The sequence below is a fragment of the Desulfuromonas thiophila genome, assembly GCF_900101955.1.
Taxonomy (GTDB): domain Bacteria; phylum Desulfobacterota; class Desulfuromonadia; order Desulfuromonadales; family Desulfuromonadaceae; genus Pseudodesulfuromonas; species Pseudodesulfuromonas thiophila.
In genome coordinates, this window is record NZ_FNAQ01000003.1 from 114,561 (window position 1) to 224,762 (window position 110,202).

The 110,202-nt window shown below is 62.9% G+C and carries 107 protein-coding genes, 6 tRNA genes, 1 other RNA gene and 1 pseudogene (2 of these 115 running past the window's edge); 70 read left to right on the forward strand and 45 right to left on the reverse strand.

The features are described from left to right. From BLR80_RS04380 to BLR80_RS04415, 8 genes are all read left to right on the forward strand, one after another. Nucleotides 1-535: the end of a proton-conducting transporter transmembrane domain-containing protein gene (locus BLR80_RS04380; RefSeq protein WP_171906309.1), read on the forward strand. It extends 1,466 nt beyond the left edge of the window; the window shows 535 of its 2,001 coding nt (coding positions 1,467-2,001); the start codon falls outside the window, past its left edge; its stop codon occupies nt 533-535. Nucleotides 536-539: 4 nt separating this feature from the next. Then, nucleotides 540-2,519, forward strand: coding sequence for a proton-conducting transporter transmembrane domain-containing protein (locus BLR80_RS04385; protein WP_092076666.1), 1,980 nt, complete (start codon nt 540-542; stop codon nt 2,517-2,519). A gap of 297 nt (nt 2,520-2,816) precedes the next feature. Then, nucleotides 2,817-3,731 carry a respiratory chain complex I subunit 1 family protein gene (locus BLR80_RS04390; protein ID WP_281241589.1) on the forward strand — a complete coding sequence of 305 codons (915 nt, stop codon included), beginning with the start codon at nt 2,817-2,819 and terminating at the stop codon, nt 3,729-3,731. Nucleotides 3,732-3,774: 43 nt separating this feature from the next. After that, nucleotides 3,775-4,404, forward strand: coding sequence for a hydrogenase (locus tag BLR80_RS04395; RefSeq protein ID WP_092076668.1), 630 nt, complete (start codon nt 3,775-3,777; stop codon nt 4,402-4,404). Nucleotides 4,405-4,408: 4 nt separating this feature from the next. Next, complete coding sequence (locus tag BLR80_RS04400; protein WP_092076670.1) at nt 4,409-5,833, forward strand: proton-conducting transporter transmembrane domain-containing protein; 1,425 nt, start codon at nt 4,409-4,411, stop codon at nt 5,831-5,833. Further along, a complete protein-coding gene (locus tag BLR80_RS04405) occupies nt 5,830-7,350 on the forward strand; it encodes a hydrogenase large subunit (protein WP_092076671.1) in 1,521 nt (506 codons plus the stop codon). The genes BLR80_RS04400 and BLR80_RS04405 overlap by 4 nt, the downstream gene beginning before the upstream one ends. A gap of 29 nt (nt 7,351-7,379) precedes the next feature. Further along, nucleotides 7,380-8,135, forward strand: coding sequence for an NADH-quinone oxidoreductase subunit B family protein (locus BLR80_RS04410; RefSeq protein ID WP_092076673.1), 756 nt, complete (start codon nt 7,380-7,382; stop codon nt 8,133-8,135). 535 nt (nt 8,136-8,670) lie between these two features. Beyond that, nucleotides 8,671-9,270 (forward strand): nitroreductase family protein, encoded by a 600-nt coding sequence (locus tag BLR80_RS04415; protein ID WP_092076675.1) that lies wholly within the window; start codon nt 8,671-8,673, stop codon nt 9,268-9,270. A 137-nt stretch (nt 9,271-9,407) separates the two neighbouring features. On the opposite strand, the gene BLR80_RS04420 is transcribed toward BLR80_RS04415, so the two are convergent. Genes BLR80_RS04420 through BLR80_RS04460 form a run of 9 tightly spaced genes read right to left on the reverse strand, consistent with a single transcriptional unit; the run spans nt 9,408 to nt 16,788 of the window. Next, the gene (locus tag BLR80_RS04420; protein ID WP_092076677.1) at nt 9,408-11,156 is read right to left on the reverse strand and encodes a proton-conducting transporter transmembrane domain-containing protein; all 1,749 of its coding nucleotides are present in this window, start codon (nt 11,154-11,156) and stop codon (nt 9,408-9,410) included. After that, on the reverse strand, nt 11,146-11,349 hold the full coding sequence (locus tag BLR80_RS04425) for a hypothetical protein (protein WP_092076679.1): 204 nt from the start codon (nt 11,347-11,349) through the stop codon (nt 11,146-11,148). Before BLR80_RS04425 ends, BLR80_RS04420 begins: the two co-directional genes overlap by 11 nt. After that, a complete protein-coding gene (locus BLR80_RS04430) occupies nt 11,346-12,812 on the reverse strand; it encodes a proton-conducting transporter transmembrane domain-containing protein (RefSeq protein WP_092076682.1) in 1,467 nt (488 codons plus the stop codon). Before BLR80_RS04430 ends, BLR80_RS04425 begins: the two co-directional genes overlap by 4 nt. After that, a complete protein-coding gene (locus BLR80_RS04435; protein ID WP_092076684.1) occupies nt 12,812-14,299 on the reverse strand; it encodes a monovalent cation/H+ antiporter subunit D family protein in 1,488 nt (495 codons plus the stop codon). The genes BLR80_RS04430 and BLR80_RS04435 overlap by 1 nt, the downstream gene beginning before the upstream one ends. After that, on the reverse strand, nt 14,296-14,649 hold the full coding sequence (locus BLR80_RS04440) for a cation:proton antiporter subunit C (RefSeq protein WP_171906310.1): 354 nt from the start codon (nt 14,647-14,649) through the stop codon (nt 14,296-14,298). The genes BLR80_RS04435 and BLR80_RS04440 overlap by 4 nt, the downstream gene beginning before the upstream one ends. Beyond that, nucleotides 14,646-15,629, reverse strand: coding sequence for a DUF4040 domain-containing protein (locus BLR80_RS04445; protein ID WP_092076686.1), 984 nt, complete (start codon nt 15,627-15,629; stop codon nt 14,646-14,648). Before BLR80_RS04445 ends, BLR80_RS04440 begins: the two co-directional genes overlap by 4 nt. Next, nucleotides 15,629-15,946: a monovalent cation/H(+) antiporter subunit G gene (gene mnhG / locus BLR80_RS04450; protein WP_092076688.1), complete on the reverse strand. Its 318-nt coding sequence runs from the start codon at nt 15,944-15,946 to the stop codon at nt 15,629-15,631. The genes BLR80_RS04445 and mnhG overlap by 1 nt, the downstream gene beginning before the upstream one ends. Continuing rightward, complete coding sequence (locus tag BLR80_RS04455; protein ID WP_342743344.1) at nt 15,930-16,226, reverse strand: MrpF/PhaF family protein; 297 nt, start codon at nt 16,224-16,226, stop codon at nt 15,930-15,932. Before BLR80_RS04455 ends, mnhG begins: the two co-directional genes overlap by 17 nt. Before the next feature lie 49 nt (nt 16,227-16,275). Then, a complete protein-coding gene (locus tag BLR80_RS04460) occupies nt 16,276-16,788 on the reverse strand; it encodes a Na+/H+ antiporter subunit E (RefSeq protein ID WP_092076692.1) in 513 nt (170 codons plus the stop codon). 228 nt (nt 16,789-17,016) lie between these two features. On the opposite strand from BLR80_RS04460, the gene BLR80_RS04465 reads away from it, so the two are divergent. The 8 genes from BLR80_RS04465 (at nt 17,017) to BLR80_RS04500 (ending at nt 25,065) form a co-directional block, all read left to right on the forward strand. After that, the gene (locus tag BLR80_RS04465) at nt 17,017-17,538 is read left to right on the forward strand and encodes a hypothetical protein (RefSeq protein WP_092076694.1); all 522 of its coding nucleotides are present in this window, start codon (nt 17,017-17,019) and stop codon (nt 17,536-17,538) included. Between the two features lie 378 nt (nt 17,539-17,916). Then, a complete protein-coding gene (locus BLR80_RS04470) occupies nt 17,917-18,816 on the forward strand; it encodes a UbiA-like polyprenyltransferase (RefSeq protein WP_092076696.1) in 900 nt (299 codons plus the stop codon). 62 nt (nt 18,817-18,878) lie between these two features. Then, nucleotides 18,879-19,520: a UbiX family flavin prenyltransferase gene (locus tag BLR80_RS04475; RefSeq protein WP_245691338.1), complete on the forward strand. Its 642-nt coding sequence runs from the start codon at nt 18,879-18,881 to the stop codon at nt 19,518-19,520. Next, nucleotides 19,504-20,619: an aminofutalosine synthase MqnE gene (mqnE, locus tag BLR80_RS04480; protein WP_092076700.1), complete on the forward strand. Its 1,116-nt coding sequence runs from the start codon at nt 19,504-19,506 to the stop codon at nt 20,617-20,619. The genes BLR80_RS04475 and mqnE overlap by 17 nt, the downstream gene beginning before the upstream one ends. Then, the gene (gene mqnC, locus BLR80_RS04485; protein WP_092076702.1) at nt 20,603-21,691 is read left to right on the forward strand and encodes a cyclic dehypoxanthinyl futalosine synthase; all 1,089 of its coding nucleotides are present in this window, start codon (nt 20,603-20,605) and stop codon (nt 21,689-21,691) included. The genes mqnE and mqnC overlap by 17 nt, the downstream gene beginning before the upstream one ends. 49 nt (nt 21,692-21,740) lie before the next feature. Next, complete coding sequence (gene hisC / locus BLR80_RS04490; protein ID WP_092076704.1) at nt 21,741-22,787, forward strand: histidinol-phosphate transaminase; 1,047 nt, start codon at nt 21,741-21,743, stop codon at nt 22,785-22,787. Then, on the forward strand, nt 22,787-23,971 hold the full coding sequence (mutY, locus tag BLR80_RS04495; RefSeq protein ID WP_092076706.1) for an A/G-specific adenine glycosylase: 1,185 nt from the start codon (nt 22,787-22,789) through the stop codon (nt 23,969-23,971). Before hisC ends, mutY begins: the two co-directional genes overlap by 1 nt. After that, entirely contained in the window at nt 23,950-25,065 is a 1,116-nt protein-coding gene (locus tag BLR80_RS04500; protein WP_092076708.1) for a ribonuclease D, read from the forward strand. The genes mutY and BLR80_RS04500 overlap by 22 nt, the downstream gene beginning before the upstream one ends. Before the next feature lie 158 nt (nt 25,066-25,223). On the opposite strand, the gene BLR80_RS04505 is transcribed toward BLR80_RS04500, so the two are convergent. After that, on the reverse strand, nt 25,224-26,519 hold the full coding sequence (locus BLR80_RS04505; RefSeq protein ID WP_171906311.1) for an HDOD domain-containing protein: 1,296 nt from the start codon (nt 26,517-26,519) through the stop codon (nt 25,224-25,226). A 150-nt stretch (nt 26,520-26,669) separates the two neighbouring features. Here BLR80_RS04505 and BLR80_RS04510 point away from each other — a divergent pair, with 150 nt between their 5' ends. The 6 genes from BLR80_RS04510 (at nt 26,670) to BLR80_RS04535 (ending at nt 29,911) form a co-directional block, all read left to right on the forward strand. After that, nucleotides 26,670-27,545: an EamA family transporter gene (locus tag BLR80_RS04510; protein ID WP_092076968.1), complete on the forward strand. Its 876-nt coding sequence runs from the start codon at nt 26,670-26,672 to the stop codon at nt 27,543-27,545. 7 nt (nt 27,546-27,552) lie between these two features. Beyond that, nucleotides 27,553-28,173 carry an HD domain-containing protein gene (locus tag BLR80_RS04515; RefSeq protein WP_092076712.1) on the forward strand — a complete coding sequence of 207 codons (621 nt, stop codon included), beginning with the start codon at nt 27,553-27,555 and terminating at the stop codon, nt 28,171-28,173. A 71-nt stretch (nt 28,174-28,244) separates the two neighbouring features. Beyond that, the gene (gene serS, locus BLR80_RS04520; protein WP_092076714.1) at nt 28,245-29,513 is read left to right on the forward strand and encodes a serine--tRNA ligase; all 1,269 of its coding nucleotides are present in this window, start codon (nt 28,245-28,247) and stop codon (nt 29,511-29,513) included. 12 nt (nt 29,514-29,525) lie between these two features. Next, nucleotides 29,526-29,611: transfer RNA gene (locus BLR80_RS04525), tRNA-Ser, on the forward strand. Between the two features lie 71 nt (nt 29,612-29,682). Then, nucleotides 29,683-29,776 (forward strand) — tRNA-Ser (locus tag BLR80_RS04530). Nucleotides 29,777-29,834: 58 nt separating this feature from the next. Then, nucleotides 29,835-29,911: transfer RNA gene (locus BLR80_RS04535), tRNA-Arg, on the forward strand. Nucleotides 29,912-30,078: 167 nt separating this feature from the next. Here the strand turns inward: BLR80_RS04535 and BLR80_RS04540 are convergent. After that, nucleotides 30,079-31,656, reverse strand: coding sequence for a hypothetical protein (locus BLR80_RS04540; protein ID WP_092076716.1), 1,578 nt, complete (start codon nt 31,654-31,656; stop codon nt 30,079-30,081). Nucleotides 31,657-31,777: 121 nt separating this feature from the next. Beyond that, entirely contained in the window at nt 31,778-32,362 is a 585-nt protein-coding gene (locus BLR80_RS04545; RefSeq protein ID WP_092076718.1) for a nucleoside deaminase, read from the reverse strand. A 127-nt stretch (nt 32,363-32,489) separates the two neighbouring features. Here BLR80_RS04545 and BLR80_RS04550 point away from each other — a divergent pair, with 127 nt between their 5' ends. Next, on the forward strand, nt 32,490-33,872 hold the full coding sequence (locus BLR80_RS04550; protein ID WP_092076720.1) for an MFS transporter: 1,383 nt from the start codon (nt 32,490-32,492) through the stop codon (nt 33,870-33,872). A 132-nt stretch (nt 33,873-34,004) separates the two neighbouring features. Then, nucleotides 34,005-35,936: a methyl-accepting chemotaxis protein gene (locus BLR80_RS04555; protein ID WP_092076722.1), complete on the forward strand. Its 1,932-nt coding sequence runs from the start codon at nt 34,005-34,007 to the stop codon at nt 35,934-35,936. 88 nt (nt 35,937-36,024) lie between these two features. Here the strand turns inward: BLR80_RS04555 and BLR80_RS04560 are convergent, their stop codons facing one another. From BLR80_RS04560 to BLR80_RS04595, 8 genes and pseudogenes are all read right to left on the reverse strand, one after another. Beyond that, nucleotides 36,025-36,732: an ABC transporter ATP-binding protein gene (locus BLR80_RS04560; protein ID WP_092076724.1), complete on the reverse strand. Its 708-nt coding sequence runs from the start codon at nt 36,730-36,732 to the stop codon at nt 36,025-36,027. A gap of 2 nt (nt 36,733-36,734) precedes the next feature. After that, the gene (locus BLR80_RS04565) at nt 36,735-37,937 is read right to left on the reverse strand and encodes an ABC transporter permease (RefSeq protein WP_092076726.1); all 1,203 of its coding nucleotides are present in this window, start codon (nt 37,935-37,937) and stop codon (nt 36,735-36,737) included. Then, on the reverse strand, nt 37,934-39,088 hold the full coding sequence (locus BLR80_RS04570; RefSeq protein ID WP_092076728.1) for an efflux RND transporter periplasmic adaptor subunit: 1,155 nt from the start codon (nt 39,086-39,088) through the stop codon (nt 37,934-37,936). The genes BLR80_RS04565 and BLR80_RS04570 overlap by 4 nt, the downstream gene beginning before the upstream one ends. A gap of 231 nt (nt 39,089-39,319) precedes the next feature. Beyond that, a complete protein-coding gene (locus BLR80_RS04575) occupies nt 39,320-39,514 on the reverse strand; it encodes a ferredoxin (RefSeq protein ID WP_092076730.1) in 195 nt (64 codons plus the stop codon). 276 nt (nt 39,515-39,790) lie between these two features. Further along, complete coding sequence (locus tag BLR80_RS04580) at nt 39,791-40,096, reverse strand: molecular chaperone DnaJ (protein ID WP_092076732.1); 306 nt, start codon at nt 40,094-40,096, stop codon at nt 39,791-39,793. Nucleotides 40,097-40,160: 64 nt separating this feature from the next. Further along, nucleotides 40,161-40,349, reverse strand: a pseudogene (locus tag BLR80_RS04585) (Rdx family protein); the annotation flags it as partial. Between the two features lie 276 nt (nt 40,350-40,625). After that, nucleotides 40,626-41,450, reverse strand: a complete 825-nt coding sequence (gene queF / locus BLR80_RS04590; protein WP_092076736.1) for an NADPH-dependent 7-cyano-7-deazaguanine reductase QueF — start codon at nt 41,448-41,450, stop codon at nt 40,626-40,628. Beyond that, a complete protein-coding gene (locus BLR80_RS04595; RefSeq protein WP_092076738.1) occupies nt 41,447-42,061 on the reverse strand; it encodes a hypothetical protein in 615 nt (204 codons plus the stop codon). Before BLR80_RS04595 ends, queF begins: the two co-directional genes overlap by 4 nt. Before the next feature lie 178 nt (nt 42,062-42,239). On the opposite strand from BLR80_RS04595, the gene tadA reads away from it, so the two are divergent. Further along, entirely contained in the window at nt 42,240-42,743 is a 504-nt protein-coding gene (tadA, locus tag BLR80_RS04600; protein ID WP_281241590.1) for a tRNA adenosine(34) deaminase TadA, read from the forward strand. An 11-nt stretch (nt 42,744-42,754) separates the two neighbouring features. After that, nucleotides 42,755-42,842 (forward strand) — tRNA-Ser (locus tag BLR80_RS04605). 94 nt (nt 42,843-42,936) lie between these two features. Here the strand turns inward: BLR80_RS04605 and BLR80_RS04610 are convergent. The 4 genes from BLR80_RS04610 to BLR80_RS04625 all read right to left on the reverse strand — a co-directional run bounded on the left by BLR80_RS04610 (nt 42,937) and on the right by BLR80_RS04625 (nt 45,048). Continuing rightward, a complete protein-coding gene (locus BLR80_RS04610) occupies nt 42,937-43,161 on the reverse strand; it encodes a hypothetical protein (protein WP_092076741.1) in 225 nt (74 codons plus the stop codon). A gap of 73 nt (nt 43,162-43,234) precedes the next feature. Further along, entirely contained in the window at nt 43,235-43,447 is a 213-nt protein-coding gene (locus BLR80_RS04615; RefSeq protein WP_092076744.1) for a hypothetical protein, read from the reverse strand. Nucleotides 43,448-43,831: 384 nt separating this feature from the next. Further along, entirely contained in the window at nt 43,832-44,794 is a 963-nt protein-coding gene (locus BLR80_RS04620) for an NAD(P)/FAD-dependent oxidoreductase (protein ID WP_092076746.1), read from the reverse strand. Continuing rightward, nucleotides 44,791-45,048 (reverse strand): hypothetical protein, encoded by a 258-nt coding sequence (locus BLR80_RS04625; protein ID WP_092076748.1) that lies wholly within the window; start codon nt 45,046-45,048, stop codon nt 44,791-44,793. The genes BLR80_RS04620 and BLR80_RS04625 overlap by 4 nt, the downstream gene beginning before the upstream one ends. A 123-nt stretch (nt 45,049-45,171) precedes the next feature. Between BLR80_RS04625 and BLR80_RS04630 the strand changes: the two genes are divergently transcribed. The 5 genes from BLR80_RS04630 (at nt 45,172) to BLR80_RS04650 (ending at nt 49,617) form a co-directional block, all read left to right on the forward strand. After that, nucleotides 45,172-45,528: a hypothetical protein gene (locus tag BLR80_RS04630; RefSeq protein WP_092076750.1), complete on the forward strand. Its 357-nt coding sequence runs from the start codon at nt 45,172-45,174 to the stop codon at nt 45,526-45,528. A gap of 110 nt (nt 45,529-45,638) precedes the next feature. Next, the gene (locus tag BLR80_RS04635) at nt 45,639-46,211 is read left to right on the forward strand and encodes a MarR family winged helix-turn-helix transcriptional regulator (RefSeq protein ID WP_092076752.1); all 573 of its coding nucleotides are present in this window, start codon (nt 45,639-45,641) and stop codon (nt 46,209-46,211) included. 135 nt (nt 46,212-46,346) lie between these two features. After that, a complete protein-coding gene (gene kamA / locus BLR80_RS04640) occupies nt 46,347-47,663 on the forward strand; it encodes a lysine 2,3-aminomutase (protein ID WP_092076754.1) in 1,317 nt (438 codons plus the stop codon). Then, nucleotides 47,653-48,510: a putative beta-lysine N-acetyltransferase gene (gene ablB, locus BLR80_RS04645; RefSeq protein WP_092076756.1), complete on the forward strand. Its 858-nt coding sequence runs from the start codon at nt 47,653-47,655 to the stop codon at nt 48,508-48,510. Before kamA ends, ablB begins: the two co-directional genes overlap by 11 nt. A 36-nt stretch (nt 48,511-48,546) precedes the next feature. Then, nucleotides 48,547-49,617 (forward strand): KamA family radical SAM protein, encoded by a 1,071-nt coding sequence (locus BLR80_RS04650; protein WP_092076758.1) that lies wholly within the window; start codon nt 48,547-48,549, stop codon nt 49,615-49,617. Nucleotides 49,618-49,739: 122 nt separating this feature from the next. Here the strand turns inward: BLR80_RS04650 and modC are convergent, their stop codons facing one another. Genes modC through modA form a run of 3 tightly spaced genes read right to left on the reverse strand, consistent with a single transcriptional unit; the run spans nt 49,740 to nt 52,311 of the window. Then, the gene (gene modC, locus BLR80_RS04655; RefSeq protein WP_092076760.1) at nt 49,740-50,834 is read right to left on the reverse strand and encodes a molybdenum ABC transporter ATP-binding protein; all 1,095 of its coding nucleotides are present in this window, start codon (nt 50,832-50,834) and stop codon (nt 49,740-49,742) included. After that, the gene (gene modB / locus BLR80_RS04660) at nt 50,831-51,520 is read right to left on the reverse strand and encodes a molybdate ABC transporter permease subunit (RefSeq protein WP_092076762.1); all 690 of its coding nucleotides are present in this window, start codon (nt 51,518-51,520) and stop codon (nt 50,831-50,833) included. Before modB ends, modC begins: the two co-directional genes overlap by 4 nt. After that, entirely contained in the window at nt 51,517-52,311 is a 795-nt protein-coding gene (gene modA / locus BLR80_RS04665; RefSeq protein WP_171906312.1) for a molybdate ABC transporter substrate-binding protein, read from the reverse strand. Before modA ends, modB begins: the two co-directional genes overlap by 4 nt. A 315-nt stretch (nt 52,312-52,626) precedes the next feature. On the opposite strand from modA, the gene BLR80_RS04670 reads away from it, so the two are divergent. The 9 genes from BLR80_RS04670 (at nt 52,627) to BLR80_RS04710 (ending at nt 61,040) form a co-directional block, all read left to right on the forward strand. Beyond that, a tRNA-Ser gene (locus BLR80_RS04670) sits at nt 52,627-52,714 on the forward strand. A 38-nt stretch (nt 52,715-52,752) separates the two neighbouring features. Continuing rightward, nucleotides 52,753-52,851, forward strand: an RNA gene (ffs, locus tag BLR80_RS04675) — signal recognition particle sRNA small type. 159 nt (nt 52,852-53,010) lie between these two features. Continuing rightward, on the forward strand, nt 53,011-54,765 hold the full coding sequence (dnaX, locus tag BLR80_RS04680; protein ID WP_092076971.1) for a DNA polymerase III subunit gamma/tau: 1,755 nt from the start codon (nt 53,011-53,013) through the stop codon (nt 54,763-54,765). A gap of 25 nt (nt 54,766-54,790) precedes the next feature. Further along, a complete protein-coding gene (locus tag BLR80_RS04685) occupies nt 54,791-55,105 on the forward strand; it encodes a YbaB/EbfC family nucleoid-associated protein (protein WP_092076766.1) in 315 nt (104 codons plus the stop codon). Between the two features lie 176 nt (nt 55,106-55,281). After that, a complete protein-coding gene (gene recR, locus BLR80_RS04690) occupies nt 55,282-55,881 on the forward strand; it encodes a recombination mediator RecR (RefSeq protein ID WP_092076768.1) in 600 nt (199 codons plus the stop codon). A gap of 115 nt (nt 55,882-55,996) precedes the next feature. Continuing rightward, nucleotides 55,997-59,572, forward strand: a complete 3,576-nt coding sequence (gene nifJ, locus BLR80_RS04695) for a pyruvate:ferredoxin (flavodoxin) oxidoreductase (protein ID WP_092076769.1) — start codon at nt 55,997-55,999, stop codon at nt 59,570-59,572. 190 nt (nt 59,573-59,762) lie between these two features. Then, nucleotides 59,763-60,260, forward strand: a complete 498-nt coding sequence (locus tag BLR80_RS04700) for a roadblock/LC7 domain-containing protein (RefSeq protein WP_092076771.1) — start codon at nt 59,763-59,765, stop codon at nt 60,258-60,260. A gap of 13 nt (nt 60,261-60,273) precedes the next feature. Beyond that, the gene (locus tag BLR80_RS04705) at nt 60,274-60,864 is read left to right on the forward strand and encodes a GTP-binding protein (protein WP_092076773.1); all 591 of its coding nucleotides are present in this window, start codon (nt 60,274-60,276) and stop codon (nt 60,862-60,864) included. 100 nt (nt 60,865-60,964) lie between these two features. Further along, a tRNA-Asn gene (locus BLR80_RS04710) sits at nt 60,965-61,040 on the forward strand. A 140-nt stretch (nt 61,041-61,180) separates the two neighbouring features. Here BLR80_RS04710 and nhaD read toward each other — a convergent pair. Continuing rightward, nucleotides 61,181-62,599, reverse strand: a complete 1,419-nt coding sequence (gene nhaD / locus BLR80_RS04715) for a sodium:proton antiporter NhaD (protein WP_092076775.1) — start codon at nt 62,597-62,599, stop codon at nt 61,181-61,183. A 493-nt stretch (nt 62,600-63,092) separates the two neighbouring features. On the opposite strand from nhaD, the gene pap reads away from it, so the two are divergent. Further along, nucleotides 63,093-64,616, forward strand: a complete 1,524-nt coding sequence (pap, locus tag BLR80_RS04720) for a polyphosphate:AMP phosphotransferase (protein ID WP_092076777.1) — start codon at nt 63,093-63,095, stop codon at nt 64,614-64,616. 29 nt (nt 64,617-64,645) lie between these two features. On the opposite strand, the gene BLR80_RS04725 is transcribed toward pap, so the two are convergent. Beyond that, nucleotides 64,646-64,831: a hypothetical protein gene (locus BLR80_RS04725; RefSeq protein WP_092076779.1), complete on the reverse strand. Its 186-nt coding sequence runs from the start codon at nt 64,829-64,831 to the stop codon at nt 64,646-64,648. Between the two features lie 162 nt (nt 64,832-64,993). On the opposite strand from BLR80_RS04725, the gene BLR80_RS04730 reads away from it, so the two are divergent. The 8 genes from BLR80_RS04730 to BLR80_RS04765 all read left to right on the forward strand — a co-directional run bounded on the left by BLR80_RS04730 (nt 64,994) and on the right by BLR80_RS04765 (nt 71,286). After that, a complete protein-coding gene (locus tag BLR80_RS04730) occupies nt 64,994-65,497 on the forward strand; it encodes a metal-dependent transcriptional regulator (RefSeq protein WP_216095170.1) in 504 nt (167 codons plus the stop codon). Between the two features lie 55 nt (nt 65,498-65,552). After that, a complete protein-coding gene (locus BLR80_RS04735) occupies nt 65,553-65,855 on the forward strand; it encodes a hypothetical protein (RefSeq protein ID WP_092076781.1) in 303 nt (100 codons plus the stop codon). A 222-nt stretch (nt 65,856-66,077) separates the two neighbouring features. Continuing rightward, nucleotides 66,078-66,314: a FeoA family protein gene (locus BLR80_RS04740; RefSeq protein WP_216095171.1), complete on the forward strand. Its 237-nt coding sequence runs from the start codon at nt 66,078-66,080 to the stop codon at nt 66,312-66,314. Beyond that, a complete protein-coding gene (gene feoB, locus BLR80_RS04745) occupies nt 66,311-68,779 on the forward strand; it encodes a ferrous iron transport protein B (protein ID WP_092076783.1) in 2,469 nt (822 codons plus the stop codon). The genes BLR80_RS04740 and feoB overlap by 4 nt, the downstream gene beginning before the upstream one ends. Before the next feature lie 15 nt (nt 68,780-68,794). Then, nucleotides 68,795-69,115 carry a hypothetical protein gene (locus BLR80_RS04750; RefSeq protein WP_092076785.1) on the forward strand — a complete coding sequence of 107 codons (321 nt, stop codon included), beginning with the start codon at nt 68,795-68,797 and terminating at the stop codon, nt 69,113-69,115. A gap of 42 nt (nt 69,116-69,157) precedes the next feature. After that, nucleotides 69,158-69,961, forward strand: coding sequence for a DUF4198 domain-containing protein (locus BLR80_RS04755; protein ID WP_092076787.1), 804 nt, complete (start codon nt 69,158-69,160; stop codon nt 69,959-69,961). Beyond that, nucleotides 69,961-70,143, forward strand: a complete 183-nt coding sequence (locus BLR80_RS04760; protein WP_092076789.1) for a hypothetical protein — start codon at nt 69,961-69,963, stop codon at nt 70,141-70,143. Before BLR80_RS04755 ends, BLR80_RS04760 begins: the two co-directional genes overlap by 1 nt. A 3-nt stretch (nt 70,144-70,146) precedes the next feature. Next, on the forward strand, nt 70,147-71,286 hold the full coding sequence (locus BLR80_RS04765) for an LbtU family siderophore porin (RefSeq protein WP_092076791.1): 1,140 nt from the start codon (nt 70,147-70,149) through the stop codon (nt 71,284-71,286). An 83-nt stretch (nt 71,287-71,369) separates the two neighbouring features. Here BLR80_RS04765 and BLR80_RS04770 read toward each other — a convergent pair whose 3' ends face one another. Continuing rightward, on the reverse strand, nt 71,370-71,870 hold the full coding sequence (locus tag BLR80_RS04770; RefSeq protein ID WP_092076793.1) for an FKBP-type peptidyl-prolyl cis-trans isomerase: 501 nt from the start codon (nt 71,868-71,870) through the stop codon (nt 71,370-71,372). Nucleotides 71,871-71,991: 121 nt separating this feature from the next. Here BLR80_RS04770 and BLR80_RS04775 point away from each other — a divergent pair, with 121 nt between their 5' ends. Together BLR80_RS04775 and BLR80_RS04780 are read left to right on the forward strand one after the other, a co-directional pair. Further along, nucleotides 71,992-72,336 carry a hypothetical protein gene (locus BLR80_RS04775; protein ID WP_092076795.1) on the forward strand — a complete coding sequence of 115 codons (345 nt, stop codon included), beginning with the start codon at nt 71,992-71,994 and terminating at the stop codon, nt 72,334-72,336. 115 nt (nt 72,337-72,451) lie between these two features. Next, nucleotides 72,452-75,532: a DUF5714 domain-containing protein gene (locus BLR80_RS04780; protein WP_092076797.1), complete on the forward strand. Its 3,081-nt coding sequence runs from the start codon at nt 72,452-72,454 to the stop codon at nt 75,530-75,532. Here the strand turns inward: BLR80_RS04780 and BLR80_RS04785 are convergent. The 7 genes from BLR80_RS04785 to BLR80_RS04810 form a co-directional block, all read right to left on the reverse strand. Next, a complete protein-coding gene (locus BLR80_RS04785; protein ID WP_092076799.1) occupies nt 75,529-75,738 on the reverse strand; it encodes an RNA-binding S4 domain-containing protein in 210 nt (69 codons plus the stop codon). The two genes, BLR80_RS04780 and BLR80_RS04785, sit on opposite strands and share 4 nt — an antisense overlap. Nucleotides 75,739-75,784: 46 nt before the next feature. Next, nucleotides 75,785-78,571, reverse strand: coding sequence for a hsp70 family protein (locus tag BLR80_RS04790; protein WP_092076801.1), 2,787 nt, complete (start codon nt 78,569-78,571; stop codon nt 75,785-75,787). Continuing rightward, nucleotides 78,568-80,412, reverse strand: coding sequence for an Hsp70 family protein (locus tag BLR80_RS04795; RefSeq protein ID WP_092076803.1), 1,845 nt, complete (start codon nt 80,410-80,412; stop codon nt 78,568-78,570). Before BLR80_RS04795 ends, BLR80_RS04790 begins: the two co-directional genes overlap by 4 nt. A 49-nt stretch (nt 80,413-80,461) precedes the next feature. Then, nucleotides 80,462-81,115, reverse strand: a complete 654-nt coding sequence (locus BLR80_RS04800; protein ID WP_171906313.1) for a DUF2760 domain-containing protein — start codon at nt 81,113-81,115, stop codon at nt 80,462-80,464. Between the two features lie 270 nt (nt 81,116-81,385). Further along, nucleotides 81,386-81,526 (reverse strand): hypothetical protein, encoded by a 141-nt coding sequence (locus BLR80_RS12880; RefSeq protein WP_171906314.1) that lies wholly within the window; start codon nt 81,524-81,526, stop codon nt 81,386-81,388. Nucleotides 81,527-81,621: 95 nt separating this feature from the next. Further along, nucleotides 81,622-84,048 carry a bifunctional diguanylate cyclase/phosphodiesterase gene (locus BLR80_RS04805; protein ID WP_171906315.1) on the reverse strand — a complete coding sequence of 809 codons (2,427 nt, stop codon included), beginning with the start codon at nt 84,046-84,048 and terminating at the stop codon, nt 81,622-81,624. Nucleotides 84,049-84,073: 25 nt separating this feature from the next. Further along, nucleotides 84,074-85,216, reverse strand: coding sequence for an AI-2E family transporter (locus BLR80_RS04810; protein WP_092076809.1), 1,143 nt, complete (start codon nt 85,214-85,216; stop codon nt 84,074-84,076). Between the two features lie 221 nt (nt 85,217-85,437). On the opposite strand from BLR80_RS04810, the gene BLR80_RS04815 reads away from it, so the two are divergent. The 6 genes from BLR80_RS04815 to BLR80_RS04840 all read left to right on the forward strand — a co-directional run bounded on the left by BLR80_RS04815 (nt 85,438) and on the right by BLR80_RS04840 (nt 89,486). Next, complete coding sequence (locus BLR80_RS04815) at nt 85,438-86,223, forward strand: MlaE family ABC transporter permease (RefSeq protein ID WP_092076811.1); 786 nt, start codon at nt 85,438-85,440, stop codon at nt 86,221-86,223. A gap of 13 nt (nt 86,224-86,236) precedes the next feature. Then, entirely contained in the window at nt 86,237-87,040 is an 804-nt protein-coding gene (locus BLR80_RS04820) for an ABC transporter ATP-binding protein (protein WP_092076813.1), read from the forward strand. Then, the gene (gene mlaD / locus BLR80_RS04825) at nt 87,021-87,464 is read left to right on the forward strand and encodes an outer membrane lipid asymmetry maintenance protein MlaD (RefSeq protein ID WP_092076815.1); all 444 of its coding nucleotides are present in this window, start codon (nt 87,021-87,023) and stop codon (nt 87,462-87,464) included. Before BLR80_RS04820 ends, mlaD begins: the two co-directional genes overlap by 20 nt. Nucleotides 87,465-87,473: 9 nt before the next feature. Then, nucleotides 87,474-88,280, forward strand: a complete 807-nt coding sequence (locus tag BLR80_RS04830; RefSeq protein ID WP_092076817.1) for an MlaA family lipoprotein — start codon at nt 87,474-87,476, stop codon at nt 88,278-88,280. A gap of 91 nt (nt 88,281-88,371) precedes the next feature. Next, nucleotides 88,372-89,025 carry an MlaC/ttg2D family ABC transporter substrate-binding protein gene (locus BLR80_RS04835; protein ID WP_092076819.1) on the forward strand — a complete coding sequence of 218 codons (654 nt, stop codon included), beginning with the start codon at nt 88,372-88,374 and terminating at the stop codon, nt 89,023-89,025. Further along, nucleotides 89,022-89,486, forward strand: a complete 465-nt coding sequence (locus BLR80_RS04840; RefSeq protein ID WP_092076821.1) for a Crp/Fnr family transcriptional regulator — start codon at nt 89,022-89,024, stop codon at nt 89,484-89,486. The genes BLR80_RS04835 and BLR80_RS04840 overlap by 4 nt, the downstream gene beginning before the upstream one ends. A gap of 241 nt (nt 89,487-89,727) precedes the next feature. Here the strand turns inward: BLR80_RS04840 and BLR80_RS04845 are convergent, their stop codons facing one another. Both BLR80_RS04845 and BLR80_RS04850 read right to left on the reverse strand, forming a co-directional pair. After that, nucleotides 89,728-91,002 carry a sensor domain-containing diguanylate cyclase gene (locus BLR80_RS04845; protein WP_092076823.1) on the reverse strand — a complete coding sequence of 425 codons (1,275 nt, stop codon included), beginning with the start codon at nt 91,000-91,002 and terminating at the stop codon, nt 89,728-89,730. A 335-nt stretch (nt 91,003-91,337) separates the two neighbouring features. Next, on the reverse strand, nt 91,338-92,654 hold the full coding sequence (locus BLR80_RS04850) for a M23 family metallopeptidase (protein WP_245691339.1): 1,317 nt from the start codon (nt 92,652-92,654) through the stop codon (nt 91,338-91,340). 203 nt (nt 92,655-92,857) lie between these two features. On the opposite strand from BLR80_RS04850, the gene BLR80_RS04855 reads away from it, so the two are divergent. After that, complete coding sequence (locus BLR80_RS04855; protein WP_092076825.1) at nt 92,858-93,172, forward strand: hypothetical protein; 315 nt, start codon at nt 92,858-92,860, stop codon at nt 93,170-93,172. 6 nt (nt 93,173-93,178) lie between these two features. Here the strand turns inward: BLR80_RS04855 and BLR80_RS04860 are convergent, their stop codons facing one another. Then, nucleotides 93,179-94,513, reverse strand: coding sequence for a glycosyltransferase family 2 protein (locus BLR80_RS04860; protein ID WP_092076827.1), 1,335 nt, complete (start codon nt 94,511-94,513; stop codon nt 93,179-93,181). Then, on the reverse strand, nt 94,510-95,463 hold the full coding sequence (gene miaA, locus BLR80_RS04865) for a tRNA (adenosine(37)-N6)-dimethylallyltransferase MiaA (RefSeq protein WP_092076829.1): 954 nt from the start codon (nt 95,461-95,463) through the stop codon (nt 94,510-94,512). The genes BLR80_RS04860 and miaA overlap by 4 nt, the downstream gene beginning before the upstream one ends. A gap of 206 nt (nt 95,464-95,669) precedes the next feature. On the opposite strand from miaA, the gene pcnB reads away from it, so the two are divergent. Further along, nucleotides 95,670-96,914, forward strand: coding sequence for a polynucleotide adenylyltransferase PcnB (gene pcnB, locus BLR80_RS04870; RefSeq protein ID WP_092076831.1), 1,245 nt, complete (start codon nt 95,670-95,672; stop codon nt 96,912-96,914). A 12-nt stretch (nt 96,915-96,926) separates the two neighbouring features. Here pcnB and BLR80_RS04875 read toward each other — a convergent pair whose 3' ends face one another. After that, nucleotides 96,927-97,343: a VOC family protein gene (locus BLR80_RS04875; protein WP_092076833.1), complete on the reverse strand. Its 417-nt coding sequence runs from the start codon at nt 97,341-97,343 to the stop codon at nt 96,927-96,929. Nucleotides 97,344-97,359: 16 nt separating this feature from the next. On the opposite strand from BLR80_RS04875, the gene folK reads away from it, so the two are divergent. Together folK and fsa are read left to right on the forward strand one after the other, a co-directional pair. Beyond that, nucleotides 97,360-97,881 carry a 2-amino-4-hydroxy-6-hydroxymethyldihydropteridine diphosphokinase gene (gene folK, locus BLR80_RS04880; RefSeq protein WP_092076835.1) on the forward strand — a complete coding sequence of 174 codons (522 nt, stop codon included), beginning with the start codon at nt 97,360-97,362 and terminating at the stop codon, nt 97,879-97,881. Nucleotides 97,882-97,956: 75 nt separating this feature from the next. After that, nucleotides 97,957-98,604 carry a fructose-6-phosphate aldolase gene (gene fsa / locus BLR80_RS04885; protein ID WP_092076837.1) on the forward strand — a complete coding sequence of 216 codons (648 nt, stop codon included), beginning with the start codon at nt 97,957-97,959 and terminating at the stop codon, nt 98,602-98,604. Here fsa and BLR80_RS04890 read toward each other — a convergent pair. Continuing rightward, a complete protein-coding gene (locus tag BLR80_RS04890; RefSeq protein ID WP_092076839.1) occupies nt 98,601-99,536 on the reverse strand; it encodes an alpha/beta hydrolase in 936 nt (311 codons plus the stop codon). The two genes, fsa and BLR80_RS04890, sit on opposite strands and share 4 nt — an antisense overlap. 47 nt (nt 99,537-99,583) lie before the next feature. Between BLR80_RS04890 and ettA the strand changes: the two genes are divergently transcribed. Together ettA and BLR80_RS04900 are read left to right on the forward strand one after the other, a co-directional pair. Then, nucleotides 99,584-101,269 carry an energy-dependent translational throttle protein EttA gene (gene ettA / locus BLR80_RS04895; protein ID WP_092076841.1) on the forward strand — a complete coding sequence of 562 codons (1,686 nt, stop codon included), beginning with the start codon at nt 99,584-99,586 and terminating at the stop codon, nt 101,267-101,269. Further along, a complete protein-coding gene (locus BLR80_RS04900; protein ID WP_092076843.1) occupies nt 101,269-101,988 on the forward strand; it encodes an MgtC/SapB family protein in 720 nt (239 codons plus the stop codon). The genes ettA and BLR80_RS04900 overlap by 1 nt, the downstream gene beginning before the upstream one ends. A 56-nt stretch (nt 101,989-102,044) precedes the next feature. On the opposite strand, the gene BLR80_RS04905 is transcribed toward BLR80_RS04900, so the two are convergent. After that, nucleotides 102,045-102,671 carry a chemotaxis protein CheD gene (locus BLR80_RS04905; RefSeq protein WP_092076845.1) on the reverse strand — a complete coding sequence of 209 codons (627 nt, stop codon included), beginning with the start codon at nt 102,669-102,671 and terminating at the stop codon, nt 102,045-102,047. A gap of 89 nt (nt 102,672-102,760) precedes the next feature. Beyond that, nucleotides 102,761-103,387, reverse strand: a complete 627-nt coding sequence (locus BLR80_RS04910) for a tRNA (mnm(5)s(2)U34)-methyltransferase (protein WP_171906316.1) — start codon at nt 103,385-103,387, stop codon at nt 102,761-102,763. Between BLR80_RS04910 and BLR80_RS04915 the strand changes: the two genes are divergently transcribed. From BLR80_RS04915 to rsmB, 7 genes are all read left to right on the forward strand, one after another. After that, a complete protein-coding gene (locus tag BLR80_RS04915) occupies nt 103,386-105,248 on the forward strand; it encodes a hypothetical protein (protein ID WP_171906317.1) in 1,863 nt (620 codons plus the stop codon). The two genes, BLR80_RS04910 and BLR80_RS04915, sit on opposite strands and share 2 nt — an antisense overlap. Before the next feature lie 150 nt (nt 105,249-105,398). Further along, nucleotides 105,399-106,559: a NifS family cysteine desulfurase gene (locus BLR80_RS04920; protein WP_092076851.1), complete on the forward strand. Its 1,161-nt coding sequence runs from the start codon at nt 105,399-105,401 to the stop codon at nt 106,557-106,559. A 35-nt stretch (nt 106,560-106,594) separates the two neighbouring features. Further along, nucleotides 106,595-107,560, forward strand: coding sequence for an iron-sulfur cluster assembly scaffold protein (locus BLR80_RS04925; protein WP_092076853.1), 966 nt, complete (start codon nt 106,595-106,597; stop codon nt 107,558-107,560). Between the two features lie 44 nt (nt 107,561-107,604). Next, nucleotides 107,605-108,120 (forward strand): peptide deformylase, encoded by a 516-nt coding sequence (gene def, locus BLR80_RS04930; protein WP_092076855.1) that lies wholly within the window; start codon nt 107,605-107,607, stop codon nt 108,118-108,120. Nucleotides 108,121-108,149: 29 nt separating this feature from the next. Continuing rightward, the gene (gene fmt, locus BLR80_RS04935; protein WP_092076979.1) at nt 108,150-109,070 is read left to right on the forward strand and encodes a methionyl-tRNA formyltransferase; all 921 of its coding nucleotides are present in this window, start codon (nt 108,150-108,152) and stop codon (nt 109,068-109,070) included. Between the two features lie 171 nt (nt 109,071-109,241). Next, the gene (htpX, locus tag BLR80_RS04940) at nt 109,242-110,075 is read left to right on the forward strand and encodes a zinc metalloprotease HtpX (RefSeq protein WP_092076857.1); all 834 of its coding nucleotides are present in this window, start codon (nt 109,242-109,244) and stop codon (nt 110,073-110,075) included. A gap of 92 nt (nt 110,076-110,167) precedes the next feature. Beyond that, nucleotides 110,168-110,202, forward strand: partial view of a 16S rRNA (cytosine(967)-C(5))-methyltransferase RsmB gene (gene rsmB / locus BLR80_RS04945; RefSeq protein ID WP_092076859.1) — the 5' end (the start) only. 1,336 nt of this gene lie beyond the right edge of the window; 35 of the gene's 1,371 nt are visible here — the first part of the coding sequence; it begins with the start codon at nt 110,168-110,170; the stop codon falls past the right edge of the window.

Sequence of the window (110,202 nt, forward strand, 5' to 3'; positions counted from 1 at the left end):
AGCCCCCCTGCTGCGGCTGCAGGCGCCGGTGGTGGCGCTGCTGGCGCCGTTGGCGGCCGTCGATTCGCTGCCGGCCAGCGGACTGCAGCTGCCACAGCAGCTGGGCTGCTTTGGCGGTGCGGTGCTGTTGCTGGTACTGGCGGTTGTGGGGCTGCTGCTGGGGTTGCGCCGGCGCCGGCCGTTGCGTTGGCAGCCCACCTGGGGCTGTGGCTATGTGGCGCCCGCTGCACGCCAGTCCTACAGTGCTGCCGGTTTTTCCGAGTTGCTGTTTCGGCGGCTGCTGCCGCGGTTTTTGCAGCCGCGCGTGCAGTTGCAGGCGCCTGCTGAGTTGCTGGCCGGCGCGGCGCGGTTGAACCAGCAGGCGCCGGATCCGTTACTGGAGTCTTCCTGGCTGCCACTCATGCGGCGGCTGGCGCAGGATTGTCAGCGGTTGCGCTGGCTGCAGCAGGGCCAGCTGGCCATCTACCTGCTGTACATCTTTGTCACCAGTGCATTGCTGCTGGTGTGGACCCTGTGGGCGGGGAGGGGAGGATGAGCGGATGATTGTCTTTCTGGTGGGGATTGTTCTGATCGTCGCTTCCGGTCTGGTGGGCCTGCTGCTGCCGCGCCAGGCGCCAGCGGGAGAGCGTCTGGCCTGTGGCCTGACCCTGCTGGGGGTGGCCTGCTGTGCGCTGGCCCTGCCGCAACTGCTGTACAGCGGTGAAACGCTGCGGCAGCCCTGGGCGTTGCCGGCCGGCCAGTTGGTGCTGGCTGTTGATGGCCTGGCGGCGGTTTTCATCGTACCGCTGCTGCTGGTGCTGGCTGCCACGGCGCTCTATGGCTTGGGCTACTGGCCTCAGCGGCATCACCCCACCAGTGGACGAAAGCTGCGCTTGTTCTTTGGTCTGAGCGGCGGCGCCCTGTTGCTGCTGCTGGCCAGTCGTGATGCGATTCTGTTTCTGGTGAGCTGGGAGATCATGGCCCTGGGGGGCTATTTTCTGGTTACCGCCGAGGATGATAAGGCGCTCAGCCGCCAGGCCGGTTATCTCTACCTGATTGCGACCCATAGCGGCACCCTGGCCCTGTTTGCCCTGTTCGCCCTGCTGGAGCAGCTCTCCGGCAGCACCCTGTTTCCCGTGGCTGCCAGTCTGCCGGCCGCGCCACCCGCCCTGTTTGGGCTGGCACTGCTGGGCTTTGGCGTCAAGGCCGGACTGATGCCGCTGCACATCTGGCTGCCGGCCGCTCATGCCGCCGCGCCCAGCCATGCCTCGGCCCTGCTGTCGGGCGTGCTGATCAAAAGCGGTATCTACGGTCTGGTGCGACTGACCTCGTTTTTTGCCACGATCCCGCCCTGGTGGGGCTGGACGTTGCTGGTGCTGGGTACGCTGTCGGCGGTGTTCGGTGTGGTGCTGGCGCTGGCGCAGCACGATATCAAGCGCCTGCTGGCCTATCACAGTGTCGAGAACATCGGCATCATCGCCCTGGGGCTCAGCCTGGCCCTGCTCGGGCGCAGCTATGAGGCGCCGGCGCTGGTGGTGCTGGGGTTGAGTGGCGCTCTGCTGCATACCCTCAACCATGGGTTGTTCAAGTCGCTCTTGTTTCTCAGTGCCGGCGCCGTCATTCAGCGGGTCGGCAGCCGCCGGATGGATGCGTTCGGTGGCCTGTTACGAACAATGCCGCTGACCGGCCTGCTGTTTCTGGGTGCGGCCGTGGCCATTTGCGGTTTGCCGCCGCTCAACGGTTTCATCAGCGAATGGCTGATTTATCTGGGGGCCTTCGAGGCGGTCGACGCCGCTCGGCCATTGCAGGCGGTCCTGCTGGTGGCGCCGGTGCTGGCACTGGTGGGTGGCTTGGCGTTGGCCTGTTTTGTCAAGGTGTTCGGTGTCAGCTTCCTCGGCCAGGCCCGCACGGCGGCGGCCCGGGGGGCGCACGAGGCTTCAGTTTTGTTGCTGGGGCCGATGGCGCTGCTGCTGCTGGCCTGCGGCCTGATCGGTCTGCTGCCACAGCTGCTGGTGCCGCTGTTGCGGCGGGCGGTGCGGGATTGGTGGCCTGGCATTGCTGACCCGGTTTCGGCCAGTCTGACCGATCTGGTGCCACTGGGGGGCGAAATGGCGCCGTTGGCCAGCATCAGTCGGCTGGCCGCGCTGCTGTTGCTGCTGAGCGCCCTGGTCTGGTGGTGGCTGCGCCGGCTGGCGCGGCTGGCGCCGCTCGATCAGCCCACTTGGGGCTGTGGCTATGGCGCAGCGACGCCACGGATGCAGTACAGCGCCAGTTCCTTTGCTGCGCTGCTGGTGGGCCTGTTCCGCTTCAGCCTGGCGACGCGTTGCGAGGGCCGCCAGGTGCGCGGGCTGTTGCCGCCGCGCCAGAGTTTTGCCAGTCACAGTGCCGACCCGGTCCTCGATGGCCTGCTCGGGCCGCTGGCGCGGGGGCTGTGCGGGCTGTTTCAGCAGCTGCGGCGCTGGATTCAGAATGGCCGGCTGGCGGCTTACCTGCTGTATGTTGCCGTTACGCTGCTGGTGCTACTGTTTCTGACCCGCTAACGGGCCGTTGCGCTTGCCGCTGCCCGTGACGGGCAAGTGGCAGCAAGAAGGCTTTTTGGATGACTTCGCAAGAAGTCAGCGCCACGCCCATGAATGGGCGCGCTAATGAATGGCTTGGTTTGTAAGCTGTTGTTTTATGAGAAAAAGGAAGCCGCATTTTCGCTTTGCGACCTCATCTTTTTTGCTTCTGCGCTTTTTTGTCAGCAAGGGGAAAATCGTACGTTCGGCTTGCCCAGCCGGATAAGCTCCGTAAGGGTCTTTTCCAGGCGCCGGGCAAGTGGAAAGGATGGCGGGCTCATGTTGGGTTCTGTTCTGTTGCATCTGCTGGTGTTGCTGCTGTTTGCACCGTTGCTGCTGGGGGTGATCACCAAAACCAAGGCTGCGTTTGCCGGCCGGGTCGGCGCGCCGCTGCTGCTGCCCTATTACGATCTGGCGCGGCTGTGGCGTAAAGGTTTTGTGCTGAGTCAGACCACCAGCTGGGTGTTCCTCGCCGGTCCGGCGGTGGGCTTGGTGGTGCCACTGCTAGCCGCTCTGCTGCTGCCGTTGGGACCGCTGGCGGCGCCGCTGTCCTTTCGCGGCGATCTGATCCTGTTCGTCTACCTGTTCGCCCTGGGACGGTTTTTCACTGCCACGGCGGCCCTTGATACCGGATCGAGTTTTGAAGGCATGGGCGCGGCCCGCGAGGTGACCTTTTCCTGCTTGGCCGAACCGACCCTGTTTTTTGTGCTGCTGGCCCTGGCCCGCTGCGGCAACAGTTTGACCCTCAATGGCATGTTGGGAGGGCATCTGGCGGCCCTGTGGGCCAGTACGACTGGCGCGGCCCTGGCCTTGCTGGTGGTTTGTCTGCTGGTGCTGCTACTGGTGGAAAACTCGCGCATTCCCTTCGATGATCCCAATACCCACCTGGAACTGACCATGGTGCACGAGGTCATGGTGCTGGATCACAGCGGTCCGGCCCTGGCTCTGATTCATTATGGCGCGGCGCTGAAGCTGATGGTGCTGGGCGCGCTCATTGTCCGTTTGCTGCTGCCCTTTGAAACCGGCCAGCTGGCACTGGATCTGACGTTGTTTCTTGTGGGTCTGCTGCTGCTGGCGGTGGTGGTCGGGGTCATCGAATCGACCATGGCGCGGCTGCGACTGCCGCGTGTGCCACAGGTGCTGGTGGGAACCAGTCTGCTGTCGCTGTTCGCCCTGGTGCTGATTCTGCGCTGAGCCACCATCTGTTTGAATGCCTATCCCTGAACTGGAGGGGCCGATGACCAACATTGTCTTGCTGCTGATTCTGCTGATCAATTTTTATGCGCTGGGCACCGCCCGACTGGTGGCCGGCATTCGCGCCGTGGCCCTGCAGGGCGCCCTGCTGGCCCTGCTGCCGCCACTGGCCCATGGTCTGCATGGTCACACCCTGTTCCTGACCCTGGTCAGCCTGAGTCTTAAGGGACTGCTGATTCCCTGGCTGCTGCAGCGGGCCATTCGCGAGGTGCGCATCCGCCGCGAAATCGAGCCGTTGATTGGCTATGTGCCGACCCTGATTCTCGGTACGCTGGTGACGGTTGGTTCCTTTTTGTTCAGTGACTTTCTGCCGCTGGCGCCGGAGCATTACCGCAGCCTGTTCATTCCGGCAGCGCTGGCCACCCTGTTCAGCGGTTTTTTGCTGCTGATGACCCGGCGCAAGGCCATTACCCAGGTGCTGGGCTATCTGATCATGGAAAACGGTATCTTCATCTTTGCCGTGCTGCTGGCCGAGGCCATGCCGCTGACGGTCGAGGCCGGGGTGTTGCTCGACCTGCTGGTGGCCACCTTCGTCATGGGAATCGTCATGAATCAGATCAACCGTGAATTCGCCGCCCTGAGCACCAGCTCGCTGACGGCTCTGAAGGAGTGATGCCATGCTGCTGTTGTTGATGCTTCTGCCGCTGGCGGCGGCCCTGCTGGCCCTGCTGCTGCCCTGGCACCAGGGCCGCTCCTGGTTGCTGGCCGGCTGCGCCAGTCTGCATCTGGCGCTCTGTCTGTTCGCCTTCGACCGGATGACGCCGCTGGGCAGCTGGTTCGGTTTCGATGCCCTGTCGCATCTGGTGCTGCTGGTTACCAGCCTGCTGTACTGCGGTTGTTCGTTTTATGCCGTTGGTTATTTCAATATTCACCGGGAGCGGGGCAACCGCGTTATCGTCTTCTGTCTGCTGCTGTTTCTCGCCACCATGACCATGGCTATCGCCGCCCGCCATTTCGGGGTGCTGTGGGTGGCGGTGGAGGGGACCACTCTGGCCAGCGCGCCGCTGATCTATTACAACCGCAATCGCCTGTCCATCGAAGCCACCTGGAAGTATCTGCTGCTGTGTTCGGTCGGGATCGGCCTGGCCATGGTCGGCATCCTGTTCTTTGCCTATGCCGCGCTGGTCAGCCAGTTGCAGCCGGTGTCGCTGCAGCTGGATGTGTTGCTGGCCCAGGCCCCGCAGCTGGCGCCGGCCTGGCTCCATGCCGGCTATGCTTTTTTGCTGGTCGGCTTCGGTACTAAGATGGGGCTGGCACCGCTGCACAGCTGGAAACCCGACGCCTACGGCGAGGCGCCGGGACTGGTGGGCGCGCTGCTGGCCGGCGGTCTGACCAGCGTTGCCTTTCTTGCCATCCTGCGGGCGGTGCAGGTGATGACGGCTGCCGGCGACGGTCCGTTGGCACGGCAGATCCTGCTGGTGCTGGGCCTGCTGTCGCTGTTGCTGGCGGCCGTGTTCATGGTGCGCCAGCCCGATATCAAGCGGCTGCTGGCCTATTCGTCGGTGGAACACATGGGCCTGCTGGCCATCGGCATTGGCATTGGCGGCCTGGCCACCTTCGCTGCCCTGCTGCATCTGATCAACAACGCCCTGACCAAGGGTTGCCTGTTCCTGTCGGCCGGCAACATCCAGCGGGCCTATGCCAGCAAGCGCCTGTCTGAGGTGCGCGGCGCACTGGCGACCCTGCCGCTGTCGGGCGGGCTGTTCCTGGCCGGGTTTCTGGCCATTACCGGCTCGCCGCCCTTTGGCCCCTTCATCAGCGAATTCACCCTGCTGCGCGGCATGATGGCCGCTGATCGCGGCGGCATTGCCCTGCTGGTGCTGGTGCTGCTGGCACTGGTGTTTGTCGGCATGGCGGCCACGGCCCTGACGGCCACCCAGGGTGAAGCTGTCAAGCTCGACACGCCCTATGCCGACCGTCCCCTGCTGGTGGTGCCACCGCTGTGTTTCCTGCTGTTGGTGCTGCTGTTGGGACTCTATCTGCCGGAACCGTTGCAGCAGGCCCTGCAGGCGGCGGCCGCCGTTGTGGAGGTGCGCTCATGAGCTTTCCCGCCACCGCCTGCTGTTTCACTCCCAACCAGCGTGTTGCCCTGGCCGATCTGCCGCTTCTGAACTATGCCGACTTTGCTGCCGCCCTGTTGCAGACGGTGGCCGAGGGGGGGCGGATCGCCAGCTACTTCGGTCGGCCGACCGCTGCCGGGCTGGAGATTTTCGCCCTTGCCCTGCGCGATGACCGGCGGGGCCGCCTGGCGCTGTGGCGCACCCGTGTGGGCGCTGAATTTGATGCCCTGACACCGGTCTGTCCGCAACTGCATCTGTTTGAGCGGGAACTGGCCGAGCAGTACGGCGTGCGGCCTGTCGGCCATCCCTGGCTCAAGCTGGTGCGTTTTCATCGTCCCTGGGGCGGCGCGGTTGACCTGTGGGACCGCAAGGGCGCCTGCTCCTGTGGTCAGATGGATTTTTACCAGGTGGAAGGTGAGGAGGTCCACGAGGTGGCCGTAGGCCCGGTCCATGCCGGTATCATTGAACCTGGCCATTTCCGTTTTCAGTGTCACGGCGAGGAGGTGTTGCATCTGGAGATCTCCCTCGGCTATCAGCACCGTGGCCTGGAACCCGATCTGATCGGTGGCCCCCAGGGGCGCACGCCTTATCAGCTGGAAGCCGTCGCCGGCGACAGCAGCATTGCCCAGGCCACCGCCTACGCGGAACTGGTCGAAACCCTGGCCGGCATCAGTGCCCCGCCGCGGGCGCTGCAGCTGCGTGCCCTTGGGCTGGAATACGAGCGCCTCGCCAACCATGTTGGCGATGTCGGCGCCCTGGCCGGCGATGTCGGTTTTTTGCCCACCTCCTCCTTTTGTGGTCGTCTGCGCGGCGACTATCTCAATCTCAGCGCCGAGCTGTGTGGCAGCCGCTTCGGCCGTGGTCTGGTGCGGCCTGGCGGGGTGGTATTCGATCTTGACGACGCGCTGATCAAGCGCATGTGCGAGCGGCTGGCCATTCTTGAGCCTGAAACGCGCGGCGCCATCGATCTGTGTTTCGATACCCCTTCGGTGCTGGCACGTTTCGAGGGCATTGGTTGTCTTCGTACGGAAGACGCCGAGGCGCTGGGCCTGGTCGGCCTGCCGGCGCGGGCCTGCGGCCTGGCCCGTGATCTGCGGCAGAACTATCCCAACAGTTTCTGGGCCGAAAATTTCGGTGACTGCCTGACCGAAGACAGCGGAGATATCTTCGCTCGTGGCAACCTGCGGCGGCGCGAGATCTACGCTGCCCTGGCTCAGGTCAACCAGATTCTGCGCCGCTTGACGGCAGGGCCGCTGACGCGGCCGGTGGCTGCCTTGGCGCCCAACAGTCTGGCGGTCGGTCTGTGCGAGGGTTGGCGCGGCGAACTGGTGCATGTGGCGCTGACCGATGATGCCGGTTGTTTCGAACGCTACAAGATTGTCGATCCGTCATTCCATAACTGGAGCGGTCTGGCCCAGGCGCTGCGTGGCCAGCAGATCTCCGATTTTCCGCTGTGTAACAAAAGCTTCAATCTGTCCTACTGTGGTTTCGACCTGTAACCGGCAGGTGGTAGCGAAAGAGAGGCGTCATGCTGAGTATTTTGCGCGAGCGGTTGCGGCAGGGCCACCGCACCAGTAAATATCCCAAAATCGAGCCGACCCTGGCTGGTCGTTTTCGTGGTCTGCCGCAACTGAACGAGGAATTGTCGCCGCAGACGCGGCAGGCGGCCATTGCCAGCTGCCCGTTCGAGGCCCTGAGCGAGGCGGATGAACGGCTGCAGCTCGATCTGGGCCGCTGTCTGTTCTGTGCCGACTGTCCGGCGGTGTGCCAGCATCGGGCGATGCAGTTCACTGGTGATTATCGTCTGGCGGTGCGCCGGCGCGAGGATCTGCTGCTGCACGATGGCACCCTGCGGCGGGCCGACCAGTTGTCCGACAAGCTGTTGCGGCTGTTTGGTCGTTCCATCAAGCTGCGTCAGGTATCGGCTGGGGGTTGTAACGCCTGCGAGGCGGATCTCAACGTGCTTTCGACCCTGCTGTTCGATCTCGGCCGTTTCGGTATCCAGTTTGTCGCCTCGCCGCGTCATGCCGACGGTCTGGTGGTGACCGGGCCAGTGACGGAAAACATGCGCGAGGCTCTGCTGGCGACCTATGCCGCCATGCCCGAGCCCAGGCTGGTGATCGCTGCCGGTGCCTGCGCCATTGCCGGCGGGCCGTTCCGTACCAGCAATCAGGCCCATCAGGGTATTGGCGATCTTCTGCCCGTTGATCTGTATATTCCCGGCTGTCCCTTTCATCCCTTCACTGCCCTTGATGGCTTTCTGCGTCTGCTCGGCAAAATCTGACGACGACATGGACAGGGCGTTACCTCAGCTCCCGGCGCTCATTCGCCGGGAGTTTTTTGTGGTGTGATTGATCAGGGAGGTGGCTCAGGAAGGCGTAAACAGCGTTTATGTGCCGTCATCCGGGTTGGGTGTTGTGTCAGTACGCCCACGATCCAGCATTATTACAGCAAAATAATCTATTAACGAACTAATCAGCGGGGACGATTTGAAGGGTCGGGGGGAGTCTGTAAATTGAGCTGTAAGATTTCGAAATTACTGTTGAAAAAACAAAAGATGACCATTCCTTGCCAAGCCGAAAACTTTTGCTATGGTTAAGATATTAAATTGCCACAGCGAAACAGTCTGAAAAAAAACTTGCACTGGAAAAATACAAACACTATTTTATTTCCAGGTTATGGGTGAGGGTTGAATGACCCCTTAAGTCGCTGCCGGATCGGCTGGCAGCGCTGTTCAGACAAGGTAACGTGGTTTGGTCAGAGCTGCCGGCGCGGGTACGCCGGCAGCTCTCCCCCCGACGACAGCAAGGGAGGTAGTTATGACAGTGGTTCCTGAATGCGATTTCCGCAAACTGATCGAGAAGACCCGCAATTATCATTATTTTGTCGAGTCGGAGAAGGTGTCCGAGGAGGTTCTGCGCGAACTGGTTGATTATGCCCGCCTGGCGCCCTCGACCAGCAACCTGAACCAGCAGCCGTTGCGCTACATCATCTCCTGCGATCCGGCCCGCAACGAACAGATTTTCGATACCCTGTCGTGGCAGGGTTATCTGCGGGGCTGGGGTGGCCCGATCAAGGGTGTCAAGCCGACGGGCTACATCATCATTCTCGGCGACAAGACCGTTTGCAGCAGCTATGTAGCCGACCAGGGCATTGCAGCCCAGTCGATTCTGCTTGGGGCTACCCACCTTGGGCTGGGTGGCTGCATCGCGGCCAAGGTGCAGCGGCGCAAGCTGCGCGAGGCCCTTGACCTGCCGACCCGTTATGAGATTCTGCTGGTGGTGGCCATCGGCAAGCCGGGGGAAGCGATTGTTATCGAAAACCAGGAGCCCGGCTCCGACGCCTACGGCTGGCATGATGAAAGTGGCAACTACCATCTGCCCAAGCGCAGCCTTGACAGCGTCATTCTCAAATACTGACGAGGTGGTTTCCGGTTCTGGCAACTGACTGATGTTACACCCTATGCAATACAAAAAAAACGGACCAGTGGGTCCGTTTTTTTTGTATTGCGGATGGAAAGGCTCTGCTGTGGGCCATCAGATCCGCTTGGCTGGCCTTAGCAGCCCAGACCGAAACTGGTGCAGAAAAACTGCCACAGCGAGCGGGTCTTGAGGTTGTACAGGACAATATAACTGGCCAGCAGCAGGGCGACCCAGAGCGCCAAGCTGCCGGTTGGCCAGCTTCGTGCCAGAATACCGTGGGGGCCGTGGGTGCGGAACAGAAACATGAAGCTGCGAATCTGCGAACTGGTCAGCAGCTGCCACAGGAAGCGGCTGAGTTGCCGCTGGCCATCGAGCAGGCGCTGCCACAGCTGCAGCAACAGCCTGAGCAGGACATCCCAATCACGGCTGTGACCGGCGGTGGGGCGCAAGAACGGCCAGCTCAGCAGGCAGACCAGCCCGGCGACCAGCAGCAGTTGCAGCTGGTGCAGTACGGCGGCCGGGCTGTAGGGCTGGCAGGACGTGGCAAAGGGCAGCAGGCGACAGAACAGCTGGGGCCACCAGCCGGGCAGCAGGCATAGCAGGGCGCTGCCGAGCAGGGCCAGACGGACACTGCTGTTGAGCCGTGTCAGGGATGCAGTGGCCTGGGGCCGGGTCGCGCCGGCGCCGAACAGGGCCAGCGCCGGGAAGCGGATGCCGGCGTTGAAGACCACCGCCGCTGAACTCAGCAGCAGAGCGGTTTCCAGCCAGGGCCAGCTGCTGGCGGCGGCACTGCCGACCAGCAGGGTTTTGCTGACAAAACCGGCGGTCAGCGGCAGGCCGAGGCTGGCAGCGGTGGCCACCAGTACGCAGCCGCTGGTCAGCGGCAACTGGCGCGCCAGGGCCGGCAGGGTGCTGGCGCGGCACTGTCCCAGCTGCTGCAGCAACACGCCGGCGGCCATCACCAGGGTCATCTTGTAGGCGATATGGGCGAAGGCCTGGGCCGCCGCGCCGTTGATGGCGGCCGGGCTGCCAATGCCGGCGGCGACCACCATGAAACCGACCTGATGAATGATGCTGTAGGCCAGCAGGCGTCGCAGGTCATCGGCCAGCAGAGCATAGAGGGTGCCGTACAGGCACAGGTACAGGCCAATGGCAATCAGCAGCGGTTCGCCGGCGAAGGCGCTGAGCAGCACGAAGACGGCAGTTTTGGTGGTCAGGGCCGACAGGATGACCATGCCGGCGGCGCTGGCCTGGGGATAGGTGTCGGCGACCCAGAAACCCAGCGGCGGCGCGCCGGTGTTGACCAGCACCCCGGCCAGAATCAGCCAGTAGGCGGTGGTGGCGGGCGTCAGCGGACCGAACAGCAGGCTCTGGCCGCTGGCGGCCAGGGTGGCGATGCCGCTCAGCAGCAGGACACCACCGGCCAGATGGATCAACAGATAGCGCATGCCGGCTTTGGCGCTATCCGGCTGACGACCACTGAAGACGATCAGGGTTGAGGCCACGGCCATCAGTTCCCAGCCGCATAGCAGGCACAGCCAGTCGCCACTGAAGCAGACGATCAGGGCGCCGGCGGCGTAGCCCCAGGCTGCGGCCAACTCGTGCCGCCGCAGGCTGGTCAGGCCGTAGAGGCTCGTGCCCCACAGCGCCAGGACAAAGGCGCTGGCAAATAGTCGACCGAGGGCGCCCGGCTGCAGCCAGTGCAACTCCAAGCCCAGCCAGACCAGACCGCGGCCGGGTTGCACCAACCACAGCTGCACCAGGGTCAGCGGCGCCATCAGCAGTGGCAACCGACGGATGGTCGGCCAGGGTACGGCTGCAACCAGTACCGCTGTGACCAGCAGCAGCAGGGCCGGATGCACAACGGCAAGGTCAGGCATCATCGCGATTCTCCCGGCGGCGCAGCAGGGGGCGCAGCAGCAGCGTCAGCAGCACAGGCAGCGCGCCGCCCGTCAGACCCAGCAGCAGATAGGCCCCCGGTCGACCCTGCGCCGGTTTCGCCAGCAGCAGTTCAATGGCGGTGAGCAGCAGCGCGCCGGTCAGCAGGGCGCAGGACAGAAAAAGGCGGCGGTTCATGGTGTCACTCCCGGCAGCAGGTTGGCCAGCTCCAGCGGCAGGTCGGGCCAGAAGAACAGCAGCAGGCACAGGCTGGCGGTCAGGCTCAGGGCCAGCGTCATGGGCCAGGGCGCCTCGCCGTGGGGTTGGTGCGGAGGCTTGGCCTCTGGTCGCCAGAAGGCCCGGTGGACAATGGGCACAAAATAGGCGGCGTTGAGCAGGGAACTGGCCAGCAGCACAGCGGCCAGCCACCACAGCTGTTGGCCGGCGACACCCTGCAGCAGGTACCATTTAGAGACGAAACCGGCTGCTGGCGGCAGCCCGATCATCGACAGACTGGCAATGGCGAAGGCCGCAAAGGTCAGCGGCATACGTCGGCCCAGGCCGTCCAGCTCGCTCACCCGGCTTTTGTGGGCTGCTGTATAGATGGCGCCGGCGGCAAAGAACAGGCTGATCTTGCCGGCAGCATGCGCGGCGATGTGCAGCGCGGCGGCGCGGATCGATGCCGGACTCAGAAGGGCGGCGGCGAGGATGACATAGGACAGCTGGCTGACGGTGGAATAGGCCAACCGTCGCTTGAGATTGTCCTGCTGCAGGGCCTTGAGCGAGGCGTACAGAATGGTGCCGGCGGCCAGCGCCAGCAGCAGCTGCTGGGCGGCGCTGTCACGCAGCAGCTGCGGGCCGAAGACGTAGAGCAGAACCTTGACCAGGCAGAACACGCCGGCCTTGACTACGGCCACGGCATGAAGCAGGGCGCTGACCGGCGTTGGCGCCACCATGGCTTCAGGCAGCCAGCGGTGGAGCGGAACCAGCGCCGCCTTGCCGATGCCAAAGGCATACAGCAGCAGCAACAGGACCAGGCTGACGCCACCTAAGTCAGCGGGCAGGATGCCGCCGGCGACAAAACGGCTGGTGCCAGCCAGCTGATTGGTCCAGATGATGGCCGGCAGCAGCAGGCCCATGGAACTGCTGATCAGGATGCCCAGATAGTAGCGACCACCTGAAACGGCATCGTGATCGCCCTTGTGGGTCACCAGCGGATAGGTCGACAGGGTCAGCAGTTCGTAAAACAGAAACAGGGTCGGCAGATTGCCGGCCAGGGCAATGCCCAGGGTGCTGCTGATGGCCAGGGCGAAGCAGACGTACAGGCGGGTCTGATGGCTTTCGTGGTTAGCCCGCATGTAACCGATGGTATAGACGGCGGTGATCAGCCACAGCAGGCTGGCGATGGTGGCGAACAGCAGGCCCAGCGGCTCGGCGCGCAATTCAAACTGCAAGCCGCCGAAGGGCGTGGTCAGTATCAGGGCGGGTGTCTGCAGGGCCTGGGGATGGCGCAGCAATGCGACTACCGAGGCCAGCAGGCTGGCGGCGGTCAGCAGGGTCATGCCCTCGCGCAGGTTGGGCAGCTGACTGCTGGCGGCGATCAGCAGGGCACCACCAGCCGGAATCAGCAGGCACCAGAGCATCAGCGTGGCGCAGTCCATCACAGCCCTCCCCGCAGCACTGCGGCCGCCTGCTGCGCCAGCTGCAGCGGCCAGGCGGCGTCGAAACCGAAATAGAGGTTGGCGCCGACCAGCAGCCACAGCGGCACCAGCAGCGAGGGCGGCGCCTCGGCGTTACCGTGTTCGATTTCATGTAACGGATTGAAATAGGCTGTTTCCACCACCCGCCAGATGTAGATCACCGCCAGCAGCGAACCCAGCAAAATTACCAGCACCACCGGCCACCAGCGGTGTTGCAGGGCGGCCTGGACCAGCAGCCATTTGCTGACGAAGCCGGCTGTGCCCGGTACGCCGATCAGACTCAGGCCGCCGAGGACGAAGGCCGCCATGGTCCAGGGCATCCGCTGGCCGAGGCCACGGAAATCGTTGAGATAAACCGAGCCGGCGCGGTACATCACCGCGCCCATGACCATGAACAGGGCGCCCTTCATCAGGGCGTGGTTGAACAGATGAATGATGCTGGCGGTCAGCGCCGCCTCGCTGTTCAGGCTGATGCCCAGTGTCATGTAGCCGATCTGGGCGACACTGGAGTAGGCCAGCATGCGTTTGATATCGTACTGAAAGATGGCCACCAGCGAGGCGATGACAATGCCGGCCAACGATGGCAGCAGCAGGATCTTGCCGAGGGTCAGCTGCTCGAAAACAAAGCGGTTGCCCAGCACGCTGAAACAGACGCGCAGCAACATATAGACGGCGACCTTGGTGGCGGTGGCGGCCAGAAATACCGTGACCACCGAGGGGGCGTAGCTGTAGGCGTTGGGCAGCCACAAATGCAGCGGAAACAGCGCCAGCTTCAGGCTGATGCCGACGGTGAGAAAGGCAAAGGCGGTGATCAGGGTCCGGTGGCCGTAGGCGGTTTCGGGGATGGCGGCAATGCGCCCGGCCAGATCGGCGATGTTAAGGGTGCCGGTCTGGCTGTAGAGCAGGCCGATGCCGATAAGGATGAAGGTGGCGCCGATGGTGCCCATCACCAGATATTGAAAGGCTGCCGTCAGCGCCCGTCGCTGCTGTCCCAGACCGATCAGGGCATAGGATGACAGCGACGAGAGCTCCAGAAAGACGTAGAGATTGAAGGCATCGCCGGTACTGACGATGCCGAGCAGGCCGGTCAGGCAGATCAGCAGCAGAGCGTAGAACAACGGTATGTCGCGTGGCTGAATCTCCTGCGCGACGCTGCGGCGGGCATAGGGCAGGGTAACGGCGGCGATGCCAGTGACGATCAGCAGCAGCAGGACGGCCAGGGCGTCGATATGGTAGACGATGCCCCAGGGGGCGGGCCAGTTGCCCAGGGCGTAGGGTAACGCCGCGCCGTCGTGCCACAGTGACTGCGCCAGCAGCAGGCTGCTGGCGAAACAGGCCAGGGTGCAGGCGCAGGTCAGGGCCCAGACGGTTGTCGCGCCGCGCATCAGCAGGCACAGGGGAGCGCACAGCAGGGGCAGCAGCACGGGAAGCAGGGGCAGCAGATTCATAACGATTCGTCCCGCAGGCGGATTTCGTCTTCCTCAATGGTGCCGTAGCTCTCATGAATCCGCACCACCAGCGCCAGGCCTACGGCGGTGGTGGCCACGCCGACGACAATGGCCGTCAGAATCAGCACATGGGGCAGAGGATTGGAATACAGTGTCACCCCCGGCGCGGCGATGGGCGCGGTGCCGCCGGTCACCTTGCCCAGCGAGATGTAGAGAATGAACACCGAGGTGGTGAACAGGTTCAGGCCGATGAGCTTCTTGATCAGGTTGCCGCGCGAAATCACGACATAAAAACCTGTCATCATCAGGAAGATTGCCACCCAGTAGTTGTAATGGCCGGCCAGGGTCATAATTGGGGCTCCTTGCGGGAACTGAAAGCGAAGAACATCAACACCATCACGGCGAACACCGTCATGCCGACGCCGGCCTCGATCAGCAGAATGCCGAGATGCTGGCCGACGAGAGGATCGCTGGCCAGGGCGCGGTAATCGAGGAAATGGCCGCCGCGCAGCACACACAGCCAGCCGGTGCCGCCGTAAAGCAGAACGCCACCGGCGGCCAGCAGATAGAGGATGCGAGGCGGCAGAACCTGCAGGGCCTTGGCCAGGCCGTAGGTCAGGGTGTAGAGGATGAGGGCGCTGGCGAAGATCACGCCGGCCTGAAAGCCGCCGCCGGGGCCGTAATCACCATGAAACTGGACATAGAGGGCGAACAGCAGAATCAGTGGTATGAACATCTTGGCGACGATGCGCAGCACCAGATGATCGGCCATGACGCTTGGACGCCGTCGGTTGCGCAAAAACTGGCGCAAGCTGCGAAAGTCGAGCAGGGCCACCACACTGACTCCGGCGGTGAAGATGACCAGGGTTTCCCCCAGGGTGTCGAAGCCGCGATAGCTGGCCAGCACCGAGGTGACAAAATTGGGTGGGCCGACCTCCTGCTGGGATTGGCTGATGTAGCGCGGCGCCACATGCTGATGGATCGGAGCGGCCGGATCGCCGTAGGCCGGCAGGTCGGCGGTGCCGTAAATCAGCACGGCGCCGGTGGTGCAGACCACCAGCAGCGCCAGCCAGGGCTGATGCGGCGGCCGTTTCTCGCGCGTTTCGGTCAGGCGCAGGGCGCCGAGCATCAGAATGCCGGCGATGCCGGTGCCGACGGCCGCCTCGGTAAAGGCGACGTCAACGGCGTCCATGGTGACGAACAGGCAGGCGCACAGCAGGCTGAAGATGCTGGCCAGCATGATGGCGCAGAACAGCTTGCGTACATGGCTGATGGCCAGGGCGGTAATGGCCAGAAAGGTGAGCAGCACAATATCGATCAGCAGTTCCATCAGTCCTCCGTGCCCCGCTGCGACAGCGGTTGTTCCCCGCAGCCCAGGGCGGTTTTGGCCAGGGCATGGCTGGCTGTCGGACTGGTCACCAGCAAAAAGATCAGGATAAAGATCAGTTTCAGGCTGACCAGCGACCAGCCACTTTGCAGCATCAGGCCGGTCAGTACCAGAAAGGCACAGGCTGAATCGGTGAGGCCGCAGGCATGCAGCCGGGTGAAGAAGTCCGGCAGGCGATGGACGCCGATGCCGCCGGTAAGTCCGATCAGGCTGCCGAGCAGCAGAAACACTGCCGTCATCAAATCAAGAAGCAGTGCCATCGGGGTTCTCCGTGACGGCATTGGCCGCAGGTTGGGTGTCTGTGTCGCGGGTATCGTACCAGGCCGGCGCTTTGCGTCCCTCGAAAAAACGCAGCACGGCGATGGTGCTGAGGAAGTTGACCAGGGCGTAGACCAAGGCGATGTCGAGAAAATCCGGCCGACCGGTGAGAAACCCAAGCACGGCGATGAATAAAACGGTTTTTGTGCCAAACAGGTTGACCGCCATCAGTCGGTCGAAGGCTGTCGGACCGAGGATGGCGCGTAGCAGTGCCAGGCCCATCACCAGCAGAATAGCCAGGCCGCTGATGCCGTAGCAGGTGCTGATCAGGTTAGCGCTGTTCATCGGTCGGCTCCAGAGCGCTTACCCGCCGATCCATCGCGCCGGCGAGCAGATCGTCGGCCGCGGCACGACTCAGGGCGTGTACCAGCAGCTGATTGCCGGAAACATTCATGCACAGGGTGCCGGGCGTGAGGGTGATGGAGTTGGCGTAAAGCATCAACCCCAGAGGCGTTTTCTGGCTGGCTTCGATAGGGATGACCGTGGGGCTGATGTCGGGGCGGAGGCGCCAGATGCGCAGGGTTACATCCCAGGTGGATTTGGCCACCTCAACGGCCAGCCACAGCCAGTACAACAGCAGGCGGGCCGGCAAATCAAAGGGCAATGATTCTTCGTCCACCACCGCCATGCGCAGGGCAATGTAGAGGGTCAGCAACACCGACAGGGCACCGAAAGCCAGCATCAGCGGATCGGTATGGCCGGATAGCAGCAGCCAGAACAGTCCGAGCAGCAGGATGAGAAAAAGGGCGTGGCGCAGAGAGCGGGGCGTGGCGGAATGGCGCATGGCAGACCTCCTTCAGGAGAAAAATATAACAGCGTATTATTGAAATCCAAGCCCTTTTTTGGTCAGAGTATTTTCGTAAGAAAATTCTTTTGACGCATTGACAGGGGCCCCCTTGGCGATCATACTGTTCGCCCCATGAAGTTCGCTTGCTGATAGGGGATTCATATCTTTCCGGCCGGAATTTTGCTGACCTCCGGCCGTGGCCTGTTTGTAAAGGGGGGAGGCGGCGTGATTCTGCCGATCGCATTGCCTGTGCTTCTGCTGCTGGTGGCGGTATTGCTGGCTTTGCGCCTGCGCCGGGTGCTACAGGCGCCGCAGCCGCCGGCGCCGGTTTGCCGGCCGGCGGTGCTCGATGAACGCCAGCGCCAGCTGCTCAGCCAGCTCGAAGATTTTTTTGGCCCCGATTGCCGGTTGTTGTCACAGCTGCCATTGCGTGAATTATTCTATCTGCCGGCCGATCCCGCCGACCTGCCACCGGCGCTGGCCGACTACCTGCGCCAACGGCTGCTCAGTTGTGTGGTGTGTGAGCGGGACAGCTTTGCGCCGCGGGCAGTGATCGATATCGCGCCGGTGGCCCAGCGTCAGCAGGATGCCCGCCTGGGTCTGCTGGCTGCGCTGCATTGCCCCTGCGTCTGTCTGGCGGCCGAAGACTACAGTGCCGCCGCTCTAACCACCGCCCTGCAACAACAATTCTCCGGTCCAGACTCAGCGGCTGTGTCTACCGCCGGGCCCTGGTGTCAGCTGTCCTAGCAGGATGTTGAAAAAGTCCCATCCGGGGCTTTTTCAACGCCGCAAGCCGAAAATGCGATTTCCGTCTTGCTCACAAAATCAATCCATTACGAAGTAATGATTGATTTTGGTCGCCCGTCCATGGGCTCCAGCAGGCTGTTCTTCAACAGCCTGCTGGCAGGGGCAGCGTCATAAGCTTTTTCCAGCGTTCCTGATTTTTTCAGTTGGTCGCAAGCGCATTAACGGACTTGGGTGGGTGCCAAATCCCGGGAGGAGATCTGTTCCATCGATCTGTGACCATGGTGTTGGCCGCCGGCAAACGTCTTGCCTCTGTCCTTGCGGCAGGTGTACAGTACGCAGGTTTTACCTGCTGTTCTGCCCTGCGCAAGGAGTTCCGTCATGTCTGCCTGGTCTGCCTCTCTTTGGCTGCCGTTGCGCCTGAAGCTGCGCAACCTGCTGGAGATGATCAAGTTTTCCCATACCATCTTCGCCTTCCCCTTTGCTCTGATTGGCGTGGTGCTGGCCGCCCGCGCCAGTGCCAGCTTGCCCAGCCTGAGCCAGCTGCTGTGGATCTGCCTGGCCATGGTGGGGGCGCGCAGCGCCGCCATGGGACTCAATCGCCTGATCGATGCGCGGATCGACGCGCTCAACCCGCGCACCGCCGAACGCCATATCCCGGCCGGCCGGGTCAGCCGGCGCGAGGCCTGGCTGCTGGTCGCCGGTGCCATCGCCCTGTTTGAACTGGCGGCCTGGGCGCTCAATCCGCTTTGCCTGGCCCTGTCACCGCTGGTGCTGGCCTTTCTGGTGCTTTATTCCTTTGCCAAGCGCTTTACCCCCTACGCTCATCTGATTCTCGGTCTGTGCCTGGCGGCGGCGCCCATCGGCGCCTGGATCGCCCTGCGCGGCGATGTCAGTCTGGCCATTGTCCTCATCGGTCTGGCGGTACTGTTGTGGGTGGCCGGTTTCGATGTTTTCTATGCCTTGCAGGATGTCGAGTTTGACCGCCACCAGGGACTGCATTCGATTCCGGTGTGGCTCGGGGTGGAAAAGTCCTTCGCCGTGGTGCGTGCCTTTCATGTCGGCATGGTGGTCCTGCTGCTGGCGGTGGCGCCACTGGCCGGGCTGGGAACACTGTATCTGATCGGTGTGCTGGCGGTGGCGGCTTTGCTGCTGTATGAGCATCGGCTGGTGCGACCGGGCGACCTGAGCCGGCTGGATGCGGCCTTCTTCACCATGAACGGCTACATCAGCGTGGTGCTGTTTGCCTTTGTTCTGGCCGATACCCTGGTGGCGCTGTGACGGCGCTTGGGAATCAAGCGGCGCGGCGCTCTGCCACAAGTCCGCTCAGCCGTCATGTAGCCGTGGCCCTTACCGGCGCCTCCGGCGCCTGTTACGGTATTGAACTGGTGCGCCAGCTGCTGGCGGCGGATTGCCGCGTGTCGCTGCTGGCTTCGCGTGCCGGTCGTCAGGTGGTGGAGCTGGAAACCGGCCTGGTCTGGCCGGCCGAGGTCGCCAGTTGGCAGGACGCGGTGCAGGCCTATTTTGCCACCAGCGCCAGCCGGTTGCGTTGCTATGGCGCGGATGATTTTTGCGCCCCGGTGGCCAGCGGGTCGGCGGCGGCGGATGCCCTGGTGGTGGTGCCGGCCTCCATGGGCTGCCTGGGACGCCTGGCGGCCGGTATCAGCAGCAATCTGATTGAGCGCGCCGCTGATGTCATGCTCAAGGAAAACCGGCCGTTGCTGCTGGTGCCGCGTGAAACGCCCCTGAGTCGCATCCATCTGGCCAATCTGTTGCGCCTGGCCGAGGCCGGCGCCGTCATCGTGCCGGCCATGCCGGCGTTTTACACCCAGCCGCGCAGTATCGACGATCTGATCCATTTCGTTGTTGGCAAGCTGCTCGATCAGCTGGGGATTGCCCATCAGCTGTTTGTCCGCTGGGGCGCTGCGGCGCCGACCGGTGGCAATGGCGATAGCGGGAGCTGTTCTTATGTCGACTGTGATTGAGCGGGTGCGCGCCGCCCTGGCAGCAGGTGAGCGCATCAGCGACGCCGACGCCCTGGCGCTGTTTGAATCGGACGATTTGCTGGCCATTGGTGCCCTGGCGGCGCAGGTCAACCGGCGCAAGAACGGCGAGCGGGTGTTTTTCAACGTCAACCGCCATATCAACTATACCAATATCTGTGTCAACCAGTGCCGCTTCTGCGCCTTTGCCCGCGAGGCCGGCGACCCGACCGGCTACGCCTATCACCTCGACCAGATTCTGTGCAAGGCCGCCGAAGCCCAGGCCGCTGGCGCCACCGAGCTGCATCTGGTGGGCGGGCTGCACCCGGAGCTGCCGTTTGAGTTCTACCTGCGCATGATGGCGACGCTCAAGGCCAACTTTCCGCAGCTGAGTATCAAGGCCTTTACTGCGGTGGAGATCGACTATTTCGCCCGCCTTGCCGATTTGCCGGTGGAGCAGGTTATCCGCGAGCTCAAGCGTCTGGGACTCGATTCGACTCCCGGTGGCGGCGCCGAGATTCTCGGTGAAACGGTCCGGCGCCAGATCTGCCCGGAGAAGATTTCCGGCGAGCGCTGGCTGGAGGTGACCGAAAAACTGCATCAGGCCGGCCTCAAGAGCAATGCCACCATGCTGTTCGGCCATGTTGAAGGCTATGCCGACCGGGTCGATCATCTGGCACGGCTGCGTGCCCTGCAGGATCGCACCGGCGGGTTTCAGGCCTTTATTCCGCTGGCGTTCCAGCCCGATAACACCCGCATTCCCGAGGCCAGGGGGCCCGGCGGCATCGATTGCCTGAAAACCCTCGCCATCAGTCGTATCTACCTGGATAATTTCGACCATATCAAGGCCTACTGGATCATGCTCGGCCTCAAGGTGGCCCAGGTGGCACTGGCCTTTGGTGTCAACGATCTTGACGGTACCGTGGTGGAGGAAAAGATCGGCCACGACGCCGGTGCCGATTCGCCCCAGGCCCTGAGCAAGGATGAAATCATCCGCCAGATTCAGGCCGCCGGCAAGATAGCGGTGGAGCGGGATACCCATTATCAGCCCTTGCGGGTCTATCCGGCGCCGGCGGAGAACGCGGATGCTCAGACGGATTGAAGGCAAACTGGCGCAGGGCCAGTCCCTTGATGGCGAGGACGCCCTGTGGCTGTTGCAGCGTGCCGACCTGCTGGAGTTGGGCCGGCTGGCCGACGCCGAGCGGGTGCGCCGCCATCCGGCAGGCGAGGTCAGTTTTGTGGTGGACCGCAATGTCAACTACAGCAATGTCTGCACCTGCAAGTGCCGTTTCTGTGCCTTTTATCGCGAAGAGGGCGCGGCGGATGCCTACCTGCTCGATGAGGCGACTATCTTCGCCAAGGTGCAGGAACTGGTCGATCATGGTGGCACCCAGCTGCTGATGCAGGGCGGCATTCATCCGACCCTGCGCATCGACTGGTTCGAGCGGCTGTTCCGACAGCTGCGCCAGCGTTTTCCGATGGTGCAGATCCATTCGCTATCGCCGGCCGAGATTGTCCAGATCGCCCGGCTGTCGCAGCTGTCGTTGGAGGACTGTCTCCACCGGCTGCGGGCCGCCGGCCTGCAGTCCATTCCCGGCGGTGGGGCCGAGGTGCTCGACGACGCGGTGCGCCAGGCCATCTCGCCCAACAAGATCAGCTGGAAACTGTGGGCCGAGGTGATGGCCACGGCCCATCGGCTGGGCATGCAAACCACCGCGACGCTGATGTTCGGTTCCCTCGAAACGCCCCATCAGCTGGTACAGCACCTGCTGCGGGTACGCGAGATGCAGCGCCAGGGCGGTGGCTTCACCGCGTTCATCAGCTGGAGCTATCAGCCCAACAATACCGAGCTGGGCGCCGAACTGGGTGCTGGCGGCGCTACCGGCACGGACTATTTGCGGGTGGTGGCGCTGTCGCGCCTGGTGCTGGACAATATTCCCAACATTCAGGCCAGCTGGGTGACTCAAGGGGCTAAAATGGCCCAGATTGCCCTGCTGTTCGGCGCCAACGACCTGGGGGGGACCATGTTGGAAGAAAACGTGGTCGCCGCTACCGGCGTATCGTTTCGCATGTCACAGGCCGAGCTGATCGAGCTGGCGCGCGACGCCGGTTTTATTCCGGTGCGGCGTACCACCGATTACCGTGTGCTGGAACGCTACCCGGCGCCGGTCTGAAGTTGTCAGACAGACGGTGCCTTCTCCATTACTTGCCAAGGATTCTGCCATGTTGCCGCTGCGCAGGAATATCGCCGAAATGGCCGGCTATGTGCCGGGTTTTCAGCCCGCCGACGCCGAGCGCTGGATCAAGCTCAATACCAATGAGAACCCCTATCCGCCATCGCCACGGGTGGTCGAAGCGATCCGTAACGAGCTGGGGGCTGATGGTGCCCGTCTGCGCCAGTATCCCGATGCCGGCAGTCGGGCGGCGCGGGCGGCGGCGGCGCGTTTGTATGGCTATGATGCCGACTGGCTGATTCTGGCCAACGGCTCCGACGAACTGCTCAATAACCTGATCCGCGCCTTCGCTGGTGAGGGCGACGAGGTGGCCTACATTCACCCGTCCTATTCCTACTACGGCACCCTCATCGCCATTCAGGGCGCGCGGCCGCGCACCTTCGGCCTGACGGCGCAGTTCAAGCTGGCCGATTTTCCGGCTCGCTATGATGGCAAGTTGTTTTTTCTCACCAGTCCGCACGCGCCGCTGGGTTTTGCCTTCAGTCTGGCCGAAATCGAAGACCTGGCGCAGCGCTGCAGCGGCATGCTGGTGGTGGATGAGGCCTATGCCGATTTTGCCGCTGACAGCGCCGTGACACTGGTGCGGCGCTATCCCAATCTGGTGGTGACGCGTACCTTCTCCAAAAGCTATGCCCTGGCCGGTATGCGTCTGGGGCTGGCGGTGGCCCATCCCGAGGTGGTGGCGGCGCTAGACAAGATTCGCGATCACTACCATCTCGACCGTCTGGCGCTGGTGGCGGCGGAGGCGGCGCTGGAGGATCAAGGCTATCTGCGCCAGCGCTTGGCTCAGGTATGCGCCACCCGCGAACGCTTTTCCGTCCGGCTGCGCGCCGCCGGCTATCCGGTGATTGCGTCGCAAGCCAATTTCGTGTTTGTTTCCGCCCCTGACGGCAATGGTCAGCGGCTCTACCAGCAGCTGTATGACGCCCGTATTTTGGTGCGCTACTTCAGCGATGCGCTGCTGTGCCATGGTGTGCGCATCAGCATTGGTACCGATGCCGAGATGGACGCCCTGCTGCAGGTGCTCGGCGCCTGATGCTGCCACGTAGGCAGACGCCGGCAAGCGAGGCTCCGGGGCCGGCGCAGGGCTGTTGCCTGACGGAGCCGGCCGCGCTGGTGACCGAGCTGCTGGCTTGGTATCGCCGCTGCGGCCGTGACCTGCCCTGGCGCCGGACGCGCGACCCCTACCGCATTTGGCTGTCTGAAATCATGTTGCAGCAGACGGGTGTCCAGGCGGTACAGGACTACTACCGCCGCTTTCTCGAACGTTTTCCAAATCTGGCAGCGCTGGCGGCGGCGTCGCTGGATGAGGTTCTGGCACTTTGGGCCGGGCTGGGTTACTACAGTCGGGCGCGCAATCTGCACGCCGCTGCCTGCCAACTGGTGGCCGAGCAGCAGGGCTGTTTTCCGATGGAAGTGGAGCAGTTGATGCAGCTGCCCGGCATTGGCCGCTCGACGGCTGGCGCCATCCGTTCCATCGCCTTCGACCGGCCGGGACCGATTCTCGACGGCAACGTGCGGCGGGTGCTGTGCCGACTGCTGGCACTGCAGCTGCCGCCGCGCAGTCCGGCGGCCGAACGGCAGCTGTGGCATTGGGCCGAGCGGTTGACGCCGACAGCGGCGGCCCACGATTATGCCCAGGCGATCATGGATCTGGGGGCGCTGATCTGCCGTCCGCGTCAGCCAGACTGCGACCGTTGTCCGCTGGCCGGTCACTGCCATGGCCGGCGCTTGGGGCTGCAGCAACAGTTGCCCCTGCGCAGTCGCCGTCCTGCTGTGCCTTTGCGGCTGGAGGTGGCGCTGCTGATAGAAACGCCGCACGGCATCGCCGTGCGCCAGCGACCGTTGCGGGGACTGCTTGGCGGACTGTGGGAATTTCCCTGTCTGCAACTGGCCCAGGAAGCGGATGCGGCGGCCGCCGAAATCGGCCTGTTGCAGCAGCTGCAGCAGCAGCTCGGCCTGCGCGACCTGGCCCAGCCGCTGGGACAGGTGCGCCACGTTTACAGTCACTTTCGCCTGCAGCTGTATGCTTACCGGATACTTCTGGGTGGCACGGCCGATCTGCCGGCCGATTGGCGCTGGCTGACGCCAGAACAATTGTCTGCCTGGCCGCTGCACGGCAGTCATGCCAAAATCCTGCCGCTTTTGTCCGCCGCGCCGGGCAGGGCGTTGTCTCTTGCCAAGGAAGCGTTGTGCCCATGTCCGATGTCCCCCTGTTGACCCGTACGGCACAGGTTGAACAGCTGGCGTGCCAGCTGGCCCGTGAAACGGTTATTGCCGTTGATCTGGAAGCCGATTCGATGCATTCCTACCAGGAGAAGGTCTGCCTGTTGCAGTTCTCCTGGCAGGATCAGACCGCCCTGGTCGATCCGCTGGCCGGAGCCGATCTGGCGGCGCTGCGGCCGCTCATGGCTGATGGCGCCATCACCAAGATCTTTCATGCCGCCGATTATGATATCCGCTGTCTGGCGCGTGATTGCGCCATAGAGGTGCGTGGCCTGTTCGATACCATGGTGGCCTGTCAGTTGCTGGGCGAGGAGCGGGTGGGTCTGGCCGATGTGCTGAAGAAGTATTTTGCCATTGAGCTCGACAAAAGCTGCCAGCGGGCCGACTGGTCACAGCGGCCGCTGCCGGAGAAGATGTTGCGCTATGCCGCCGAGGACACGCGCCATTTGCAGCGGCTGCTGGCGGTGCTGCGGCCGCAGTTGGAGGAAAAAGGCCGTCTGGCCTGGGCGCGGGAGGAGTTCGCCCTGTTGGAGCGGGCGCGTTTCCGGCCCCAGGAAGGACCGGCGGTGCTGCGTTTCAAGGGCGCGGCAGTGCTGCCGCCGGCTCAGCTGGCGGTGTTGCAGACCCTGCTTGAATGGCGCGAAACCGAGGCCTGCCGCCGTGATTGTCCGCCTTACAAGGTGATCGGCAACCGGGAGTTGCTGGCGCTGGCCCAACAGCAGCCAACGGACGAGGCGGCACTGGATAAGCTGGTGGAAGTGCCGGCGCGGCTGCGCCAGCGTTATGGCAAGGCGCTACTGCGTCAGGTTGTTGCCGGTCAGGCCGTGCCGGCGGAACGCTGGCCACGCTTTGCGCGCGGTGAGCGCCAGCCGCGTGATCCGGCGATGGAGGCGCGACTGGCGCGGCTGAAGAAATGGCGCGCGGCCAAGGCGGAGCAGCTCGGGCTGGAGCCGGGGATTCTGATCAACAATGCCAGTCTTGAACAGCTGGCGGCGGAGCAACCCCGCCAGCTGTCGCAGCTTGAGGGCCTCAAGGACTGGCAAAAAACCGAACTGGCTGCCGAGCTGCTGCCCTTGGTGCAGAACTAAGCGAACGGCCATAAATTGGTGAAGTCGCAAAAGGTCTGTTCATGATCTTTTTGCGCGCCCATTCCTGGATGCGGTGATGACTGCTGAAGACATCACCGGCTTGTCGGTTCGGCCGCGTGGTCACGGCTGGTGTCGCTCCAAAGCTGTCAACCGCCGGATCAGGAACTGGTGAGACTGGCGGGTGGTGCCGGCGGGCCGAAGGCCGCCGCCACCAGCTCATCAATCAGCGGCAGATTGTCGCGCAGTGCCGGCCACTGCAGTCGTTTGAGATCGAGATAGTGGCACTGGCGCTGGCTTTGCTCCCAGCTGTCGGGGTTGGTCAGCAACGAGTGGCTGAGGAAGACCGTTTCCACCAGCGGCTGGAATTCGCGGGCTTCGGCCGGATGCTGATAGTGGCGGATAACGCTGTGCAACTGTGGCGCCAGATTCCAGCGGCGCGCCAGCAGGGCACCGGCGTTCTGATGAAACTTCTGCACCAGGCGCGCGGTTTCGCCGCTGCTGCGGTCGGCGCTGTCGAGCAGTTCCAGCAACAGCACCTTGCCCAGATTGTGCAGCAGGCCGCAGGTGTAGGCCAGCTGATCATCGCCGCCGAGCTGGGCGGCGATCTGCTGGCTCAGGCAGGCACAGCGCAGACCGTGCTGCAGCAGCTGCAGCACCGTTTCGGGCTGGCGCGGCCGGCTGGCGGTGGCGGCCTTGGCATGCAGAATGCCCAGCAGGTAATCGCTGCTGTAGAGTGTGCGGGCCTGTGCCAGGGTGGCGGCCTGGCCGTGCTCGGGGCCAATGCCGGAATTGACCACCCGCAGCAGCGAAGCGGTCAGGATCGCATCGTTGCGCACCAGCTCGAACAGCTCCGCGGCGGGCTGCGGTTGCTGCCACAATTGATCAAGACGTTTGACGCTGACAGGCAGCAATGGCAGGTTCAGGCCGCTGGAAACAATACGCTGAGCCAGCTGACGCAGCAGCTCGTCGTCGCTGGTTGCCGGGTTGGCGCCAGCGAGAATCTGTTTGAGAGCGTCCTCCTCGCTGATGCGGATGGGGCCTTCGAGGGCTTCGCGCGGCAGCTGATCGGCAAACTCAAAGGTGCCCTGGGTCCAGCTCAGGGCGTCGGCCAGGGCCGCGGTGGCCAGCTGTGACAGGGCCAGCTGCAGCTGCTGCCGGTCGAAGATGTTCTTTTTCAGCAGGCTGTCGGTGAAGGTAAGGCCGTTGCGTTTGCTGTCCTGCAGCAGGAAGCCGGCCCAGGCCGTGGTCAGATCGCCACGCTGGACCAGATATTCTCCGACCCGTTCGCCCCCCTTGTTGGAGGTGAGGTAGATCAGGTGGCCGTGATTGAAATACAGCCGCTTGCACAGACCCTCCCGACACAGGGTCAGGGTGCCGGTACGCTGTTGCAGGGCACAGCCGCGCAATAGCTCCGCCAGCGAAATCTGATTGAGGTTTCCGGTCTTGCGGTTCATTCCGGCGCTCCATCTTGATGAACGGGGGGGCGGTGTCTGGCGCCGTGCACGACGCCGGTTAGGCGACAGAATAACAGGCTTGGCGGCGGACGCCCAGAGCTGCGAAGCATTTTTTGCGCCTGCGGTTTCACTTTTGGTTGAGGGATTCCTATGAGCGGGCTGGCTCTGGCGCTGATCGTTTTTTCCGCCCTGATGCATGCGGTCTGGAATCTGCTGGTCAAACGCAGCAGTGACAAGACCGTGTTTATCTGGTGGATGTTTGTCTGCTCCGGCAGCCTGCTCAATCTGCTGGTGTGGCTGCAAACCGGCCAACTGCCCCGACCGCCGCTGGCCACCCTGGTTCTGGCGCTGGGGGCCGCCTGCAGTTTTGTGGCCTATCACTGGTGTAACGGCGTGGCCTACAGCCGCGGGGATCTGTCGTTGGCCTATCCTTTGTCACAGACCTCCATGATCTATACGCCGTTGTGGGCTGTGCTGTTCCTGGGCGAGCAACTGCGGCCGGGTGGCATTGTCGGCATCCTGCTGGTGCTGGTGGGAGCCTATGCCGTGCAACTGCCCGACCTGACCCGCGCCAACCTGCTGCGGCCATTGCGCAATCTGGGTCAGCCGGCAGTGCGCGCCGCTCTGCTGGCCGGACTGATCTACTCCGTCGGGGTGGTGCTCGACAAGTTGGGCATCACCAGCTATTCGCCGCTGTATTTTACCCAGCTGCTGGTTACGGTTATGCTGGTGTTGATGACGCTCAATCTGCTGCGGCCCTGCTATCGCGGCCGGGTGCTGGCCTGTTTGCGGCGCGATGGTCGCCTGATCGCCCTGTCCGGTCCGGTGATGCTGGGCTCGTTTCTGAGCTTCCGCTATGGCCTGAGCCTGGCGCCGGTCAGTTATGCCGTGCCGGTGCGGCAGGTGAGTCTGCTGTTCGGTGTGCTGTTCGGCGTGCTGTGTCTGCACGAGTCCTGCGGTCGCATCCGTTTTGGCGCGGCCCTGCTGATTCTGGTCGGCGTCTGTTTCATTCGCCTGGGAGGTTGATGGCATCATGGCAAAGCGCGCATTGGCGAACTTCTTTTTCGAGGTCGGCATGCTGAAACGCACGCCGCGCAGCGGTTTCCAGTTTTTGGGCTCCGGTGCCGAATCGGTGGCCGAACACAGCTTCCGTACCGCCACCATTGGTTACGCCCTGGCCCGCCTGGCGGGCGATGTGGATGCGGGTCGGGTGGTGCTGCTGTGCCTGTTTCACGATCTGCCGGAAGCCCGGCTGGGCGATCTGAACTACGTCAATAAAAAATATGTCCAGGCCGATGAACAACGGGCGGTGGACGATCTGGCCGCCACACTGCCTTTTGGCGATGACTACCGGGCCTTACTGGGGGAATTTAGCGCCGGGCAGACGGCGGAAGCCTGTCTGGCGCAGGATGCCGATCAGCTGGAGATGATTCTGGCCCTGAAGGAATATAAGGATCTCGGCAACCGTTATGCCGATGCCTGGTATCCCTTTGCCGTGCGACGACTGCAGACGGAACTGGCGCGGGAGCTGGCCGAAGCCATCTGGGAAACCGATTCGAGCCTGTGGTGGTTTGACGATGGCAGCGATTGGTGGGTGCATGGCCGGCGCCAGCCACCGGAGTCGCTGCCACCCGCTTCGACCGATCAGGGTTGACGCCCGTCGGTCAAAGTGTTAGTTGTACCGGCCGGAAATCTGACGGGCCCCGGCGGCCTTGGGAGAAAGCCATGCTTGATCTGAAATATGTTCGTGACCATCTCGATCTTGTAGAGCAGCGCCTGGCCCAGCGCGGTACCGCCATCAGCCTGGCCGACTTCCGTCAGCTGGATGCCCGGCGGCGCGAACTGCTCGGTCGCAGCGAAGCCCTGAAGGCGGAAAAGAATCAGGTCTCTGCTCTGATTGGCCGCAGCAAGGACAAGAGCGCGCTGCAGGATGAAATCGCCCGCATGAAGGCGGTGTCGGCTGAGATCAAGGAGCTCGACGACAGCCTGCGTCAGGTCAGCGATGACCTGCAGCAGCGGCTGATGCTGATTCCCAATCTGCCCCACGAAGACTGCCCTGTCGGCGCTGGCGAGGAGGACAATCTGGTGGTGCGCCACTGGGGTGAGCCGCCGGCCTTCGGGTTTGAGCCCAAACCGCACTGGGAGCTGGGCGAACAGCTCGATATTCTTGACTTTGAACGGGCTGGCAAGCTGACCGGCGCCCGCTTTGCCCTCTACAAAGGGGCCGGCGCCCGCCTCGAACGGGCCTTGATCAATTTCATGCTCGACCTGCATACCGAGCGGCACAAATATGTTGAAATGCTGCCGCCCTTTATGGTAAACAGAGCCTCCATGACGGGGACGGGGCAGTTGCCCAAGTTCGAGGATGACCTGTTTCATGTTGAAGGTCCGGATTATTTCCTGATCCCGACGGCCGAGGTTCCGGTAACCAATATTCACCGGGACGAAATTCTTGCGGCCGAACAGTTGCCTCTGTGCTACACCGCCTATACCCCCTGCTTCCGCAAGGAAGCCGGAGCTCATGGCCGCGATACCCGCGGTCTGATCCGTCAGCACCAGTTCAATAAGGTTGAGCTGGTCAAGTTTGTCCAGCCGCAGGATTCTGATGCCGAGCTGGTCAGGCTGTTGACGGACGCCGAAGCCGTGCTGCAGCAACTGGGCCTGCCCTACCGGGTAGTCGACCTGTGCACCGGCGATATCGGCTTCTCGGCAGCCCGTACCTTCGATATCGAGGTCTGGTTGCCGGGCCAGCAGGCGTACCGTGAAATCTCGTCCTGTTCCAATTTTCGCGATTTTCAGGCGCGCCGCGCCGGCATTCGCTATCGGCCACAGGAGGGCGCCAAGCCCGAGTTCGTGCATACGCTCAACGGTTCCGGTCTGGCTGTCGGGCGAACGCTGGTGGCGGTGCTGGAAAACTACCAGCAGGCCGATGGCCGGGTAGGTATTCCCGAGGCTCTGCGCCCTTATATGGGCGGAATGGAAGTGATCGGATAAGCGTTCGGTAACGGAGGAGTGGCCGAGTGGTTTAAGGCGGCGGTCTTGAAAACCGTTGAACGAAAGTTCCGTGGGTTCGAATCCTACCTCCTCCGCCAACTTGACCAGAAAGATCGCTGCTTGCCTGAAAAGGTCAGCCGCTGAACAAAGTACGACAGAAAACCCATGCGGAGAGATGGCCGAGTCGGCTGAAGGCGCTCGCCTGCTAAGCGAGTGTACGGGGTAAACCCGTACCGAGGGTTCGAATCCCTCTCTCTCCGCCATTTTTAGAAAAAAGTCGGTTGACAAACCGACGAAAAAAAGCGATAAAGCACAGCCATTGCGCCGCTAGCTCAGCTGGATAGAGCGTCTGACTACGGATCAGAAGGCCAGGAGTTCGAATCTCTTGCGGCGCGCCATTAAAGACAACGGGTTACAGCTCAAAAGGCTGTAGCCCGTTTGCGTTTCAGTTCTGGTTGTCAAGAACGTTGGCACCGGTGTTTGCTTGAGATACCTACAGGGGGCTGTGGTTAACAACCGCAGCCCCCTGAACCGTTTTTCCGCCGCCGGTTTTGGGCCACAGGCCTTATTGCGCGGCGGCGTTGGCCTGCGAAGCATAGGCCTGCAGCAGACTTTCGGCCGCGATCTGGTTGAATCCGTGGGTTTGCCCCGGTACGGCGGCAAACCGCATGCCGTGCCAGACAAAGCCATCCTTCAGCAGCAGGGCCAGGGCGACCGGCTGCGGAGCCTCAGCCGATCCCCGCATGACACGCAGCAGCAGTTCGTGGCCGTAGGCCTCGATAATGCGGCTGCGTTCTGCAGCCTCGGTGGGCGGGATCAGCCCCTCCAGACGGGCACCTGCCTGGGCTGGCTGGGAAGCGAAGAACTGATACTGGTCATCAAGCCCGGTTTGCAGTCCCAGGTAATAGCGCGAGCCTTCAGGAAAGAGGACGTCTTCCGGCAAGTTGAGACCGAGTTCACTGGCGAAGGCGTTAAGCGGCAGGCCGGCAACGTCCTGCGACAGCAACCCATGCATCAGACGGCGATGGCCCGTCCCGACCGTTTCCAGAATCAGGTTGCCATCGTTCTGAATCGTCATGTGCTGCGCGCTGTTGCCCGTCAACCACACCCAGCCATTGGGACCGAGGTGGTACAGACCGCTGCCGGCCAGTTCTTCCGGGCTGCGCTGTTGCCAGCTGCCGGTAGCGGCAGTGAACGAGAAGGTCCGCCGGTCCAGCAGGTATGTGCCGTTTGTCAGGGTAGCGCCGAACAGGTCGAGCCGGCACACCGGGTTGCCGTCCAGTCTCAGATAATAATAGCCACTGGCAAGGGCCTCGCGGGCGCTGATGGGCTCGAAGGGCAGGGCCCAGCGGGCCAGAACGCTACGCGGTTGTTCCCCGGCCAGCAGGGCTTCCAACGCCTGCTGCCGGGCGTTGTCGTCGGTTTGCTGTTCAACGGAGGCATAATCGAAGGCGTGCTGGGCCAGCTGTGCCAGGGCGGCGGCTGTTGCCTCAATCGTCGTCGAGCCTTCGGTTTCGCTCGCTACCTGCTGGTAGCGTGCCAGAAAACCGGGCAGCGACTGGCCGACAATGCGGCCAAGACGCTGTAGCCGGGCGTATTCCTCCGGCTGATCGTCACCCTCGGCGGCAGCAAGGTAATCGCGGAACAGGCTGGCGGCAGTTCCCAGTTCGCCCCGCACAATCAGGTCGGCCTCCTCCATGCTCATGGCTGGATGACGCAACAGGCGGCCATGCACCAGCGTGGTCAGCGGGCTGATGAAGACTGCGCCGTCAGTGGTTAACTGGCGGTAGGCGCCCGGCGGAGCGCTCAGGATAAAATCATCCTGCGCCAGTTCTGTGCCAGTGTCCTCGTGCAGCAGGGTTTGTCCGGCGACAATCTGTGCCACCAGCGGCGCGTTTTCCGCCCAGGCCGGCTCAAGCCGTTCCAGGCGGAAGCCGCCAGAGGCATCACTCAGGGCGCTGGGTTCATTGTCGTCACAGATGAAGTTTTCATTGAGATCCAGACAGACCAGGGCCCGCTCGCAATAGCCATCCGCAACCCTGCCGGACAGCGACAGGCTCTGGTTGAGGTGGCAGCTGCCGTCGTCACCACAACCGTGCAGCAGAAAACTCAACAAAAACAGGCCGGAATACAGAATTCGCATGCGTGAAACTCCTCCGCAGGGTTATGAAGAATGCGCACCGTTGCCCAATAACCAGGTTGGTTTTTGCGGGAACAGGCTTCAGAGAGTAGCCGATTTGCGGGAGCGGTGCTCGCCGGTGCCGTCAATACAGCTGACCCTGCTGGCGGGCGTAATCCTGCAGCACGGCGATGGCTTCGCTGCGGCACAGATCGGTGACGACGGCAATGCCGCGCTGCTGCAGTTTGTCCTGCCAGCGGTCGGGCTTGTCGCCCTCGTCGAAGCCGATGGCGCGCGCATCCTCATCGCGGGCGCCGCACAGCAGGCGATGGATGCCGGCCCAGGGGAGGGCGCCGAGGCACATGGCGCAGGGTTCGGTGGAGCTGACCAGTTCGAAACGGCGCGGCGGCAGCAGATCGAGCCGGTGCTGGCCAAGACGCTGCTGGGCGCGCATCAACGCAACCATTTCGGCGTGCGCGGCCGAGCAGCAGCTGGGGATGACACGGTTGACACCGGCACAGATCAGCGCGCCGCTGTCGGCATCGAAAACGGCGGCGGCAAAGGGGCCGCCAGCGGTTTCCGTGGCGGTCGTCTGGCTGTTGCGGCGGGCCAGCGCCAGTACCCAGCGCATGCGCGCGGTGGCACCGGCCAGGATCGGCACCTCCCGCTCGGCTTGGAGCAGCCAGGTCGGCAGGGACAGACAGCATTGCGCAAAGGGGGCAAGATTCATGGTGGCTCCTGAGGCTGGGGTTTTCCTGGGTGACGCGGGCGTGTCCGTGGCGCTATGTTCGGTATTGGCTGGTGAATACTGCGAGGCGCATTCCGGCTGATTCTTCCATAAAAAAAGGTTCCTGCCCATGCCCTCTGCTTCCGTTCAGCTGCAGCAGCAGCGTGCCACGCTGCTGGTGGTCTGCATTGCCCAGTTTCTGATGCCGTTCATGATGTCGGCGGTGGGCATTGCTCTGCCGACCATCGGTCTTGAGTTCGGGGCCAGCGCCCGCCAGCTGGGACTGGTGGAAACGGCCTATGTGGCGGCGGCGGCCATGTGTCTGCTGGGCATGGGACGGCTGGGTGATATCTGCGGCCGGCGGCGCATCTTCCGCCTGGGGCTGGTGCTGTTCAGCCTGACCGGTGGTCTGATTGCCCTGGCGCCGACCATTGTCACGGTGATCGGATTGCGCTTTGCCCAGGGGGTTGGCGGTTCGATGGTGATGGCTACTACCATGGCCATGGTCATCACGGCCTTTCCCGAAGGGCAGCGCGGCCGGGCGCTGGGGATTGCCGTGGCGGCCGTCTATGCCGGCATTTCCTGTGGGCCCTTTTTCGGCGGCTTGCTGGTATCGGCGCTGGGCTGGCGTGCCCTGTTCTGGCTGGTGCCGCTGCTGGGCGGACTGGCTTTTGTGGTTGCCAGTCGTCATTTGGCAGTCGAGGCGGCGGCTGCCGCCGGGGAGCCGCTGGATGTGCGTGGCTGGCTGGTTTATGCCCTGGCCATTGGTTTGCTGGTGGTGGCCGCGACCCGTTTGCCGCAGCCCTGGGCCTGGCCGCTGTTGTTGGCGGGCGCGTTGCTGCTGGGGCTGTTTGTGGTGCTGCAGGCCCGCACGCCTTATCCGCTGCTGCAGGTGGCGCTGTTGCGCCATAACGCCGCCTTTGCCCTGGGGAATCTGGCCGCGCTGCTCAACTATGCCGGCACCTTCGGGCTGACCTTTTTTCTGAGCCTGTATCTGCAACTGTTGCGCGGCTACAGCCCGCGCGAAGCTGGCAGCTTGCTGTTGCTGCAACCGCTGGTGCAGGCGCTGCTTTCGCCCCTGTGCGGTCGCTGGTCGGACCACTGGCCGGCCCAGCGCCTGGCCACGGCCGGCATGCTGTTGTGCGCGCTGGGATTGTGGCAGGCTTCGCGCATTGATCTGCACACGTCGCTGGCCGGCCTGGTGGTGCTGTTGCTGGTGCTGGGGGCCGGTTTTGCCCTGTTTTCATCGCCCAATACCCGGGGGGTGCTCAGCAGTGTACCAGCCAGACATCTTGGCATGGCCTCGGGGCTGGCGGCGGCCATGCGTACTCTGGGGATGACCGGCAGTATGGCGCTGATTCTGCTGTTGCTCAATCACCATCTGGGCGCCACCGTCATCGGTGTCGCCCAGGCGCCGGCCTTTCTGGCCGCCATGACGGCGAGTCTGCGGCTGTTTGCCGGGCTCTGTCTGCTGGCGGTGCTGGTGTCCGGTTCGCGGTGGTGGCGCGGCTGATGGAATCGCGGCAAAAAGGGTCAGACACTTTCGCGATGCTTGAGCCTTGTTGCCGCGGATGATAGATTGTGCATTCGATCGCAGCGTTTCCCGCAGTTCTCTCACATCTCGTTGTCAGCAGGAGTTGAGTGCATGAAGAATCTGTCGTTGCAAGTCAAGGTCATCGCCGTCGGGGTGCTGCTGCCGACCCTGCTGCTGGCCGGTCTGTTTACCGCCTATGTTCGCCAGACGCGGCAGGATACGGTTGCTACCTTTGTCGAAAAGGCCCGTGCCATTACCGTGACGGTCGAGTCGACTCGCCAGGGCATGGAAGATCTGTACCAGAAGGGGGTATTCACCACCGCCATGCTGCGGCAGTTCGCCGATCAGGGTCAGACGGATCAGCTGATTTCCGCCGTGCCGGTGGTAGCCGCCTGGCGGGCCGCCATGCGGGAAGCCCAGAACGGTGGCTATGAATTCAAGGTGCCCAAGTTCAAGCCGCGTAATCCGGCCAACGAGCCCGATGCCCTGGAGGCGCGGGTACTCAACCTGTTTCGCGACCAGAAGCTGGGTGAGTATTACGAAATCGATGAAAGCCGCAACGCCGTGCGCTACTTCCGTCCGGTGGTGCTGTCGCAGAACTGCATGGTCTGTCACGGCGATCCGGCTACCTCTCAAGCCCTGTGGGGCAACGACAGGGGGCTCGATCCCACCGGTGGCCGGATGGAAAACTGGCGCGTGGGCGAGATTCACGGCGCCTTTGAGGTTATCCAGTCGCTTGACGAGGCCGACGCCCGCCTGGCTGCCATTTTGTGGAAGAGCAGTGGTGCGGTGCTCGGCAGTCTGCTGGTTTATGCCCTGCTGATTGCCGTCTTCTTCATCCGCCACGTCAGCCGGCCGCTGGGTGAAACGGTCGCCATGGTCGAAGCCCTGGGGCAGGGCAATCTGAACCAGCGTCTGGCGGTGAACAGCGGCGACGAGATCGGCCGCCTCGGGCGGGCCATGAACGGCTTTGCCGACAACCTGCGCGACGAGATCCTCACCGCCTTCCAGCGGCTGGCCGAAGGCAACTTCACCTTCGAAGCCCAGGGCCTGATCCGTCAGCCGCTGAGCCAGGCCAATCTGGCCCTCAATGACAGCATGGGGCAGGTCCGTATCGCCGGCGATCAGATCAGCGCCGGCGCCGACCAGATCAGCGATACCAGCCAAGCCCTGTCGCAGGCCGCCACCGAACAGGCCAGCTCGCTCGAAGAAATCAACAGTTCCATGACCGAAATGGCCTCACGCACCAAACAGAACGCCGACAACGCCGTCCAGGCCAACCAACTCGCCGGCGACGCCTGCCAGGCGGCGGCCAAAGGCAACCGCCAGATGCAGGAAATGGTCAGCGCCATGGCCGAGATCAACACCTCGGCCCAGAATATTTCGCGCATCATCAAAGTCATCGACGAAATCGCCTTCCAGACCAACCTGCTGGCCCTTAATGCCGCCGTCGAAGCCGCCCGCGCCGGCCAGCACGGCAAAGGCTTCGCCGTTGTCGCCGAAGAAGTACGCAACCTCGCCGCCCGCAGCGCCAAAGCCGCCAGCGAAACCGCCGAACTCATCGAAGGCGCGGTACAAAAAGCCAGCAATGGTACCCAGATCGCTGAAAGTACCGCCGAGGCCCTCACCGGCATCGTCCAGGGCATCACCAAGGTTTCCGACCTGGTGGGCGAGATCGCCGCCGCCAGCGACGAACAGACCCAGGGCATCAGCCAGATCAGCATTGGCTTGAGCCAGATCGACGAAGTCACCCAGCAGAACACCGCCAACGCCGTCGAATGCGCCGCTACTGCCGAGCAGCTGGCGGCCCAGGCCCAGCAGCTGCAGGAGATGCTGGCCCGCTTCACCCTCTACCAGCAGGCCGCAGTGCGGCCGCCGGCCCGTCCTGTTGCCCCGGCACGCCAGCCTGCCGCGTCAGCGCCGGCCAGGCGGCAGTCGGCCCTGAAAGCCCCGTCCGACAGCTGGGGCGGTGGCCAGGCCGGTCGGCCGCAGAAACCGGCTGAAATGATTGCGCTGGACGACGATGAGTTCGGGCGCTTCTGACGACCCGCCCTCACCGGTATGAACACCACAACACCCGCTGTCAGCCTGCTGACAGCGGGTGTTGTGCGTTTGGCCGGCGGGAGCTGTCTCAGCCCAGCGGGCGACCCTCGCCGGCAGTCTCACGGGTCTGGCCGTCGCGGATCTGGTAGAGACGCCTGAAGGTGGGAATGATCTTTTCGTCGTGGGTGACGACAATGACGGCGGTTTCGAATTGCTGCGCCATGTTGTTGAGAATGGCGATGACCGCCAGAGCCCGCTCACTGTCGAGCGGTGCGGTGGGCTCGTCGGCCAGAATCACCGGCGGCTGGTTGATCAGACCCCGCGCGATGGCGACGCGCTGCTGTTCGCCGCCGGACAGCTGGGCCGGCAGGGCACGGGCGCGGTGCTGCACGTCGAGGGCCTCCAGCAGTTCCCCGGCCCGCCGGCGGGCAACGGCGTTGGCGGTGCCGGCCAGCATGGCCGGCAGGGCAACATTGTCGCAGACGTCGAGGAAGGGAATCAGGTAGGGCGCCTGAAAGACAAAACCGATGCGGTCGCGCCGCAGGGCGCGCAGATCGCGCACCCGCCAGCCGTTGTCGTAGATGCAGTCGTCACCCAGCACCATGCGGCCACTGCTTGGTTCGATGACCGCGCCCAGGCACTTGAGCAGGGTGCTCTTGCCGCTGCCGGAGGGGCCGATGAGGCCGACCACCTCGCCTGCCGCCACCTGCAGATCAACCTGGCGCAGGGCCTGCACGGCCGTTTCGCCCTGGCCATAACGCTTGCTGAGCGCCTTGATGCGGATGCCGCCCGCCATGTTCAGCCTCCGATGGCCTGGGCCGGATCGACCCGCAGGGCGGCATGGATAGCTACCAGTGACGCCAGCAGGCAGATCAGTACCACGGCGGCCAGGCCGGTCAGGGCATCCTGCGGCATTAGCAGGACATGTTTGGGAAAATAGGGTGCGCTGTAACTGGCGGTGATGTTGCCGACGCTGAAACCGATCAGGCCCAGGGCAACGGACTGCTGCACGATCATGGCGGCAATGGTGCGGTTGCGGGTGCCGATCAGCTTGAGCACGGCGATCTCGCGAATCTTGCCGAGGGTGAGGGTGTAGATGATGAAGGCGACGATGGCGGCGCTGACCAGGGCCAGAATGACCAGAAACATGCCAATCTGGCGCGCGCTGGTGGCGATGAGCTTGCCGACCAGAATGCCTTCCATCTGGCTGCGGCTGTAGACGGTGAGGCGTTTCCAGCGGCGGATCTGTTGGGCGGTCTGTTCGGCATCGGCGCCGGCGGTCAGTCGCACCAGTACGGCGTTGACGTAGGGGTTGACGCTCTGCCCGGCAATGACCGCCGGCAGCAGATCGGGCCGGCCCGGCGGATTGTACAGCGGGCTGGCGGCAATGCGGCGGCGCTGTTGCCAGAGGGCGTCGTTGTCTTTGAGAAACTGTGCCTGCTGGGCGTCACGCAGGGAAATGAACAGCATCGGATCGCCGCTGGACGACACCATGCGGCGCGTCAGGCCGACAACGCGGTAACGGGTGCGGCGGATCTGCACCTGCTGGCCCAGTTGCAGACCGCTGGCCTGATCGGCCACCGCTTCGTAATGGTTGCGGCTGAGATGGCGGCCGGCGATGAGTTGGGGTGGCCAGCCCGGCGTGCCGGGGCCACCCGGCGCGATGCCGCAGACCAGCACGCGCAGGTCACGCTGGTCCTGGCGTACCTGCATGGTCAGATAGGTGACGTTTACGGCCTCGCTGACGCCGGGCAGGGCGCGGATACCGCGCCACAGATCATCGTACAGGCTCGATGGTTCGGCGTAGGGACCGAGGGTGTCGCGTTGTACCACCCACAGATCGGCGCCGCTGTTGTCGAGCAGTACGCGGGCGTCGTCCACCATGCCACGGTAGACCCCGGCCATCACCAGGGTCACACCGATCAGCAGACCCAGCCCCATGCCGGTAAAGACGAATTTGCCCCAGCTGTGCAGGATGTCGCGGCCGGCCAGGCTGATCATGGCCGTAGCGCCGCGGTCAGCTGTGCGACCGGCCGCAGGCGGCTGCCGGGCCGCAGGGCTTTGGCGCTGTAAAGGACCAGTTCGTCGCCCGCCCGCACACCCTGGGTGACCTGGACGAAGCCATCGAGGTCGCTGGCGCCGGTGATGACCGGAACGAAGCTCGCCTTGCCCTGCCGCTTCTGCCACACGCCGGTCTGGCCACCCTGGCGCTGCAGGGCGGCCTGGGGAATGACCGGCGTCGGTTCCAGCGGCGGCAGCAGCACCGTCACCTCGGCCAGTTCACCGATAGCGGGCAGCGTCGGTGGCAGTGGCGCGAAGCCAACCTTGGCCAGCAGTTCCTCGGTGATGGCATCGGCCAGGGGCTCCTGGCGCAGCACCAGGCCTGCCAGCTCCTGCTGCGGCCGGGAACGCAGCGCGATTCGTGCCGCCAGACCGGCCTGTAGCCTGCCGGCATGCAGCTGATCAAAACGCACCTCCAGCCGCAGACTGTTCGGGTCGATCAGCTCAAGTACCGTTTGACCGGCCACCAGGGTCGAGCCGGGGTCGGTGTCGCGGCGGACGACCAGGGCGTCCACCGGCGCGCGCAACTCCAGATGGTGCTGCTGGGCCCTGAGGGCCTGCAGGTCGGCCTGCAGCCGTTGCTGCTCGGCCAGTGCCGCCGCCAGTCCGGCTGCGGCCAGAGCGGCCTCGTGCTGTCGATCGAGCAGCTGTTCGGCGCTGACGGCCTGTTGCTGTTGCAGCAGCTGGTAGCGTTGCCGTTGACGTTCGGCGTAGTCCAGCTGGGCGCGGGCTTCGCGCTGACGGGCGGCATTCTGCTGCAGGGCCGCCTGCTGGGCCAGGATGCGTGCCTCCAGGTCCACCGGATCCATGCGCGCCAACAGCTGGCCGGCCGCGACGCGTTCGCCCACCCGCACCGACAAGGTGGCCAGACGGCCCGGCTGGGTCGGACCGATGCGGTAGCGGTGGCGGGCCTCCACCTGGCCGATGCCGAACAGGGCCGGCTGCAGGGCGCGCTGCTCCACCCGCACCAGCGTCACGGCCACCGGTGCCAGTGGCCCGCTGCGCAGGGCGACATGGACCAGTAATCCCAACAGGGGCAGCAGCAGGGCCACAAGGCCGAGGCTGCGGCGGGACGGGGTCGGAATCGTCATGGAAGGCTCCGCGAGAAAGGGAATGCGGCCGGCTGCAGGCCAGCTTGGAGGCGTTGATTACCTGGCCGTCAGCTGAAGGCAGCTTCCAGCAACAGTACTGTGCCAGCAGCGAAAGGACATGCCCTTGATCGGGATCAAAAAACAACGCACATTCTGGGGTTGTGTCCGAGTATGTGCGTTATCACCGTTTCGTGTCTTCAGGGGTTTGTTGAGTTGGCTGTCGCAGAGGTTTCAGTCCTTCCAGTGAATGCAGGACACCGGACAGGGGTCCATGGCCTCGTTCTGGATGTCGGCCTCGCTGGCGCCGGCGCTGTTGTAGCATTCGGCCTTGCCGCTGTCGGCAAAGCGGAACACCTCGGGCAGGTTTTCGATACAGAGGCCACAGCTGATGCATTCGTCGGGATCGACCCAGGCGGTTCTGGCCATAACGGAAACTCCTTTGCGGTGCGGGTGAGAAGCAGGGTGGCCGCCGGCCGGCCGCAGCGAGCGACCGGGACGACAGTTGCCAGTATAGACCGGCAGCGGGCTGGCGCAAGGCGCCGCGCCAGCCCGCTTTTGATCTGGCCCTGCAACAGCAGCTGTTTGCGTTCAGCGCCCTGGCCACCGGCCGGCTGATTCGGCAACCGCTGGCGTGGCTGATAGCGATGATACAGGCGCTGGAGCGCGGTCAGCTCGACCCGCGCGCCCTCAACTGACCGGCGGTTACGACTCCTTCTTGCCGGCCCAGACGGGATCCCAGGAAAACTGTTGGCGCAGGCGTTCTTCAGGGCGCTGCTGATAGAACTCCTCGGCGCTGAAGGCGAAGTGGTAGTCCTGCAGATAGTCCATCAGCAGTCTGGCGGCGGCGTTAAGCTGGCGGATCTGTTCGGGATCGGCGTTGCTGTTGGCATCGGGATGGTGTTTGCGCACCAGCTGGCGATGGCGCTGGCGGATCTGGCGGATGCTGAGGCGGTCGCTTTCGTGAAAGCCGAATTGGTGCAGCGCTTTTTTGAGGTCATCGTAGGTCATAAAGGGTTTCAGGGCCGGCGGCAGGCAAAGGGGAGCGACAAGAACAAGACCGCGCGTGACCGGCTCAGTGGCCGGTGGCGTGGCACAGCTTCAGCAGTTCCTCCGCCTCGGGAAAGCGGCGCTGTTCCAGACGGGAGAAAATCGCTGAGCCATCAAGGAAAACGGCGAATTCGCTTTTCTGTGGACCCGCAGTGATCTCGATGCGGGCTTGGGGCAGGGCGTTCTGCAATTCGGCGGCGAGACTCGCCGCGCGGGGTTTGTGGCCTCAGGAGGCGCAATAGACGATCTGAAGCTGCATGGCCGGATCTCCTTGGCGGGTTGCCCCTGGGTGGCAGCGGGCGAGCGGATGAATCCGCTGAGGGTGCGGTCAATCCGCTCGCGGGCGGCGAGAGGTTGCGGCGATTATTGCGGGGCCAACCGGCGGCTGTCAATGCCGAAGCCGACGCGGCCGGCGACACGGAAACTGGTGGCCAGAGGCAGAATGGCGCGGCGGGCAGGAGGCTGGCAGAACCTGGGCGGGACGACGAGCTTACTGGCGCGCCAGTCGCCAATTGGGCGCTACGGCCGTGTCGGTGCTGCGCCAGGGATTGATGTCGAGGCCACCACGGCGGGTATAGCGGGCGTAGACGCTCAGTTGGGTCGGCCGGCAGCAGCGCAGCACATCGGTGAAGATGCGTTCGACGCACTGTTCGTGAAATTCGTTGTGCTGGCGGAAGGAGATCAGGTAGCGCAGCAGGCCGGCGTGGTCGATGGCCGGGCCGCGATACTGCAGCCACAGGCTGGCCCAGTCGGGCTGCGAGGTGATCAGGCAGTTGCTTTTGAGCAGATGGCTGTAGAGCTGTTCCTCCACCTCTGGAGCGGCAGGCGCACAGGACAACAGGCCGCTGTCCACCTGATAGCGGTCGATGGCGATGTCGAGATCGTCAAGGCACTGGCCGGTCAGCTGGCCAACCTGCCAGGTCGCCACATCGTCGGGATGGCTCAGGCTGAGGGTCACGGCAGTGCCGGCCACCGCGCTCAGATCGCGTCGCAACTGGTCGGCCACGGCGCCCATGGTGGCGAATGCCGTCTGGTTGTAGCTGTTGAGGTAGAGCTTGAGGGATTTCGATTCGATCAGATTGGGGCTGTGACAGGGCACCCGCAGCTGCAGCAGCGCCACCACCGGTTTGCCCTTGGGATTGAGCCATGACAGCTCATAGCCGTTCCACAGATCTTCGCCGACAAAGGGCAGCGGGGTGTCGATGCCCAGCTCGGCACGCTTGAGCTGGCGCGGCACGGGACAGAGCAGACCGCTGTCGTAGCGGTCGGTATAGCGGGTCGGTTGGCCCAGGGGCAGGTGCTCCAGCGGATTCATGAGGTCTCCTCGTCGTCCGGCGGGTTTTCCAGCAGGCGCTGCAGCTGGCGGGCGCTGGCGCGCGGCAGGGGCTGGCCGTCGATGGGGCTGCGCAGACCCTGCTGGCGCCGGCTGCGCGGAAACACATAGCACAGCAGCGGAAAATCCTGATCGTCGATACTCAGCAGATGTTGCTGCTCCTGCTGGTGGGCGTCGGCCGGCGCGGCGGTAAAGGCAATGTCCTGCTGGTTGAGAAAGATTTCCACCTCGTCCGGGTCATCGGCGAACAGATGCAGCTCGATGAGGCTGTGGGGCGTCAGTTCGCCGCGCAGCACGTCGCCGGTCAGGTAGGGGCTGAACGGCTCCAGCCGCTGGAGAAACTCCAGCGCCAGATAGCGCATGGCGTCGAGCTGCTGGTCGGTGTCGGGCGGATTATACAGTGCCATCAGTTCGCGCAGCTGGGTGTGGATTTCCGTATTGGCGGGCAGGTAGTGGCCACGGCTGAGGGCCTGGTCGGAACCATAGGCCTTGCCGGCCTTGTGCTTGGCGGCGCTGTAGTCGAGACCTTCCTCGTAGATCAGGCGCGCCGCTTCGCGGGCGATAAGCTGGCGGATCTGCTGCTGATGGGGCATGATCGGCTCCGGTGCTGCCGGTTTGGCAACGCGAAGGGTTGTCGCGCGGGCAGGGGTCTGGTATCAAGGGCGAATCATCTTAGCGGTTTGGTCGGGCAAGTCAAGTCCACCGACCCCCTTCAGCCAATCCCGGTTTTTAGCGTTTTGGCGCCCTGCCGACTTCCGGCGCGGAGATCCTGTGACCAACGATGCCTTGGCGGCTGTTGTCCGCGATGAATATTACATGCAACTGGCCCTGGCCGAAGCCCGTCAGGCGCAGGCTTTGGGCGAGGTGCCCATTGGTGCGGTGTTGGTCCAGCACCAGCGGGTGCTGGCGCGCTGTGGCAACCGCCGCGAATTCTGGCAGGACCCCACCGCCCATGCCGAGCAGATTGTCCTGCGCGAAGCCGCCCGCCGGCTCGGTTCCTGGCGGCTGCTCGACTGTACCCTTTATGTGACGTTGGAGCCCTGCCTGATGTGCATGGGGGCCATTGTGCTGGCGCGGGTGCCGCGACTGGTGTTCGGTGCCCGCGATCCACGGGTCGGCGCCGTCGGTTCAGTATTCAATTTTGCTGCCGATCCTCACCTCAATCATGCTGTCCGTGTCACCGAAGGTGTTTGCGGTGTCGAATGTAGCGAAATGCTGTCGGGCTTTTTTCAGCAATTGCGTTCGCGTAAAAAAGCTGCTAAGTTCACGCCCTGATTTGTCGCTGCGGAGGGGTGTCCGAGAGGTCGAAGGTGACAGACTCGAAATCTGTTGTACCGCAAGGTACCGTGGGTTCGAATCCCACCCCCTCCGCCAGTTTTCTATAAACAAGGGCTTGACCGATACCGGTCAAGCCCTTGTTTTTGTTTGTGCAACCGCGCTTTGAAATCAGGGTTCAGAGGGTCAGGTCTCAGGCCTTGCCGCTGACTTCCTTCGGGCTGGCAACCGCCTTGACGATGCCGAACATCACCAGAACCGCCGGAACCAGCTGAGCGACAACGATCAGGCCGCAGAAGCCGAGGAACAACCAGACCAGCAGACCACTGTGGTCAGCGCGCTGCGTGGCAGCAAATACCGGCGAGGCAACCAGCAACAAGGCCAACGAGAGCAGGGTGGTTTTAAGGGTGGTTTTCATGGCGTCCTCCTGTGCTTAAAGCGTTTATGGGGTTGAATCGGTCATCGGTTTGTTCCGTTGTCCTTCTGCCTGACTATTTCAGCGGCAGGGTTTCCTTGCTGTGGGTTACCGCCCGGGTGATGCCGACCAGCAACAGCAGCGACGGCAGGATCTGGGTGGCGATCAGCAGGGCAAAGAAGCCAAGGAATGCCCAGAGCAGAAAACCGCTGGAGGAAGCATCGGCCGCCGCGTAGACCGGCGAAGCCGCCAGCAAGGAAGTCAAGGTCAGCAGCGTGGTGGTTTTCATGATGTCCTCCTGTGGTTACGGTTGAAGGCTTGCGGTAGTGCGTTGCTCTTGCCCAGATACTAGTGCGCAAGACGTGCCAAGCCGTCTAGAAAGCAACATAAAAAGTAAAAATCTTTTCAAGTGATTGAAATCAGATAAAAGATGTAGGGCGCTATTCTGCCTGCCTGTGCTGCGGCGAGCCAAGCCGGGATGAGAACCGCGATTGTGGCGGGGCGAACGTATGGTGGCGCTATGCACTGGGCGGCAGCGGCAAGGTCGGGCAGCGCGGTGGGGCTGCGGGTTTTTAGCCTATCCTGCCGGAATACCGATAATTTTTGGGTGTATGGTGGAAATGTGCCGGCCCCGACGGCAAACCGAAGGGGTGCGTTCGGGGCCGGCCGGGGGTCAGAGGGTGGCAGCAGGACTGCCGAGAACCTGTCGTGCCAGATTCAGGCCGCTGAGCCAGGCGTCTTCCACCCGGCGGCCAAGGCACCAGTCGCCGCACAGGCCAATCCGTTCTGCCGCTTGCCACAGACAGGCCTGACCGAGGGCCTGGCGGGTAAAACCGTAGCGCCAGCGATGGCAGAACAGGATCTGACTGTCGCGGGCTGGGGGCCGACAATCCAGCCAGAACTGGCGCATCTGTTCGCCAATCTCTGCCGGCGGTTCTTCCAGGTGGTTCTGTGACCATGCGGTTGAGGCCTGCAGAACATAGATGCCCTGTCGACTGCGACCGGGTTTGGCGCTGTTGTGGGTGATGCGCCGCAGATGGGGATGGGCGCCAATCTCGACATCTGGCAGGGGAACAGGGGTGGCGGTCTGCATCACGGTGACCCAGCAGGGCTCCATTTCCACGCTGGCCAGTTGTGTCGCCAGTGCGGGTAGCGCTGCCAGCAGGGGGCGGGCCTGGGGCGCCGGCAGCGCCAGCAGGACCAGATCCCAGCTGCCCAGCAGGGAATCGCCATCGTTGAACAGTTGCCAACGGCTGCCGTCGCGCTGCAACCGGGTCACGCGGGTGGCGGGCTGAAAGCAGACCGGCGCCAGCAGGGCGCGGGTGACGGCACTGCTGCGCGGTACGCCGACGTAGCAGGACTGCTCGTCGGCGGCCACTAGGCCAGCGATGCCGGGCTGCCAGGTGGCCAGTACGCTGCTGGCGAGGCGTTGTCGCAGAAAGCGATGGAAGGCCGGCTGCTCGGCACCGAAGTAGGGCGCACCGTGATCGATCCAGTCACCATGCCATTGACGACTGGCCAGCCGGCCGCCGCTGCCCTTGCTTTTGTCGAACAGGGTGACCGCGATGCCGGCTTCCTGCAGCAGGCGCGCCACCGTCACGCCGGCCATGCCGGCGCCAACAACGGCGGCGTTCATGATCGGTCGCCGCTCTGTTCCAGGGTCTCCAGACAGGCGGCCCGCACGGCTTCGAGGCCGGCAATGGTGGCCATCTGGCTGTTGTCGCCAATGATGCCACGGCCGGTCCAGTCATTGCCCTGGCGGACGTAAAGGGCCTGCAGTTCCGCTTCCACCTGCCGCAGGGTCCGACGAGGCTGACAGCGAACCTGTTCGGCGAAGAAGCCATACAGGCCATCAACGATTTCCTGTTGTTTTTTCTGCAGAAACTCCATGGTTTGCCTCCTGCTGGCGAATGCTGCTGTAACGGGTTGTCATGCTCGCTTTTTTTCGATATATAATCAGGCAAAAGACATTTTGTCTAGGACAAAAACCATTCTTTCGCCGGAGGATTGCCGATGCCCCATGTTGTACTGGAACAGACGCCGCCGTTGCGACAGGTCTTCGAGGTGCTCAGACCTGAGACGCTCAAGGATGAAACCCGTATTCTGAAGCTGGGCGAGGGCTATCTCAACGCTGCTGGCAGTTGTGCGCTCATTGAGGCACTGGCCATTGAAGCGGGCCGGCAGCAGAGCTTTTTTATTCAGCTGGCGCAGAAGCCGGCCAGTCTGACGGTGCGGCTGCTGCCGCTGACCGATCCGGACAAGACCGCCGGCGTCAAGACCCTGCTGGCGCTGGTGGCGCGACAGGTTCGCCAGGCTGAACCGGCCGTCTGTTATGGTAAGACCAATCTGCAGGATTTTCTGCTGCCCTAACGGATCCGTTTGTGATACACAGCCTCTGAGAAGCCAGACCCTCTGACCGCGGAGGCGTTCTGGCTTTTTGCTGCGGCTTGGGGCTGTCAATCACGAACAGGGCAGGAACAATGAAGGAAAATCCGCACACAAGTGCTCCGGCGCCGCCGGTTCCAGAAGCGGTGGGCGATGCCACGCGGGCCGCGCTGCGGATGCTGCGGGCGCTGCGGCCGATTATCCGGGCGGTGGATGTGTCCTCCCATCGCCTGGCCGGACAGCACAACATCACCGGCCCCCAGCTGGACTGTCTGCTGACCCTGCGTGAATTGGGGCCGCTGACCAGCGCCGTGCTGGCGCGGCGCCTGTACCTGAGTCCCAGTACGGTGGTCGGGATTGTCGACCGGCTGGAGGAGAAGGGGTTGTTGCAGCGCGAGCGCGACCGCCGCGACCGCCGTCAGGTGTATCTGTCTCTCACCGCGGCCGGCACCCAGCTGACCGCCCAGGCGCCGACCGTGCTGCAGGATCGGCTGGCGCAGGCGCTGGCGGCTCTGCCGCTGGAGGAACGGCAGAACCTGACCCTGGCGCTGGAACGATTGGCGCTGCTGTTTCAGCCGGAATCCCTTCCGGCCCTGACGCACCTGCCGGCTGCCGCTGTTGCTCCCGCGGCAGCCGGCGCTCAGGGCTCTTCCAATCTGACAGATTAGGCACGATTCAGCCCTTGGTCTTGACAGGGGCTGATGATTTTTGTTAGCATCGTTCGTGTTCTAATGATTCACTCCAAAATCAAACCAGCCATTCTCGTAGCGATAAACCGCTCAACAGAGGGAGTCTTCCATACCATGAAAATCTTTTCTTCTTCCCAGCAGCAGCTGGCCCGCGAGCTGTGTAACGAGCAGGTTGGTCTGTCCAACTGGCGCGACTGGCGCTGGCAACTCAAGCATAGCATTCGTGATATCGCGACCGTCGAGCGCTTGCTGGGCGTGACCTTCGACGCCGCCCACCGGCGCCAGCTGGAACAGACCGTCAAAACCTTTCCGCTGAGCATAACGCCTTACTATCTGTCGCTGATTGATCGGGCGGATGTGCTGGGCGATCCGGTGTTCCGTCAGGCCTTTCCCGATCCACGCGAGCTGCAGGTGGAGCCCTGCGACATGGCCGACCCGCTGGCCGAGGATGTTGACAGCCCGGCGCCGGGCATCACCCATCGCTATCCTGATCGGGTGTTGTTCCATGTCAGCAATGTCTGCTCCATGTACTGTCGCCATTGCACGCGCAAACGCAAGGTGGGCGATGTGGATTCGATTCCCGACCGTGAGCAGATTCAGGCGGGTCTCGATTACATTCGTGCCACGCCGGTGATCCGTGATGTGCTGCTCTCGGGTGGCGATCCGCTGATGCTCAATGACGCCTATCTTGACTGGATTCTCACCGCCCTGCGCCAGATTCCCCATGTGCAGGTTATTCGCATCGGTACCCGCATGCCGGTGGTGCTGCCCTATCGCATTACCGACGAACTGGTGACTCTGCTGAAGAAGCACCACCCGCTGTGGCTCAACACCCATTTCAACCATCCGCGCGAGGTGACCGGCTCGGCCCGCGAAGCCCTGCGCAAGCTGGCGGATGCCGGTATCCCGCTGGGTAATCAGGCGGTATTGCTGGCCGGTGTCAATGACTGCCCGCGCATCATCAAGGCGTTGGTGCACAAGATGGTGGAAAACCGGGTACGGCCCTATTACCTGTATCAGTGCGACCTGTCTGAGGGCCTCAGCCACTTCCGCACGCCGGTGGGCAAGGGTATCGAGATCATGGAGGCGCTGATTGGCCACACCAGCGGTTTTGCCGTGCCGACCTATGTGGTCGACGCGCCGGGCGGTGGCGGCAAGATACCGCTGAGCCCCAATTACCTGATTTCGCTGTCGACCAACAAGGTGGTGCTGCGCAATTACGAGGGCGTGATCACGACCTACAAGGAGCCAGACAGTTACACCGCCAATTTCTGTGATCGCAACTGCAGTGACTGCCATCTGCAGCTGAATCTGCAGGATGGCGACGAAAGCGATGCTACTGGCATTGAACTGCTGCTGAGCGATTACGACAGCCGCATCAGCCTGACGCCGATGGAAACCGCCCGGCTGGAGCGTCGTCATGACAGCTGATCGACTGGAAAACTTTGGCGCTTCGCTGTTGCAGCATGGCCCGGCCAGCGACCGGGTCTATCTGATGAAGCTGGCCGCGGCTGATCTGCCGGCGCTGCTCGATCATATCGACGGGCTGGTGGCGCGCCATGGCTATTCCAAGGTGTTTGCCAAGGTGCCGGCAGCGCAGGCAGAGGCTTTTTCGCTGCGCGGCTATGTCTGCGAGGCGCGGGTGCCCGGTTTTTACCGTGGTTGCGACGACGGCTGGTTTCTGGCGCGCTATGCCGATCCGGCGCGGCAGCAGGATCCGGCCGCCGATCAGGTGGCCGAGGTGCTGCAGTTGGCACTGGCCAAGGCCCGGCCGCCCCGGCCCCAGGTTGTGCCGGATGGTCTGGTCTGCCGGCTGGCGACAGCGGCGGATTGCGATGCCATGGCGGAGTTGTACCGGCAGGTGTTTGCCAGTTACCCCTTTCCGATTCATCAGCCCGATTACCTGCGGCAGACTCTGGCCGAGCAGGTGCGCTATGCCGGCATCTGGCGGGGCGGGCAGTTGCTGGCCCTGGCGTCGGCCGAAATGGATGTGACGGCCGGCCATGCCGAAATGACCGATTTCGCCACCCGGCCCGACGCCCGCGGCCAGGGCTTGGCGCACCTGTTGCTGCAGTTTCTTGAACGACACATGCCGCAGGAAGGGGTACAGCTGGGCTACACCATCGCCCGTGCCACCTCCTTTGGCATGAACATCACCTTCAGTCAGTGCGGCTATCGGTTTGGTGGCACGCTGGTCCGCAACACCCAGATCTCCGGAGGGCTGGAGAGCATGAATGTCTGGTACCGACCCCTGGCAACCGCTCTGACCGCCACCTGATCGTCCGCGTTCACCGCCAGACCCAAGGGAGGATTCATGACCTGGCAGGAACAGCTCAAAGCCTTTGTCCGTACCACCGAACAGCTGGAGACCTTTATCAATCTGACGGCCGAGGAGCGGCTGGCGCTGGAGAATCAGCAGACCAAATGGGGAACCACGCCTTATTTCGCCAGCCTGATGGAACGCGACAATCCAAATTGCCCTATCCGGCGACAGGTGGTGCCCTCGCTGCAGGAACAGCATAATCAGTTCGGGCGGGAAAACTATCTGTTGTGGAAGGAAAATCGCGAAACTGACGAGGTGCGGCCCGATAGTATCGCCCGCCAGTACCGCGACCGGGTGGCCTTTACCGTTACCCAGGGCTGTGGCATTTACTGCCGTCACTGCTTTCGCAAGGAACTGGTGATCGATGGCGACCTGCAACTGGATTTCAATGTTGACGAGGGACTCGCCTGGCTGGCGGAGCATGCCGAGGTGCGCGATGTGCTGGTTACCGGTGGCGACCCCTTTTTGCTGGCGGACGAACAGCTCGACTATCTGATTCGTAAACTGCGTGAACTGCCTCATGTCGAAATGATCCGTTTCGGCTCGCGTACGCCCATCGTTTTGCCGCAGCGGATTGACGCCGGCCTGAAGAAGGTACTGGGCGGCTATCATCGCACGCCGCTGTGGCTCAATACCCAGTGCAATCACCCCAACGAACTGACCGACGCAAGTGCCCGGGCGGTGTTAGAACTGTTGTCCTGCGGGGTTAACGTGGGCAATCAGGCGGTGCTGCTCAAGGGCATCAACGACGATGTGACAACCTTCCGAGCCCTGCACCAGAAGCTGCTGCAGCAGCGCATTCGGCCTTATTATCTGTTTTATTGCGAGGCAGCGCCCGGCATCGATCACTTTCGCACGCCGGTGGAGCGCGGTGCTGAACTGATCCGCGATGCCTTGCGGGGTCATACCACCGGTCTGGCTCAGCCGCTGTATGTGGTGGCGACCAATATCGGCAAGATTCCGCTGATGCCGGACTATTATCAGCTGGGCAGCGACGAGGCCGGTCACCGTCTGCGCAACCACCGCGGCCAGACCACATGCCTGCCGCGTATCCCCGCCTAGGGTCGCTTGGCTTGATCCCGACCGCCAGAATGTCGATCCGGTGATGGCCGCAGCCGCCAGTGGCTGCGGCTGTTGTTGCGGAGGAGCAAAAAGAGGCGGCTCTGCCCCCGTGGGGTTTCAGGTTACGCCGGCCAGTTGGTGTCGTCTGTGGCAGCGATCAGATCATGGAGCCGGCGAAAGGCCGAGGCCTTGATGGCGGCAGTCAGTTGCTGGCCCGGGCGCAGGTGCAATTCAGCGACGGCATCGTTGACCACCTGGGCAATCAGGCGCTGGCCGTCGCAGTCGAGTTCGACGCCAACCCGGTTGTCGACCTCAAACAGACGTTCGACGCGTCCGGCCAGCAGGTTGCGGGCGCTGCTGGCTTCGGGGTGACGTTTGAACAGGGTGATGTCCTTTGATGACAATCCGAACAGCGCCGCTGGCGCCGCGCTGCCGGCCAGCAGCGAGAAGTGATGGCGCCCCCAACGGTAACGGTACAGCCCCCTGTGGCTGTCCAGGCGTTCGAGGGACAGCAGATTGAGATAACCGTCAGGATGGCTGCCGAGCTGGCGGCGGGCCAGGGCATCGACCGGTCCCTGGCTGTGCAGCCGGCCCTGGCGCAATTCGACCACCTCGTCGGTCAGCAGGCGCATTTCGCCGAGGACGTGGCTGGTGAGCAGAACCGGTACGCCGATGCGGCCGAACAGCTGCTGCAGATAGGGCAGAATCTGATATTTGAGGGTATCGTCGAGGCCGCTGAGGGGTTCATCCAGCAGCAGCAGATCCGGGCAGGCCAGCAGGCTGCGGCCCAGGGCCAGCCGTTGGCGCTCGCCGCCGGAGAGCTGGCGGACACTGCGATCGAGCAGTGGGCCGAGTTGTAGCAGATCGACGAGCTGGCGGACTTCAAGCTGGCGCCGTTGGGGTGGCGTGCGGTGGTAACCGTAGAGCAGATTGCGGCGCGCACTCAGATGCGGAAACAGCAACCCCTGCTGGAATACCAGGCCGATGCGGCGTTGCTGCGGGCTTAGATCGATGCCGGCGGCGCTGTCAAACAGTACCCGGTCGTTGAGGCAGATGTGGCCGTGGTCGGGTCGGTGCAGGCCGGCCAGCAGCTGAAGCAGGCTGGATTTGCCGCTGCCAGACGGGCCGAACAGTCCGCTGCGGGGCTGATTGAGGCAGCAGGCCAGTTGCAGGCTGAAGGCACCCTGACGCTTTTCCACTTCCAGCTGCAGTTTCATGACCGGCTCCGTCGCTGCAACTGTTTGAGTAGAAAATCATTGAGCAGCAGTACCGCGAGTGCCAGCAGGGCCGCCAGCAGGCACAGACCGGCTGCCTGGGCTTCACCGCCGGGGACGCTGGTGTAATCGTAGATGGCCAGCGGAATGGTGCGGGTCAGGCCGGGAATGTTGCCGGCCACCAGAATGGTGGCGCCGAACTCGCCGAGACTGCGGGCGAACATCAGGCTGGCACCCGCCAGTAAGCCCCGGCCGGATAGCGGCAGAATCAGGGTTAGCAGCCGATCGGCGCTGCCCGCCCCGAGGGTGCGGGCGGCATCGAGCAGCAGGGGGTCAATGGCTTCCATCGCCAGCCGGACTGAACGTACCAGCAGAGGGAAGCCGACCACCAGCGAAGCCAGCACGGCAGCGCGCGGGGTGAACAGAATCTGCAAACCCAGCCGGTCGAGTCCGCGGCCGATCAGACTGTCGTGCCCTAGCAGCAGCAATAGCAGGTAACCCACGACCACGGGGGGCAGGACCAGCGGCAGACTGACCAGGGCATCAATCAGCGGCTTGCCCGGCAGGCGGCTGAAGGTCAGCAGGTAAGCCACCACAAAGCCGGCGGGTAGGGCCAGCAGGGTGGCGACCATCGCTACTTGCAGCGACAGTAAGGCTGCCTGGATGTCGGTCGGTGCCAGCAGGCTCATGGCTGACTGCCCGGCAGGCTGAGCGGATCGATAAAGCCCCGTTGCACCAGCAGGGCACGGGCGCTGGGGCTGGTGAGAAAGGCCAGCAACTGCCGTGCTGCGGGGTTGTCAGCGCCACGGCTGGTCAACGCCATGGGAAAGCGGATGGGGTCATGCAGCTGGGGTGGCACCCTCAGTAGCAGGCGGGCCTGGCGCGCCAGGCAGGCATCGCTGTGATAGACCAGGGCGGCATCCACCTCGCCGCGATCGGCATAGAGCAGGGCCTGTCGCACATCACTGGTCAGCAGCAGGCGGGGCTGCAGTTCGGTCAGTAGGCCCGCATTGCGCAGGGCCTGCTCGGCGTACTGGCCGGCGGGGACACTGCGGGGGTTGCCGATGGCGATGCGGCGGCAGCTGCGCAGCTCGTCCAGGCTGCGCAGCGGGGTATCGCGGCGCCCGACCACCACCAAGCTGTTGGCGGCGAACAGTACCACCGGTTCAGTAATGCGGTTGTGTAGCCGTAACTGCTCCATCCAGTCCATGTTGGCGCTGATGAACAGATCGACCGGCGCGCCCTGCAGGACTTGACGTGCCAGTACGCCCGAAGAAGCAAAGTTGGTCCGAATAGCGGTGTTGTTGACCGGATACTGGCGCAGCAGTTCTTCCAGCACGGAACGCATGCCGACGCCGGCGGACAGTTGCAGGTTGTTGCCGGCCAGGGCTGGGCAGGGGCCGCCGGTCAGGGCCAGGCAGAGGACATGGAACAGCAGCAAGAAACGGTACAGGGAGTCTAACGCGGTAAGACGGGGCATTGGGAGCCTCCTGACAGCATGGCATGCCTGAAACGAAAACAAGGAGGCTGCCATAGCCAGACGGCAGGGCCCGGCCGACAACGCTGGCGGAGGGAACCCTGGAATCTCCCTTTGGCGGGTTTCGCAGGCTGTTGAGTGGCCTGTGAAAACCCGGCAGGCGGGGGCTGAGACGGCCCGGCAGGGGCTTCTTCAACCGGCGATTATGGTGACACAGACTGGGGCCGCTGTCAAACACGGGGCCGGTTGGGCTGGCATGAAAGCAAGAAAAAAGCTTTACAGCCTCCGAGGGCCTCGTGTACTATCCACGGCCTGTGTGGAGAGGTGACCGAGAGGCCGAAGGTGCACGATTGGAAATCGTGTGTACCGCAAGGTACCGAGGGTTCGAATCCCTCCCTCTCCGCCATTACATTTTTGACGATTCTCTTTGCCGCCACAGGTGGCAGTCGGGTCCCGCGCAACGGGCGGTCGTGAACCCCGTCAGGCCCGGAAGGGAGCAGCGGTAACGGCGCAGCCGGTGTGCCGCGGGGGTGCCTGACTGCCACTTGTGGCGGCAAAGTTTTTCCGGGCGCCGCCCGTGCGGTACAGCAGGCAGCGCCTTTGTTTTTTTCAGCCTGCCTGTTTCGGCCGAACGTGCCGTTTGGCTGCCGCGGTTCCACGGACCCACCCCTGTCGCGCCTGTCTGACGAAGCGAGCTGTTGCATGTCTTATCTGGTTTTAGCACGCAAGTGGCGACCCCAGACCTTTGCCGATCTGGTTGGGCAGGAACATGTCGGCCGTACCCTGTCGAACGCCATCGCCTGTGGCCGTGTCCATCATGCCTTCCTGTTTACCGGCGCGCGCGGCGTGGGCAAGACGTCAGCGGCGCGCATTCTGGCCAAGGCGCTCAACTGTGTCGATGGCCCGGCGGCCGAACCCTGCAATCAGTGCGACATCTGCCGCGACATCACCACCGGCAACGCCGTCGACGTGCTCGAAATCGACGGCGCCTCCAACAACGGGGTCGACAATGTCCGCGAACTGCGCGAAACCCTGCGCTATCTGCCGGCCCGCTGTCGCTACCGCATCATCATCATCGACGAGGTGCACATGCTCTCCGGCAGTGCCTTCAACGCCCTGCTGAAAACCCTGGAAGAGCCGCCGGACCACGTCAAATTCATCTTTGCCACCACTGAACCGCACAAGATTCCCATTACCATTCTGTCGCGCTGCCAGCGCTTCGATTTTCGCAAGATTGCTGCAGCCAAGGTGGCCGCGCAACTGCGCCGAATTGTTGATGCCGAAGGGATTCACATCTCCGATCGTGCTCTGGCGCTGGTGACCCAGCGCGGCGAGGGCAGCATGCGGGACAGTCTGTCGACGCTGGATCAGGTGGTGGCTTTCTGCGGTGAGCAGGTGGAGGATGCCGATGTGACCAGCCTGCTTGGGCTGGTGGATCGCCGGCTGCTGTTTGATACCCTTGAAGGTTGTATCGGCCATCAGCCGGCACTGGTGCTGGAAACCATTCGCCGTGTCGATGAGGCTGGTTATGCCTTGCGCCCCTACTGTCAGCAGCTGGTTGAGCTGTGTCGGCAGCTCATTCTCTGTCCGCTGGTGGATGATCCGGCGCGGACACTGCAGCTGACAGCCGATGAGCTGGCCGAGTTGCGGACGCTGGCAGCTGGCGGGGCGCAGGAAGACTGGCAGCGGTTGCTCGATTTGCTGTTGCATTGCCAGAATCAGCTGGGGCACAGCAGCTTCCCGCGGGTGCAACTGGAAATGACGCTGGTGCGGGCCGCGACCCTGCCGCCGGCACGTGACGTGGCCAGTCTGTTACAGGCTCTGGAGCGCTTGCAGCTACAGGGTGCGACCGCTGCCCCGGTGGTTACGGTGCCGCGGCAGAAATCGCCAGCACCGGTTGCTGCCACAACAGCTGCGGCGCCGGTGGCTGACTCGTCGCCGGTGCCGGCCGCGGCGCGGTCCGAGGCGGCGGAGGCCGTAGCGGGGCCAGCGGCAGTGTCTGCCGCCGTTGAGCAGGATGTCGCCGTGTCGGTTGACGAGGCGGTGTCCGTGGCGGGAGACTGGAGCGCTTTTGTCGCCTTTGTTCAGCAGAAACGACCGCGGATTGGCGCCATTCTGGCGCAGGTGTCAGCGCTGGTTGACGGCCCGCCCGTGTTGCAGCTGGTGGCCTCTGCGGGCTCCTTTGTGCTGCAACAGCTCAGGGATGGTGAGACGCAGGAGGCTTTGCAGGAATTGGGGCTGGCGTTCTATGGCCAGAGGATTCAGGTAAAAGTTGAGGCTGCCAGTGGCGATGTTGTCCTGCCGCCATCCCTGCAGGAGGCGCGCCGTCAGGAGGAGACGGATCGCGAGCGACGCCTGCGGCAGGATGCCCTCGGTCATCCGCTGGTCCAGAAGGCGGTGGAGATTTTTTCCGGACAGGTTCTTGCGGTGAAGGCCACCGACAAGGGTTTTGTCTGATCAGACAAAAAGGAGAGACGGATTCATGGCAAAGGGATTGGGACAGATGATGAAGCAGGCGCAGCAGATGCAACAGAAGATGGCGCGCGTGCAACAGGAACTGGAACAGCGTGAGCTCGAAGCCAGCGCCGGTGGCGGCATGGTGACGGCGCGGGTCAACGGCAAGCAGCAGGTGCTGGCGCTGACCATTGATCCGTCTGTTGTTGATCCGCAGGATGTCGAAATGTTGCAGGATCTGGTGCTGGTGGCGATCAACGAGGCCATTCGCCAGAGTCAGCAGATGGTTCAGGAAGAGATGGGTAAGCTGACCGGTGGCCTGAGTATTCCCGGACTGTGCTGAATCTGCAGGCCTGACCTGTTGCCACCGCTGGCAGTTGTAAGCCATCATCGATCGCTTCGTTCGTTGGTGGCTTTGCTGTTTCACCCTTTATGGTTATTTATTTCAACTGAAAAAGCGTACACTGCAACTGAAAAAATAAAACGCTATTTTAAATAGTTTGGATTTTCGAGGCGTTCATGCTAGACTCCGTTCCCTGCCTGACCCGCTTGACAGCACAGCTACGGCGCTTTCCCGGCATCGGTGAAAAAACGGCCCAGCGGCTGGCTTTTTTTGTGCTGAAACAGCCACGGGCCCAGGTTGCCCAGCTGGCTCAGGCCCTGCTCGATGTGAAGGATAAGGTGGTGTTCTGTTCCCGCTGTTTTCACGTGACCGAGCAGGATCCCTGCCCGTTCTGCCGGGCGCCCGAGCGGGACGATGGCCTGCTGTGCGTGGTGGAACAGTCGCAGGATCTTCTGGCCATCGAGCGCGGCGGCGGGTATCGCGGCCGTTACCATGTGCTGCACGGTGTGCTTTCACCCCTTGACGGCGTTGGTCCGGCGGAACTGAATATCCCGCAACTGGTGCAGCGGGTAGAGCAGGGTGAGGTGCGGGAGCTGATCGTGGCGACCAATTTCACCATGGAAGGCGAAGCGACTGCGCTGTATCTGCGGCGTTTGCTGCAGCGGCCGGGACTGCGCCTGACCCGTCTGGCTCACGGTGTACCGACGGGCGGCAATCTGGAATATCTCGACGAAAGTACCCTCAGCGGGGCCATGGCACGCCGCTATGAACTCTGACCGGCCTCGCTGCCGGCTCTTTGTGCTGGTGCCGTGACCACCGCGCTGATCAGGACATCCGACAACGAATGGGTTATAAAGCCCGCTGTCTGACATCATCCAAAGGAGGAACACCATGTCGCGTAAGATGGTAAACATCGATGGCAACACCGCCGCGGCCCATGTCGCCCATGCGACCAACGAGGTTGTTGCGATCTACCCGATCACCCCGTCGTCAGTGATGGGCGAAATCTCCGACGCCAAAAGCGCCGCCGGCGAGACCAATATCTGGGGAACGGTTCCCAAGGTGGTCGAGATGCAGTCCGAAGGCGGCGCCGCCGGGGCCGTGCACGGTGCTCTGCAGGCAGGCGCCCTGACCACGACCTTTACGGCGTCGCAGGGTCTGCTGCTGATGATCCCGAACATGTACAAAATCGCCGGCGAGCTGACCTCGACGGTGTTCCACGTCTCGGCCCGTGCCATCTCGGCCCAGGCCCTGTCGATTTTCGGCGATCATTCCGACGTGATGTCCTGCCGCGCCTGTGGTTGGGCCATGCTGTGCTCCAACACGGTGCAGGAGGTCATGGATTTTGCCCTGCTGGCTCAGGCTGCTACCCTGCGCACCCGCATTCCGTTCCTGCACTACTTTGACGGCTTCCGCACCTCTCACGAAGTGCAGAAGGTTGAAGAACTGACCAAGCAAGACATGGCTGCCCTGATTGACGACGATCTGGTTCGTGCCCACAAAGCCCGCGCCCTGTCGCCGGATCATCCGGTGCTGCGTGGCACCGCCCAGAACCCCGACGTCTACTTCCAGGGCCGTGAGACCGTCACCAAGTTCTACGAGTCCGTGCCTGAAGTGCTCCAGGGCGAGATGGACAAGCTGGCCAAACTGGTCGGCCGCCAGTACAAGCTCGTCGACTACGTCGGCGCGCCCGACGCCGAAGATGTCGTCGTGATCATGGGCTCCGGTGCCGACACCGTTGAAGAGCTGGTCGAGTATCAGGTCGCCCAAGGCAAGAAGGTCGGTGTGCTCAAGGTCCGCCTGTTCCTGCCGTTCCCGCTCAAAGCCTTTGCCGAAGCCATGCCCGCCACCGTCAAGAACCTCACCGTTCTCGACCGCACCAAAGAGCCCGGCTCCCTGGGCGAGCCCCTGTACCAGCTGGTGCGCACCGCCATCGGCGAAGCCCTCGAAGCCGGTCTGGGCAACATCAAGACCTATCCCAAAGTGGTCGGCGGTCGTTACGGCCTCGGCTCCTTCGAATTCAGCCCCGCCATGGCTCAGGCCGTCTTCGACAACATGCAGGCCGCAGCGCCCAAGAACCACTTCGTCGTCGGTATTGAAGACGACGTTACCGGCAACAGCCTGCCCTTCGATCCGGCCTTCAGCGTGCCGTCCGACTGCTACGCCGCCATGTTCTACGGCCTCGGTTCCGACGGTACCGTCGGCGCCAACAAGAACTCCATCAAGATCATCGGCGAGACCACCGACAACAAGGTTCAGGCCTACTTCGTCTATGACTCGAAAAAAGCCGGCAGCATGACCACCAGCCACCTGCGTTTCGGCAAGCAGGCGATCAAGTCACCGTACCTGATTGACAAGGCCGACTTCGTGGCTTGCCACAATTTCTCCTTTTTGGAGAAATACGACATCCTCGTCAATGCCAAACAGGGCGGCACCTTCCTGCTCAACAGCCCCTACGGCAAGGATGAGGTGTGGGCGAATATCCCCAAAGAAGTCCAGCAGCAGATTGTGGACAAGAAGCTCAAGTTCTACGTCATCGACGGTGTTCGTCTGGGTGAGGAGATCGGCCTCGGTGCCCGCATCAACGTCATCATGCAGACCGCCTTCTTCAAGATCTCCAATATTATTCCACTTGATACCGCCGTGGCTGAAATCAAGGACGCCATCGTCAAGTCCTACGGCAAGGCCGGTGAGAAAGTGGTCAACATGAACATGCAGGCCGTCACCTGTGGTCTCGACGGCATCGAAGAAGTCACCCCGGGCCCCGTCGGCAGCGATCTGCGTGTCCACGGCGCCATTGAGGGCGAAGCTCCGGCCTTTGTCAAGCGCACCACGGCGACCATCATCGAAGGCAAGGGTCACACCCTGCCGATCTCGGCCATGCCCAGCGATGGCACCTTCCCGACCGGTACGGCCAAGTACGAAAAGCGCAACATTGCCGTCAATATCCCGGTATGGGACAAGGAGCTCTGTATCCAGTGTGGCATCTGCTCCTTTGTCTGCCCCCATGCCGCCATCCGCATGAAGGCCTACGATGCGGCCCTGCTTGACGGTGCTCCCGCGACCTTCAAGTCCACCGACGCCAACGGCAAAGAGCTGGCCGGCATGAAGTTCACCCTGCAGGTGGCTCCCGAGGACTGCACCGGCTGCGGTGCCTGCGTGCACAACTGCCCGGCCAAGAGCAAGGAAGACGAGAGCAAGAAAGCCATCAACATGACCTTCCAGGCCCCGCTGCGGACCAGCGAAGCCGCCAACTGGGAGTTCTTCCTGGGCCTGCCGGATACCGACGAGGATCGGTTCAAGCGTCAGACCCTCAAGGGCAGCCAGTTTTTGCCGCCGACCTTCGAGTTCTCCGGTGCCTGCGCCGGTTGCGGCGAGACGCCCTTCGTCAAGCTGCTGTCGCAGCTGTTTGGCGACCGTGCCCTGATCGCCAACGCCACCGGCTGCTCCTCCATCTACGGCGGCAACCTGCCCACCACCCCCTGGACCACCCGCAAGGACGGTCTGGGCCCGGCCTGGAGCAACTCGCTGTTCGAGGACAACGCCGAGTTCGGCTACGGTATGCGGTTGTCGGTGGACAAGTTCGGTGAGTATGCCCAGGAGCTGCTGGCCAAGGCCGCGACTCACCTGTGCAAGGCGGGATCGGAGTATGCCGGCCTGATTGAGGAGATTCAGCAGGCCGACCAGTCGACCCAGCAGGGCATCGAGGCCCAGCGCGCCCGTATCGCCAAACTCAAGGCGGGATTGGCGCAGTGCCCGGATAACGATTCCAAGCAGCTGCTGTCCGTGGCGGACTATCTGGTCAAGAAGTCGGTCTGGATTGTCGGTGGCGACGGCTGGGCTTATGACATTGGCTATGGTGGTCTCGACCACGTGCTTGCTTCCGGTGAGAATGTCAACGTGCTGGTTCTCGACACCGAGGTGTACTCCAATACCGGCGGTCAGGCCTCCAAGGCGACGCCGCTGGGCGCTGTGGCACAGTTTGCTGCCGGCGGCAAGCGTATGGGCAAGAAGGACCTGGGCATGATCTGCATGACCTATGGCAACATTTATGTCGCCAAGGTCTCCATGGCCAACCCGGCTCAATGCGTCAAGGCGTTCCTTGAAGCGGAATCCTATGATGGTCCGTCGATCATCATTGCTTACAGCCACTGCATTGCCCACGGTATCGATATGACCACCGCTGTTGATGAATGCAAGAAGGCGGTGAACTCGGGTCACTGGCCGCTGTACCGTTTCGACCCGCGTCTGACGGATCAGGGCAAGAATCCGCTGCAACTCGACAGCAAGGATCCGAGCATCAGCTTCGCCGATTATGCCTACGGTGAAAACCGTTTCCGTGTGTTGAAAAAAGCCCAGCCGGAAGTGGCCGAGCGCCTGATGAACCAGGCCAGCAAGGAAACGGCCGCCCGTTACGATCTGTACAAAAAACTGGCCGCGATGGATCCGGATTGCGGCACCAAGTAAGGCTCGTCCATCCATGATCTGACAACAAAAAACCCCGCCGTGCGGTTAACGGCGGGGTTTTTTGTTGTCACCTCACCAGGCTGTCAGCGGCAGGGGGGTGAATCCCTTGCCGATCCGGCTGGTGAATGCTATAACCGCAGCAGTACCCGGCCTTGTGGCCATAAGCGCTTCAGCCTGTGGGAGAAAACGCATGTTCGGCCCTCAAACCACCTTTGTTCTCTACGATGAAGAGGCTGCCAAGGTCAGTCAGATTCTGCAGCATCTGCTCCGGGCAGCCAATGCCAAGGCGATCTTTCTGGTCGATAAAAACGGTCAGATGATTGCGTCAAGCGGTGAGGTTGCCGGCATGGACACCACCAGTCTGGCGTCGTTGACAGCTGGCAATATCGCTACCACCGGCGGACTTGCCAAGCTGATCGGAGAGAAGGAATTTTCTATCCAGTTCCATGAGGGTGAAAAAGACAGTATTCATCTGTCCATCGTTGGCGGGCGGGTGATTCTGGTGGTGATCTTTGATCTGCGCAGTTCGCTCGGGCTGGTGCGGTTGCGGGTGAAGCGGGCCAGCGCCGAACTGGCGCGGCTGTTTGAAGACATCGGCCGCAAGAGCGAAAAGCGGCAAGGTGACGAGGCGGGGCTTAATCCCTTTGCCGAAATCACCGACGATGACATCGATAATCTGTTTCGCTAAAAGGGTTGCCGCCATGTCGTTTCTCAATTACGCCTCGCGCGAGATCAACTGCAAGATTGTCTATTACGGCCCGGGGCTCTGTGGCAAGACGACCAATCTGCAGCATGTCTATCAGAAAACCGCGCCGGAATCGAAGGGGAAGATGATCTCCCTGGCAACCGAAACCGAGCGCACCCTGTTCTTTGATTTTTTGCCGCTGGCGCTGGGCGAGGTGCGTGGCTTCAAAACGCGTTTTCACCTCTATACCGTCCCCGGTCAGGTGTTTTACGATGCTTCACGCAAGCTCATTCTCAAGGGAGTCGATGGCGTGGTCTTCGTCGCCGATTCACAGGAGGAGCGCCTTGATGCCAACATCGAAAGCCTGGAGAACCTCAAGGATAACCTGACCGAGCAGGGTTACGATCTTTACAGCCTGCCCTTTGTGATGCAGTACAACAAGCAGGACCTGCCCAATCTCTCGCCCCTTAGCGAACTGCGGAAGTATCTCAATCCGACAACTGTGCCCGAATTTCGGGCCTGTGCCATGAGCGGTGTGGGGGTGTTTGAGACCCTCAAGGCGATTGCCAAACTGGTACTGATGGATCTGAAACGGGGGGCGCGCTGACGTGCTGTCCGGGATGTCATTTTAGGGTAAGATAGGCTAAAAAAACCGTTGACAGGGCATGGGCCCTCGCGTATAGTCCGCACCTGTCGCAACGACATGATCCCCGGTAGCTCAGTCGGTAGAGCAGGTGGCTGTTAACCACCCTGTCGCTGGTTCGAGTCCGGCCCGGGGAGCCAAAGAAAACAAGGACTTACTGGCATGGCTGGTAAGTCCTTTTTTCGTATGGCAGCGCTGAACACACAAAAAAACGGAACCCTTCGAAGGGTTCCGTTTTTTTGTGTGTGAAACGAAGGGCCGATGAGGTCCAGAACGATATTTAATGGAAATACTTGGCGTTGACCAGCATGTGGACGGCGATGCTGGCGGCGTAGCCCAGTGCCACCGCCGGGGTATAGACCAGGTGACGGCCGAAGGTGTAGATGCCACGGGCGGTACCCATCAGGCCGACGCCGGCCGCCGAACCGATGGACAGCAGGCTGCCACCCACACCGGCCGTCAGGGTCACCAGCAGCCAGTGGCCATGCGACATGTGCGGCTCCATGGTCAGCACGGCAAACATCACCGGAATGTTGTCAACGATGGCGGAGAGAATGCCGATCATGACGTTGGCATTAAAGGCGCCCAGATCGTTGTAGAGAAACTGTGACGCCATGGCCAGATAACCGAACTGGCTCAGACCGCCGACACACATGATGACCCCGTAGAAGAACAGCAGCGTATCCCATTCGGCGCGGGCAATCTTGCGGAACAGATCGAAGCCCGGGCCGCCATGGCCTTCATTCTCAACCGGTTCCAGGTGTAGCGCCGGGTCCGCCATGTGGGCGGCGTGCTCACGCAGCTTGACGTAGTAGGAGAAAAAGCCGAGATAGCCCAGGCCCAGCATCATGCCGGCAGCCGGCGGCAAATGCAGAAAGTTGTGAAACGACACCGCCGTGACGATGGTCAGCAGGAACAGCAGCATAATGCGCTTGGCACCGAATTTCATGACCACGGCCTCGTCCAGTGCCTGGGGTTTTTCCCTGCTGATCAGGAAATTCATGATAAAGGCCGGCACCAGCCAGTTGACCAGCGACGGCAGGAACAGGGCGAAGAACTCGCCGAAGGATACCATGCCCTTTTGCCACACCATCAGGGTGGTGATGTCACCAAAGGGCGAGAAGGCGCCACCGGCATTGGCACCGACCACCACGTTGATGCAGGCCATGACGACAAAGCGCTGGTTGGAGCCGCCCACGGCCATCACCACGGCGCCCATCAGCAGGGCGGTGGTCAGGTTGTCAGCAATGGGCGAGATGAAGAAGGCCAGCAATCCGGTAAGCCAGAAAATGATCCGCAGCGAAAAGCCACGCGACACCAGCCAGGAGCGCAGGGCCTGAAAGATGTTACGCTCGTCCATGGCGTTGATGTAGGTCATGGCGACCAGCAGAAACAGAAACAACTCACCGTATTCCACCAGATTGTGCACAATCGCATCATGGGCAGCATCCGGCTCGCCCAGCGCCTTGAAGGTAATGGCGACCAGCACCCAGATGACCCCGGCAGCCAGCAGCACCGGCTTGCTTTTGCGCAGGTGCAGCTTCTCCTCCATAATCACCAGGGCATAGGCGCCGACGAACAGCACCAGCGCCAGAATGCCCAGACCGGTGCCGGTCAGGTCGCGCACGCTGGCGCCGCCGTCGTTGGCCAGAGCCGGCAGAGCCGTCAGGCTCAGCAGAAGTGTCAACAGTGTTTTCATGTGTTCCCCCGTTACATCGCTAAAATTGAATGAGAATAAAAACCTGGGCCGCTTGGGCGTTTCCGTGCGGCAGGTTGTGGCAGGACAGGTTTCATGACAAAGAGGGACGAATATCGGCGTGTTGCTGCCCCGCCGATCCGCTATGCTATGTTCAATAATTACAAAAATGGTAGAGAGGAAGCAGTGGAAGTGAAGCGCTGTCTGGCTTCGGCTGTGGCGGCCACCAGGTGGGCACCAAGGCTGGCCGACAGCAATCCGCTCCGGCCATTACACCTGGATCCGGGTTCTGTCAATGACAGATTTGATCTCGACAATTGGTCTTGTATTTTCGATAGCTTGGATCTTGCCAGATTGCTCTTGCCGTTCTGCCGGGCGAGGCCGCTGTGATGGTTGGCACACTGGTGCGAGGTCGTCAGTTGCGCCGGGCTGTGGTATGAGAAGGGAAACAAAGTCGTTGTGGCTATGACCTGTGGCTGCGAAGAGGGAGGACGGAATGTTTGAGGCCGTTGAATTGGGGCACCGTATTGGCGCCGGGCGTTACGCCCGCGAGTTGCCGCCCCTGCGGGCGGATCTGATCGCGGCCCAGCTGCAACTGATACGGACGCGGCCCTTTTCCGTGGTCATCATCCTGGCCGGCATGGATGGCGCCGGCAAGGGCGACAGTGTCAATGTGCTGAATGAATGGCTCGATCCGCGTCATGTCCAGACCTATGCCCCGGCCGAGAGCCTGGCCCGTGATGGCGACCGGCCGCCCATGTGGCGTTATTGGGGGGCTTTGCCGGCCAAGGGCGAGATTGCCATCTTCTTTGACGATCTTTACAGCGGGCCGATCCGGCAGCGGGTCTATGGCCACGTCGGCAACTCCGAGCTTGACCAGGCCCTGGAACGCAACCTGCGATTCGAGAAGATGCTGGTGGCCGAAGGGGTGCTGGTGCTGAAAATCTGGCTGCATCTGTCACGCAAGGACCAGAAAAAACGGTTTTGCCAGCTGGAACAGGCGGCGGCGACCCGCTGGCGCGTTACGGCCGAAGACTGGCATAATCATGAGCATTATCAGGACTTTCACCGGATAGCGGAGCGGGCCCTGCGTCAGACCAGTACGGCCGAGGCCCCCTGGACACTGATTGAGGGCAGTGACCGCCATTATCGCGAACTGACTCTGGGCCAGACGCTGTTGCAGGCCTTGCGTCAGCGACTGGAGGCAGGGGAGGCTCGCCACGTCGTCAATGTGACCGTGCCGCCCCGCTTGCCGCGCCTGGACGACCGCAATCTGTTGCGCGCCCTTGACCTCGGTCGTGATCTGGCAAAGGCCGATTACGATCGTCAGTTGGCACACTGGCAGGGCCGTCTCAGTCGTCTGAGCCGCAAAAAAGGCTTCGCCAGGCTGTCGCTGGTGGTGGTGTTCGAGGGCAACGACGCGGCAGGCAAGGGGGGTGCCATCCGCCGGGTTACCCGTGCCCTTGATGCCCGCCGTTACCGGGTTGTCCCTGTCGGCGCGCCCACCGATGAAGAGGCCGCGCGGCCCTATCTGTGGCGGTTCTGGCGTCAGCTGCCGACGCGCGGCCGGCTGGTTCTGTTTGACCGGTCCTGGTATGGCCGGGTGCTGGTGGAGCGGGTAGAGGGGCTCTGTGAGCCGGTCGACTGGCTGCGGGCCTATGGCGAGATCAATGATTTCGAGGAACAGCTGGTGCGCCACCAGTGCCTGGTGGTCAAGTTCTGGCTGGCCATCGATGCCGACGAACAGCTGCGCCGTTTTCGCCAACGTGAGGCCGTGCCCTTCAAACAGTTCAAGATCACGGCCGAGGACTGGCGCAACCGGGACAGGTGGCCTCTTTATGAAGAGGCCGTCTGCGACATGGTTGAGCGTACCAGCAGCGACATCGCGCCCTGGGTGCTGGTCGAGGCCAACAGCAAGCGCTACGCCCGCATCAAGATCCTCAAGACGCTGTGCCAGCGTATCGCCGCAGCTCTGCGCCAGCAACGCACGCCTGAGGCGCCGGCCCGATGGTCCAGCTGATTGCCTGTTGCCGGAGAAACCGGACCGGGTCAGTCGCGCTCACGGTGGTTTTTGTCCCGCAGCTGGCGCGCGGCGCGTTTTTTCGCCGCCTTTTTGCCCAGTTTGTCCGGTTTGCACAGATGGCCGGCTTTTTTCGACACGGCATCACAGCGCTCGCAGCAAAAACGGCCTTCCTTGCTTTTGTGCTCTGAATGTCCCTTCAGACAGCCTCCCATGGCCCGTCTCCTTTCCTCCCGCTACAGCGGTCCGGCGGCTTTGTCGCGGGTCGACAATTTCCCGCTTGACAGCCGCCGGCCAAATCGCTATTAGTTTGCCCGAAAGAAGTTAGATAGGCAAAACATTCTTTGCGCCTGTCGGCTGTTGAAGGGAAATGCGTGGTGACTGCCAGCAATCTGCCAGACGAAGACAAGCCCCTCACTGCGGTGATGGAAGACTACCTGGAGACCATCTTTGATCTCAGTCGCGAGAAGGGCGCTGTGCGCGTGCGTGACATTGCTCGCCGGCTGGCCGTCAAGATGCCCAGCGTGTCGAGCATGCTCAAAACCCTGGGCGAACGGGGTCTGGTGCATTACGAAAAGTACGAGCATGTGCAATTGACCCGCGCCGGTGCCGCTGTCGGCCGCGAGATGCGCCGGCGCCATGAGGCTGTGCGTCGCTTCCTGGTGCAGGTGCTGCAGGTTGAAGCGGTTACCGCCGACGAGGAGGCCTGTCGGGTTGAGCATGCCCTGAGCAGTGACACCCTGAACCGTCTGATTGATTTCATGGCCTTCATCGAGACCTGCCCGCGGACTGGCGCCGACTGGCTGGAGCAGTTTGAGCAGTATCGTCAGCAGGGCAAGCCGGCCCATTGTCCCGTGGGGCGTCCGGTGCAGAAGCACTGATTTTTTTTGCCGAAAAAGTTAGACAGATAAAACAAAAAAAGGAGAGACGAATCCCATGGCGCAGGAGCAGGAGAATCTGCTGGCCTTGCTGGACGCCAGTGCCCGGCGCTTGCAGCAGGGCATTGAACACCACTGTCAACTGACGGCCAGGTTGCAGGTGGTACCGCAACCCCCGGCCGCTGCTGCCGAATCGGCCGCCGACGTGGCAGCGGGTTCTGTCCGTGGTCGCGAGCAACTTCTGGAGCAGGCGGTATACGAGGCGATTGAGGTGCTGGAACAGAGCCGCCGGGCCTTCAAGTCGCGCCAGCTCGAACAGCTGCGCAAGAAGCTGACGCAGGTGCTGTTGCAGCGCAACTAGCAGATTACAGCAAAGATTTCTTAAGCTTTTCATGCTGTCAACACCGGCTGTGGCCGGTGTTGCAACAGGTCGAGGGAACGGTCTTACGGCCCCGTGCCGCCCGGCGGTGACGGTGGAAGTGAAGGCGCATCGCGGCCGCACACAGGTGCGGGGCTGTGATGCGCCTTTTTTGTGGCGGCAAGGACCGCCGGTGCGGAGCAATGCGCTCCACGGAGGAAGCCAGTGAAAAAATCTGTGACTCTCGATCAGATCGCACCCGGCGGCAGCTGCCGCATTGTCCGGCTGGTGGCCGGTGATCTGCTGGGCCAGCGGCTGCTGGATCTGGGCGCCTGCCCCGGCATGGCTCTGCGGGTGGTGCGAAATGCGCCACTGAAGGACCCGATGGAGGTTGAGCTCGATGGCTGCTTTGTCAGCCTGCGGCGGGCCGAAGCCCGGCTGGTGGAGGTCGAAAACGCATGAACGCGGCACTTATTGCCCTGGCCGGCCAACCCAATTGTGGCAAGTCGACCCTGTTCAATCTGCTGACCGGAGCCCGTCAGCATGTTGCCAACTATCCCGGGGTCACTGTCGACAAGATGACCGGCTGGCTGCGTTTGGGGGGAGAAACCCTTGAGGTGGTTGATCTGCCCGGAACCTATAGCCTGAGCGCCTTTTCGGCCGAGGAGCGGGTCAGCCGTGATTTCGTTCTGCAGCAGCGGCCGCAGGTGCTGGTCAATGTCATTGATGCCAGCAATCTGCGTCGCAGCCTTTATCTGACGTTGCAGCTGCTGGAGGTAACGCCGGCGTTGTTGGTCAATCTGAACATGATGGATGTCGCCCAACAACGCGGCATAGCACCCGATCCGCAACGCTTGAGTCAGCTGCTCGGAGTGCCGGTGGTGACCAGCTCCTGGCGCAGTGGCCGTGGCAAGGCCGAGCTGTTGCAGGCGGTGCAAGGCCTGATGGGGCAAGACCCGCCGTTGCGCACACGACCGGTGGATTACGGCCCGCTGGAGGGGGTGATCGCGGAACTGCTGCCGGCACTTGCGCTGTTGCCGCAAGCCGCTAGCGAGGGTTCCTCTGCGGCGTTGCACCGCTATCTGGCGTTGAAATTGCTGGAGGCTGATGAGCCCGTGGCGCGTCAGTTGGGCGCCACGCCGGCAGGTGCCGCGCTGGTGGCCCAGGCCCGGCAGCTGGCGGTTGCTTTCGAAACCGCTCAGGGCTGTTCCGTCGGCGAGCATCTGGCGCACTGCCGCTACCAGCGGGCGCAGCAGCTGGTCGATCTGTGCCAGCTGCGCCGGCCGGCACAGCGCTGCCTGTCCGACCGTGTCGATGACTTGGTTTGCCATCGTCTGATGGGGCCGCTGCTGCTGGTGGCCGTGATCTGGCTGCTGTACTACCTCTCCATTGTTCAGGGTTATCGACTGACCCAGTACACCTGGCCACTACTGGCCGGCTTGCGCAGCGTTATTGAGGGCCTCTTGCCGGCTCCTGGCTTCGTTGAGGTGCCGCTGACCCGCGCCTTCGTGCTCTGGTTCGTCGACAGCGTCAACGCCCTGCTCAACTACATTCCGGTGTTTTTCATTCTGTTCGGCCTGATCGCGCTGCTGGAAGACAGCGGCTACATGCCGCGCATGGCCTTCATCATGGACCGGCTGCTGCACCGATTCGGCCTGCATGGCCAATCCACACTGCCGCTGGTGCTTGGCGGCGTCTACGTGGGCGGCTGCGCTGTGCCGGCGGTGATGTCGTGCAAGGGCATTCCCGATGAACGGGCCCGTCTGGCCACCATTCTGACCATTCCGCTGCTCAACTGCCTGGCCAAGGTGCCGCTCTATGTGCTGTTGATCAACATCTATTTTGCCGCCCACAAAGGGGTGGCCATGTTCTTCATTGCCACCATCAGCTTTCTGCTGGTGCTGCCGATTGCCAAGCTGCTCAGTCTGACGGTACTGCGCCATAAGCCGGCAGCGCCCTTTGTCATGGAGATGCCGCCCTACCATTTGCCGACCCTGCGGGCGGTGCTGGGCCGGGCACTGGAGCGGGTCTGGTTGTTCGTGCGCAAGATTACCACCATTGTTGCAGCCGTGGCGGTGGTGCTGTTTGTGCTGTTGCAGTTCCCCGCTTTGGCGCCGGAGCGTCACCAGCACTACCAGAGCCGTCAGCAGCAGATGGAAAAGCGGTTTTACCGTGCGCTGACCGGCACGCCCTACGCCGCGGCCGTGCAGGAGCCGGGCAAAACCCTGGAGTTGGTGCTGCTGGCCGAAGGCTATGCCGCTGACCGTCTGCGGATGGGGGATGCCACCGCCGTGGCCGCTCTCAATGCGGCACTGCGCCAGCAGCAGCCCGTGCTGTTCGATTTGTTGCAGCCGGAAAATGCAGCAGCCAAAAAGGCCGCCCGTGCGTTGAAAAAACTGCTGAAGGAACGCAAGGCTCTGTTGCGCGATCTGCGGGCCGAACAGATCAACAACAGTCTGCTGGGCCAGTTGGGCCAGGCTCTGGAACCGCTCACCGCCGCCGCTGGTTTCAACTGGCGCGTCAATGTCGCCCTGTTGAGTGCCTTTGCCGCCAAGGAAAGCAGTGTCGCTACCCTTGGGGCGCTCTACCTGCCGCAGGAAGACAACGAAACCCTGGAACAGCGCATGGCGCAGGGGGAGGAAGGGTTTACCGCCCTGCATGCTCTGGCGTTGATGCTGTTCATGGTGCTCTATCCGCCCTGCCTGGCCACGGCCATGGCGGTGAAACTGCAGACCGGCAGCCTGGGCTGGATGCTGTTTTCCCTGGGCTATCCGATGGTGCTGGGTCTGCTGGTGGCCTCGCTGGTGTTCACCGGTGGCAGTCTGCTGGGGTTGACGGGCCTGCAGGCCATGATTGCCTTTTATCTGCTGGCGCTGCTGATCACCACGGTGGTCGGCCTGATTGGCAGATCTTCTCTGTCCTCTTAACGCAAGGAGAATCTCATGACCGTAAAAACCCTTTCCCTTCTGGCCGTGCTTCTGCTGGCGCTGACGGCCGCTACGGCTCTGGCCCATACGCCGCTGTGTTCCTGCTACGACAATGGTGATGGCACCATCACCTGCGAGGGCGGTTTTTCCGATGGCTCGTCGGCTTCAGGGGTGGCGGTTCGGGTCGAGGCCAGCGATGGCACGGTGCTGAAAGCCGGCCGCATGGATGCCGACAGTGAATTCCAGTTCGACAAGCCTGACAGCAGCTACCGGGTGCTGTTTGATGCCGGCCCCGGCCATGTCATCAGCATCGACGGCAGCAGTATTGTTGAATAAGGCCAGTTCCCGTTCGCTCATCCCCCTTCAAGGAGAATCCGCATGACCGTAAAACCATTGTTCTGCAGCCTGAGTCTGGCCCTGCTGCTGTCGGCGACTTCAGCGCTGGCCCATTTCCAGATGATCTACACCCCCGAATCGGCCCTGCCGCAGGCGCAGGAGATCCCGCTCAAACTGGTCTTCACCCACCCGTTTGAGGCCGGTCACACCATGGACATGGGCGTGCCGGAGGCCTTCTTTGTCGTGCGCAAGGGCAAGAAAACCGATCTGCTGCCCCAGCTTGAGCCGATGACCTGGCGCAGCCTGACCAACAGCGGCAAGGCCTATCAGGCCCAGGTCAAGCTGCGGGGCATGGGTGATAATGTTTTCTGCCTGGTGCCGGCGCCCTATCTGGAGCAGGAAGAAGATTGCTACATCCAGCAAATCACCAAGCTGATGGTCAACACGGGCGGCTTCCCGACCGACTGGGACGCGCCGGTTGGTCTGCCCGCCGAGATCGTCGCCCTCGATAAACCCTATGGTCTGTGGACCGGCAACCTGTTTCGCGGTCAGGTGCTACGCAATGGTCAGCCGGTGCCCCATGCCGAGATCGAGGTGGAATATCTCAATCATCAGCCGCAGTTGAGCGACAATGCCTTTGCCGCAGCGGCGGCGGTGGCGGCGCCGCAGGACGCCTTTGTCACCCAGACCATCCGTGCCAACGTCAACGGCGAATTCAGCTATGGCATTCCCCGCGCCGGCTGGTGGGGCTTCTGCGCCCTGGGCGTTGGATCGCAGACCGAACACAACGGCAAGGATTTGTCACAGGATGCCGTGATCTGGGTGCAGGCCCGCGACATGCGCTGATGCTGGTGACCCTGATGGAATACGGGTTTGTGGCGCTGGCGCTGGCCGTTGCAATAATTTATCTTTACCGCTATTTGTCCCGGCAGCTGCGCCCGGGCGGTTGCACTGACGGTCGTTCCAGCCGTTGCGGTTGTTGTGCCGCGGCCAAAGACTGCGGCCATTCGAACATCAAGGAGGCTTGAAAAATGAAACATCTGGCATTATGTGGTTTGCTGCTGGCGCTGGCGACACCGGCGCTGGCGACGGAGGAGCTGTCAAACGTTGCCCTGCAGCAAAAACTGCAGGCGACGGAGGCCCGTCTGGCCGAGATTGAAGCGCGCCTGGCGGCGGCTCCGCCGGTGGCCGATCGCTGGACGGACAGTCTGCTGGGTCACTGGAGCGAGCGGGTGCAGCTCAGTGGTCTGGTGGAGGTCGAGGCCGGCTACGAGAGGGTTGAACTGAGCGATGGTGGCAGCGACGAAAGCAGTGATCTGGTGCTGGCCACCGTCGAACTGGGCGTCGAGGTCAACCTTAACGATTACCTCAGTGGCCATGTGCTGCTGCTGTGGGAAGAAGACGAAACCGAGCCGGTGGATGTCGATGAGGCGGTGATCAGCCTCAATGGTGGCGAGCGCTTGCCGCTGTATGTCAATGCCGGCAAGATGTATGTGCCCTTTGGCCGCTTTGAAAGTCATTTTATCAGCGATCCGCTGACGCTGGAACTGGGTGAAACCAACGAGACGGCGGTGGAGCTGGGTTTTGCCAGCGCCGGTTTTGATCTGAGTCTGTCACTGTTCAATGGCGATGTCGACGAAATCGACGAGAACAATCATATCAACAGTCTGGTAGCCAAGGCCGTGTACAGCCTGCCGGAGGATCGGATCGCCGGTCTGGCCCTGAGCCTGGGGATGTCCTGGATCTCCAATCTGGCGGATAGTGACGCGCTGGAGGAGGAAGTCGCCGTGGATGCGCTGGACGACAAGGTGGACGGTTTTGGCGCCTTTGTCAGCCTGGCCGTGGCTGAACGACTGTTTATTGAGGCCGAGTACCTTGGCGCCCTGCGTTCTTTTGCTGCCGGGGAACTGGCTTTTGATGGCGGCGAAGCGTTGCGGCCGGAAACCTGGAACCTGGAGGTGGGCTATCAGCTGCGCGACGACCTGCAGATGGCGGTCAAGTATGAAGGCGGCAGGGATCTGGCCGATTTCCTGCCGGAGGAGCAGTATGGGGCCGTCGTGGCCTATCAGCTGTTCGAGCCGCTGACCCTGGCGCTGGAATATCTCTACGGCGAATTTGACAACGATGACGAGCGCGATCTGGTAACGGCCCAGCTGGCGCTGGAATTCTGACCGGCCCTCTGTACGCCATGGCTGAACAGCAAAAAGGCCTCCGTTATGGGGGCCTTTTTGCTGTTCGATCGAACCGCTCCGCTTCAGTGCAGCTGACGCTGTTTTTTCAGCTGCTCCAGCAGGATGCCGCCGGGTTGGCTGTTCTGCTGCGCCTCTGGAATCACCTCGATCAGGTGGATGTCGAACGTCAGGGCCTTGCCGGCCAGGGGATGGTTGGCGTCGAGGGTCACCTGTTCGTCATTCAGGTCGCTGACCATCACATACAACAGAGAGCCGTCCTGCCGAGTGATTTCAATCTGGGCGCCGATCTGCAGCGCCAGATCGGCGGGTAACTGGGCGCGGTCGATCTCTTCGATCAGATCGGGATTGCTGGCGCCGTAGGCCTGTTCCGGCGGGATGGTCAGGGTTTTGTGCTCGCCTGGCACCATGCCGACTACGGCGGCGTCGAAACCGGCGATCACTTCCTTCTGGCCGAGAATAAAGTTCAGCGGTTGCTTGTCCTGGGAGGAATCAAACACCGTACCGTCGGCCAGATAACCGGTGTAATGCACCTTGACGGTATCACCTTTTTTTGCCACAAACATCGCGCTTCCTTTCTGTTGCCAGCGGTTGCAGGAAAATCGGAAATGCCGAGAGTAGAAAGATTCGCGGCGAATGTCAACGTGGCGGCGGCACTGCGCCGCCCTTTTCACGAAAGAGACTGCCATGACCGGAGAACCCCTGAAACAGGCCATTGCCGTCGAGCGCCGGCCGGAGCATGCCTTTATCCGCTGGTCGGACACGGGCGGCGTCTGCTGCGAACTGCTCGATTACTTCATTGCCCGCCGGGCCGACGCTACCGAGCTGGCGACATTCGAGCTGCTTGATATGGAACAGATGTGGCAACAGCTGCTGAGCCTGGGCGAAACCGGCCTGAGCCGGGCGGTGCGCAAGCAGGTTGAGATTATCGACTGGCAACAGCCGGGTGGCGGTGTGCGCAGCTGCTGTTTTCGCGCCGAGGGTCTGCTGGCGTTGTATGAGGAGATCCAAGCCCGGCGCGGCGCGGCCTGATACGGGGACTTGAGGCTGCGGACTGTTGGTGCTATGTTGCGCGCCGATTGCAGCCATTGTTTCCTCTTATGGTGTCAGCCGCCGGACAGTGGGTTGGCGCCGGAAGGACGGCCTCATGTATCAACCCGACAGTCTGCCGATAGCCGCTGTGTCCGGCGATCCGATCTTCGATGTGCACCGCTGGCTGCGGCTGTCGCATCATGGTATCCCGATTTACCTGTATCCCGAAGGCCCTCACTGGTTCGTGCCCAGTCGCGGTGGTGATGCCCTGCTGCAGCAGCTGCGGCAGAACCGGCCGGTGAGCCTGACCGCTGAGGCGGTCGGTTTTCTCCAGCGTCTGCCGCAGCCGCCGGTGGCGGCTTACGCTGGACGGGCCGCTTGCCTGCAGCTGAGCGGTTTGCAGGAGTTGTGGCTGCACATCACCAACCGCTGCAATTTGCGCTGTCGCCATTGTCTGTTTGCTTCCGCGGCGGACAGCGCCGCCGAACTGCCCTTGGCCCGTCTGTGCCAGCGCATTGACGAGGCCCGGGCGCTGGGTTGCCGGCTGTTCGCCCTGACCGGCGGGGAACCGACGGTCCATCGCGATTTTGTTGCCCTGGTTGACCATGTGCTGGCCGATCCGGCTGCCCATGTGGCGGTGCTGACCAATGGCATGGCGCTGGAGCGCCTGACCTCTCTGGCGGACTGGCCGCGCGACCGGCTGCACTGGCAGATCAGTGTCGATGGCCTTCAGGCCCGTCACGATGGCTTGCGCGGTGCCGGCAGTTTTGCCCGTCTGCGCCAGCAGCTTGCCGGCCTGCGCCAGCAGGGTTGGCCGTTTACCCTGTCCATGTGTGTCGAAGCGGACAATCTGGCCGACATGGCGGCGGTGGTGGAGCTGGCGGCTGACTGGGGCGCCGCCAATGTTCATTTTATGTGGTACTTCGTGCGCGGCCGTGGTGGTGCCGAGCGCTTTGCCGACCCTGGCCGGATTGCCGCCGAACTGCGCCGTGCTCTTGGTGTTGCCGAGCGTCGCGGGGTGCGGATCGACAATCTTGACGCGTTGCGGACGCAGCTGTTCGCGCCGCCCGGCACCCGTCACGATGGCAGCGGGGCTGGTTGGCAGGCGTTGGCCATCGGGCCGGATGATCGGCTCTATCCGTCGGCCGCGCTGGTTGATGTCGCCGAACTGGCGACAGATCTCACGGCCGGGCTGGCGGCCGCCTGGCGCGACAGTGCCGCCCTGACCGCCATTCGCCACAGCAGTTGCGCGACGCAGGATTCCCCCTGGCGTTTTCTGCTCGGTGGTGGCGATCTTGACCACAGCTATCTGCATGGTGGCTGTTTCAGCGGCGCCGATCCCTATCTGCCGCTGTATGAGGAGCTGGCGCTTGATCTGCTGGTAGCCAGCGCCAGTCGTCAGCCGGACAGCGAGCGGCCGCTACTGCGGCTGAAGATGGGCGATGTGCTGGAGAGCTGTGGTGCCCATGGTGCCGTGGCCCTGTTGCACTCCAACTGCCTGCTGGCGTTGAGCCAGAACGACAGTCGTACGGTGGTGAAGGATTTCTATGCCGCTGCGGTCGGCGATCGAAAGGAGGAGATTCTCAACCCGGTCTGCTATGACGCTGACCTGATCGATCACATCCCCGAGGCGTTCCGGTTTCGCGGTTATGGCTGCGGCAGTCCGGTGCTGGATGCTGCCATCACGGCGGGCCAGACCGTGCTGGATCTGGGCTGTGGCAGCGGGGTGGAATGCTTTATTGCCGCCCGGCTGACCGGCCGGCAGGGGCGTGTCATCGGTGTTGACATGCTGGCGCCCATGCTTGAGCTGGCCCGCCAGGGCGCGGTTGGTGTCGCCGCCCGTCTCGGTTACGATAACCTGGAGTTCCATCAGGCCTATCTTGAAGCGCTGCCGCTGGCCGACGCCAGTGTCGATCTGATTCTGTCCAACTGTGTGCTCAACCTGTCGGCTGACAAGCGCTGCCTGTTTGCCGAGATGTGGCGTGTCCTCAAGCCGGGTGGCCGGCTGGTGGTGGCCGATGTCGTGTGCGAGAGCGAGCCTGATGCCGCCATCCGCAACGACGAGCAGCTGCGGGGCGAATGCATTGCCGGTGCCCTGACCCAGAAGGATCTGTTCGGCCTGCTGGCGGAAAGCGGTTTTGTTCACAGTCGCTGTCTCAAACGGTTGCCGTACCGCCAGGTGCAGGGCCACGCCTTTTTTTCGCTGACCTTCGAGGCGCAACGTCCCGCCCTGGCGGAAGCGGCCGGCGCGGTGCGGGTTCTCTATCCCGGTCCCTTTGCCAGCATTGGCCTGGAGGATGGCCGGCTGCTGTTTCGCGGCCAGCTGGCCTGGGTGTCACGCCAGCAGGCCGAGGCGGCCGGTGAATTGCTCTATCAGCTGGAAGAGGATGGCACGGTGGCCAACATCGCCTTCAGCTACAGCTGCAACTGTGCCCTGCCGGCTCGCGAAAGCGACACTCAGACGGTGGCGCGGCAGCTCAGCGGTTGCATGCTGTGCGGTGCGCCCCTGCTGTATGCGGCCACCAGCCGGTTGCAGCGTTGCCATTATTGCGGGCGACAGTTCGACAGCAGTGTTTGTTGCGAGCAGGGCCATCATGTCTGTGATGCCTGCCATAATGCCGATGCCCTTGCGGTGATCGCCCATCTGTGTCAGGAGGCCGAGGAAACCGAGCTGCTGCCGTTGTTTTATCGCATCTGCCGCCATCCGGCCATTCCACTGCACGGGCCGCAGTTCCATGCCCTGGTGCCGGCCGTGATACTGGCCTGCTACCGCAATCAGGGCGGCACGGTGTCCGCGGCGCAGATGCACATGGCACTGCAGCGGGGTTCTCAGGTCATGGGCGGCAGTTGTGCCTTCAATGGGGTGTGTGGCGCGGCGGTGGGCGTGGGCATCGCCTTGAGTCTGTTGCTTGAGGCCACACCGCTGACGGCGGTGCCCCGCCAGCAGGCGCAGCAGCTGGTGCAGCAGGTGCTGGCCGAGCTGGCGGCTTTCCGGGCGGCCCGTTGTTGTCAGCGCGATTGTGTGGTGGCGCTGTGCAAGGCGGCGGAGTTGTCGGCGGCGTTGCTGCCGCAGCCGTTGCGGGCAGGGGCGCTGGAGGTTTGTCGTCAGCAGGCGCGGAATCCGGAATGTCTGGGTGCGGGCTGCCCGTTGAGCCCGGCAGCCCGGCGCCGCCAGACGGGTTCGTCGCTGGTCTAGGGCAGCACTTGGATGAGGTGATCGCGCCAGCGCACCTGCTGGCCGGCGTGAATCTTGCGGCGCTTGCGCAGCTCGATTGTCGCGTCGACGCTGACCTCGCCGGCGGCGATGCGCTGCTTGGCCTCGCCGCCACTGCCGCACAGACCGGTGACCTTGAGCAGTTGCTGCAGTTCGATCTGGCTGTGACCGGCGAGGGAGAAATCCATGGGGCTGTTCCTGTCGTAAAATAGGGCTGTTGGTGGGGGCGCGGCTCTAACTGCGTACCAGGATCAGGCCGGTCGGCAATGCTTCGCCGAATTGCAGGGTGCGGTCGTTGTCATCAAGGGGCACCAGTCGTTCGACGACGGTCAGCTGATGACGGCTGGCGCCGCTGGCGCGCATCTTGTCGAGCAGTTCCGCCCGCAGCGGGGCGCTGATATCCATGTCGCGCTGTTCGGTGTGACGGGCGGCCTGGGCAAACAGGGCGGGAAAGCCCTGCCAGGGGGGCTGGCGCCAGTCAAGGCTGGCGACGCGGCGGAAGAACTGTTCCACCTGCTGGGGATGGACGACGGTTTCCGGTCCGGCGTAAAGCGGCAGGCGGGCCAGCAGGCGCCCCAGCGCCCAGAAGTAAGGGGCGTGGTGGCGGGTGCGGTCGCGCAGCAGCTGGCGGCCAAACAGCCGGACCAACTCGGTTTTTGTGCCGGGCGGCAGCTGTTCCAGCGCGCCGGCCAGATAGACCATCTCGGCGGCCGGCTCGGCCTGGTTGGCCAGGCTGTCGGCTAGGGCAGCGTAGAGCTGCTGCTGGCGGCCGGCGTTGAGCCCGCCGGCGACCCGGCGCCACAGCAGCCAGGCCTGATTTTCGATCCGCTTTTCCTTGCCAAAAGCCAGGCCGAGCTGTTGCAGGCGCCAGAGCTGCTCGATGCGGGCGCTGTCCAGTTCGACCCCATAACCCGGCCGCAGAACGAAGCCGGCCAGATAGAGCCAGGCCTGCTCATGGTCGATGCTGCGCGCCTTGCGGCTCATGCCTTCGGCCAGTTCCGGCCATAACCGGCGCAGGGTGGCGCTGTTCCAGTCCTCGCGCGGGCCCAGCAGCCGTTCAAGGGCTTTGACCAGCTGCTTCGGGGCCACCTCCGGCAGGGCCGGATCCTTTTTCTTGGCAAACAGGGAACGGATTAATGGCAGGGCCTGTGACACTGCCGGATCAGCCTCAATGCGCCGGCCGGTTGGAGCCGGTGAGCCGCTGGCGTCCTGACGCAGATTGAAATCGAGGCGCCAGCGGCCACTGCCATCGTTGGCGACGCAAGCGATCTGCAGCAGGCCCAGTTCGTTGAGGCTGACCTCCAGATGCACCGGCAGCCGGTTGTTGGCTGGTTTGGCGGCGCCGGGCGGCAGCTGAATAAGGGTTTGCAGCGGCGGCAGTGGGCGGAATTCGTCGGCATTCCAGGGCAGCAGGGTGCCGGCACGGTCACTGGTGCGGCGCGGCGCGTAGCAACACTGAAAGCGGACCGGCTGGTTGACCAGCAGGTCAAAGGCCGGTTCGCGCAGTTGCAGGGTGCGGCCGGCCTCCAGCCCCTTGGGCAGAATGCAGACCAGGCTGCGATCCTTCTTGCGGGCGCCGCCCAGCACCTCCAGATAGAGGGCGTGGGCATAGCCGCCACCGATGCGGGCGCCGCTGGTCGGTTGTTCGCCGAGAATCCAGCTGTAACGCGCCGCGCCCTGCGCCACCGCCAGCGACAGGCTGCGGTTTTCCAGCACCACCGTTGCGGTTTCGGGCTGCCAGCGGCTCAACAGCTGGTGCAGGCGCTGGCGAATACTGGCCGGAACCAGGGTGCCGCCGTTGAAGAGCAGCGCGTCGACCCGCTGGCCGGCGATGAAGCCCGCCAGATGACGCGACACGGCACTGTCCTGTGCATAGGGCAGGCCCCATTCCTGCAGCAGCGCCGCCTGCTGTTGCGGCCGGGCATCGGCATCGCATAGCGGGAAAAAGCCGTCGAGGATCAGCTGCTGGAGTTCGCTGGCGGCGATGCGACAGCTTTGGGTCGAGGCGAACAGGTTGGCGCCGCTGCCACTGAGGGTGACCGGATAACTGCGCTGGGCCTCCTCGCCGCTGGCGTCGAGCAGCCGTTCCTTCAGCTCGCGGGCCTGGCTGAGCAGCTGGTGCCATTGTTTCAGGCGCAACCGTTGGCCGCCGCCGGTCAGGCGCTGCTCCAGCAGGTGAGCCAGGGTCAGGTCAATGTTGTCGCCACCGAGCAGCAGATGTTCGCTCACCGCCAGGCGTTCGAAGCGCAGACCACCGGCCTGCTGTGGATCGCTGGCCACCCGGAACAGGCTCAGGTCGGTGGTGCCGCCGCCGATGTCGCAGACCAGCACCTGCAAGGCGGCGCCATCGCGCTGCAGCAGCAGATCGCGCAGCTGGGCCAGATGCGTCTCCTGTCCCAGCCAGTGGTAGAAGGCAGCCTGCGGTTCCTCCAGCAGACTGAGGCGCTCCAGCGGATAGCCCGCCAGCGCCGCGGCCTGCAGTGTCAGTTGCTGGGCGGCAGCATCGAAGCTGGCCGGTACGGTCAGAACGATCTGCTGCTGCTCGAAGGCGGCCTCTGGTGTGGCCGTTGTCAGCTGTTGGTTCCAGCAGCGCCGCAGCCAGTCAAGATAGAGAGCGCTGGCCTGCACCGGTGAAAGGCGCTGGTTCTCGCCGATATCGCTCGATTGCCAGGGCAGCAGGGCGCGATTGCGGTCGACGCCGCTGTGGCAGAGCCAGGATTTGGCCGAATGAATCACGCGGCCGGGATGCAGGGACATCTGCTGGCGGGCCAGGGTGCCAACCAGCCAGGGGCTGTCACTGGCCGGCAGTTGGTTTTCGCCGGCGCGGGGTGGTTGCTCCGGCAGGTAGGCAAAGGAAGGCAGGCTGTTGAGCTGGCGGATGCTGGCGGCGCTATCCCACTGGGGCAGCAGCAATAGCTGGCTGCCCTGGCGGGGCTGCTGGCGGTCGACGTAGGCCAGGGCCGTGTTGGTGGTGCCCAGGTCGATGCCGATGCAGAAGCGCGGTCGGGCGGTGCTGGTCATGCGGCTGGTCCCCCGTTGGCGCGCAGGTTGATTTCCACCTTCCAGCGCCGCTGGCTGTCGGGTTGGTGCAGCCAGAGTTCCAGGGTGCCCAACTCGGTAATGCGACTGCGCAGTTGCACCGCGACACGCTGCTGCTGTTCCTCGGCTGGCAGGCTCAGTTGCAGGCTGGCGCATTCTTGCAATTCGGCAATATCCTCCACCGCATCGCCGATGGTGTCAGCTGGTCGCTGATTGCTGCTGAAAAAACGGAATTCGACCGGCTGACCGGTCAGCAGGGCAAATTCGCGACCGTTGAGGGTCTGCTCGCTGCCTTCCTCCATGCCGCGTGGCACGATACAGACGCCCTTGAGGGGTGGCTTGAAGCCCGGTACGGCCGGCATGGCGGCCTGCAGACCGATATAGTAGGAACGGGCGGTGCCGGCCTTGATGCGTAGGCCGCCAGCGACCCGCTGGCGGGCGTAACTGGCGGCGCCGCGGGCGACCGCCAGGTCGGGATCTCCGCCGCACAGCAGGCGCAGCGGTCGCTCGGGGCAAAATTGCTGCAGCAGGCCAAACAGGCGCTGTTGCAGGCGGCGGGAGCGGAAGATGCCACCATTGAACAGAACCGCCGTGGGAAACAAAAAGGCCCGGCCGCCCTGTTCAAGGCGCTGATTGCGCACCTGTTCGGCCAGGTCGGCGTGCGCCGTTACCGCCTGGGCGCTGGCGACCAGAAAGGCCGCCAGATGATGGCTGAATACCGGGTCGGCGGCATAGTGCAGGCCGACTTCCTGCAGGCCGGCCTGGCCACTGGCATCCGGCTGGCAGTCGATGGTGCAGGGCGCCAGAAAGCCATCAAACACGACCTGTTCAACCAGGGTGCGGGTCAGCGCTACCGTCAGGCTGCGGGCGAACAGGCTGGCGCCGCGACTGGCCAGGGCAATGGGATAGCTTTCCGGCGGCTGGTCGCCGAGCAGGGTTTCCTTGCCGGCGCGGCAGCCCTGCACCAGGGCGAGAAACTGGCTGTGATCAAGCTTCTTGCCCTGGGTTTCAAGCTGGGCCTGCAGGCTGTAGGCCAGCGCCAGATCGAGGTTGTCGCCGCCGAGCAGCAGATGGTCGCCGACGCTGATGCGTTCGAGGGCCAGTTCTCCCTGCCGGGCGGTGACGGCGATCAGGCTGAAGTCGGTGGTGCCGCCGCCGATATCGCAGACCAGAATGACGTCGCCGGGCTGCACCTGCTCACGCCACAGTTCGCCCTGGCTGGTCAGCCAGTGGTAGAAGGCAGCCTGCGGCTCCTCCAACAGCGTCACTTCACCCCAGCCGGCCTCGCGCGCCGCCTCGGCGGTCAGCAGCCGGGCGACCTCGTTGAAGGACGCCGGCACCGTCAGGACCACCTCGGCCTGGGTCAGATCGAAGGAAGGCTGCTGCTGGCGCAACTGGTATCGCAGGTTATGCTGCAGATGCCGCAAAAACTGGGTCTGGACCTGGCAGGGGGACAGCAGGCGCTGCGTGAGACGGCTGTTCCACGGCAGGATGGGCTGGCGGGGATCGAGATGGTTGTGGCCAAGCCAGGATTTGGCCGAGGTCACCAGGCGTTCGGGCAGCAGGGCGCCATGTTCGCGGGCGTAAAGTCCGCAGCAGTGTTCGGCTCCGGTCGGCCAGGGCAGCGGCGGCAGCTGGCGTTGTTCGTCCTCGCTGGGCAGGTACAGTGCCGAAGGCAGGGTGTCACGGTCGCCGAGGGCGCGGGCGCTGATCTGCTGGCAGATCGGCAGGGTGCGGGGAGCGGCCGTGTCGGTCAGGTTCGCCAGGGCAACGGACGAATTGGACGTGCCCAGATCGATACCGATGGCGTAACATTTTGACATGACAACAAATTCCTTGCGCTGAGGGCCGGCCTGAACACCGGCCGTCCCATCAGTCCTGCGGGTCGATTTCGATTTCGGCCGGCGCGATGATGCGCTGCAGGCTCACCAAATCGTTGGTGGCCTCGTTGAGCTGGGGCAAATGACAGCTCTGGGTCTGCCAGCCGCGGTGGATGACCTGGCCCTGGTAGGGACCACGCTCGGGCACCCGGCCGATCAGGCGGTAGCTCTGGCTGTCGTAGCCGTCAGCCAGTTCGATGGGATCGTCTTCATTGCCGTCATGCACCGGCACAATGCGGAAGAAGTCGAACAGAACCTCGCGGCAGCCCTGATGCACGATGCGCGCTGCCGCGCCAACCTGCTCATCGGCATAGGCCGTCATGTCGTCCATGACGAAATCGACCAGCCGGCCCTTTTCCTGCAATCGGCCGAGAAACTGGACCACGGCGGCATCCTGCAACTGGCCGTTATCGACCGTGCGGGCAGCTACCGGCAACTGCGGGCCGGGGGGGAGGCTGGTGGCGACCGTGGCCTGCGGGGCGGGGCGGGCAGCGCCGGCCAGGCGTTGGCGCAGTTGCAGCAGTGTCAGCAGCAGCGTCAGTACCAGGGCGGTGATCTGCAGGACGGGCTGGGCTTCGGCGGGAACCGCGGTATAGAACAGGGTGACCAGAACGGCGAGGTTGATTACAGACAGAACAATCGACATGACATCTCCTGAAACAACGATGTTGCCACCGGTGGAGGCGAAGGATTCCCAGGCGGAATCCTCGGATGCTGACTTGGCGAAAGCTGCCGCGCAGCGGCAGGTAAAAAACAGCAAGGCGTGAGAGTATAACATTCTGCCCGGCGGCTGTCCCCCCTGTTCTGCCGTCTGTTGCCGGCGATTGGCATAAAAAAAGGCCGCCCACAGGGGCGGCCACAAGGAGGAGAAGGCGATCGTTCCGGCGGCCACGCCTTCGTCGGCCGTTTATGAATCTTATTGCTCGATGATCACTTCCAACGCGTTCATGCGGTAGTGGTAGGGCCGGGCGGTATCGATGCCCAGCTCACGCATCAGTTTGGCGATGACCTGAGGTCTTTTGCCGATGATCTTTTTCAGTGGGATGGTAATGGACATGGCGTTTCTCCTTTGCTGCAAGGTACGCCATAAAGATGACAAGAACGGTCGGTTTTGTCAAGAAGAAAAGAGAAGCCGGTGACTTGCGGTGAATTTCAGGTTCTGGCCGCCAGGTGGGCCAGAGCTGGCGGCCGGGCCAGCAGTTGGGCGAAATCCGCCGCTGGCAGAGGCCGGCTGTACAGGTAGCCCTGAAGGGCGTCACATTGGCAACGGCGCAGAAAAGTCAGTTGCGCGTGGGTTTCGACGCCTTCGGCAATGGTGGTCAGGCCCAGGTTCTGGGCGATATCGATGATGCTGGTGACTACCGCTGCGGCGCTGGGATCGCGATCGACATCGCGGATAAAGGAAGCATCGATCTTGAGGCAGTCGACAGGAAAATGGCGCAGGTAGTTCAGGCTGGAGTAGCCGGTGCCAAAGTCATCAAGGCTGAGCTGCAGACCGCAACCTTTCAGCTGCTGCATGGTCTGAACGGCGCCTGCAGGATCGTCCATCACCATGCTTTCGGTCAGTTCCAGCTCCAGACGGCTGGCCGGCAGGGCGCTGTGGCGCAAGGCGGCAGCGACGGCAGTGGGCAGATCGCCGGAGCGGAACTGGCGCGACGACAGGTTGACCGCCATGCCGATGGCAGGCAGCCCCTGCTGCTGCCATTGCATGGCCTGGTTGCAGGCTTCCAGTAGCGCCCAGGCGCCAATGGGAACGATCAGGCCGGTTTCCTCGGCCAGGGGGATGAAGTCGGCCGGCGAAACCAGGCCGCGCTGGGGATGCTGCCAGCGCAGCAGCGCCTCGCAGCCAATGATCCGGCCACGAGCCAGTTCCACCTTGGGCTGGTAGTGCAGCAGTAGTTCCCGGCGTTCGAGGGCATGACGCAGGTCGTTTTCCAGTTCCAGGATCTTCAGCGCGTGCCGGTTCATCTCGGCGCGATAAAAGGCAAAGCCATTGCCGCGCTGCTTGGCCTGGTACATGGCCAGATCGGCGTTGCGCAGCAGGCTGATGCTGTCGCCGCCGTCGGCCGGGTACAGGCTGATGCCGAGGCTGGCGGTGACCGTGACATGGTGGTTTCCAATGGTGCATGACTGACTGATGCGTTCGAGCAGCTGGCCTGCCAGAGATGTCAGGCTGTCGCCGGGGCCCGGATCGTTCAGCACCAGGGCAAATTCGTCACCGCCCAGGCGGCAGACGGTGTCCTCAGGTTGCACGCACTGGCGCAGCCGCGCGCCGATCTGGCACAACAGGGCGTCGCCCTGGTTGTGACCGAGGCTGTCATTGATGAACTGGAAGCGGTCGAGGTCGAGCAGCAGCACCGCTACACGCTGTTGTCGCTGGGATCGGGTACTGATGACCTGTTCGAGCCGTTCGTGCAATAACCTGCGGTTGGCCAGGCCGGTCAGTTCGTCGTGGGTGGCCAGGTGGCGCAGGCGTTCCTCAGACTGCTGCTGCTGTTGCTGGCTCTGTTGTAAATGCAGGACCATGTGTTCGAAGCTGTCGGCCAGCCGTTCCAGCTCCAGGGGCTGTCGCCCCGTGCGGGGCAGCCGCCAGGGACGGCCATGGCCGAATTCCTCGGCGGCCTGGGCCAGGAGGGCCAACGGCCGGACCAGCAGCTTCAGGCCAAGCTGGCGAGCGCTCAGCAGTGCCAGCAGAGTGACCAGTACCATCAGGCTCAGGCCGTATTGCCACTGACGATTGGCCTGGGCAAGGATGCGCTGCTCGGCGATGCCCACCCAGATCACCAGATGGGGCGGTTCGTCAGGTGCCAGCCGTACCGGATGGTAGGCCATCAGGGTGCGACGGCCGTTGGAAGCGATGACACTGACCTGGCCCGCTTCCTGGGCCTGGCCGGCCGCTTGCCAGGTGGTTGGCGCGATCGGTCGGCCAATCGGATTGGCTGGATTGGGCGGATGAAAGAAGAGGCGGGTTCCCTGGTGGTCGGTTACTGCCATGAAGGATGCGTCCGGCAACCGGGCCTGTTGCAGCAGGCTGGCGAAGTCACTCAGCCGCAGCACGGCGGTCAGCACCCCGCGGGTCTGCCCCTGGCTGTCGCGCAGGGGCAGGGCGTAGGCAAAAGCCGGTTCGGTATGGCCCAGGCGGGTGAAGAGAAACTCGCCGGCGGCAAAACGGTTGAGACGCAGGGCGTCACGAACATGCTTGCGGTCGGCCAGATAGCGGGTTTCCAGGGGGCGGGCTGCCGCCAGTACCCGACCGCCCTTGTCGCACAGAGCGATATTGAGCAGAGCGGGGGTCTGCTTGACGACGGCCTGAAACAGGCGACTGCAGTTGGCGGCATTCTGCTGCTGTACCGCCGGGGTCAGGGCCAGGGTCTGCAGGGTCTGGCGTGCTGCCTTGATGGTGCCCAGCTGGCTTTCGACCAGGCTGCCGGCCAGAATGCGCAGCTGATTCTGGGCCTGGGCGATGGCCTCGTCACGTTGCCGCAGGCCGCCGTGAACGATCAGGGCCAGGGCGGGCAGCACGGCAACGAGGGTCAGCAGCGCCAGGTAACTGCGGATGGAGGCGCGACGGGGCGACATCGGTAACATCCTTGCCAGCGCCGGCTCAGGACGGCTCCGCCGGCGGTTCGGCCGCTGGCTCTGGCGGGTGGCTGCCGCTCGCCAGAGTCTCGGCCTGGCCGGGATCGCCGCGCAGATTCAGTCCCCAGACATCCTCCAGCAGTACGACGACAAAGGCCGCCACCGGCAGGGCAACGATCATGCCGCCGATGCCGAACAGGGCGCCGCCGGCCATCAGGGCGAAGATCACACCAGCCGGATGCAGGCCGATGGAGGCGCCCACCAGGCGGGGAGTGACAATGTTGCCCTCAATACTTTGTACCAGTACAAAGCCGCCCAGCACCAGCAGGGGGTGCAGCAGATCGCCGTGCTGCATCAGGGCCAGAATCAGTGCGGTGCCCAGGCCGATGACCAGGCCGAGATAGGGCACGATGCCGAGCAGGCCGGCCACCAGACCGAGGGTCAGGGCGGGCGAGACATCGCACAGGCTCAGCACCAGGCTGTAGCCACAGGCCAGAAAGGCGGCCACCAGTAGCTGGCCACGGAAGTAGCGGGCAACGATACGGTTGAAATGCAGGTAGTAGGGGCGCAGATCGTAGCGCGAGCGCTGTTTGACATTGATCAGCACCCGCTCTACGATGCGGTCGAAATCGCGCAGAAAATAAAATACCAGTACCGGAATCAGCGCCAGTTCCAGCATCAGATTGCTCAGGGCGCCGAGTTGGCGCGACAGCTGGGTCAACAGCTGCTGCCCCAGGGACGACAGGGCGCCGATCCGTTCGGCCAGCAGGCCAAGCAGAAATTGGCGGTCAAGCTGAACGCCGGCCAAGGCTGCCAGCCGGGTCAGCTGTTGTTGCGCCCAGTCGGCATAGGCTGGTGTGGCCTGGGCCAGCTGGGCCAGTTCCACCAAAACGCGCGGGAGCACCAGCCACAGCAACAGGCTGCCGAGCAATGAGAAGGTGGCAAAAATCATCACCACGGCCAGGTTGCGTCCCAGCCCGCGCCGCTCCAGCAGGTCGGCCAGCGGATCGAGCACATAGGCGATCAGAAAGGCGATGCCGAACAGGGTCAGCACGGCCTGCAGGCGGTTGCCGATGAGGAGCAGCAGCGCCAGCAGCGTCAGCAGGCTGATCAGACGGCGGTCAAGGGAGAGATAAAAGCGGCGGGAGCGCGGTAGCTGTGAAGGCATGCGGATCTCCTTGTGCGGTTTGGCCTGCAGGGTAACAGAAAGATGACGCTGTTCCAATGCGTTTTGGCGCTTTTGGTGAGGGTGTGGCCGCCGATTCTGCTCGACAGGTGCTCGGCTGAATTCTATTATGCAAGTTTCATTTTATTGCTGGGAACCTGGGCGGACGGGGGTGTGACCGTTCGTCAGCAGGCCGGCAACCGGACGCGAAACGGGAAATGCCGATGCGATGGATCGCCCGACTGGGTGCGGAAACCCTGCGCCTGCTGGAAGTCTCCGGCCGATATGGCCTGTTCCTGCTCAACAGCCTCTGGTGTGTGGTTACGCCACCCTACCGGGTGGCGGCGGCTGTGCGCCAGATCCGTTTTATCGGCGCCCATTCGTTGTTCGTCATCCTGTTTACCGGCCTGTTTACCGGCATGGTGCTGGGGTTGCAGGGCTATTATACCCTTACCAAGTTCGGTTCCATCGGTTTTCTCGGCGCAGCGGTGGCCTTGAGCCTGGTGCGCGAACTGGGACCGGTGTTGACAGCCCTGATGGTGATCGGCCGGGCCGGGTCGGCCATCTGTGCCGAGGTGGGTATTATGCGCAATTCCGAACAGATTGATGCCCTGGAATGCATGGCCATCGATCCGTACCGCTTTCTGATTGAACCGAAGGTGGCGGCGGCGGTGCTGGTGGTGCCATTGCTGACCTGCATCTTCGATGCGGTGGGCATTTTTGGCGGTTATCTGGTGGGCGTACATCTGTTCGATGTCAGCTCCGGATCCTATTTTCAGGGCATGTACAGTGCGGTGGACTGGCTTGATGTGCGTATGGGGCTGGTCAAGTCGCTGCTGTTTGGCGTGCTGCTGGTATGGATCTGCAGCGCCAAGGGCTTTTTTCTCCATCTCGAACGCGATGGCGGTTTTGGTGCCGAGGGTGTCAGCCGGGCGACCACCAGCGCTGTGGTCCTGTCCTCGGTGTCGGTGCTGGTGTGGGATTATCTGGTCAGTGCGGTGATGCTGTGAGGGAGGCGGGTTGATGAGCACGACGGACGAGGTGGTCATTGCCCTGACGGCGGTGGAGAAATCCTTTGGCAGTCAGAAGGTGCTCGACGGTGTGTCACTGCAGGTGCGCGCCGGCACCACCACGGTGATTGTTGGCGGCAGCGGCCAGGGCAAAAGTGTGATTCTCAAACACATGCTGGGGTTGCTCCAGCCTGATGCCGGCCGGGTTGAGGTGTTTGGCGAGGATCTGGCCCGCTGCGACCGGCGCACCCTGCAACGTATTCGCGGCGCTTTCGGGGTGCTGTTTCAGAATGTGGCCTTGTTTGATTCCATGAGCGTTTACGACAACGTGGCCTTGCCGCTGCGTGAACGCACGGGCGAGAGTGAGACGGTTATCCGGCGGCGGGTGCGTGATAAACTGGCGCTGATGGGCCTTGAAGGTCAGGAACAGAAATTTCCGGCCCAACTCAGTGGCGGCATGAAAAAACGCGTCGGTCTGGCGCGGGCGCTGGTACTGGATCCGAAGGTGGTGTTTTTTGACGAGCCGACCACGGGGCTCGATGTCAGCCGCAGCAACGAGATGTACCGGCTGTTCTTTGAAACCCAGAAGCAACTCAACTACACGGCGGTGATTGTCAGCCACGATGTGCCTAAAATCTTTAAATTATCTGATTATGTTGCCCTGATGGCTCAAGGTCGGTTGCAGGGCTGCCTGTCGCCAGAAGCCTTTCAATTGTCGGATAACCCGCTGATCCGTGCCTTTGTGCGCGAGACCATGGGGCCGATCTACAGCAGTGAAACGGAGGAAGTGCCACGCCATGAAACGCTATCATCTTGAACTGGTTGTCGGGCTGTTCATGCTGCTGGGCTTCGCCAGTTTTGCCTATGTGTCGATCAAACTGGGCGATATCGACCTGTTTGCCAACGATCATTACCGGGTCAGCGCCCGCTTTGGTTCCATTGCCGGGCTGAAACTGGGCGCGACCGTGCAGATTGCCGGCGTCGATGTCGGCCGGGTCGCCGAAATTCGTCTGCATCCGGAAACCTATGAGGCGCAGGTGACGCTCGAATTGCAGCGCGACGTGGTGCTGCAGGAGGACTGTATTGCCTCGGTGCGCACCGCCGGCATCATTGGGGATCGCTACATCAGTATTCTACCGGGTGGTTCTCCTGTGCTGATCGAGGCGGGAGGCGAGATTTTCGAGACGGAATCGGCCATCAGCATGGAAGAGCTGGTCAGTAAATACATCTTCGAGAAATAGGGGGCAGGCATGGAGCCGAGGCTGCTGCGCCGACTGGCATCGTTGTTGCTTTCGGGATTGCTCGTAAGTCTGTTGGCCACGGCTGGCGCGATGCCGGTGCTGGCGGCTGTCGCACCATCGGCGGTCGCCGGGACGCTGAGTGGTCCGGGGGAGGACGATTTCATTGCAGACGATCCCTTTGCCGAGGATCTCTACAATGGGGAATTGGATGACGCAATTCTGGCCGATCCCCTCGAACCGGTCAATCGGGCGCTGTTCTGGTTTAATGACAAAAGCTACTTCTATCTGATCAAGCCGGTGGCGCGGGGCTTTCGGTTGGTGCCCGAGCCGCTGCGCAGCGGTGTCGACCGCATGTTTGACAATCTCAAGGCGCCGTTGCGGGCGGTGAGTTGTCTGCTGCAATGGCGCTGGCGTCAGACCGGCGTTGAGCTGACGCGTCTGCTGGTCAATTCCACCTGCGGGCTGGCCGGGTTTTACGATCCCGCCCTTAACTGGTGGGATCTGCGTAAGCAGGACGAGGATTTTGGCCAGGTGCTGGGGCATTACGGTGTCAGCGGTGGCTGCTATCTGGTGTTGCCCCTGCTTGGACCTTCAACCTTGCGCGATGGCCTGGCCCTGCTGCCGCAGAGCTATGCCGATCCGTTGTATTGGATGCTGCACCGCGATGGTCTGCTGGGTTGTCGTGCCGGTGCCCTGGTGAACAGCCTGTCACTGGATGCGGATACCTATGAAAGTCTGGTACGCGAGCAGATCGATCCCTATCTGTTCCTGCGCGACGCCTATCTGCAGCGGCGCGCAGCGCAGGTGCGCGACTAACAAGGCTTCAAAAACGAACTGTTCATCCAGTGTCTCGCGCTATAATGCGCAATTTGTCGTGTTATAAAATCATTTTTGTTTGAGGGAGCTCATGTCGTTCACCCTGTGTACATCCCGCTTGCTGGCCGTTACCACGTTGCTGGCCTCACTGCTTGTTGCTTTGCCGCCGATGCCCGTTCAGGCAGCTGGTCTGCCGGCGGAGGAACCGACGGCGGTCATTCGTCAGACGGTGGATGGAATTCTGGAACAGCTGCGCACCTTGCCTGACGCCCAGAGCCGGCGTGATCGAATCAGTGCTCTGGTGCGTGGTCAGTTCAGCTTTGAGTTGATGGCCCAGGGGGCCATGGGGCCCTACTGGCATCAGGCCAGCGCCCAGCAGCGTTCAACCTTTGTTGCTCTGTTCACCGAGCTGCTGGAGGCGACCTACATGGGCCGCATCACCGCCTACACCAATGAGCAGGTGCGTTATGGCCAGCAGCAGGTGCGCCAAAACCGCGCTCTGGTGGAGACCTACATTCAGAGCGGCAACACGGAAATCCCGATCTTCTACAAGCTGCTGCCCCATCAGGATCGCTGGCAAGTCTATGATGTGGTCATTGAGGAGGTCAGCCTGGTGCGCACCTACCGCAGCAGTTACACCGATATTCTGCGCCGGCGCGGCATTCCCGGCCTGTTGCAGGAGATGGAGCAGAAGCTGGAACAACTGCGTGCCGAAACGCCGCCGGCGGTGGAAGAACGCGCATGATGGCTGCCGACGAACAGTGCCTGCAGATTAAGCGTGCCTTCCGCTTCTTTCATTTTCTCGAAGAGGCCGATTGCATGCAGTTGGCTGAATATTTTGAATGCCGCTGTCTGGCGGCAGGGGAAGAACTCTGGCGTGAGGGTGAACGCAGTCACTATGTCGCCTTTATCGTCACCGGTCGCATCGAAACCCAGAAGGAAACGGCCTTCCGCGGCAAACAGGTCGTGGTCGGGGTGTATGGCCAGGAGTCGCTGGTTGGCATCGTCAGCATTCTTACCGACGAACCGCGGCCGGTGACAGCCAAGGCGCTCGAAGCCTGTCAGTTGCTGTTGCTGTCCCGCGCGGCCTTTGATCGCATCAATCGTGAAGAGCCGCAGTTGGGCAACCGCCTGCTGAAGGGTATGCTGTTCTGTTTATCGATGCGGCTGAAGCAGTCTTACGAACGGCTGGCGGCAATTTTTTAGCCGACTGCTGGCAAGCAATCGCTGTACTGCGACAGGGGGCGGTAAGGCTTTTTCTTGACGCCGCTTGAGCTTGTCGACCAATCCACGTCCATCAACCCGCCGCGGCGCGAACTGCCCGGCGGGTTTTTTGTGACCAGGAACAGGCTGTTGTTGAACAGCCTGTTCCTGGTCAGACGGAAATCGCATCTCTCGGCTGGCGTCGGTGAAAAAGCCCTGGACGGGATATTTTAATAGACGACTGTCAACGGGTTTTGGGGCTGAATATCTGCAGGTCAAGACCTTGCTGCTTGGCTTGGTACATGGCGCTATCCGCGTGATTGAGCAGCTGGTCGATGGTCTGGCTGGTTCTGGGGTAGATGCTGATGCCGATGCTGCAGCTGATGTCATTTTGCAGGCAGGGCAGAGTGAAGGGCTGGCGCAGCTGAGCGATCAGCTTGTCGGTGATGCTGTCAAAGGGGGTATGCGGATCGATGTCCTGCAACAAAGCGACGAACTCGTCGCCACCCAGCCGTGCTACCGTATCGCTGGCGCGGACGCAGGCGCGCAGGCGCCGGGCCACCTCACACAGCACGCAATCGCCGGCGTCATGGCCGAAGCGGTCATTGATCTGCTTGAAGCGGTCAACATCGAGATAGCAGAGGACCACCTGACTGCCGTTGCGATTCGCCTTGCGCAGAGCCTGCTCCAGACGGTCGCGCAACAGCAGGCGGTTGGGCAGGCCGGTGAGCGGGTCGTGATGGGCCAGATGGCGTAATTGATCCTCGGTGGCCTTGCGGCTGGAGATGTCGTGCAACACACATTGCAGCAGGCTGTGTGCCCCTACCGGGACACGGCTGCAGGACACATCAACCGGCAGCAGCCGGCCATCGCGGCAGCGCAGCTGCAGGTCATGGTGCAGGCCGTTACCGCAAGGATCGAGTTCTGCGGTCGAACCAATGATCAGCTGGTCGCGCTGCAGGCGCTGCAGTTCTTCGACACTGTAGCCACTTAGATCGCTGGCCCGTTGGTTGCAAGTGGTCAGCCGCTGGCCGGACTCGTCAAAGATGAAGATGGCGTCGCTGGAATGCTGCATCAGGGCCCGATAAAGGGCTTCCGATTGTTGCAGCTGCTGGCACAGGTCGTAGATCTGTTCCTCGGCCTGGCGTTGCGGATGGATGTCGCTGCTCAGACCCACCAGTTGCACGGCTTCATCGCCGCCATCCTGTAGCCGGCAGGCCTGCAGGCGGATCCAGCGATAGCTGCCATTTTGCTGCAGCAGGCGCAGTTCGCACCAGAAATTCTCATGCCGGGCGCGCCAGCGTTGGTACAGCAGGAGACGATCCTGGGCGTGCAGCAGACGCAGCAGGGTGCGGAGGCCCAGGGTGGCCGGCAGCGGGATATCGGTCAGGTGCTGCAGCCATAGGGGGCAGCAGTGCAGCCGATGCTGACCGCTGTCCCAGTGCCAGGCGCCGAAATGCTGCTGCAGAATCTGCAGGTAACGGTGGTCTGGCAGCAGTGGCGCGGACGACATTGGCATGGGAAGCCTCAGACGGGTTTTTATTTAAATAATATATATTATATAAATCAACAATTTTGTGTGCAGGCTAGATATAGCAAAACAGCGCGGCCAGGTAAAGGCCGCGCTGCGTTTTTTTGCTCAAAAGTGATACCTCGGCAGGATCAGGCGGAAAAATCCTGCCGGAGGGATTTGTTGTCCAGCAGGCTGTTGAAAAACAGCCTGCTGGAGCCCATGGACGGGCGACCAAAATCAATCATTACTTCGTAATGGATTGATTTTGTGAGCAAGACGGAAATCGCATTTTCGGCTTGCGTCGTTGAAAAAGCTCCGGATGGGACGTTTTCAACATCCTGCTAGAGGCCGGGTTGACCGGCCAGCTGTTGCAGCTTGCTGTCGATATTGTTGGTCATCCAGCTGGGATCCCACCACTCAATGGGATTGATCGGCAGCCCGCCGATCATCATTTCGTAATGCAGATGATCGCCGCCAGCCAGGCCGGTGGCGCCGGTGGTGCCGACGATCTGGCCCCGGGCGATGCTCTGGCCGGGCTGTACATCCATGCGGGTAAGATGGGCGTAGAGACTGTGCAGGCCCAGGCCGTGATCAACCAGCACGCAGTTGCCGTAGATGCCGAGGTAGTCGGCAAAAACGACCCGGCCACTGTTGGCGGCCGGTACCTCGGCCTGGGCAGTGGAGGCCAGGTCAATGCCCATGTGGGTTTGCTGGTCGATTTTCTGGCCCTGGTACAGATAGGAGCGCACATCACCGAAGGTGGCGCGGGTGGCGGCGTTGGGTTGGCGCAGAAAGGGCCCCTGCCACAGGGGTTGGCTGCTGCTGTTGCCGCACAGCTCGATCAGACGCTGGCGGTTGGCCGGTCGCAATTCGCGGTTGACGCGCAGGAACAGGTCGAGATCGGTGGCGGCATCGGGAAACTGCTGGCGGAACTGGGGCATGACCTGCTGCAGAAAGCCGTCGCTGATGCCGATCTGGTCCTGGGCAAAGGTGCGCCGGTTGATGTGGTAATAAAAGCCGCCGTTGCCGGTATTGCCGGCCCGGTCCTTGGCGACCAGGCGGGGCACGCTGTCACGGGCGGCATCGTGGGGATAGCTGAACAGGCACAGATAGTCACCCGAGGGTTGTTGAAAGGCGGGAAAAAAGCGCTCGCCGATTTGCAGGCCGCAATCGCTCACCGGTTCCGAGGCGCGGAACAGCAGCAGGCCGCTACCGCCCTGAGTGAGATTGTGGGAGCGGCTCAGTACCGTCAGCTGTGGTGGCCGGTTGTCCAGCTCGAAGGAGAACAGCTGCTGTGTCTGGTTGCCGCCGCCGAAGGGGTAGGGAGCGGCATCGCCGGTCTCGACCAGCAGAGTCAGGCTGCCGTCCTGCAGCATGGGGTCAAGCTGAAGCGGCTGATCGAGGCTGGCCGGGGCATTGCTCCAGCGTTGGTCGAACAGGACGAACTGTTGCTGGCCTTGCTGGGCCGTTACCCGCAGCCAGCGCAGGCCGGCACCCGGATCCTGTACCTGCAGCTGCAGGCCGTTGGCGCTGCGCAGGGGGCCGCCGGCCGGAGTCAGGGCGATGTCAGGGGGCTGCATGTCGCGCAGATAAAAAAACAGTGCCGCGGCCAGCAGCAGGATCAGGGGAACTACGAGCAGACGAGAGGATTTTTTCACGGCACACCTGTCACAAGAAAACGGATTCGGGGGATTCCGCCGCGCACAAGCGAGGACGGTAGGGGGTTGACGGGCCGACTCTAGCAGATTTGGCCGCTGGCGGCAATTTGGCCGCTGTCAGCGCCGGCCGGTTTGGCATTTGGCGCCGGCGGGCTTTTGGCGTATAGTGTCAATCTTCATCTGCGTCAGGTCAAGGAGGCAGCGTGGCGTTTAATACCGGACAGACCTTTAAAGACATGCAAGCGGCGGCCCGGCTGGCGGCAGCCCCTCACTGGGACGAACTGGCGGCGGCCTTTGATGGCTGGCTGGATCAGCAGCGCGATAACCTGCGCGAAATCGCTGCTGACTGGATACGTGACGGACTCAGTGACAAGGTGCTCGATGATCGGCTGGAGGCGTTGCAGCAGCAGCTTGTTGGTCAACTGCAGCAGGGCGGCGTGGCCGATGGGCCCCAGTGCGACCGCGTGGCTCAGGCGGCGCTGACCTGTTTCTGGGATGCCCTGATGAAGGGTCTTTAGCCGTTTTCAGGGGCCAGTGGCGTTGGCGTCCGGCTTTTGTTGCAGCCGGCGCAGCCGCAGCAGCCAGTCTGCCGGGCTGCCGCTGGTGGGCAGCTGCAGCAGGGTTAGAAACTCGGGTACGGCATCAAGGGGGGAGCCGGGGAGGTTTTCCGGCCGGCTCAGGCGGCGCAGCAGCTGCCAGCTTTTCAGGCCGTCGAACCACTGATGAAAGGCCCGCAGTCGTGCACGGCCGTCGCGATGGTTGCGTTGCAGGCCCGGCCAAATCCGTTTAATCTCCTGTTCCCGCAAAAACGTGGCCAACTCTGGCGCGAGGGCCGCCGCCTGGTCGAGAACCGTGGCGGCGTCCTGCACCAGCGCCTGGGGAGCCAGCTGTAACCACTGGCGCAAAACGGCGTAGCTGGCCAGAGGCAGAACGGTACAGGCCGGCTGGCCACTGGCCAGGCTCTGTTGCAGGGCCTGGCCGGTGCCGAAGGGGGTGCGGTTCGACAAGCGTGCGGCCGGATAGACCCGGCAACGCTTCAGCTGCTGCAGAGTGTACTGTTTGGCCAGCTGCTGCAGAAAGTAGAAGTCTTCGCCGGCCCGGCGTCGGTTCATGCCGCCGACGGCGACATAGGCGCGGGCGCGGCTGACCATGGTGCTGCCGATGCTGTGATGGGCATAGGGCGAGGTGGCCCAGTGCAGGCCGGCGACATGGCAGCGCAGGTAGAGTTCGTAGGCACAGATGGCCTGGCGCTGGACCGGGTCGGTTGGCCAGGGGTGGGCGTAGGCCAGCACGCCGGCGTCGAAATCCGGTCGCTGCCAGGCGCGCCCCAGCTCGCGGAAGTAGCTGGCGGCGACCTGGCAGTCGGCGTCGAGATGTACCAGCAGGGCTTCGGCCGGCAGATAGGGCAGCAACAGGTCACAGGCGATCTTGCGGGCGGTGCCGACCCCGGCGCTGGCGGCCGGCAGGGTGCGGCCGGGGCTGCTGGCATCGATCCAGACCAGACGCAGACCACTGGTCGGGCCGAGCTGGCGCAGCTGGTGCAGATCCCGCTGGTTCTGCGTCACCAGGGCACTGTCGGCGTCGCTGGCGTTGTTGATGATGACCGCCACCACAAAACGCTGACGGTCGCTGGCCGGGCTGCGGGCCAGCGATTCCAGGCAGCGCCAGAGTTCATCCCCCTCGGCCAGCGCCGGAATAACAATGGCGCCGCGCAGGTCGCTGGTATCGTTAAGGGCGCCTTCGAGCTGCCAGGGGCCGGTCAGGGAACGGCGGGTGCCATAACGGGTGTCATAACGGGCCATGGAACCAGCGCGGTGTTGGTCCGTCTGACGGGCACCGCGATCCTGCTGCGGGGTCATGGCCGAGGGCCCGTGGTGATCAGAGCGAGTGAGCGCAGTTTTTGGCGCAATTGGCCAAAGGGGTCGGCCTGGCCGTCGAGCCAGTGAATGACCAGTCCCTGCCGCTCCATACGGCGAAACCAGGTTTCCTGCCGTTTGGCGAACTGGCCGATGGCCTGGCTGAGCTGCTGGCACAGCTCGGCAAAATCCAGCTGACCCTGCAGATGGCGGGCAACGAAGCGATATTCCAGACCGTAGAATTCCAGAGTCTGCCAGCTGACACCCTGGCGCTGTAGCTGGGCCACCTCGTCGATCAGGCCGTCGGCCAAGCGCTGGTGCAGGCGTTGGGCGATACGCTGGCGCAACAGCGGCCGGGGCCAGCGCAGGCCGAAAACCAGCGCGTGTGGCGGTTCAACCGGCAGCGTTTCGGCCTGCTGTTCGGCCGTGGCAATCTCAATGGCGCGAATCAGGCGGGCGCGCTCGGTCAGGTCGGTCTGATTGTGCAGCTGCGGCCGCAGAGAGCGCAAGTGTTGGCGCAGCTGAGCCAGGTCGAGGACATCGAGTTGGCGCCGCAGTTCGGTATCGGGTGGAGCTTCGGTCAGCTGGTAACCCTGAACGATAGCCGAAAGATACAGGCCGCTGCCGCCGCACAGAATCGGCCAGCGGCCGCGCCGGCGGATGTCGGCGATGACCGGCCGCGCCCGCTGGACATAATCGAACAGGCTGAACGGCTCGGTGGGTTCCACCAGGTCGATGAGGTGGTAGGGAATGCTGCCGTATTCGGCCAGATCCTTGCCGCTACCGAGATCCATGCCGCGAAAAACCTGGCGCGAATCGGCTGAAACGATTTCACCGTCAAGGGCTTCGGCCAGTTGCACGGCCAGGCGCGTCTTGCCCGAGGCGGTGGCGCCGAGCAGCACCAGTAGATCGTAAGGAGGCAGGCTGAGGTCGTGGGGGGCTGGGGTTGTCATGACCGGTACTATAGACCAGATGTTTGCCGGTCCGCAACGGCCCGATGTCAAAGGCGCTTTTCAAGCGCGAGTGGATTTGCTAACGTGCCGCCCGACGGCCGGGCCGCCTTTTTTAAAAAATCGACGAACCATCCTGATTGCTTTCACAATGCAGCAGCTGGCGTGTATTCGCGCCGCCATCAATCCTGAAGGGAAACGGTTATCGCATGACAGAACCGGTCATCCTGCCCCGCACCGAGCACGATTTGTCCCGCCGGCGGATCGACGAAAACAGCCTTAAGGTGCTCTACCGTCTACAGCAGCACGGTTACAAGGCCTATCTGGTGGGTGGCGGCGTGCGCGATCTGCTGCTGGGGCGTCAGCCGAAGGATTTCGATATTGGTACCGACGCCACGCCGGAGCAGATTCGCAAGTTGTTCCGCAACTGCCGTCTGATTGGCCGCCGCTTTCGGCTGGCCCATATCCTGTTTGGTGACAACGAGCGCATCGAGGTGGCCACCTTTCGGCGCAAGCCGCTGGATGCCGAGGTGCCGGACGACGACCCCTTTTTCTGTGAAAACCAGTTTGGCACGCCCGAGCAGGACGCCTTCCGCCGCGATTTCACCATCAACGCGCTGTTTTACAATATTGAGGATTTTTCCATCATCGATTATGTCGGCGGGCTGGAGGATCTGCGCCTGGGCCGTATCCGCGTGATTGGTGATGCCGACGAGCGTTTTGTCGAGGATCCCGTGCGGATGCTGCGGGCGCTGGAGTTTGCCGCCCGCCTTGGCTTCGAGCTGGACGACGCCATTGCGCCGGCCATTGGCCGGCGGGCCGCCGGGATTGCACTGGCGGCGCCGGCCCGGCTGCGCGAGGAGGTGCTGGAACTGTTCCGCCACAAGGTGGCTGGCAAGGTGCTGCAGAAGGCGGACCGGTATGGCCTGCTGGCCGATCTGCTACCTGATCTGCAACCCAGTCGCGAACTGTTCGATCTGTTGCGGCAGGTCGATGTGCGCACCGCCAGTGGCACCGCCATTGACGAATCCCTGGCGCTGGCCGCTCTCTATCTGCCGGCATTCCGCCAGCGGCTGGTTGAAGGGTCTCTGGCCGAGGTGTTCAAACAGGCCAATGCGCTGCTGGTGCCCCACTGCCAGCGCTATTCCATTGCTTGTGGTATCCGCCATCAGGCGCGGGAACTGCTGGTCGGTTTTTACCGTTTCGCCCGTGGTCGCGGGCATCGGGGGGAACAGCGGTTTTTGCGGCATCCTGCGGCGGCGCAGGCCTTTGTGCTGTTTCAGCTGTGGTGGGAGGCAAGTCGGCAGGAAGGCGAGTTGCTGGAAAGCTGGCGTCGTGCCCTGGCCGGCGAGGAAGCCCCTGCTGCCAAGGTGGGCGCTCCCGGTCGGCGCCGGCCGCGCCGCCGGGGTGGCCGGCGCCGGAGCAAGAAAACGGCTGCGCCGGCGCCGGAGTAGCTGGCAGCGGGTTCAGACGCCGGGACAGGTGAAGCTGGCGAAACGCAGCAGGTAGCGATCGGGGTCATAAAACCAGAGTTCGGTGAAGCCGTGTTCATCGTCGCTAAGTTCGTACAGCAGTGGCCAGTGCTGGCGTTGCAGGCTGCGGCGCAAAGGAGCGAGATCGGCACGGTTGAAGTCGAGGGCCAGACCCACGCCGCGCTGATGGCGTTGCAGATGGCTGAAGGCGGCTGGATGGCGCGCCTCCAGGGCCGCAGCCGGTCGCAGCAGCAGGTGGGCGCCGTCCTGGCGGATGAGCAGGCCGGCGCAGCTTGTGGCCGGGGCGTTGTCGTCGAGGTAAAGCCGTTCCACCGGCAGATCAAGGAACTGGCGATAGAAGATTTCGCTGCGGCCGAGGTCGTCCACCGCCAGAGTCAGGGTCAGGGCCATGAAGGAAATCCTTTGCATGAAAAGGGCCGGCAAGCCATTGTGGCAGCAGGCCTGGATCGGGCTGGGCAGTAACCAGGGTGACCGGCTGGCGCTAGTGCGCCTTGGCCGGGCTGAACTGGCGGCGACTGAGGGTGTTCGGCTGGAAGCCAGTTCGGCGCTGTACTGCACGGCGCCGGTGGGTGGGCCGGCCGGTCAGGCCGATTTCTACAATGCTGTGGTGCAGTTGGCAACCCGCCTGTCACCCCTTGAGCTGTTGCGCCGCTGTCTGGCCATCGAACAGCGGGCCGGTCGTAAGCGTTTGCAGCACTGGGGGCCACGCACCCTCGATCTTGATCTGCTGCTTTATGATGCGACCTGTATCACCACGGCCGAGCTCTGTCTGCCGCATCCTCGGCTGCACCAACGTGCCTTCGTTTTGCGGCCGCTGTGCGATCTGGTGCCGCACCTGCGCCATCCCGGCCTGGGTCGGTCGCTAGCCGAACTGCTGGCGGCCTTGCCAGCAGGGCCGGCGGTGGTACGCCTGCGTAGCGACTGGTAATTCGTTCTGCCCGCCTGTTTCTGCTGCGGGTTTTTTTGCTTTTGCCCGTCCGGGCACAACCAGGGAGAAAACAGCATGGAATTTTTTATCGATACCGCCATTGTTGACGAAATCCGCCAGGCCAGCGCCCTCGGTCTGGTGGACGGCGTGACCACCAATCCGTCGTTGATCGCCAAGAGCGGCCGCGATTTCAAAGAGGTGATCCGGGAAATCGCCAGCATTGTCAACGGCCCGATCTCGGCCGAGGTCATTGCGTTGGATGCCGAGGGCATGCTGGCCGAAGGCCGCGACCTGGCCGCCATTCATCCGAATATCGTTATCAAGGTGCCCATGACCGAGGAGGGCCTTAAGGCGGTGCGCCAGTTCAGCGCCGAGGGCATCCGCACCAATGTGACGTTGATCTTCTCGCCGTTGCAGGCGCTGCTGGCGGCCAAGGCCGGGGCCAGCTATGTGTCGCCCTTTGTCGGCCGCCTCGACGATGTCGGCCACGAGGGTCTCGAAGGCGTTGAGCAGATCCGCACCATCTTCGACAATTACGGCTTCAATACCAAGATCATTGTCGCTTCGGTACGCCACCCGCTGCACATTCTCAACGCGGCGCTGATGGCGGCGGATATTTGCACCATTCCGTTCTCGGTGATGCAGCAATTGGCCAAGCATCCGCTGACCGATATCGGCATCGCCAAGTTTTTGGCTGATTGGCAGAAGATGCAGCAAAGCTAGCGCCCTGGTGACTCTTCCTGCGCCAGCAGATGCTGGCGCAGGAAGCTGATCAGCCGTTGTTCGAACTGGGCCGGCCGCTCGTGCAGAAAGGCCACATGCTCCAGTTCCGGCTCGTACCACAGCTGGCAGTGGTCGCCGCCGGCCTGTTGCAGGGCAAAGGCGCCGGAGGGCTCTACCACACTGTCCCGCCCCCCCATCAGCAGCAGCACCGGTCGCGGCGCGATCTGGCCGATGCAGGCCAGGGGCGCGATATCGCTGGCATCGAGGTCGACCCGAGTGCGGCTGTGCAGCCGTATCAGCGGCACGAAGGGAAAGGCGGGCAGGCCGGTAAAGCGCTTGACCCCGCGCCGTAGGCTGTGGCGTACGCTGGCGTAGGGGGAATGGGCCACCACGGCGGCGATGCGCGGATCGCGGGCGGCGTAGCACAACGCCAGGGCCCCACCCATGGAGTTGCCCAGCAGACCGATGGCGCCTGCCGGATTTCGCTGGTACAGAAAGTCGGCGGCGGCGGCGATGTCCTGCCATTCCTGCTGGCCGAAACGGATGTCCTCGCCGGCACTGTTGCCGTGGCCGCGCAGATCGAGCAGCAGAACGCCGAAGCCGTGGCGGCCCAGCAGTTGGGCGTAGGGCACCATTTCGCCGCAATCCATCTTGTAGCCGTGCAGCAGAATCAGGCTGGCGCTGCCCGCCGCCGGCAGATACCAGGCGTTGAGGTGCAGGCCATCGGCGCTGGTCAGACACAGGGGGCGGGCGGCCAGGCCCGCCGTCTGCAGCAGGGTGGCGGGTTCACGGGCGGGATCGTCGGCGTAGCGGCGCCGGCGCACGATCAGCGGATGCGCCAGTAGCCGGTCGGCCTGGCGCCGGGCTACCAGCAGACTGTAGCCGCAAGCGGCGCCGAGCACCGCAAACAGAAGCACAAGAAGCAGTTTCATCGCAGAACGTTTCGTTGCCGGGTTGTTTTCAAGGAGAAAGCCAGTTTATGAGTGAAGACAGCAAGAAGATCATCTATTCCATGATGCGGGTGAGCAAGAACTATAATAAGCAGCCCGTTATCCGCGATATTTCCCTGTCGTATTTTTATGGTGCCAAGATTGGCGTGCTGGGCCTGAATGGTTCGGGCAAGAGCTCCCTGCTGCGCATTATGGCCGGGGTTGACAAGGACTTCAACGGCGAAGCGGTGCTGTCGCCCGGATACAGCGTTGGCTATCTGGAGCAGGAGCCGCAGCTGGATGAAAGCAAGACCGTGCGGCAGTGCGTTGAGGAAGGCGTGCAGGAGACGGTTGATCTGCTGCGTGAATTCGAGGAAATCAACCTGAAGTTCGCCGAACCCATGGACGACGATGCCATGGCGGCCCTGTGCGAGCGGCAGGCCGAGGTGCAGGACCGGCTTGATGCCCTGGAGGCCTGGGAGCTGGATTCGCGGCTTGATCTGGCCATGGAGGCCTTGCGTTGTCCGCCGGCCGACACGCCGGTGAAGGTGCTCTCCGGTGGTGAGAAGCGCCGGGTGGCACTGTGTCGCCTGCTGCTGCAGAAGCCGGACATTCTGTTGCTGGACGAGCCGACCAACCATCTTGATGCGGAAACGGTTGGCTGGCTGGAGCAGCATCTGCAGCGCTATGCCGGCACCGTCATCGCCGTGACCCACGACCGCTATTTTCTCGACAACGTGGCGGGCTGGATTCTCGAACTTGATCGCGGTGAAGGCATCCCCTGGAAGGGTAACTACTCCTCCTGGCTGGAACAGAAGCAGAAGCGTCTGCAGCAGGAGGAAAAGAGCGCCTCGGCCCGCCAGCGCACGCTGGAGCGCGAGCTGGAATGGATCCGCATGTCACCCAAGGGCCGGCACGCCAAGAGCAAGGCACGCATCAGCGCCTACGAAAAACTGCTGGGTGAGGAAGGCCAGAAACACCAGGGCGATATGGAAATCTACATTCCGCCCGGTCCGCGCCTGGGCGATCAGGTGATTGAGGCCGAGGCCGTGCGCAAGGCCTATGGCGACCGCTTGCTGGTGGACAATCTGACCTTCAAGCTGCCGCGTGGCGGTATCGTCGGGGTGATCGGTCCCAACGGCGCCGGCAAGACCACCCTGTTCCGCATGATCAGCGGTCAGGAAACGCCGGACAGCGGCAGCCTGACGGTCGGCAGCAGTGTCACGCTGGCCTATGTCGATCAGAGCCGCGACAGCCTCGCTGGCGACAAGACCATCTGGCAGGAGATCAGCGGCGGCCAGGAAAGCATGCTGCTGGGCAGCCGTGAGGTCAACTCGCGCGCTTATGTCGCCCGTTTCAATTTTTCCGGCAGCGATCAGCAGAAGAAGGTTGGCCAGCTCTCCGGCGGTGAGCGCAACCGCGTCCATCTGGCCAAGATGCTCAGCAGTGGTGCCAACGTGCTGCTGCTGGACGAACCGACCAACGATCTGGATGTCAACACCATGCGGGCGCTGGAGGAGGCGCTGGAGAGCTTTGCCGGCTGCGCCGTCATTATCAGTCACGACCGCTGGTTTCTTGACCGCATCGCCACCCATATCCTGGCCTTCGAGGGCGACAGCCAGGTGGTCTGGTTCGAGGGCAACTACAGTGAATATGAGCAGGATCGCAAAAAACGGCTGGGCCGTGATGCCGACCAGCCGCACCGCATCCGTTACCGCCAGCTGACGCGCGACTGATGGTTGATGTCTCCTGGCTGTTTCTCGATACCCGCCTGCTGGATACTCCCGTGCTGGCCATGCTGGTCAAGTTGCTGCTGGCTTTCATTGCCGGCAGCCTGATTGGCATTGAGCGCGAAAAGCATGGCCGGCCCGCTGGCCTGCGCACCCATGTGCTGGTGTGCACCGCGTCCTGTCTGATGATGGTCATTTCCGAGGGGTTGTACCTGAAATACGCCCATCTGATGGCCGATAGCGCCGTGCGGCTCGATCCGGGCCGCATTGGCGCGCAGATCATTGCCGGCATCGGCTTTCTCGGGGCTGGCGTGATTCTCAAGGAGGGGGTCAGTATCCGCGGCCTGACCACGGCGGCCTGCCTGTGGTTCGCCGCCGGGGTCGGCATGGCCTTTGGAGCCGGCATGTTTCTGACCGGCGGTTTTGCCACGGCATTGGCGCTGGTGGCGCTGATGGCGATGAAGAAACTCGAACCGGTGATCAAGAAGGACCGCTTTCTCAATCTGTGCGTTCTCTGTCATGCCGAGGTCGATCTGCTGCCGCAGTTGCAGCAGTTGTTTGACGAGTTTCACCTGCGGATTACCGACGTGGAGCAGGAACTGGATCTGGAACATGACCGGCGGCGCTATACGTTTGTCGTCACCCAGCATCGTCAGCGGATTGGACACGAGTTGCTGCAGCGCATCGTGCCACTGGAGGGGGTGCTGAAGGTGCGCTACAAATAGTGCAGGAATAATGCAGGGACGTTGTCCGTGCTGGTGGCCGGCAGGGCGGATCTGTTTCAGTCGCGCCAGAGGGTGACGCTGTTGTCGGCTTGCGCGCGCAGCCGGCGCAGGGCACGCTGATAGGCGGTTTCCTGGCTTTGCAGTTGTTGGCCACGGTTGTGGGCGATGCTGCGGACGTACACGCTGTAGCTCGAACTGAGGAAATAGATGACCCGCCCCTGGTTGCCGCCGACGGCCTGGCCGATCACCGGGATGCCTTCGCGGCGCAGAAAATCTTCGACAAAGCGGACGTTGAGCAGGCCGATACTGGTTTGCGGGGTAGTGCTCTGCTGGCCAAACAGGGCGGCGCCACCGAAGACCTTGGCACGTAGTTGTGACCGGCTGGCGCCCTGTTGCATCAGGCCATTGATCAGCAGTTCCATGGCGTAGACGCCGTAACGGCCGGCTTCTGAGTGTAGCAAGCGGTCATCGCGGTGGCTGGCTTCGCTGAGCATGAAATGGTTCATGCCGCAGACGCGCCGTTGCGGGTCGAACAGACAGACGGCGATGCAGGAACCCAGCACCGTGGTCAGCAGGCTGTTGCTGTCGCTGACCACCACATGGTCGCCGGGATAGAGGCTGATGCGGGTCAGGGTCGGGTCGTGCAGAAACGGATAGCGACTCGGGCTCGCCGGACTGGTCATTAGAATGGGCCTCGCCTCATGGAAGGTGGAGGTCCATTCTAGTTGGCGGCCGGTACAATGGATAGAAAAAAATCAGATTCGCCAGCTGGTCAGAGGCGTGGCGCCCTTTTTTCCGCCACCAGCAGCACAGGCGCGTTGCTGCGGCCCAGCGGCCTCAGCTCCAGCACCTGCCAGTTCCGTGGTGACAGGGTGGCGAGATGGTGCTGCAGTCCCTGGTATTCCTCCAGGCCACCGGGATGGCCGGTATAGCTTACCAGCAGCAGCCGGCCGCCGGGTAGCAGGGCAGCAAGGGCGTCCTGTGCGGTGCGCAGGCTGCTGGCGGTGCCGGTGGCGGTGCGGTGGTCGCCGCCGGGCAGGTAGCCGAGATTGGCCAACACCACCTTCGGTTGGCGTGGCAGGAACAGCTCCAGCCGTTCGTGGCTCAGGGCGGCCAGAAAATTACCGTGCGGGCCAATCTGCTGGGGACGGCAGATGCGCTCGGCCGGCAGGCCGGCCGCGTGCAACAGGGCCAGACTGCTGGCGATGGCTTCCTCCTGGATGTCGAAGGCCAGCACCGTGCCGCAGCGGTCGCTGGCGACGCAGCGGGCCAGATGCAGGCAGTCGTGGCCGCGGCCGGCGGTCAGATCCACCGCCAGATCGCCGGGACCAAGCACCTCGGCGCTGAGACGGTGACTCCAGCTGCTGAGGTCGAGCAGTTGGGCAGCGGATGCTGTCATGATAAATCCTTGTGGGTGGGTTGATGAGCAGGGCATTGACGACACTGGCCGGCATGGGCCGCAGCTGGCCATTGTTCGGTTGCCAACACCGGACGATGGCGTTACAGTGCGCGCCATGACTTCGCCATCGCCCAGCCCTGGTGCTGCCGCGCCCATCCCGGCCCGGCAGCTGGATCTGTATTCGTCGGCCATCACGCTGTCGGATATGGAAATCTTTGTCTACCCGCAACTGCTCTACAGCCTGGTGCTGGCCAACATTCTGTCGCCGGTGCTGTGGCGCTGGCGCGACGATCCCTGGTTCGCCGCCATCGACAAGCTTAACAGCTATCGCCGGATTCTGCGCCTCAAGCAGTTCATCATGGACCGTTACGACTTCAACCTTGATCTCGACTCCTGGGGTCTGACACGCAAGGATGTCGAGCTGGAGCGGTTCAAGACGGTGATGGCGCCGGAGGTCATCGCCCGCAGTAACGCCCTGTTCGGCTACAGTGGCGACAAGTACTATTTCGATATGGATATTCGTCGCCATTTCGGTCTCGACAAGTACGACAGCGACATCATCCCGTACTGGAAAACCGAAACCGTCGAGGCCATGGATGCCTTCAGTTATCGTGATGGCTACAGCAATGGCGCGGGCGAATGCGTTTCGCTGTCGACTCTCTACGCTGCGGCGCTGTTCGTGGTCTGCCGCATTCCGCTGGAAAAAATCTACCTGATGGCAACGCCGCTGCATTCGCAGAACTTTGTTGATGTGCGCGAGGGCATTTTGACCAACAACCGCCGCATTGTCACCAAAAACATGTGGTTCAACGGCACCGCGCTGACAGCCAGGGCTCAGCGTGCCCTGCGCAACGAGCAGGTGACGTTGGTGGCGCACTGCAGCGGCCACGTTCATGTGGTCTATCCCGAGGCCACCATCGATCCGGCGGCCTTTGACCGCTTCAGCCGGCAGCTGACGGACTTCATGCAGACGGAGCTGAACGAGGAGATTCTGTGTAATTTCCTGCGACAGCACAGCCAGCGGCAGTGTTGTTTCCAACTCCGGCATCAGCGCCACGGTAAGAGCTACTGGGTGGCGGCGGAAAAGGTCTATGCCCATGAGCGTGGCAGTGCCTATAAGGTCAGTGATCCGGCCACACGCGACCGGCTGCTTGACGAGGTTGACGAATACGATTTTCAGCCACGGCCCTTGGCTGGACGCTTCGATCTGGCCCAGCTGGGCGATTTCTTTCAGCGTTATCCGCAGCCCGATCTCAACAGCCCGGCCTTCCAGCAAGCGCTGCTGGAGGAGTTCGGTTGTGACTGCAACCTGGCCGATACCCTGGTGGAGGATCTGCGTGCCTTCGTAGCGGTGCAGCCGCGTTTGCCGCGCCTGAGTGACAAGCAGCTGCGGTCAGCGCCGGGCATTCGGCTTGATCCCGCCATGGATCGCGCCGCCATTGAGCAGAGCCTGCTGGCTCAGCGGGCCGATAATCCGGTGGTCGATCTGGCTTTCTATGCCTACCGTGACTTAAGCCGCTGCGACTGGGCGCCTTTTTTGCTGGCGGCGCTGCAGCGCAACCCGGTGTGCCGGGAAGGGAGCGCCGCGCTCGACGATGCTGCGCTGCTGCAGCACCTGAGCGATCTGCCACCGGAGTCGATCTACGAGGGCCCGCGCCTGGCCCAACCCGATGAGGTGTGGAACTTTCGCCGGGGCGATGGCGTCGAGCGGGCCCTCTGCCTGGCCTGTATCTGGCGCCAGCGCCATCCGCAGGCGCGTCTGCAGTTGCAGGTAGAGCCGGCGCAGGTGCGGCTGTGGCTGGATGATCAGCAGTGGCTGGCGCCATCGGCCAAGGGGTTGCACTATCAGGGCAGCCTGTAGTCCGCGCGCCGGCGAAAGCCGACGGATCGGGTCGGACATGTTGACCCCGGCGCGGCTTTTCTGCTTTAATGCGGTAAAGAAGACCGAAAATGTAAGCTATGCGCTGTCAACCTGGCCGGCCTGGCCGTGTGCCGCGACAAAGGACGTTTCATGGAACGCATCTACCTTGACAACAACGCCACCACCCTGGTTGATCCGGCGGTGCGCGAGGCGATGGAACCCTTTTATTGCCACATGTATGGCAATCCCAATTCACTGCACAGCTTCGGTATCGAGGTGCGGCCCTATCTCAACCGCGCCATGGAGCAGCTGTATGCCGGCATCGAGGCCGATGACGAAGATAATATCATTGTCAACAGCTGTGCCACCGAGGGCAACAACACGGTGATTCTCGGCATGTACTTCAGCTTGCTGAAGGAAACACGCAAGAAGCGCATCGTTACCACCCAGCTGGAACATCCCAGCATCCGCGAGGCCTGCCGTTTTCTGGAGAATCACGGGGTCAAGGTGACCTATCTGGCGCCGGACAGCAGGGGACTGGTGACGGCCGAGAGTGTGGCCGAAGCCCTGTCCGACCAGACGGCGCTGGTGTCGGTGATGTGGGCCAATAACGAAACCGGCCTGCTTCAGCCGATGAAGGAGATCGCCGCGGTCTGCCGCGAGCGCGGTGTCTATCTGCATACCGACGCCGTACAGGCCATTGGCAAGGTGCCGGTAAGCGTGCGCGAGGTGCCGGTGGATTTTCTGACCTTCAGCGCTCATAAGTTTCACGGTCCCAAGGGCGTCGGCGGTCTTTATCTGCGCAAGGGTGTGGTGCTGCCGCCACTGCTGCACGGTGGCGAGCAGATGGGCGGTCATCGCGCCGGTACCGTGGATGTTGCCGGGCTGGTGGGCATGGGCCAGGCCATGGAGCTGGCGGTGACGGCACTGGATTACGAAAACCTGGTGGTGCGCCGGTTGCGCGATAAGCTGGAGGATGCTCTGCTGCGCCATGCCGATGTGCTGGTGATCGGCGAGCGCGATCTGCGTACGCCGAACACGGTCTACGCCAGCATTCGCGGGGTGGAGGGCGAGGCGCTGATCTGGGACCTGAATCAGGCTGGTATCGCCGCCTCGACGGGCAGTGCCTGCGCCTCGGAGTCTCTGGAGGCCAGCCCGATTCTGACGGCCATCGGTGCCGACCGTGAACTGGCCCATACCGGTGTGCGCCTGAGCCTGTCGCGTTTTACCACCGAGCAGGAAATCGATACGACCATTGCCGTTCTTGACCGCGCCATCGTGCGCCTGCGGCAGCTGTCGACCTCTTACTGACCCTCTGCCGGCTGACGCAAAGGAGAAACCTAGTCATGGCGAAAAATGATCTGATCGGCGGCTCTTTGTGGGAGCAGTATTCCGCCAAGGTGGCTGAACGCATGAACAATCCGCGCCATTTCGGCGAACTGACGGCGGCCGATGCCCAGCGTCTGGGGGGGCGGCTGGTGATTGCCAACGAAGGCGCCGAATCCTGTGGCGACACGGTGCGGCTGTACTGGATTGTGCGGGAGAGTGATGAGCGTATCCTGGCGGCCACCTTCAAGTCCTTCGGCTGTGGCACCGCGATTGCCTCGACCGACATGATGGCGGAGATGTGTATCGGCAAGACGGTGAGCGAGGCCACGAAGATCACCAATCTCGATGTCGAGCGCGCCCTGCGCGATACGGCGGACAAAGCGGCCGTTCCGCCGCAGAAGATGCACTGCAGCGTCATGGCCTACGAGGTCATCAAGCGTGCGGCGGCGCTGTATCGCAATGTCGATATTGCCACCCTGCAGGATAAGGACATTGTTTGCGAATGCGCCCGCGTGACCCTGCAGACCATTGAGGACGCCATCCGCATCAACGATCTCCACACGGTGGAAGAAATCGCTGACTACACCAAGGCCGGAGCCTTCTGTAAGTCGTGTGTGCGACCGGGCGGCCATGAAAAACGTGAACTCTATCTGGTGGACATTCTGGCGCGCGTGCGCGAGGAGATGTCGCGTGAAAGCAGTCCCCTGCCGCCGCCTGACGCCTTTCTGGAGCAATCGGTGGTCAAACAGATCCGGGCCATCGAGGCTGCGCTTGATAACGATATCCGGCCGGTGCTGGCGCGTGACGGTGGCGGTATCGAACTGGACGATGTTCGCCGCGCCGCCGACGGCAGTCTGCTGGTGCTGGTGCAGTACAAGGGCGCCTGCAAAGGCTGCGCCGGCAGTGTGGCCGGCACCCTCAGTTTTGTGCAGCAGAGCCTGCAGGAACGCCTGAGCCCGGCCATCCGGGTGCAGGTGGCCTGACCCGGCAATGGTTTGCCGTCCGGCGGCAGTGAAGGAGGAACCTCATGGCCATACGTGCCATTCGCCATTATCCTGATCCGGTATTGAGCCAGCGGGCCCGCCCCGTTGACTGCATTGATGCGCAGATCCGTCAGCTGGTTGAAGACATGGTGGAAACCATGTATGCCGCGCCCGGCGTTGGTCTGGCGGCGCCCCAAGTGGGGGTGTTGCAGCGGGTTATTGTGATCGACTGTGGTAGCAAGGAGCGGCCGGAGCTGATCCGGGCCATCAACCCGCAGATTCTGGCCCAGGCCGGTGAATGCTGTGAAGAAGAGGGCTGTCTGTCGGTACCGGGCTATTATGCCCATGTCCGGCGCAGTGACTGGGTGCGGGTGCGCTATCAGCTGCCTGATGGCTGCTGGCGTGAGCAGGAGGCTGAGGGTCTTTTGGCGGTGGCTTTTCAGCACGAAATCGATCATCTCGATGGCCGGTTGTTTGTTGATCGGTTGTCATCGCTGAAAAAAGGCATTTTCCGTAAGAAATATCCACGCATCCGGGAACAACAACAGGAGCAGCTGTGATCGATAAAAAGAAACTGCGCACGGTCTTCATGGGGACGCCGACCTTTGCCCTGGCGACCCTCGAAGGTCTGATCGAGGCCGGGCTGCCACTGGTCGGTGTATTTACCCAACCGGATCGCCCCAAGGGACGAGGTAACCGATTGACGCCACCGCCGGTCAAGGAACTGGCCCAGTCGCACGGCATCCCGGTGTTTCAGCCGGAGCGGCTGCGCCGGCCAGAAGCGGTTGAACAGCTGCGCCAGCTGGCGCCGGATCTGATTGTGGTGGTGGCCTATGGCCAGATTCTTCCCCAGCAGGTTCTCGATATCCCCCGCTATGGCTGCATCAATGTGCATGCCTCGCTGTTGCCGCGGCATCGCGGCGCGGCACCGATCAACAAGGCGATCATCGAGGGCGATCCGATGACCGGGGTGACCACCATGCGGATGGACGCCGGGCTTGATACCGGGGCCATGCTGGTCAAGCATTCTCTGCCGATTCAGCCCAACGAAACCGCCGGCGAACTGCATGATCGACTGGCGCTGCTGGGGCGCGAGGCCATGCAGGAGACCCTGGCGCGGCTGTGTATGGGCACCCTCAGCCCGGAACCGCAGAACGATGCCCTGGCAACCTACGCTCCCATGCTGAAAAAGGAGGATGGCCAGATTAACTGGCAGTTGCCGGCCCAACAGATTCACAATCTGGTGCGCGGACTCGATCCCTGGCCGGGTGCCTACAGCGAACTGCAGGGTGAGATGCTCAAGATCAACGATAGCCGCATGGCCGAGGGGCAGGGGGCGCCCGGCACTGTTCTGGCCGCCGATGCTGCTGGTGTGCTGGTGGCCTGCGGTCAGGGGGCGCTGCGGTTGCGCCAGTTGCAGCTGCCGGGCCGCAAGCGTCTGCCGGCGGGTGAATTTCTGCGTGGCTGCCCACTGCCGGTCGGAACCCGCTTGGGTGAGGTGGCCGATTGAGTCCTGACCGTTTTTTTGCACAGGTGGCGACTGCGGCTTGGCCTCTTGTTTTTGGGTGGCGCCCCGCCTAGATTGACCCCTGCCATGATCCGATCTGCCGGCGGCGCTGGTGACGACGGCTGTCATGGCAATTGTCGATCCGCTCGCTGCTGATAAAAGGAGAAAGAGACCATGCTCAACAATCTCAAAACCGTGGCCTTGATGGCCTTGCTGACCGCTCTTCTGATGCTGATTGGCGGTGCCATTGGTGGCCAGGGCGGTGCTTTGGTGGCGCTGGTGCTGGCCGCCGTGATGAATCTGGGTTCCTACTGGTTCTCCGACAAGATCGTCATCCGCATGTATAAGGGCCAGGAGGTGACCAGCGGTCCGCTGTACGAGGTGGTGCGCGAGCTGGTGCAGCGCAATAACCTGATCATGCCGAAGGTCTACATTCTGCCGCAGGACACGCCCAACGCCTTTGCCACCGGCCGCAACCCCAAGCACGCGGTGGTGGCGGCGACCGAGGGCATTCTGCATTTGCTCAGTCGTGAGGAGCTGATGGGTGTGATGGCCCATGAGCTCAGCCATGTGCGCCATCGTGATATCCTGATTGGTTCCATTGCCGCCACCATCGCCGGGGCTATCTCCTATCTGGCGCAAATGGGTCAGTGGGCGCTGATCTTCGGCGGTGGCGACGACGAAGAGGGCGGTGGTAACCTGATTGCCACCATCGTGACCCTGATTTTTGCCCCCATGGCGGCCATGCTGGTACAGATGGCGGTTTCGCGTTCGCGCGAATTTGTCGCCGACCGCGGCGGTGCCGAGTTGTGTGGCAACCCGCAGTATCTGGCCAGCGCCCTGGCCAAGCTGGAGCAGGCCAACCATCAGCGGCCGATGCGTCAGGTCAACGATGCCACGGCCCATATGTTCATCGTCAATCCGTTGCGGGGGGCCGGTCTGCAGAACCTGTTCTCCACCCATCCGCCCGTGGCCGAGCGTATCCGCCGGCTGCAGGCCATGAGCTAAAAACGGCTGATTGGTGCATTGTCTGTGACGGCCGGAGTGCAGCTGCGCTCCGGCCGTTTGTGTTGCTGTCTTCTTTTTTCTCTGGGGATGCCATGGTCGTCGATTCCTTGCCGCCAGCTAACGATAC

Excerpts from the sequence above, each read along its gene's own strand:
- recR (WP_092076768.1), top strand. The coding sequence starts at position 55,282 with ATGCTAGACTCCGTTCCCTGCCTGACCCGCTTGACAGCACAGCTACGG.
- BLR80_RS04810 (WP_092076809.1), bottom strand. The coding sequence starts at position 85,216 with ATGCCTTCACAGCTACCGCGCTCCCGCCGCTTTTATCTCTCCCTTGAC.
- BLR80_RS04860 (WP_092076827.1), bottom strand. The coding sequence starts at position 94,513 with ATGACCCCGCAGCAGGATCGCGGTGCCCGTCAGACGGACCAACACCGC.
- BLR80_RS04625 (WP_092076748.1), bottom strand. The coding sequence starts at position 45,048 with ATGGAGTTTCTGCAGAAAAAACAACAGGAAATCGTTGATGGCCTGTAT.
- serS (WP_092076714.1), top strand. The coding sequence starts at position 28,245 with ATGCTTGATCTGAAATATGTTCGTGACCATCTCGATCTTGTAGAGCAG.
- folK (WP_092076835.1), top strand. The coding sequence starts at position 97,360 with ATGAAAAGGGCCGGCAAGCCATTGTGGCAGCAGGCCTGGATCGGGCTG.
- BLR80_RS04630 (WP_092076750.1), top strand. The coding sequence starts at position 45,172 with ATGCCCCATGTTGTACTGGAACAGACGCCGCCGTTGCGACAGGTCTTC.
- BLR80_RS04400 (WP_092076670.1), top strand. The coding sequence starts at position 4,409 with ATGCTGCTGTTGTTGATGCTTCTGCCGCTGGCGGCGGCCCTGCTGGCC.
- BLR80_RS04435 (WP_092076684.1), bottom strand. The coding sequence starts at position 14,299 with ATGAATCTGCTGCCCCTGCTTCCCGTGCTGCTGCCCCTGCTGTGCGCT.
- modC (WP_092076760.1), bottom strand. The coding sequence starts at position 50,834 with ATGAAACTGCAGCTGGAAGTGGAAAAGCGTCAGGGTGCCTTCAGCCTG.
- BLR80_RS04470 (WP_092076696.1), top strand. The coding sequence starts at position 17,917 with ATGTCTGCCTGGTCTGCCTCTCTTTGGCTGCCGTTGCGCCTGAAGCTG.
- pap (WP_092076777.1), top strand. The coding sequence starts at position 63,093 with ATGTTTGAGGCCGTTGAATTGGGGCACCGTATTGGCGCCGGGCGTTAC.
- nifJ (WP_092076769.1), top strand. The coding sequence starts at position 55,997 with ATGTCGCGTAAGATGGTAAACATCGATGGCAACACCGCCGCGGCCCAT.
- BLR80_RS04805 (WP_171906315.1), bottom strand. The coding sequence starts at position 84,048 with ATGTCGCCCCGTCGCGCCTCCATCCGCAGTTACCTGGCGCTGCTGACC.
- BLR80_RS04785 (WP_092076799.1), bottom strand. The coding sequence starts at position 75,738 with ATGGATTTCTCCCTCGCCGGTCACAGCCAGATCGAACTGCAGCAACTG.
- BLR80_RS04635 (WP_092076752.1), top strand. The coding sequence starts at position 45,639 with ATGAAGGAAAATCCGCACACAAGTGCTCCGGCGCCGCCGGTTCCAGAA.
- BLR80_RS04395 (WP_092076668.1), top strand. The coding sequence starts at position 3,775 with ATGACCAACATTGTCTTGCTGCTGATTCTGCTGATCAATTTTTATGCG.
- BLR80_RS04925 (WP_092076853.1), top strand. The coding sequence starts at position 106,595 with ATGGCGAAAAATGATCTGATCGGCGGCTCTTTGTGGGAGCAGTATTCC.
- BLR80_RS04845 (WP_092076823.1), bottom strand. The coding sequence starts at position 91,002 with ATGCCAATGTCGTCCGCGCCACTGCTGCCAGACCACCGTTACCTGCAG.
- BLR80_RS04650 (WP_092076758.1), top strand. The coding sequence starts at position 48,547 with ATGACCTGGCAGGAACAGCTCAAAGCCTTTGTCCGTACCACCGAACAG.
- BLR80_RS04455 (WP_342743344.1), bottom strand. The coding sequence starts at position 16,226 with ATGGGCCTGGCACTGCTACGCGCCATCCTCGGTCCGACAGCCTTCGAC.
- mqnC (WP_092076702.1), top strand. The coding sequence starts at position 20,603 with ATGCTCAGACGGATTGAAGGCAAACTGGCGCAGGGCCAGTCCCTTGAT.
- BLR80_RS04835 (WP_092076819.1), top strand. The coding sequence starts at position 88,372 with ATGTCGTTCACCCTGTGTACATCCCGCTTGCTGGCCGTTACCACGTTG.
- BLR80_RS04570 (WP_092076728.1), bottom strand. The coding sequence starts at position 39,088 with ATGACGATTCCGACCCCGTCCCGCCGCAGCCTCGGCCTTGTGGCCCTG.
- fmt (WP_092076979.1), top strand. The coding sequence starts at position 108,150 with ATGGGGACGCCGACCTTTGCCCTGGCGACCCTCGAAGGTCTGATCGAG.
- BLR80_RS04560 (WP_092076724.1), bottom strand. The coding sequence starts at position 36,732 with ATGGCGGGCGGCATCCGCATCAAGGCGCTCAGCAAGCGTTATGGCCAG.
- BLR80_RS04620 (WP_092076746.1), bottom strand. The coding sequence starts at position 44,794 with ATGAACGCCGCCGTTGTTGGCGCCGGCATGGCCGGCGTGACGGTGGCG.
- pcnB (WP_092076831.1), top strand. The coding sequence starts at position 95,670 with ATGACAGAACCGGTCATCCTGCCCCGCACCGAGCACGATTTGTCCCGC.
- BLR80_RS04555 (WP_092076722.1), top strand. The coding sequence starts at position 34,005 with ATGAAGAATCTGTCGTTGCAAGTCAAGGTCATCGCCGTCGGGGTGCTG.
- mqnE (WP_092076700.1), top strand. The coding sequence starts at position 19,504 with ATGTCGACTGTGATTGAGCGGGTGCGCGCCGCCCTGGCAGCAGGTGAG.
- BLR80_RS04890 (WP_092076839.1), bottom strand. The coding sequence starts at position 99,536 with ATGAAACTGCTTCTTGTGCTTCTGTTTGCGGTGCTCGGCGCCGCTTGC.
- BLR80_RS04915 (WP_171906317.1), top strand. The coding sequence starts at position 103,386 with ATGATAAATCCTTGTGGGTGGGTTGATGAGCAGGGCATTGACGACACT.
- BLR80_RS04580 (WP_092076732.1), bottom strand. The coding sequence starts at position 40,096 with ATGACCTACGATGACCTCAAAAAAGCGCTGCACCAATTCGGCTTTCAC.
- BLR80_RS04420 (WP_092076677.1), bottom strand. The coding sequence starts at position 11,156 with ATGATGCCTGACCTTGCCGTTGTGCATCCGGCCCTGCTGCTGCTGGTC.
- modA (WP_171906312.1), bottom strand. The coding sequence starts at position 52,311 with ATGCCCCGTCTTACCGCGTTAGACTCCCTGTACCGTTTCTTGCTGCTG.
- BLR80_RS04440 (WP_171906310.1), bottom strand. The coding sequence starts at position 14,649 with ATGACCCTGGCCGGCCATTACAACTACTGGGTGGCAATCTTCCTGATG.
- BLR80_RS04460 (WP_092076692.1), bottom strand. The coding sequence starts at position 16,788 with ATGCGCCATTCCGCCACGCCCCGCTCTCTGCGCCACGCCCTTTTTCTC.
- BLR80_RS04900 (WP_092076843.1), top strand. The coding sequence starts at position 101,269 with ATGGTTGATGTCTCCTGGCTGTTTCTCGATACCCGCCTGCTGGATACT.
- BLR80_RS04705 (WP_092076773.1), top strand. The coding sequence starts at position 60,274 with ATGTCGTTTCTCAATTACGCCTCGCGCGAGATCAACTGCAAGATTGTC.
- htpX (WP_092076857.1), top strand. The coding sequence starts at position 109,242 with ATGCTCAACAATCTCAAAACCGTGGCCTTGATGGCCTTGCTGACCGCT.
- BLR80_RS04820 (WP_092076813.1), top strand. The coding sequence starts at position 86,237 with ATGAGCACGACGGACGAGGTGGTCATTGCCCTGACGGCGGTGGAGAAA.
- BLR80_RS04700 (WP_092076771.1), top strand. The coding sequence starts at position 59,763 with ATGTTCGGCCCTCAAACCACCTTTGTTCTCTACGATGAAGAGGCTGCC.
- BLR80_RS04445 (WP_092076686.1), bottom strand. The coding sequence starts at position 15,629 with ATGGAACTGCTGATCGATATTGTGCTGCTCACCTTTCTGGCCATTACC.
- BLR80_RS04770 (WP_092076793.1), bottom strand. The coding sequence starts at position 71,870 with ATGTTTGTGGCAAAAAAAGGTGATACCGTCAAGGTGCATTACACCGGT.
- BLR80_RS04550 (WP_092076720.1), top strand. The coding sequence starts at position 32,490 with ATGCCCTCTGCTTCCGTTCAGCTGCAGCAGCAGCGTGCCACGCTGCTG.
- feoB (WP_092076783.1), top strand. The coding sequence starts at position 66,311 with ATGAACGCGGCACTTATTGCCCTGGCCGGCCAACCCAATTGTGGCAAG.
- BLR80_RS04815 (WP_092076811.1), top strand. The coding sequence starts at position 85,438 with ATGCGATGGATCGCCCGACTGGGTGCGGAAACCCTGCGCCTGCTGGAA.
- BLR80_RS04575 (WP_092076730.1), bottom strand. The coding sequence starts at position 39,514 with ATGGCCAGAACCGCCTGGGTCGATCCCGACGAATGCATCAGCTGTGGC.
- BLR80_RS04505 (WP_171906311.1), bottom strand. The coding sequence starts at position 26,519 with ATGAACCGCAAGACCGGAAACCTCAATCAGATTTCGCTGGCGGAGCTA.
- BLR80_RS04565 (WP_092076726.1), bottom strand. The coding sequence starts at position 37,937 with ATGATCAGCCTGGCCGGCCGCGACATCCTGCACAGCTGGGGCAAATTC.
- BLR80_RS04540 (WP_092076716.1), bottom strand. The coding sequence starts at position 31,656 with ATGCGAATTCTGTATTCCGGCCTGTTTTTGTTGAGTTTTCTGCTGCAC.
- BLR80_RS04735 (WP_092076781.1), top strand. The coding sequence starts at position 65,553 with ATGGCGCAGGAGCAGGAGAATCTGCTGGCCTTGCTGGACGCCAGTGCC.
- BLR80_RS04515 (WP_092076712.1), top strand. The coding sequence starts at position 27,553 with ATGGCAAAGCGCGCATTGGCGAACTTCTTTTTCGAGGTCGGCATGCTG.
- BLR80_RS04755 (WP_092076787.1), top strand. The coding sequence starts at position 69,158 with ATGACCGTAAAACCATTGTTCTGCAGCCTGAGTCTGGCCCTGCTGCTG.
- BLR80_RS04780 (WP_092076797.1), top strand. The coding sequence starts at position 72,452 with ATGTATCAACCCGACAGTCTGCCGATAGCCGCTGTGTCCGGCGATCCG.
- dnaX (WP_092076971.1), top strand. The coding sequence starts at position 53,011 with ATGTCTTATCTGGTTTTAGCACGCAAGTGGCGACCCCAGACCTTTGCC.
- mnhG (WP_092076688.1), bottom strand. The coding sequence starts at position 15,946 with ATGGCACTGCTTCTTGATTTGATGACGGCAGTGTTTCTGCTGCTCGGC.
- BLR80_RS04790 (WP_092076801.1), bottom strand. The coding sequence starts at position 78,571 with ATGACCAGCACCGCCCGACCGCGCTTCTGCATCGGCATCGACCTGGGC.
- BLR80_RS04595 (WP_092076738.1), bottom strand. The coding sequence starts at position 42,061 with ATGCCCCATCAGCAGCAGATCCGCCAGCTTATCGCCCGCGAAGCGGCG.
- ablB (WP_092076756.1), top strand. The coding sequence starts at position 47,653 with ATGACAGCTGATCGACTGGAAAACTTTGGCGCTTCGCTGTTGCAGCAT.
- BLR80_RS04685 (WP_092076766.1), top strand. The coding sequence starts at position 54,791 with ATGGCAAAGGGATTGGGACAGATGATGAAGCAGGCGCAGCAGATGCAA.
- BLR80_RS04425 (WP_092076679.1), bottom strand. The coding sequence starts at position 11,349 with ATGAACCGCCGCCTTTTTCTGTCCTGCGCCCTGCTGACCGGCGCGCTG.
- queF (WP_092076736.1), bottom strand. The coding sequence starts at position 41,450 with ATGAATCCGCTGGAGCACCTGCCCCTGGGCCAACCGACCCGCTATACC.
- BLR80_RS04610 (WP_092076741.1), bottom strand. The coding sequence starts at position 43,161 with ATGAAAACCACCCTTAAAACCACCCTGCTCTCGTTGGCCTTGTTGCTG.
- mutY (WP_092076706.1), top strand. The coding sequence starts at position 22,787 with ATGCTGCCACGTAGGCAGACGCCGGCAAGCGAGGCTCCGGGGCCGGCG.
- kamA (WP_092076754.1), top strand. The coding sequence starts at position 46,347 with ATGAAAATCTTTTCTTCTTCCCAGCAGCAGCTGGCCCGCGAGCTGTGT.
- BLR80_RS04910 (WP_171906316.1), bottom strand. The coding sequence starts at position 103,387 with ATGACAGCATCCGCTGCCCAACTGCTCGACCTCAGCAGCTGGAGTCAC.
- BLR80_RS04760 (WP_092076789.1), top strand. The coding sequence starts at position 69,961 with ATGCTGGTGACCCTGATGGAATACGGGTTTGTGGCGCTGGCGCTGGCC.
- BLR80_RS04905 (WP_092076845.1), bottom strand. The coding sequence starts at position 102,671 with ATGACCAGTCCGGCGAGCCCGAGTCGCTATCCGTTTCTGCACGACCCG.
- BLR80_RS04840 (WP_092076821.1), top strand. The coding sequence starts at position 89,022 with ATGATGGCTGCCGACGAACAGTGCCTGCAGATTAAGCGTGCCTTCCGC.
- BLR80_RS04510 (WP_092076968.1), top strand. The coding sequence starts at position 26,670 with ATGAGCGGGCTGGCTCTGGCGCTGATCGTTTTTTCCGCCCTGATGCAT.
- BLR80_RS04800 (WP_171906313.1), bottom strand. The coding sequence starts at position 81,115 with ATGTCGATTGTTCTGTCTGTAATCAACCTCGCCGTTCTGGTCACCCTG.
- BLR80_RS12880 (WP_171906314.1), bottom strand. The coding sequence starts at position 81,526 with ATGTCCATTACCATCCCACTGAAAAAGATCATCGGCAAAAGACCTCAG.
- BLR80_RS04385 (WP_092076666.1), top strand. The coding sequence starts at position 540 with ATGATTGTCTTTCTGGTGGGGATTGTTCTGATCGTCGCTTCCGGTCTG.
- BLR80_RS04750 (WP_092076785.1), top strand. The coding sequence starts at position 68,795 with ATGACCGTAAAAACCCTTTCCCTTCTGGCCGTGCTTCTGCTGGCGCTG.
- BLR80_RS04875 (WP_092076833.1), bottom strand. The coding sequence starts at position 97,343 with ATGGCCCTGACCCTGACTCTGGCGGTGGACGACCTCGGCCGCAGCGAA.
- BLR80_RS04410 (WP_092076673.1), top strand. The coding sequence starts at position 7,380 with ATGCTGAGTATTTTGCGCGAGCGGTTGCGGCAGGGCCACCGCACCAGT.
- fsa (WP_092076837.1), top strand. The coding sequence starts at position 97,957 with ATGGAATTTTTTATCGATACCGCCATTGTTGACGAAATCCGCCAGGCC.
- BLR80_RS04615 (WP_092076744.1), bottom strand. The coding sequence starts at position 43,447 with ATGAAAACCACCACGCTGCTGACCTTGACTTCCTTGCTGGCGGCTTCG.
- nhaD (WP_092076775.1), bottom strand. The coding sequence starts at position 62,599 with ATGAAAACACTGTTGACACTTCTGCTGAGCCTGACGGCTCTGCCGGCT.
- BLR80_RS04415 (WP_092076675.1), top strand. The coding sequence starts at position 8,671 with ATGACAGTGGTTCCTGAATGCGATTTCCGCAAACTGATCGAGAAGACC.
- BLR80_RS04390 (WP_281241589.1), top strand. The coding sequence starts at position 2,817 with ATGTTGGGTTCTGTTCTGTTGCATCTGCTGGTGTTGCTGCTGTTTGCA.
- miaA (WP_092076829.1), bottom strand. The coding sequence starts at position 95,463 with ATGACAACCCCAGCCCCCCACGACCTCAGCCTGCCTCCTTACGATCTA.
- BLR80_RS04545 (WP_092076718.1), bottom strand. The coding sequence starts at position 32,362 with ATGAATCTTGCCCCCTTTGCGCAATGCTGTCTGTCCCTGCCGACCTGG.
- BLR80_RS04830 (WP_092076817.1), top strand. The coding sequence starts at position 87,474 with ATGGAGCCGAGGCTGCTGCGCCGACTGGCATCGTTGTTGCTTTCGGGA.
- BLR80_RS04500 (WP_092076708.1), top strand. The coding sequence starts at position 23,950 with ATGTCCGATGTCCCCCTGTTGACCCGTACGGCACAGGTTGAACAGCTG.
- def (WP_092076855.1), top strand. The coding sequence starts at position 107,605 with ATGGCCATACGTGCCATTCGCCATTATCCTGATCCGGTATTGAGCCAG.
- BLR80_RS04725 (WP_092076779.1), bottom strand. The coding sequence starts at position 64,831 with ATGGGAGGCTGTCTGAAGGGACATTCAGAGCACAAAAGCAAGGAAGGC.
- BLR80_RS04920 (WP_092076851.1), top strand. The coding sequence starts at position 105,399 with ATGGAACGCATCTACCTTGACAACAACGCCACCACCCTGGTTGATCCG.
- modB (WP_092076762.1), bottom strand. The coding sequence starts at position 51,520 with ATGAGCCTGCTGGCACCGACCGACATCCAGGCAGCCTTACTGTCGCTG.
- BLR80_RS04795 (WP_092076803.1), bottom strand. The coding sequence starts at position 80,412 with ATGTCAAAATGTTACGCCATCGGTATCGATCTGGGCACGTCCAATTCG.
- mlaD (WP_092076815.1), top strand. The coding sequence starts at position 87,021 with ATGAAACGCTATCATCTTGAACTGGTTGTCGGGCTGTTCATGCTGCTG.
- BLR80_RS04775 (WP_092076795.1), top strand. The coding sequence starts at position 71,992 with ATGACCGGAGAACCCCTGAAACAGGCCATTGCCGTCGAGCGCCGGCCG.
- ettA (WP_092076841.1), top strand. The coding sequence starts at position 99,584 with ATGAGTGAAGACAGCAAGAAGATCATCTATTCCATGATGCGGGTGAGC.
- hisC (WP_092076704.1), top strand. The coding sequence starts at position 21,741 with ATGTTGCCGCTGCGCAGGAATATCGCCGAAATGGCCGGCTATGTGCCG.
- BLR80_RS04405 (WP_092076671.1), top strand. The coding sequence starts at position 5,830 with ATGAGCTTTCCCGCCACCGCCTGCTGTTTCACTCCCAACCAGCGTGTT.
- BLR80_RS04765 (WP_092076791.1), top strand. The coding sequence starts at position 70,147 with ATGAAACATCTGGCATTATGTGGTTTGCTGCTGGCGCTGGCGACACCG.
- BLR80_RS04430 (WP_092076682.1), bottom strand. The coding sequence starts at position 12,812 with ATGGACTGCGCCACGCTGATGCTCTGGTGCCTGCTGATTCCGGCTGGT.